The 113,697-nt window shown below is 63.2% G+C and carries 105 protein-coding genes, 2 pseudogenes and 1 riboswitch (2 of these 108 running past the window's edge); of the genes and pseudogenes, 40 read left to right on the top strand and 67 right to left on the bottom strand.

Annotation, left to right across the window (positions count from 1 at the left end):
• From mmsA to araD1, 3 genes are all read left to right on the top strand, one after another.
• Positions 1–728 carry the final stretch of a multiple monosaccharide ABC transporter ATP-binding protein gene (gene mmsA, locus NKJ78_RS08810; protein ID WP_031253332.1) on the top strand. 805 nt of this gene lie to the left of the window's left edge, so 728 of the gene's 1,533 nt are visible here — the last part of the coding sequence; its start codon lies off the left edge, out of view; the stop codon is at positions 726–728.
• Positions 725–2,011 carry a multiple monosaccharide ABC transporter permease gene (mmsB, locus tag NKJ78_RS08815; RefSeq protein ID WP_023669637.1) on the top strand — a complete coding sequence of 429 codons (1,287 nt, stop codon included), beginning with the start codon at positions 725–727 and terminating at the stop codon, positions 2,009–2,011. The genes mmsA and mmsB overlap by 4 nt, the downstream gene beginning before the upstream one ends.
• Positions 2,012–2,213: 202 nt before the next feature.
• Positions 2,214–3,209, top strand: a complete 996-nt coding sequence (gene araD1, locus NKJ78_RS08820) for an AraD1 family protein (protein WP_352459172.1) — start codon at positions 2,214–2,216, stop codon at positions 3,207–3,209.
• A gap of 174 nt (positions 3,210–3,383) precedes the next feature.
• On the opposite strand, the gene NKJ78_RS08825 is transcribed toward araD1, so the two are convergent.
• Positions 3,384–4,154, bottom strand: a complete 771-nt coding sequence (locus NKJ78_RS08825; protein ID WP_023688688.1) for an ABC transporter substrate-binding protein — start codon at positions 4,152–4,154, stop codon at positions 3,384–3,386.
• Between the two features lie 101 nt (positions 4,155–4,255).
• Positions 4,256–5,350: a 2'-deoxycytidine 5'-triphosphate deaminase gene (locus NKJ78_RS08830; RefSeq protein WP_352459173.1), complete on the bottom strand. Its 1,095-nt coding sequence runs from the start codon at positions 5,348–5,350 to the stop codon at positions 4,256–4,258.
• Between the two features lie 140 nt (positions 5,351–5,490).
• Positions 5,491–5,568, top strand: a riboswitch (SAM riboswitch).
• 57 nt (positions 5,569–5,625) lie between these two features.
• Between NKJ78_RS08830 and NKJ78_RS08835 the strand changes: the two genes are divergently transcribed.
• Positions 5,626–6,816 carry an O-succinylhomoserine sulfhydrylase gene (locus NKJ78_RS08835; protein WP_023669633.1) on the top strand — a complete coding sequence of 397 codons (1,191 nt, stop codon included), beginning with the start codon at positions 5,626–5,628 and terminating at the stop codon, positions 6,814–6,816.
• Between the two features lie 11 nt (positions 6,817–6,827).
• On the opposite strand, the gene NKJ78_RS08840 is transcribed toward NKJ78_RS08835, so the two are convergent.
• Positions 6,828–7,979: a ceramide glucosyltransferase gene (locus tag NKJ78_RS08840; RefSeq protein ID WP_352459174.1), complete on the bottom strand. Its 1,152-nt coding sequence runs from the start codon at positions 7,977–7,979 to the stop codon at positions 6,828–6,830.
• A 222-nt stretch (positions 7,980–8,201) separates the two neighbouring features.
• Between NKJ78_RS08840 and apaG the strand changes: the two genes are divergently transcribed.
• Positions 8,202–8,594 carry a Co2+/Mg2+ efflux facilitator ApaG/CorD gene (gene apaG / locus NKJ78_RS08845; RefSeq protein ID WP_023738215.1) on the top strand — a complete coding sequence of 131 codons (393 nt, stop codon included), beginning with the start codon at positions 8,202–8,204 and terminating at the stop codon, positions 8,592–8,594.
• A 185-nt stretch (positions 8,595–8,779) separates the two neighbouring features.
• Here the strand turns inward: apaG and NKJ78_RS08850 are convergent, their stop codons facing one another.
• The 3 genes from NKJ78_RS08850 to NKJ78_RS08860 form a co-directional block, all read right to left on the bottom strand.
• Positions 8,780–9,811, bottom strand: a complete 1,032-nt coding sequence (locus tag NKJ78_RS08850; protein ID WP_031202777.1) for an Hsp33 family molecular chaperone — start codon at positions 9,809–9,811, stop codon at positions 8,780–8,782.
• A 93-nt stretch (positions 9,812–9,904) separates the two neighbouring features.
• The gene (gene argF / locus NKJ78_RS08855; protein ID WP_023738214.1) at positions 9,905–10,831 is read right to left on the bottom strand and encodes an ornithine carbamoyltransferase; all 927 of its coding nucleotides are present in this window, start codon (positions 10,829–10,831) and stop codon (positions 9,905–9,907) included.
• Positions 10,832–10,849: 18 nt separating this feature from the next.
• The gene (locus NKJ78_RS08860; RefSeq protein ID WP_023738213.1) at positions 10,850–12,049 is read right to left on the bottom strand and encodes an aspartate aminotransferase family protein; all 1,200 of its coding nucleotides are present in this window, start codon (positions 12,047–12,049) and stop codon (positions 10,850–10,852) included.
• 358 nt (positions 12,050–12,407) lie between these two features.
• Here NKJ78_RS08860 and NKJ78_RS08865 point away from each other — a divergent pair, with 358 nt between their 5' ends.
• Positions 12,408–12,926, top strand: coding sequence for a GcrA family cell cycle regulator (locus tag NKJ78_RS08865; RefSeq protein ID WP_023669627.1), 519 nt, complete (start codon positions 12,408–12,410; stop codon positions 12,924–12,926).
• Between the two features lie 97 nt (positions 12,927–13,023).
• Here the strand turns inward: NKJ78_RS08865 and NKJ78_RS08870 are convergent, their stop codons facing one another.
• The 3 genes from NKJ78_RS08870 to NKJ78_RS08880 all read right to left on the bottom strand — a co-directional run bounded on the left by NKJ78_RS08870 (position 13,024) and on the right by NKJ78_RS08880 (position 16,230).
• Entirely contained in the window at positions 13,024–14,031 is a 1,008-nt protein-coding gene (locus NKJ78_RS08870; RefSeq protein ID WP_023669626.1) for a magnesium and cobalt transport protein CorA, read from the bottom strand.
• 95 nt (positions 14,032–14,126) lie between these two features.
• Complete coding sequence (gene phoU, locus NKJ78_RS08875) at positions 14,127–14,849, bottom strand: phosphate signaling complex protein PhoU (protein WP_023692535.1); 723 nt, start codon at positions 14,847–14,849, stop codon at positions 14,127–14,129.
• Between the two features lie 115 nt (positions 14,850–14,964).
• Positions 14,965–16,230 (bottom strand): ATP-binding protein, encoded by a 1,266-nt coding sequence (locus tag NKJ78_RS08880; RefSeq protein WP_352459175.1) that lies wholly within the window; start codon positions 16,228–16,230, stop codon positions 14,965–14,967.
• A 102-nt stretch (positions 16,231–16,332) separates the two neighbouring features.
• On the opposite strand from NKJ78_RS08880, the gene ppk2 reads away from it, so the two are divergent.
• A complete protein-coding gene (gene ppk2, locus NKJ78_RS08885) occupies positions 16,333–17,238 on the top strand; it encodes a polyphosphate kinase 2 (RefSeq protein WP_023738211.1) in 906 nt (301 codons plus the stop codon).
• Positions 17,239–17,437: 199 nt separating this feature from the next.
• Here ppk2 and NKJ78_RS08890 read toward each other — a convergent pair whose 3' ends face one another.
• Complete coding sequence (locus tag NKJ78_RS08890) at positions 17,438–18,076, bottom strand: acyl-homoserine-lactone synthase (protein ID WP_023692538.1); 639 nt, start codon at positions 18,074–18,076, stop codon at positions 17,438–17,440.
• A 275-nt stretch (positions 18,077–18,351) separates the two neighbouring features.
• Complete coding sequence (locus NKJ78_RS08895) at positions 18,352–19,083, bottom strand: helix-turn-helix transcriptional regulator (protein WP_023669621.1); 732 nt, start codon at positions 19,081–19,083, stop codon at positions 18,352–18,354.
• A gap of 296 nt (positions 19,084–19,379) precedes the next feature.
• Here NKJ78_RS08895 and NKJ78_RS08900 point away from each other — a divergent pair, with 296 nt between their 5' ends.
• On the top strand, positions 19,380–20,195 hold the full coding sequence (locus NKJ78_RS08900) for an ABC transporter substrate-binding protein (RefSeq protein ID WP_050586840.1): 816 nt from the start codon (positions 19,380–19,382) through the stop codon (positions 20,193–20,195).
• 59 nt (positions 20,196–20,254) lie between these two features.
• On the opposite strand, the gene NKJ78_RS08905 is transcribed toward NKJ78_RS08900, so the two are convergent.
• A complete protein-coding gene (locus NKJ78_RS08905; RefSeq protein WP_023688697.1) occupies positions 20,255–20,668 on the bottom strand; it encodes a tellurite resistance TerB family protein in 414 nt (137 codons plus the stop codon).
• A 156-nt stretch (positions 20,669–20,824) separates the two neighbouring features.
• On the opposite strand from NKJ78_RS08905, the gene NKJ78_RS08910 reads away from it, so the two are divergent.
• Entirely contained in the window at positions 20,825–22,474 is a 1,650-nt protein-coding gene (locus NKJ78_RS08910) for a lysine--tRNA ligase (protein ID WP_352459176.1), read from the top strand.
• Here the strand turns inward: NKJ78_RS08910 and NKJ78_RS08915 are convergent.
• From NKJ78_RS08915 to NKJ78_RS08950, 8 genes and pseudogenes are all read right to left on the bottom strand, one after another.
• Positions 22,437–23,309 carry a thermonuclease family protein gene (locus NKJ78_RS08915; protein ID WP_352459177.1) on the bottom strand — a complete coding sequence of 291 codons (873 nt, stop codon included), beginning with the start codon at positions 23,307–23,309 and terminating at the stop codon, positions 22,437–22,439. The two genes, NKJ78_RS08910 and NKJ78_RS08915, sit on opposite strands and share 38 nt — an antisense overlap.
• A gap of 8 nt (positions 23,310–23,317) precedes the next feature.
• Positions 23,318–23,968 (bottom strand): S24 family peptidase, encoded by a 651-nt coding sequence (locus NKJ78_RS08920; protein ID WP_352459178.1) that lies wholly within the window; start codon positions 23,966–23,968, stop codon positions 23,318–23,320.
• A gap of 305 nt (positions 23,969–24,273) precedes the next feature.
• A pseudogene (locus NKJ78_RS30800) lies at positions 24,274–24,404 on the bottom strand (thioesterase family protein); the annotation flags it as partial.
• Between the two features lie 38 nt (positions 24,405–24,442).
• A complete protein-coding gene (locus tag NKJ78_RS08930) occupies positions 24,443–26,662 on the bottom strand; it encodes a 3-hydroxyacyl-CoA dehydrogenase NAD-binding domain-containing protein (RefSeq protein WP_352459180.1) in 2,220 nt (739 codons plus the stop codon).
• 23 nt (positions 26,663–26,685) lie between these two features.
• Positions 26,686–27,894, bottom strand: a complete 1,209-nt coding sequence (locus NKJ78_RS08935; protein ID WP_352562419.1) for an acetyl-CoA C-acetyltransferase — start codon at positions 27,892–27,894, stop codon at positions 26,686–26,688.
• Between the two features lie 31 nt (positions 27,895–27,925).
• A pseudogene (locus tag NKJ78_RS08940) lies at positions 27,926–29,094 on the bottom strand (acyl-CoA dehydrogenase family protein).
• Positions 29,095–29,326: 232 nt separating this feature from the next.
• A complete protein-coding gene (locus tag NKJ78_RS08945) occupies positions 29,327–31,135 on the bottom strand; it encodes an acyl-CoA dehydrogenase (protein ID WP_023740745.1) in 1,809 nt (602 codons plus the stop codon).
• Positions 31,136–31,411: 276 nt separating this feature from the next.
• The gene (locus NKJ78_RS08950; protein ID WP_023740746.1) at positions 31,412–31,870 is read right to left on the bottom strand and encodes a MerR family transcriptional regulator; all 459 of its coding nucleotides are present in this window, start codon (positions 31,868–31,870) and stop codon (positions 31,412–31,414) included.
• Positions 31,871–32,351: 481 nt separating this feature from the next.
• Here NKJ78_RS08950 and NKJ78_RS08955 point away from each other — a divergent pair, with 481 nt between their 5' ends.
• The 4 genes from NKJ78_RS08955 to NKJ78_RS08970 all read left to right on the top strand — a co-directional run bounded on the left by NKJ78_RS08955 (position 32,352) and on the right by NKJ78_RS08970 (position 39,702).
• Positions 32,352–36,362 (top strand): peptidoglycan-binding protein, encoded by a 4,011-nt coding sequence (locus NKJ78_RS08955; RefSeq protein WP_352562420.1) that lies wholly within the window; start codon positions 32,352–32,354, stop codon positions 36,360–36,362.
• A gap of 192 nt (positions 36,363–36,554) precedes the next feature.
• Positions 36,555–37,478 (top strand): sulfite exporter TauE/SafE family protein, encoded by a 924-nt coding sequence (locus NKJ78_RS08960; protein ID WP_023669608.1) that lies wholly within the window; start codon positions 36,555–36,557, stop codon positions 37,476–37,478.
• Entirely contained in the window at positions 37,478–38,269 is a 792-nt protein-coding gene (locus NKJ78_RS08965) for a TIGR02186 family protein (protein ID WP_023740748.1), read from the top strand. Before NKJ78_RS08960 ends, NKJ78_RS08965 begins: the two co-directional genes overlap by 1 nt.
• A 176-nt stretch (positions 38,270–38,445) precedes the next feature.
• Positions 38,446–39,702: an Hsp70 family protein gene (locus tag NKJ78_RS08970; protein WP_352459183.1), complete on the top strand. Its 1,257-nt coding sequence runs from the start codon at positions 38,446–38,448 to the stop codon at positions 39,700–39,702.
• A gap of 98 nt (positions 39,703–39,800) precedes the next feature.
• On the opposite strand, the gene NKJ78_RS08975 is transcribed toward NKJ78_RS08970, so the two are convergent.
• The gene (locus NKJ78_RS08975; RefSeq protein WP_023738201.1) at positions 39,801–40,703 is read right to left on the bottom strand and encodes a LysR substrate-binding domain-containing protein; all 903 of its coding nucleotides are present in this window, start codon (positions 40,701–40,703) and stop codon (positions 39,801–39,803) included.
• Here NKJ78_RS08975 and NKJ78_RS08980 point away from each other — a divergent pair.
• From NKJ78_RS08980 to NKJ78_RS08995, 4 genes are read left to right on the top strand one after another with little or no spacing between them, the layout of a single operon-like run.
• Positions 40,653–40,985, top strand: coding sequence for a hypothetical protein (locus tag NKJ78_RS08980; RefSeq protein ID WP_198031477.1), 333 nt, complete (start codon positions 40,653–40,655; stop codon positions 40,983–40,985). The genes NKJ78_RS08975 and NKJ78_RS08980 overlap by 51 nt on opposite strands.
• A complete protein-coding gene (locus NKJ78_RS08985) occupies positions 40,982–43,912 on the top strand; it encodes a molybdopterin oxidoreductase family protein (protein ID WP_023738200.1) in 2,931 nt (976 codons plus the stop codon). Before NKJ78_RS08980 ends, NKJ78_RS08985 begins: the two co-directional genes overlap by 4 nt.
• Positions 43,909–44,637: a 4Fe-4S dicluster domain-containing protein gene (locus NKJ78_RS08990; RefSeq protein ID WP_023738199.1), complete on the top strand. Its 729-nt coding sequence runs from the start codon at positions 43,909–43,911 to the stop codon at positions 44,635–44,637. Before NKJ78_RS08985 ends, NKJ78_RS08990 begins: the two co-directional genes overlap by 4 nt.
• A 3-nt stretch (positions 44,638–44,640) precedes the next feature.
• Positions 44,641–45,576 carry a dimethyl sulfoxide reductase anchor subunit family protein gene (locus tag NKJ78_RS08995; RefSeq protein ID WP_023738198.1) on the top strand — a complete coding sequence of 312 codons (936 nt, stop codon included), beginning with the start codon at positions 44,641–44,643 and terminating at the stop codon, positions 45,574–45,576.
• A 12-nt stretch (positions 45,577–45,588) separates the two neighbouring features.
• On the opposite strand, the gene NKJ78_RS09000 is transcribed toward NKJ78_RS08995, so the two are convergent.
• Positions 45,589–46,467, bottom strand: a complete 879-nt coding sequence (locus NKJ78_RS09000; RefSeq protein ID WP_023681972.1) for a LysR substrate-binding domain-containing protein — start codon at positions 46,465–46,467, stop codon at positions 45,589–45,591.
• 94 nt (positions 46,468–46,561) lie between these two features.
• Here NKJ78_RS09000 and NKJ78_RS09005 point away from each other — a divergent pair, with 94 nt between their 5' ends.
• Entirely contained in the window at positions 46,562–47,533 is a 972-nt protein-coding gene (locus NKJ78_RS09005) for a quinone oxidoreductase family protein (protein ID WP_023738196.1), read from the top strand.
• A 4-nt stretch (positions 47,534–47,537) separates the two neighbouring features.
• On the opposite strand, the gene pdeM is transcribed toward NKJ78_RS09005, so the two are convergent.
• Together pdeM and NKJ78_RS09015 are read right to left on the bottom strand one after the other, a co-directional pair.
• The gene (pdeM, locus tag NKJ78_RS09010) at positions 47,538–48,254 is read right to left on the bottom strand and encodes a ligase-associated DNA damage response endonuclease PdeM (protein ID WP_023669598.1); all 717 of its coding nucleotides are present in this window, start codon (positions 48,252–48,254) and stop codon (positions 47,538–47,540) included.
• Positions 48,251–50,740: a ligase-associated DNA damage response DEXH box helicase gene (locus NKJ78_RS09015; protein ID WP_352459310.1), complete on the bottom strand. Its 2,490-nt coding sequence runs from the start codon at positions 50,738–50,740 to the stop codon at positions 48,251–48,253. The genes pdeM and NKJ78_RS09015 overlap by 4 nt, the downstream gene beginning before the upstream one ends.
• Here NKJ78_RS09015 and NKJ78_RS09020 point away from each other — a divergent pair.
• The gene (locus NKJ78_RS09020; protein ID WP_245260413.1) at positions 50,648–50,842 is read left to right on the top strand and encodes a hypothetical protein; all 195 of its coding nucleotides are present in this window, start codon (positions 50,648–50,650) and stop codon (positions 50,840–50,842) included. The genes NKJ78_RS09015 and NKJ78_RS09020 overlap by 93 nt on opposite strands.
• Positions 50,843–50,985: 143 nt before the next feature.
• On the opposite strand, the gene NKJ78_RS09025 is transcribed toward NKJ78_RS09020, so the two are convergent.
• From NKJ78_RS09025 to NKJ78_RS09035, 3 genes are all read right to left on the bottom strand, one after another.
• Positions 50,986–51,846: a C40 family peptidase gene (locus NKJ78_RS09025; RefSeq protein ID WP_023738194.1), complete on the bottom strand. Its 861-nt coding sequence runs from the start codon at positions 51,844–51,846 to the stop codon at positions 50,986–50,988.
• A 29-nt stretch (positions 51,847–51,875) separates the two neighbouring features.
• Positions 51,876–52,226, bottom strand: a complete 351-nt coding sequence (locus tag NKJ78_RS09030; RefSeq protein ID WP_023669596.1) for a MarR family winged helix-turn-helix transcriptional regulator — start codon at positions 52,224–52,226, stop codon at positions 51,876–51,878.
• Between the two features lie 62 nt (positions 52,227–52,288).
• Positions 52,289–53,650 carry a leucyl aminopeptidase family protein gene (locus NKJ78_RS09035; protein WP_023738193.1) on the bottom strand — a complete coding sequence of 454 codons (1,362 nt, stop codon included), beginning with the start codon at positions 53,648–53,650 and terminating at the stop codon, positions 52,289–52,291.
• Between the two features lie 239 nt (positions 53,651–53,889).
• Between NKJ78_RS09035 and NKJ78_RS09040 the strand changes: the two genes are divergently transcribed.
• Entirely contained in the window at positions 53,890–54,711 is an 822-nt protein-coding gene (locus tag NKJ78_RS09040; RefSeq protein WP_023669594.1) for a tetratricopeptide repeat protein, read from the top strand.
• Between the two features lie 113 nt (positions 54,712–54,824).
• Here NKJ78_RS09040 and NKJ78_RS09045 read toward each other — a convergent pair whose 3' ends face one another.
• The 9 genes from NKJ78_RS09045 to NKJ78_RS09085 form a co-directional block, all read right to left on the bottom strand.
• Positions 54,825–55,841, bottom strand: a complete 1,017-nt coding sequence (locus NKJ78_RS09045) for a type II secretion system F family protein (RefSeq protein ID WP_023738192.1) — start codon at positions 55,839–55,841, stop codon at positions 54,825–54,827.
• Between the two features lie 39 nt (positions 55,842–55,880).
• The gene (locus tag NKJ78_RS09050) at positions 55,881–56,894 is read right to left on the bottom strand and encodes a type II secretion system F family protein (RefSeq protein ID WP_023703461.1); all 1,014 of its coding nucleotides are present in this window, start codon (positions 56,892–56,894) and stop codon (positions 55,881–55,883) included.
• Between the two features lie 29 nt (positions 56,895–56,923).
• Positions 56,924–58,429, bottom strand: a complete 1,506-nt coding sequence (locus NKJ78_RS09055; protein ID WP_023738191.1) for a TadA family conjugal transfer-associated ATPase — start codon at positions 58,427–58,429, stop codon at positions 56,924–56,926.
• Positions 58,430–58,458: 29 nt separating this feature from the next.
• Positions 58,459–59,742 carry a CpaE/TadZ family protein gene (locus NKJ78_RS09060; protein ID WP_023681982.1) on the bottom strand — a complete coding sequence of 428 codons (1,284 nt, stop codon included), beginning with the start codon at positions 59,740–59,742 and terminating at the stop codon, positions 58,459–58,461.
• A gap of 54 nt (positions 59,743–59,796) precedes the next feature.
• Complete coding sequence (locus tag NKJ78_RS09065; RefSeq protein ID WP_023681983.1) at positions 59,797–60,534, bottom strand: CpaD family pilus assembly protein; 738 nt, start codon at positions 60,532–60,534, stop codon at positions 59,797–59,799.
• Positions 60,535–60,548: 14 nt separating this feature from the next.
• Positions 60,549–62,081, bottom strand: a complete 1,533-nt coding sequence (locus NKJ78_RS09070; RefSeq protein WP_023681984.1) for a type II and III secretion system protein family protein — start codon at positions 62,079–62,081, stop codon at positions 60,549–60,551.
• The gene (cpaB, locus tag NKJ78_RS09075) at positions 62,078–62,890 is read right to left on the bottom strand and encodes a Flp pilus assembly protein CpaB (RefSeq protein ID WP_023681985.1); all 813 of its coding nucleotides are present in this window, start codon (positions 62,888–62,890) and stop codon (positions 62,078–62,080) included. The genes NKJ78_RS09070 and cpaB overlap by 4 nt, the downstream gene beginning before the upstream one ends.
• A 205-nt stretch (positions 62,891–63,095) precedes the next feature.
• Positions 63,096–63,614 (bottom strand): A24 family peptidase, encoded by a 519-nt coding sequence (locus NKJ78_RS09080; RefSeq protein WP_023703464.1) that lies wholly within the window; start codon positions 63,612–63,614, stop codon positions 63,096–63,098.
• 149 nt (positions 63,615–63,763) lie between these two features.
• Positions 63,764–63,934 carry a Flp family type IVb pilin gene (locus tag NKJ78_RS09085; protein ID WP_023681987.1) on the bottom strand — a complete coding sequence of 57 codons (171 nt, stop codon included), beginning with the start codon at positions 63,932–63,934 and terminating at the stop codon, positions 63,764–63,766.
• 345 nt (positions 63,935–64,279) lie between these two features.
• Here NKJ78_RS09085 and NKJ78_RS09090 point away from each other — a divergent pair, with 345 nt between their 5' ends.
• The 3 genes from NKJ78_RS09090 (at position 64,280) to NKJ78_RS09100 (ending at position 66,136) form a co-directional block, all read left to right on the top strand.
• The gene (locus NKJ78_RS09090; RefSeq protein ID WP_023681988.1) at positions 64,280–64,702 is read left to right on the top strand and encodes a pilus assembly protein N-terminal domain-containing protein; all 423 of its coding nucleotides are present in this window, start codon (positions 64,280–64,282) and stop codon (positions 64,700–64,702) included.
• A gap of 155 nt (positions 64,703–64,857) precedes the next feature.
• A complete protein-coding gene (locus tag NKJ78_RS09095) occupies positions 64,858–65,475 on the top strand; it encodes a TadE/TadG family type IV pilus assembly protein (protein ID WP_031196259.1) in 618 nt (205 codons plus the stop codon).
• A 25-nt stretch (positions 65,476–65,500) separates the two neighbouring features.
• Positions 65,501–66,136 (top strand): TadE/TadG family type IV pilus assembly protein, encoded by a 636-nt coding sequence (locus NKJ78_RS09100; RefSeq protein WP_352459185.1) that lies wholly within the window; start codon positions 65,501–65,503, stop codon positions 66,134–66,136.
• A 25-nt stretch (positions 66,137–66,161) separates the two neighbouring features.
• Here NKJ78_RS09100 and NKJ78_RS09105 read toward each other — a convergent pair whose 3' ends face one another.
• Positions 66,162–67,115 carry a PhnD/SsuA/transferrin family substrate-binding protein gene (locus NKJ78_RS09105; RefSeq protein ID WP_352459186.1) on the bottom strand — a complete coding sequence of 318 codons (954 nt, stop codon included), beginning with the start codon at positions 67,113–67,115 and terminating at the stop codon, positions 66,162–66,164.
• A gap of 175 nt (positions 67,116–67,290) precedes the next feature.
• Between NKJ78_RS09105 and NKJ78_RS09110 the strand changes: the two genes are divergently transcribed.
• The 4 genes from NKJ78_RS09110 to rpsT all read left to right on the top strand — a co-directional run bounded on the left by NKJ78_RS09110 (position 67,291) and on the right by rpsT (position 70,653).
• Positions 67,291–68,529, top strand: a complete 1,239-nt coding sequence (locus NKJ78_RS09110; RefSeq protein ID WP_352459187.1) for a phosphopentomutase — start codon at positions 67,291–67,293, stop codon at positions 68,527–68,529.
• Positions 68,522–69,412: a bifunctional DNA-formamidopyrimidine glycosylase/DNA-(apurinic or apyrimidinic site) lyase gene (gene mutM, locus NKJ78_RS09115; protein ID WP_352459188.1), complete on the top strand. Its 891-nt coding sequence runs from the start codon at positions 68,522–68,524 to the stop codon at positions 69,410–69,412. The genes NKJ78_RS09110 and mutM overlap by 8 nt, the downstream gene beginning before the upstream one ends.
• 41 nt (positions 69,413–69,453) lie before the next feature.
• Positions 69,454–70,227, top strand: a complete 774-nt coding sequence (locus NKJ78_RS09120; protein WP_352459189.1) for an enoyl-CoA hydratase — start codon at positions 69,454–69,456, stop codon at positions 70,225–70,227.
• Between the two features lie 159 nt (positions 70,228–70,386).
• A complete protein-coding gene (gene rpsT, locus NKJ78_RS09125; protein ID WP_023681995.1) occupies positions 70,387–70,653 on the top strand; it encodes a 30S ribosomal protein S20 in 267 nt (88 codons plus the stop codon).
• Positions 70,654–70,679: 26 nt separating this feature from the next.
• Here rpsT and NKJ78_RS09130 read toward each other — a convergent pair whose 3' ends face one another.
• Positions 70,680–70,931, bottom strand: a complete 252-nt coding sequence (locus NKJ78_RS09130; protein WP_155921597.1) for a hypothetical protein — start codon at positions 70,929–70,931, stop codon at positions 70,680–70,682.
• Between the two features lie 569 nt (positions 70,932–71,500).
• On the opposite strand from NKJ78_RS09130, the gene dnaA reads away from it, so the two are divergent.
• Positions 71,501–73,045: a chromosomal replication initiator protein DnaA gene (gene dnaA, locus NKJ78_RS09135; protein WP_031195619.1), complete on the top strand. Its 1,545-nt coding sequence runs from the start codon at positions 71,501–71,503 to the stop codon at positions 73,043–73,045.
• Between the two features lie 27 nt (positions 73,046–73,072).
• Here the strand turns inward: dnaA and NKJ78_RS09140 are convergent, their stop codons facing one another.
• Positions 73,073–73,348 (bottom strand): hypothetical protein, encoded by a 276-nt coding sequence (locus NKJ78_RS09140; protein WP_155922476.1) that lies wholly within the window; start codon positions 73,346–73,348, stop codon positions 73,073–73,075.
• On the opposite strand from NKJ78_RS09140, the gene dnaN reads away from it, so the two are divergent.
• From dnaN to NKJ78_RS09170, 6 genes are read left to right on the top strand one after another with little or no spacing between them, the layout of a single operon-like run.
• Positions 73,347–74,465, top strand: coding sequence for a DNA polymerase III subunit beta (gene dnaN / locus NKJ78_RS09145; protein ID WP_023669575.1), 1,119 nt, complete (start codon positions 73,347–73,349; stop codon positions 74,463–74,465). The genes NKJ78_RS09140 and dnaN overlap by 2 nt on opposite strands.
• 58 nt (positions 74,466–74,523) lie before the next feature.
• Positions 74,524–75,669, top strand: a complete 1,146-nt coding sequence (gene recF, locus NKJ78_RS09150) for a DNA replication/repair protein RecF (protein ID WP_023669574.1) — start codon at positions 74,524–74,526, stop codon at positions 75,667–75,669.
• Between the two features lie 31 nt (positions 75,670–75,700).
• The gene (locus NKJ78_RS09155) at positions 75,701–76,456 is read left to right on the top strand and encodes a molybdopterin-synthase adenylyltransferase MoeB (protein WP_352459190.1); all 756 of its coding nucleotides are present in this window, start codon (positions 75,701–75,703) and stop codon (positions 76,454–76,456) included.
• A 4-nt stretch (positions 76,457–76,460) separates the two neighbouring features.
• The gene (locus NKJ78_RS09160; RefSeq protein ID WP_023826816.1) at positions 76,461–76,949 is read left to right on the top strand and encodes a GNAT family N-acetyltransferase; all 489 of its coding nucleotides are present in this window, start codon (positions 76,461–76,463) and stop codon (positions 76,947–76,949) included.
• Positions 76,946–78,211: an aconitase X gene (locus tag NKJ78_RS09165; RefSeq protein ID WP_352562421.1), complete on the top strand. Its 1,266-nt coding sequence runs from the start codon at positions 76,946–76,948 to the stop codon at positions 78,209–78,211. The genes NKJ78_RS09160 and NKJ78_RS09165 overlap by 4 nt, the downstream gene beginning before the upstream one ends.
• Positions 78,195–78,608: an aconitase X swivel domain-containing protein gene (locus NKJ78_RS09170; RefSeq protein WP_352459192.1), complete on the top strand. Its 414-nt coding sequence runs from the start codon at positions 78,195–78,197 to the stop codon at positions 78,606–78,608. Before NKJ78_RS09165 ends, NKJ78_RS09170 begins: the two co-directional genes overlap by 17 nt.
• A gap of 12 nt (positions 78,609–78,620) precedes the next feature.
• Here NKJ78_RS09170 and NKJ78_RS09175 read toward each other — a convergent pair whose 3' ends face one another.
• Entirely contained in the window at positions 78,621–79,622 is a 1,002-nt protein-coding gene (locus tag NKJ78_RS09175) for a 2-hydroxyacid dehydrogenase (RefSeq protein WP_352459193.1), read from the bottom strand.
• A gap of 157 nt (positions 79,623–79,779) precedes the next feature.
• On the opposite strand from NKJ78_RS09175, the gene NKJ78_RS09180 reads away from it, so the two are divergent.
• A complete protein-coding gene (locus NKJ78_RS09180) occupies positions 79,780–80,337 on the top strand; it encodes an SH3 domain-containing protein (protein ID WP_023669569.1) in 558 nt (185 codons plus the stop codon).
• 13 nt (positions 80,338–80,350) lie between these two features.
• Here the strand turns inward: NKJ78_RS09180 and NKJ78_RS09185 are convergent, their stop codons facing one another.
• Positions 80,351–80,710, bottom strand: a complete 360-nt coding sequence (locus NKJ78_RS09185) for a DUF4260 domain-containing protein (RefSeq protein WP_352459194.1) — start codon at positions 80,708–80,710, stop codon at positions 80,351–80,353.
• 10 nt (positions 80,711–80,720) lie between these two features.
• Positions 80,721–81,152 carry an iron response transcriptional regulator IrrA gene (irrA, locus tag NKJ78_RS09190; protein ID WP_352459195.1) on the bottom strand — a complete coding sequence of 144 codons (432 nt, stop codon included), beginning with the start codon at positions 81,150–81,152 and terminating at the stop codon, positions 80,721–80,723.
• Positions 81,153–81,497: 345 nt separating this feature from the next.
• Here irrA and fabA point away from each other — a divergent pair, with 345 nt between their 5' ends.
• From fabA to NKJ78_RS09210, 4 genes are all read left to right on the top strand, one after another.
• Positions 81,498–82,013 carry a 3-hydroxyacyl-[acyl-carrier-protein] dehydratase FabA gene (fabA, locus tag NKJ78_RS09195; RefSeq protein ID WP_023738185.1) on the top strand — a complete coding sequence of 172 codons (516 nt, stop codon included), beginning with the start codon at positions 81,498–81,500 and terminating at the stop codon, positions 82,011–82,013.
• A 123-nt stretch (positions 82,014–82,136) separates the two neighbouring features.
• Positions 82,137–83,357, top strand: coding sequence for a beta-ketoacyl-ACP synthase I (gene fabB, locus NKJ78_RS09200; protein WP_352459197.1), 1,221 nt, complete (start codon positions 82,137–82,139; stop codon positions 83,355–83,357).
• A gap of 34 nt (positions 83,358–83,391) precedes the next feature.
• Positions 83,392–84,204, top strand: a complete 813-nt coding sequence (fabI, locus tag NKJ78_RS09205; protein WP_023669564.1) for an enoyl-ACP reductase FabI — start codon at positions 83,392–83,394, stop codon at positions 84,202–84,204.
• 183 nt (positions 84,205–84,387) lie between these two features.
• Complete coding sequence (locus tag NKJ78_RS09210; RefSeq protein ID WP_023738183.1) at positions 84,388–85,941, top strand: putative bifunctional diguanylate cyclase/phosphodiesterase; 1,554 nt, start codon at positions 84,388–84,390, stop codon at positions 85,939–85,941.
• Positions 85,942–85,957: 16 nt separating this feature from the next.
• On the opposite strand, the gene NKJ78_RS09215 is transcribed toward NKJ78_RS09210, so the two are convergent.
• From NKJ78_RS09215 to rimP, 10 genes are all read right to left on the bottom strand, one after another.
• The gene (locus tag NKJ78_RS09215; RefSeq protein WP_023738182.1) at positions 85,958–86,971 is read right to left on the bottom strand and encodes a class I SAM-dependent methyltransferase; all 1,014 of its coding nucleotides are present in this window, start codon (positions 86,969–86,971) and stop codon (positions 85,958–85,960) included.
• An 84-nt stretch (positions 86,972–87,055) separates the two neighbouring features.
• Positions 87,056–89,203 (bottom strand): polyribonucleotide nucleotidyltransferase, encoded by a 2,148-nt coding sequence (pnp, locus tag NKJ78_RS09220; protein WP_023682005.1) that lies wholly within the window; start codon positions 89,201–89,203, stop codon positions 87,056–87,058.
• Between the two features lie 278 nt (positions 89,204–89,481).
• Positions 89,482–89,856, bottom strand: a complete 375-nt coding sequence (gene rpsO, locus NKJ78_RS09225) for a 30S ribosomal protein S15 (protein ID WP_280790898.1) — start codon at positions 89,854–89,856, stop codon at positions 89,482–89,484.
• Positions 89,857–89,951: 95 nt separating this feature from the next.
• Positions 89,952–91,046, bottom strand: coding sequence for a magnesium/cobalt transporter CorA (corA, locus tag NKJ78_RS09230; RefSeq protein ID WP_023738181.1), 1,095 nt, complete (start codon positions 91,044–91,046; stop codon positions 89,952–89,954).
• Between the two features lie 44 nt (positions 91,047–91,090).
• Entirely contained in the window at positions 91,091–92,062 is a 972-nt protein-coding gene (gene truB, locus NKJ78_RS09235) for a tRNA pseudouridine(55) synthase TruB (RefSeq protein WP_023738180.1), read from the bottom strand.
• Complete coding sequence (gene rbfA, locus NKJ78_RS09240) at positions 92,062–92,481, bottom strand: 30S ribosome-binding factor RbfA (protein ID WP_023692585.1); 420 nt, start codon at positions 92,479–92,481, stop codon at positions 92,062–92,064. The genes truB and rbfA overlap by 1 nt, the downstream gene beginning before the upstream one ends.
• 161 nt (positions 92,482–92,642) lie before the next feature.
• Positions 92,643–95,207, bottom strand: a complete 2,565-nt coding sequence (gene infB / locus NKJ78_RS09245) for a translation initiation factor IF-2 (RefSeq protein ID WP_023726861.1) — start codon at positions 95,205–95,207, stop codon at positions 92,643–92,645.
• Positions 95,204–95,854 (bottom strand): RNA-binding protein, encoded by a 651-nt coding sequence (locus NKJ78_RS09250; RefSeq protein ID WP_023669556.1) that lies wholly within the window; start codon positions 95,852–95,854, stop codon positions 95,204–95,206. The genes infB and NKJ78_RS09250 overlap by 4 nt, the downstream gene beginning before the upstream one ends.
• 38 nt (positions 95,855–95,892) lie before the next feature.
• Complete coding sequence (gene nusA / locus NKJ78_RS09255; protein WP_023669555.1) at positions 95,893–97,488, bottom strand: transcription termination factor NusA; 1,596 nt, start codon at positions 97,486–97,488, stop codon at positions 95,893–95,895.
• Between the two features lie 47 nt (positions 97,489–97,535).
• Positions 97,536–98,180 (bottom strand): ribosome maturation factor RimP, encoded by a 645-nt coding sequence (rimP, locus tag NKJ78_RS09260; protein ID WP_023669554.1) that lies wholly within the window; start codon positions 98,178–98,180, stop codon positions 97,536–97,538.
• A 335-nt stretch (positions 98,181–98,515) separates the two neighbouring features.
• On the opposite strand from rimP, the gene NKJ78_RS09265 reads away from it, so the two are divergent.
• On the top strand, positions 98,516–98,680 hold the full coding sequence (locus tag NKJ78_RS09265; RefSeq protein ID WP_023669553.1) for a hypothetical protein: 165 nt from the start codon (positions 98,516–98,518) through the stop codon (positions 98,678–98,680).
• A gap of 42 nt (positions 98,681–98,722) precedes the next feature.
• Here NKJ78_RS09265 and trmB read toward each other — a convergent pair whose 3' ends face one another.
• The 15 genes from trmB to NKJ78_RS09340 all read right to left on the bottom strand — a co-directional run.
• On the bottom strand, positions 98,723–99,424 hold the full coding sequence (gene trmB / locus NKJ78_RS09270; RefSeq protein ID WP_023738179.1) for a tRNA (guanine(46)-N(7))-methyltransferase TrmB: 702 nt from the start codon (positions 99,422–99,424) through the stop codon (positions 98,723–98,725).
• Positions 99,425–99,564: 140 nt separating this feature from the next.
• On the bottom strand, positions 99,565–100,830 hold the full coding sequence (gene metK / locus NKJ78_RS09275) for a methionine adenosyltransferase (protein WP_023669551.1): 1,266 nt from the start codon (positions 100,828–100,830) through the stop codon (positions 99,565–99,567).
• Between the two features lie 222 nt (positions 100,831–101,052).
• On the bottom strand, positions 101,053–101,472 hold the full coding sequence (locus tag NKJ78_RS09280) for a helix-turn-helix domain-containing protein (RefSeq protein ID WP_023669550.1): 420 nt from the start codon (positions 101,470–101,472) through the stop codon (positions 101,053–101,055).
• Positions 101,473–101,609: 137 nt separating this feature from the next.
• Positions 101,610–103,202, bottom strand: coding sequence for an apolipoprotein N-acyltransferase (lnt, locus tag NKJ78_RS09285; protein ID WP_027049343.1), 1,593 nt, complete (start codon positions 103,200–103,202; stop codon positions 101,610–101,612).
• Between the two features lie 77 nt (positions 103,203–103,279).
• Entirely contained in the window at positions 103,280–103,750 is a 471-nt protein-coding gene (locus tag NKJ78_RS09290; protein ID WP_023726865.1) for a VOC family protein, read from the bottom strand.
• Between the two features lie 20 nt (positions 103,751–103,770).
• Positions 103,771–104,865, bottom strand: a complete 1,095-nt coding sequence (locus NKJ78_RS09295; RefSeq protein WP_352562422.1) for a hemolysin family protein — start codon at positions 104,863–104,865, stop codon at positions 103,771–103,773.
• A 28-nt stretch (positions 104,866–104,893) separates the two neighbouring features.
• A complete protein-coding gene (gene ybeY / locus NKJ78_RS09300; RefSeq protein ID WP_023834327.1) occupies positions 104,894–105,400 on the bottom strand; it encodes an rRNA maturation RNase YbeY in 507 nt (168 codons plus the stop codon).
• Between the two features lie 17 nt (positions 105,401–105,417).
• Positions 105,418–106,410: a PhoH family protein gene (locus tag NKJ78_RS09305; RefSeq protein ID WP_027049340.1), complete on the bottom strand. Its 993-nt coding sequence runs from the start codon at positions 106,408–106,410 to the stop codon at positions 105,418–105,420.
• A gap of 83 nt (positions 106,411–106,493) precedes the next feature.
• Complete coding sequence (gene miaB, locus NKJ78_RS09310; protein ID WP_352459198.1) at positions 106,494–107,903, bottom strand: tRNA (N6-isopentenyl adenosine(37)-C2)-methylthiotransferase MiaB; 1,410 nt, start codon at positions 107,901–107,903, stop codon at positions 106,494–106,496.
• A gap of 76 nt (positions 107,904–107,979) precedes the next feature.
• Positions 107,980–108,780, bottom strand: a complete 801-nt coding sequence (olsA, locus tag NKJ78_RS09315; protein WP_023682014.1) for a lyso-ornithine lipid O-acyltransferase — start codon at positions 108,778–108,780, stop codon at positions 107,980–107,982.
• Positions 108,781–108,808: 28 nt separating this feature from the next.
• Positions 108,809–109,303, bottom strand: coding sequence for a ribosomal protein S18-alanine N-acetyltransferase (rimI, locus tag NKJ78_RS09320; RefSeq protein WP_352459199.1), 495 nt, complete (start codon positions 109,301–109,303; stop codon positions 108,809–108,811).
• Positions 109,303–109,980 (bottom strand): tRNA (adenosine(37)-N6)-threonylcarbamoyltransferase complex dimerization subunit type 1 TsaB, encoded by a 678-nt coding sequence (gene tsaB, locus NKJ78_RS09325; protein WP_352459200.1) that lies wholly within the window; start codon positions 109,978–109,980, stop codon positions 109,303–109,305. The genes rimI and tsaB overlap by 1 nt, the downstream gene beginning before the upstream one ends.
• Positions 109,981–110,086: 106 nt before the next feature.
• Positions 110,087–111,193, bottom strand: coding sequence for a DUF1513 domain-containing protein (locus NKJ78_RS09330; RefSeq protein ID WP_352459201.1), 1,107 nt, complete (start codon positions 111,191–111,193; stop codon positions 110,087–110,089).
• A 2-nt stretch (positions 111,194–111,195) separates the two neighbouring features.
• Positions 111,196–112,275, bottom strand: a complete 1,080-nt coding sequence (locus NKJ78_RS09335; RefSeq protein WP_023730920.1) for an imelysin family protein — start codon at positions 112,273–112,275, stop codon at positions 111,196–111,198.
• Positions 112,275–113,697, bottom strand: partial view of a di-heme oxidoreductase family protein gene (locus tag NKJ78_RS09340; RefSeq protein ID WP_352562423.1) — the 3' portion only. The gene runs 167 nt beyond the window's last position; only the last 1,423 of its 1,590 coding nucleotides appear in the window; its start codon lies beyond the right edge, outside the window; the stop codon is at positions 112,275–112,277. The genes NKJ78_RS09335 and NKJ78_RS09340 overlap by 1 nt, the downstream gene beginning before the upstream one ends.

The following is a 113,697-nucleotide window of genomic DNA, read 5'->3' on the forward strand; positions in this document are numbered from 1 at the left end:
ACCCGCTCCATGCCGAGCGGCAGGTGATCAAGGGCATCGACATCAATGTGCGCAAGGGCGAGGTGGTCGGCATCGCCGGGCTGATGGGCGCCGGCCGCACCGAATTCGCCATGAGCCTGTTCGGCCGCTCCTATGGCCGCCGCATCACCGGCGAAGTGCTGCTCAAGGGCAAGCCGGTCGATGTCTCGTCGGTAAGCAAGGCGGTCCAACACGGCATCGCCTATGTCACCGAGGACCGCAAGACCTACGGCCTCAACCTCATCGACCATATCAAGCATAACATTACGCTGGCCAATCTCGACGGCGTGTCGCGCCACAGCGTGATCGACGACATGCGCGAACTTGCGGTCGCCAACGACTATCGCAAGAAGACCAATATCCGAGCGTCCAGCGTCTATCAGATGACCGGCAATCTTTCCGGCGGCAACCAGCAGAAGGTGGTGCTGTCGAAATGGTTGTTTGCCGACCCTGACGTGCTGATCCTCGACGAGCCGACACGCGGCATCGATGTCGGCGCCAAGTATGAAATCTACACGATCATCGCGCGCCTTGCCTCGGAGGGTAAGGCGATCGTGGTTATCTCGTCGGAAATGCCGGAATTGCTAGGGATTACCGACCGCATCTACGTCATGAACGAAGGGCGCATGGTGGGCGAAATGCCGGCGGCGGAAGCAAGCCAGGAAAAGATAATGCGCGCTATCGTCCGGGGAGAAGGAAAAGCAGCATGAGCACCGAAAGCGCCCCCGCCCCGCAGGGCAACGTCGCCGACGAACAGCGCCCGCGCATCGCCGTCTCGGCGCTGGCGACGAATTTGCGCGAATACGGGCTGATCATAGCCCTGATCGTCATCATGCTGTTCTTTCAGTTCACCACGTCGGGGACGTTGTTCAAGCCGGTCAACCTCAGCAATCTGGTGCAGCAGAACTCCTTCATCATCGTGATGGCGCTGGGCATGCTGCTGGTGATCGTATCGGGCTATATCGACCTCAGCGTCGGATCGGTCGCCGGTTTCATCGGCGCGCTGGCGGCAAACATGATGGTTATCTGGCAGCTCGGACCGCTGAGCAATCCGCTGGTGGTTTCGATCGTCTGCCTGGTCGCGGGTGGCCTGATCGGCGCCGCGCAAGGGTATTGGATCGCCTATCACCGGATACCGAGCTTCATTGTCACGCTGGCCGGAATGCTGATCTTCCGCGGCATTTGCCAGGCGTTGCTTGGCGGCGGCTCGTCGGTTGGTCCGCTTCCCGACGACTTCAAGATGCTCAGCTCCGGCTTCATCCCGGATGTGATCGGCCCACTGACGCTCGTCCCGCCGGTCGTGAACGCAGCCGGCAAGACCATCATGGGCAGCGGCGTGACCCTGCACATGACGACGGTCGTGCTGGGGCTGATCGCCGTGCTCGCCTATGCCTATTTCGGGGTCCGCACCCGGCGCAAACGAGAACGCCATGGTTATGAGGCCGAGCCCTTCACCCTGTTCGTCGTCAAGACGCTGGTCGCCAGCGCGCTGGCGCTGTTCCTGGTCTATGAGTTTGCCAGCTACCGCGGCCTGCCGGTGGTGCTGCTGGTCATGGGCGTGCTGATCACGCTGTTCGTCTTCGTCACCAAGCGCATGACCATCGGGAGGCGCATCTACGCCATGGGCGGCAATCCCAAGGCGGCGCAGCTGTCGGGCATCAACACCGAGCGGCTGACGCTGATGGTGTTCATCAATATGGGCGTGCTGTCGGCGCTTGGCGGCCTGATCATCGCGGCTCGTCTGGGCCAGGCGGTCCCGGCGGCGGGTCTCGGCTCGGAGCTCGACGTCATCGCCGCCGTGTTCATCGGCGGCGCCTCGGCAATGGGCGGCGTCGGCCAGGTCATCGGGGCGGTCGTCGGCGGCTTCATCATGGGCGTGATGAACAACGGCATGTCGATCATGGGCGTCAATGTCGACTGGCAGCAGGTGGTCAAAGGCCTGGTGCTGCTCGGCGCCGTCATCTTCGACGTCTACAACAAGAACAAGGCCTGACAAGCTTCAGGCGAGGCAAGCAGGAGGCATACGATCGCGGCGCAGCCGGCAAATTGTCGGCATAAGAAGTCCCCCGAGGGATCGAGGTCGCGAGCGCAATCCGGACGAAGAGTTCAACCCGTGGCGCGGCTAGGTCCGAGCCGCGCAGGTCAAGGTTTGCCAAGAGGCATCCAAGGCCAAGCACATGAGAGAGGATTTAATCATGCTGATCTCCCAGATCCTCGACGACGCCGAGACCATCCGCGTCGTCGCCCGCAATGGCGGCGGCAAGACCAGGATCATCAACGGCGCCCGCAGCGTCTATTCGCTGGCCATGGAGGCCGCGCGAACCGGCACGGGCCTCGCCGCGCTGATCGAGCGCAAGGGGTTCGGTGAAGCGATAGACCTCGACGCCGTCTACAAGAAGGGCCGGCTGGTGTCGCCGATCAACCATCCCGATCCTGCGCATCTGCATCTGACCGGCACCGGCCTGACCCATCTCGGCTCGGCGGCGACGCGCGATTCCATGCACAAGAAGCTCAGCGATGGCGGCGAGGAGCAGCTTACCGATTCCATGAAGATGTTCCGCATGGGGCTCGAAGGCGGCAAGCCGGCCAAGGGCCAGACCGGCGTGCAGCCGGAATGGTTCTACAAGGGCAACGGCACCATGGCGGTGGCGCCGGGCGCCGCACTGATGTCGCCGGCCTTTGCGCAGGACGCCGGCGAGGAGCCGGAAATCGCCGGCATCTATGTCATCGGCGACGACGGCGCGCCGTTCCGCGTCGGCTTCACGCTGTCGAACGAGTTTTCCGATCATGTTACCGAGCGGGTGAACTATCTGTTTCTGGCACATTCCAAACTGCGCAACGCCTCGTTCGGGCCGGAAATCCTGATCGGCGACCTGCCGGCCGACGTCAGGGGCTCATCGCGAATCTATCGCGACAGCAATTTGCTGTGGGAAAAGCCGTTCCTGTCGGGCGAAGCGAACATGTCGCACACAATCGCCAATCTCGAACATCACCACTTCAAATATTCGGCCTTCCGCCAGCCGGGCGACGTGCATGTGCACATGTTCGGCACGGCGACGCTGTCCTTTGCCGACGGCATCAAGACTCAGGCTGGCGACGTGTTCGAGATCGAGGCCGGGGATTTCGGCCTGCCGCTGCGCAACCCGCTGGAGATTGAGCAGCCGGTGACGGTGGCGGTGAAGGCGCTTTGAGAGCGTAATCTCCCCCCTTGAGGGGGAGATGTCGCCGAAGGCGACAGAGGGGGTCGTTGCGCGTGGAGCGCTAAAGTCTTCCGCGGCTGAGAGGCGCTGGCATTCTATGCGCAGCGACCCCCTCTGGCCTGCCGGCCATCTCCCCCTCAAGGGGGGAGATTGGCAGTTCCAACCTCAATAAATATCGAAATCGAAATACTTGGCCTGGATCTTCTTGTAAGTGCCGTCGGCGACGATGGCGTCTATCGCCGCGTTGAGCTTGTCGCGAAGTGCCGTGTCCTCCAGGCGGACAGCGATGCCGGCTTGCGTCTCGGTGCCCTTGACGTCACCGACAAGCTTGCAGCAGCCGTCGCTCGCCTTCTTCAGCCAGTCCATCAGCACGAACTTGTCGGAGATGACGGCGTCGAGACGGCCGTTCTGCAAGTCGGTGATCGCCTCTTCCTGGGTGGGGTAGAGTTTCGCCTCGGCGCCGGCCTTGCCATAGGCGTCCTGCGCATAGTCGGCCTGGGTGGTCGAGGCCTGCGCGCCCACCGTCTTGCCGGCAAGGGCTGCCGGTTCGGTGGAAGTGAGGTCGCTGTCCTTGGGCGCCACCAGCGCCAGCGGCGTCGTGTAGTATTTGTTGGTGAAGGCGACCTGTTTCTTGCGCTCCTCGGTGATGCTCATCGAGGCGATGATGGCGTCGAACTTTTTCGCCTGCAGCGCCGGGATGATGCCGTCCCAGTCCTGGGTGACGATCTCGCACTCGACCTTCATCTGCGCACACAGCGCATTGGCAATGTCGATGTCGAAGCCCTCGATCTTGCCGTCCGCGGTGATGGTGTTGAAGGGCGGATAAGCGCCCTCGGTGCCGATCTTCAATTTCTCCTGCGCCTCAGCCAGCGAGCCGGCCGATATCACCAGCATGGCAGCGCCCGCTGCCGATATGATCCATCTTGAAATCTGCATTTTGGTTCCCCTTGCGCGCCGTTCTCTTGCCGGCCACCGAAAGGCAGCCAAGCATGGTGAGGCAGCGCAGGCAAGTATTTTGCCTGACGGTGATCGAAGGTTCAGCCGGCGGGGCGGAAATGCTTGGAGAGCTTGAGGCCTTGCGCCTGGTAGTTCGAGCCGAGATCGGTGCCGTAAAGCGCCTGCGGCCGCTGCAGCATGTGTTCGTAGACCAGCCGGCCGACGATCTGGCCGTGGTCGAGGATGAACGGCACTTCGTGGCTGCGCACTTCGAGCACCGCCCGGCTGCCGGTGCCGCCTGAGGCCGAATGGCCGAAGCCCGGATCGAAGAAGCCGGCATAGTGAACACGGAATTCGCCAACCAGCGGATCGAAGGGCGTCATCTCGGCGGCGTAGAGCGGCGGCACGTGCACGGCTTCGCGGCTGACCAGGATGTAGAACTCGTCCGGGTCGAGCACCAGTTCGCCGGCGCCGCTCTTATAGAGCGGCTCCCAGAAATCGGCGGCATCCTGGGCGGCGCGCTTGTCGACATCGATCAAGCCGGTGTGATGCTTGCCGCGATAGCCGACCAGGCCGTTCTGGTCGCCGTCAAGATCGATCGACAGCGCAATGCCGCCGCCGGAAATGTTGGGCGGCTCGGTCGCCACCAGCATCTCGGCGCGGTGCAATTCGTTCAGCTCTGCCTCCGACAACAGCGCGTTGCCGGTGCGAAAGCGGATCTGCGACAGTCTCGATCCGGCGCGTACGACGATCGGGAAGGTGCGCGGACTGACTTCAAGATAAAGCGGTCCGTGATAGCCGGCGGCGATCTTGTCGAACTCATGGCCGCGATCGGTCATCACCCGGGTGAAGATGTCGAGCCGGCCTGTCGAGCTCTTCGGGTTGGCCGAGGCCGACACGTTTGCGGGCAGCGCCAGGCTTTCGAGCAGCGGCACGATGTAGACGCAGCCGGTTTCCAGCACCGCGCCCTCGGCGAGACTGAACTCATGCAATTTCAGCCGGTGAAGCTTGTCGGCCACCAGATGATCGGGACCCGGCAGGAAGGAGGCGCGCACGCGAAAAGCCTTGTCGCCGAGCCTCAGATCGAGGCTCGCCGGCTGCACCTGGTCGACATCGAGCGCGCGCGGCGACTTCAGCGCGCCGGACTGAAACAGCGCGGAAATGTCCTGATCGGGAAGAATGCCTGTCTGCCGCAAAAGGCTGGCTCCGCTCCAAGGTCGGTCTCTTTGTGGCAGGTTCTTGCCGCAAAACCGCTGGATATTATTGCGGAACCTGTCTGGTACAAACCTCTTAATGAAGCCGGCAATTGACGCAAGCGCAGGTGAGGTCTAAAGGGTCGTTATCCCGTGGTGATTTGGCCGGTCGGCTTGCAGCCACGTTAAACAAGTCGCTAAAGGACCGTCGGGCCGCAAGGCCATATGGACCGGTTGCGACTTTCGCGGCCGGTTTTTTTGTGTCTGGAACAAAAGCGATGAGCACCAAGAAGCGTAACTGGAAGCCTCAGACCGCACTCGTGCACGGGGGAACACTGCGTTCCCAGTTCGGCGAGACGTCGGAAGCGATGTATCTCACCCAAGGCTATGTCTATGAAACGGCGCAGGCCGCGGAAGCCCGTTTCAAGGGCGAGGAGCCGGGCTTCATCTATTCGCGCTATGCCAACCCTACCGTCGACATGTTCGAAAAGCGCATGTGCGCGCTGGAGGGTGCCGAAGATGCGCGCGCAACGGCGTCCGGCATGGCGGCGGTGACGGCAGCGCTCCTGTGCAGCGCCAAGGCCGGCGACCATATCGTTGCGGCGCGCGCGCTGTTCGGCTCCTGCCGCTGGGTGGTGGAGACGCTGGCGCCGAAATACGGCATCGAGGCAACGCTGGTCGACGGCACCGACATCGCCAACTGGGAAAAGGCGGTGCGGCCGAACACGAAACTGTTCTTCCTGGAAAGCCCGACCAATCCGACGCTGGAAGTGGTCGACATCGCAGCGGTGGCGGCGCTCGCCACCTCGATCGGCGCCAGGCTGATCGTCGACAATGTCTTTGCCACGCCCTTGCAGCAGAAGCCCTTGCAGCTCGGCGCCCATATCGTCGTCTACTCCGCGACCAAGCACATTGACGGCCAGGGACGCTGTCTCGGCGGCATCATCCTGTCGGACAAGAAATGGATCGACGAGAATTTGCACGACTATTTCCGCCACACCGGCCCGAGCCTGTCGCCGTTCAACGCCTGGACGCTGCTCAAGGGCCTGGAGACGCTGCCGGTTCGGGTGCGCCAGCAGACGGAAAGCGCGGCCAAGATCGCGGATTTCCTGGCAGGACGGCCGGAAATCGCCCGCGTCATCTATCCCGGCCGCGCCGACCACCCGCAGGCCGACATCGTCAAGAAGCAGATGACAGGCGGATCGACGCTGATCTGCCTCGACGTCAAGGGCGGCAAGCAGGCGGCCTTCGCCTTGCAGAACGCGCTCGACATCGTGCTGATCTCCAACAATCTCGGCGACGCCAAGAGCCTGATCACCCATCCGGCGACCACCACGCACAAGAACCTCAGCGACGAAGCTCGCGCCGAGCTCGGCATCGGGCCGGGAACGCTCAGGCTGTCGGTCGGCCTTGAGGACACGGACGATCTGCTGGAGGACGTTGCGCAGGCGCTGAAGGCAGCCGGGTAGGCCGCGAGGCGTCACGCTCCCGACGAAGCCTCTTCCAGCTCGGCTGCCTTGGTGCCGATGATCATGGTGTTGCCGCGCCAGTCGACGGCGCCGCTCAGCCAGCCGCGCGCCCAGATGGCGGGAAGCATCATGTCGCGGACCATCATCGCCGGGACCATGCGCAGCGACAGGTGCCAGCCCTTGGCCGCGGCCAGCGCGCATTCGGGAATGTAGGCCGCCGCCAGCACGGCCAACACCGTGGCCGGCAGGCTGATGCCGGCACTTGCGGCCGCCACCAGCGCCAACGCCAACGGCACGGCGACGCCGGTCAGGATCTCGGGTGCGAAAAACAGCGGGAAGGTGACGCGGCGCAACCGCGCCCAGCGCGCCTGACGCGACCAGATGTCGGGAAGTCGGCGCTGCCCCAGTGGTTGCTCGAAAGGCGAGGCAACGAGATTGACGCGCAGGCCCAGTCCGTTGACCAGCTTGGTTGCAGCAGCATCCTCGGCGATCTCGGCGGCCAGCGCGCGGATACCGCCACTGGTATCGAGCATCGGCTTGTTCCACAGCATGCTCTTGCCTTGGGCAAAGCCGAGACCGAGCGCCTCGCCGGCATATTGCCAGCGCGCCTGCAGCGTGTTGAGGAACGCGCATTCGACCTCGGCCCAAAAGCCATCCGGCCGAGAGCCGATCGGCGTCGAGCAGATAAGCCCGGTATTGGTCCGCCAGGCCGCCATCATGTGCTGGACGTAATCCCTAGGCATCAGCACGTTGGAATCCGCGAGAATAACCCAATGGTAGTGCGCCGCTTCCCAGCCCTTGACGCAGTTGTTGAGCTTCGGGTTGCTGCTGACGCGGTCGTCGCCGATCAGCAGCCGGGCCGGCACGTTGGGAAACAGGACGATCGCCCTGTTTATCAGTTTGACGACGGGATCGTCGGCGTGAGCGACGCAGAAGATCAGTTCGTAGCGCGGCCAGTCGAGCGAGAAAGCTCGCTGCAGCGTCTCTTGTGTGAACGGCTCCACGCCGCGCGACGGCACGACGATCGAGACCGGTGGCTGCTCGTTGGACGGCGGAGGGATGAGACGGCGCGCTTTCAGCTTCGACGATGCAAGCAGGATGCTGGCGAGATTGGAAAGAAGCAAAGCGGAGGAAGCGAAGGCGGCTGTGAGAGCTGGTTCCATCGAGATCTGGTCACTCCGGAAAGGCCGCTCGCGGCTGCTTTGTCAGTCGACAGATGGGCCTTGAGTCGCCGGCAAGGTTTGCGCACACCAACATTGTCATGTGTCACTTAAATGACATTGTTTGTCGGCACCTGCGCTTTGAGGCTGGCAGGACATGCCGCTCTGCGCGTATCAAACCGCATGGCGCGACAAATGTTCCCTGCTGCGCAACCGGAGCAGCCCATGTATCGCGCCGTCACGCGCAACATCGAAGTGCAGGTCAGACCGTTCTACCTGGAGGACCGCTCGGACCCGGCGGAGAACCGTTATGTCTGGGGCTACCAGGTCACGATCGACAACCAGTCGGACGATTTCGTGCAGCTTATGTCGCGTTACTGGCACATCACCGACGGCAGCGGCCGGGTCGAGGAAGTGCGCGGCGCCGGCGTGGTCGGCGACCAGCCTGAGCTCAATCCCGGCGACAGCTATCAATACACGTCAGGCTGCCCGCTCTCGACGCCCTCCGGCTTCATGGTCGGCCACTACACCATGCGCAACAAAAAGGGCGAGACGTTCGACGTCGCTATTCCCGCGTTTTCGCTGGATCTGCCGGGGACCCGACGGACGGTGAATTAGGGGTTTTCTCCCCGTCACTATACGGGGAGAAATGCCCGGCAGGGCAATGAGGGGCAGCGCCAGACTCATGAGGTTATCTTCCACGCACATGACCTGGCTATGCGCGGCCATTCACCAAAGTTCGCGCTGCCCCTCATCCGCCCTTCGGGCACCTTCTCCCCGTGAACGGGGAGAAGGAAAAGACTTCACTGAGCTGCGAATTCCGCCGGGTCGAAGTCGTACTGCTTCGAGCAGAACTCGCAGGCGACGTGGATGCCGCCATCTTCGGTGCTGTCCTTGATCTCCTGCGCGGAAAACCCCTCGAGGATGCCGCGTATCTTGTCCCTTGAGCAGGAGCACTGGTCGGCGACCGGCACGCCGCCGAAGACGCGCACGCCATGTTCGTGGAACAGCCTGTAGAGCAGCCGCTCGGCGCCGATGGTCGGGTCGATCAGCTCGGTCGGCTCGATGGTGCCGAGCAGCGCCACCAGCTCGCGCCAAGAATTGTCGGCCGGCTCGTTCATCACGTCGCGCGGATCGCCGTCGCCTCCCGAAATGTCGGGCACGCGCATGCGCTCGGGCGACTGCGGCAGGAACTGCGCCAGGATACCGCCGGCGCGCCACTGCTCGCGCGCACCGCCGGGGCCGGGCGTCAGCAGCTTGGCCACCGACAGCCTGAGGTCGGTCGGGATCTGCTCCGACTGGCGGAAATAGGTGCGCGCGGCGTCTTCCAGCGTCTCGCCGTCGAGCTGGACGATGCCCTGATAGCGCTGCGTGTGCGCGCCCTGGTCGATGGTTAGCGCCAAAACGCCGCTGCCCAGCAGCGTCTGCTGCGAGGTCTGGCCTGCGGCCACCAGGGCCTCCAGCCGGTCGGCATCGAAGCGCGCATAGGCGCGCAATGCCGAGGGCGTGGAGAAATCCGCGACCAGCATGTCGACAGGCCCGTCGGTGCGGGTCTGCAGGATGAACTTGCCTTCAAATTTGAGCGAAGTGCCGAGCAGCACCGTCAGCACACAGGCTTCCGCCAGCAGGCGGGCGACCGGCTCGGGATAGTCATGACGGTTGAGGATGGCGTCGAGCATCGGCCCGAGCTGCACGGTGCGGCCGCGCACGTCGAGCGGGCCGACCTCGAAGGGCACGACATGATCGTCGCCGGCATAGCCGAACTCGCCGAGTTTGGGGTGATGTTCAGTCACTTGATGCGTTTCCAACATTACAAAGCTCCAGGGCGCGGCCATGCGGCCCGGAGGGGTGCATGCGTCCAAACGCGCTTGATTTGCGTGATGCGGCGCAAATAGGCATCGCGCCGCCCCGGATCAAGCGCTTGGAGATCAAGCGCCTGGAGAACAAGCGCCCAGACACCAGGCCAAAACCGCCTTCTGGGCGTGGAGCCGGTTCTCGGCTTCGTCGAAGACCACCGAATGCGGACCGTCGATGACCTCGTCGGTGACTTCCTCGCCGCGATGCGCCGGCAGGCAGTGCATGAACAGGGCGTCGGGCTTGGCCCTCGCCATCAGCGCCGCATTGACCTGATAGGGCGAGAAGACATTATGGCCGCGGGCGCGGTGTTCTTGGCCCATCGACACCCAGCAGTCGGTGACGATGCAGTCGGCTTGGTCGACGGCCTCTTCGGGCGAGCGGGTGAAGTGCAGCTTGCCGCCATTGGTCTTCGACCAGTCGATATGCTTTTGCGCCGGCTCGCTGCCTTCCGGCACTGCGACGTTCAGGTTGAAGCGGAACCGCGCCGAAGCTTCGAGCAGCGAATGCAGCACGTTGTTGCCGTCGCCGGTCCAGGCGATGGTCTTGCCGGCAACCGGACCGCGATGCTCCTCGAAGGTCATGATGTCGGCCATCAGCTGACAGGGATGGGTGTCGTCGGTCAGCCCGTTGATGACCGGAATCGTGGCATTCTCGGTCAGCTCGAGCAGCCGCTCATGCGACGTGGTGCGGATCATGATGGCGTCGACATAGCGCGACAGCACCTTGGCGGTGTCGGCGATGGTCTCGGAGCGGCCGAGCTGCATTTCGGTCCCGGTCAGCATGATGGTCTCGCCGCCGAGCTGTCGCATGCCGACGTCGAAGGACACGCGCGTGCGCGTCGACGGCTTGTCGAAGATCATGGCCAGCACCTTGCCTTCGAGCGGTTTGGTCCGTTCGCCGGCCTTGAGGCGCGCCTTGCGCACCACCGCATCGTCCAGCATCAGGCGCAGATCGCCTTCGGAAACGGCGGAAAGATCGGTGAAATGGCGAAGGCTCATCGGGAATGGTTCTCGGGATTACTTCGCGGCGGCCGCGGCGATGGCGTCGGTCAGGCCCTTGGCGCCGGCGCGGATGCGATCGAGCGCTTCGCCGATCTCGGCGTCGGTGACGGTCAGCGGCGGCAGCAGACGAATGACGTTGTCGCCTGCCGGCACCGCCAGCAGATGCTGGTCGCGCAGCGCCATGTTGACCTTGGTGTTGGGCATGGCGCATTTCAGGCCAAGCATCAGGCCGCTGCCCCTGATGCCTTCGATGACATCGGGAAATTCGTCGGCGACCGCCGCCAGGCCCTGCTTCATCAGCAATGCCTTGCGCTGGACGTCTTCGAGGAAGCCGTCTTCCAGCACGACGTCGAGCACAGCGTTGCCGACTGCCATGGCCAGCGGATTGCCGCCGAAAGTGGTGCCATGCACGCCTGCCGTCATGCCGACGGCAGCGTCGTCGGTGGCGAGGCACGCGCCCATCGGAAAGCCGCCGCCAATGCCCTTCGCAATCGCCATGATGTCGGGCGTCACGCCGGTCCATTCATGCGCGAACAGCTTGCCGGTGCGACCGATACCGCACTGGACCTCATCGAAGATCAGCAGCAGGCCATGCTGGTCGCAGAGCTGCCGCAGCCGCTTCAAGGATTGCGTCGGCACCGGGCGGATGCCGCCCTCGCCCTGTACCGGTTCGATCAGGATCGCGGCGGTCTCTGGTGTGATCGCCTTCTCGGCGGCGTCGATGTCGTCGAAGCCGACCTGGTCGAAGCCTTCGACCTTGGGGCCGAAGCCTTCTAGATATTTGTACTGGCCGCCGGCGGCGATGGTCGCCAGCGTGCGGCCGTGGAAGGCGCCTTCGAAGGTAATGACCCGGAAGCGCTCGGGATGGCCCTTGACGAACTGGTAGCGCCGCGCCGTCTTGATCGCGCATTCGAGCGCCTCGGCGCCGGAATTGGTGAAGAACACCTTATCGGCGAAGGTGGCGTCAGCCAGCCGCTCGCCGAGCCGGGCCTGCCCCGGGATCTCGTAGAGATTGGAGACGTGCCAGAGCTTGGCCGCCTGTTCGGTCAGCGCCGAGACCAGATGCGGATGGCTGTGGCCCAACGAATTGACCGCGATGCCGCCAGCGAAATCGAGATATCGCTCGCCCTTGTCGGTAACCAGCCAGGTGCCTTCGCCATGGTCGAAGGCCAAAGGGGCGCGGGCAAAGGTCTCGTAAAGCGCCGAACCGCTCATTATATGCGTCTCCGGTACCGGAAAAATCAAAAAAGCCGCCAAAGCGGCGGCCTTTGCGGCTTATCGTGTTTTTCGGCCATGAAGTCAACGAAAACGTCGCGCAGAGGCGCGCGGCAAGCTCCCGACGAGACGCCGGCTCATAAGCGACCGGGCAAGTTGGGGAAAACCTAAAAAACCGATTCGTGTTGCACCTGGGACTCTTGTCACCGAGTCAACACATGAGGTAATTGTAGTCGGGAAGTAACTAGATTTCGTGCGGCGGACCTAATCACCTAATATATGTGGTGTCTGCCCCGGCAAAGATTGCCGGGTCGGGAATGGATTCCGGCTGCCGCACACTTAGCAGGAGCGCGGTCTCATGAACTGGACTGACGAGCGGGTCGAACTTCTCAGGAAACTGTGGTCGGAGGGCTTGAGCGCAAGCCAGATCGCCGCACAACTCGGCGGGGTCAGCCGCAACGCGGTCATCGGCAAGGTGCACCGGCTGAAGCTGTCGGGCCGCGGACGCTCGACCGCGACGCCGGCGCGTCAGAAGAAGACAACGCAGGGATCTTCGATCCAGAAATCGGTGCCTCGCGCCGCAACCACGCAGCGCCATGTCACGACGTCGATCGGGGCGAACGCGCTGCAGGCGCAGTTCGACGCCGAGCCAGTGGCGCGCCACTACATCCGCCCGGTCGAAAACGTCGTCGTGCCGATCTCGCGGCATCTGCAGCTCACCGATCTCACCGAGCGCACCTGCAAATGGCCGAATGGCGACCCGCTGTCGGAAGACTTCAACTTCTGCGGCAACGAGGCGGCCGAAACCGGACCTTACTGCAAGTACCACGCAAGGGTGGCGTTCCAGCCGGCTTCAGAGCGGCGCAGAAGCCGGTAGTTAGGAATAGGGATTGGGGACTGGGCAGTAGGGAATGGGGTAGCGCTCGTGAGGCGCTACCTTATTCTGCCTACTGCCTACTGCCTACTGCCTACCATCACAGCCACCCACTCTTCCGAAATCGCCAATACAAAAACGAGCAGATCAGCGCGATCGAGACCAATACGACGGGATAGCCGTATTGCATCTTCAGCTCCGGCATGTCGTCGAAATTCATGCCGTAAATGCCGGCGAGCGCCGTCGGCACCGCCAGGATCGCGGCCCATGAGGCCAGCTTCTTGGTGTTCGCGGTTTCCTGGCTCTGGCCGACCAGCAGGCTGGCTTCGAAAGCGAAGGCCAGAACCTCGCGCAGGCTGTCGATCTTTTCCTGCACGGTGCGGATATGATCGGTGACATCGCGAAACAGCGGATGCATGGCGGTATGGATCTGCGGCAGGTCGGCGCTGGTCAGCCGGCGGCAGACCTCGACCAGCGGCAGCGCCGCATTGCGCAGGCGCAACAGATCGCGGCGCAGCATGTAGAGCCGCTCGATGTCGGGACCGGTCATCGGCTTCAGCAGCACCCTGTCCTCGATCGCCTCGACCTCGTCCTCGATCTGCTCGAGCACCGGCATGTAGTTGTCGACGATGAAGTCGAGAATGGCGTAGAGGACGAAATCCTCGCCCTTGGCCAGTGAGTGCGGACAGCTTTCCCAGTGCTGGCGCACGGCGGCGTATGAGGTCGAGGGACCATGCCTGACGCTGACGATATAGCCTGAGCCGACGAACAGATGCGTCTCGCCGAAGGTGACGCGTCCGTCGATCAGCTGTGCAGTGCGGGCAACGATGAACAGCGCATCGCCATATTGCTCGATCTTCGGCCGCTGGTGCGGATGTTCGGCGTCTTCGATCGCCAGTTCGTGCAGATGAAATTGCGCCTTGACGCGCAGCAGAAGCTCGCGGTCGGGTTCGAGCAGCCCGATCCAGACGACATGGCCCGACTTCTTGGCCCATTCGCCGGCTTCCTCGATCGGTATGTCGGCGATGCGCTTGCCGGCGGTGTAGACGCTCGACGCGATGATGCCGGACGATGCCGGCGCCGGCTTGAACTCTCGGACATATTCCATCGCAGCCTCCTGAGCGCCTGGCCTTGGCCAGGAACCGAGACGCTAACATCCGGGCAGTTTAGCGCAATATGATTAAGCGTTCGAGGGGCGCGCGATCACTTCACCGGCAGCGCCGGCAGGGCAACCTTGTCGGTCTTGTCGCCCTTGGGACGCTCGGCCGGCAACTGCTCGCCGGTGACGATGTAGTAGATCGTTTCGGCAATGTTGGTGGCGTGGTCGCCGATGCGCTCGATGTTCTTGGCGCAAAACAGCAGATGCGTGCACGGCGTGATGTTGCGCGGATCTTCCATCATGTAGGTCAGCAATTCGCGAAACAGCGAGGTGTACATGGCATCGATCTGGTCGTCGCGGTCGCGAACGAAGCCTATTTTCTCGACCGAGCGCGAGGCATAGACGTCGAGCACTTCCTTGAGCTGGGTCAAAGCGAGTTCGGCCAGCGCCTCGAGGCCGCGAAACAGGCTGGTCGGCTGGCGGCCGTCAATGACGCTGACCACACGCTTGGCGACGTTCTTGGCGAGGTCACCGACCCGTTCGAGGTCGGCCGAAATGCGGATGGCGCCGACGATCTCGCGCAGATCCGTCGCCATGGGCTGGCGCTTGGCGATGATGACGATGGCTTTGTCGTCGATTTCGCGCTGGCCATCGTCAAGCACGATGTCGTCACGAATGACCTTCTGGGCGAGGCCGGGATCGGCATTGACCAGCGCCTGGATCGCCTGCTCGACCATGCGCTCGGCATGGCCGCCCATCGCAGCGATGCGCTTCGCCAGGTATTTCAGCTCTTCGTCATAGGCGCTGACAATGTGTACGGACTGCATGGGCGAAATGCCTTCCTTAAATCTTTGGCCTTTTGAGTCGTTTTCCTCGACCCTGTGCTGATACGCTAGCCGGATGACAGAAAGAAGAAACAGGCAGTTAGCAGATAGTACCGCCTCAGCCTGCCGGCAAATGGACCGTGAACGCCGCGCCCTTGCCAACTTCCGACTTGATCAAAAGCCGGGCGTTGTGGCGCGTCAGAATATGCTTGACGATGGACAGGCCAAGACCGGTGCCTTTCTGGGTGCGGCTGCTCTCCACGTCGACGCGATAGAAGCGCTCGGTAATGCGCGGTATGTGCTCTTCCGGGATGCCCGGGCCATAGTCCCTGATGGTGACATCGATGCCCGGTTCCGGGCCGGCCTCGCCCCGCGCGATCGACACCGTGACGCGTCCGCCAGGCTGGCCGTATTTGCAGGCGTTTTCCAAGAGATTCTCGAACACCTGGAACAGTTCGTCGCGGTCTCCGGGCACGTCGAGCGGCCCCTCGGCGTAGTCGCGTTCGATGACGACGCCGTTCTCGCTGGCGAGCGGGCCTAGTGAATCGATGACGCTGTCGATGGTCTGGCGCAGATCGACCTCGGTTCCCGGCCTCAGGTAAGGCTTCATTTCAAGCCTCGACAGCGACAGGAGATCGTCGATGAGGCGCGCCATGCGGCCGGTCTGGTTCTGCATGATCTGCAGGAACTGCTCGCGCGCCGCCGGATCGTTGCGGGCCGGGCCGCGCAACGTCTCGATGAAGCCCGAGATCGAAGCAAGCGGGGTGCGCAACTCGTGGCTGGCATTGGCTATGAAGTCAGCGCGCATGCGGTCGATGCGGCGCGTCTCACTCTGGTCCTTGAATACCAGCACATAGAGATCGGTGGCGTGGCCGACCGAGGACGCGCTGACCCGGTAGGCGCGTTCCACCGGCAGCTTCTCGGTGTAGTCGACGGCATCGGAGGCGACGGCTCCCGACAGTACGCCGTCCAGCAATGCCTGCATTTCCGGGGCGCGGAATTTCAGCGACAGCGACAGGCCGGGCGCGATGCCGCCAAAGGCGGCATAGGCGGCGGCATTGGCGTGGACGATGGTGGCGGTGCGGTCGAAGATGATCAGCGGATCGGCAACGGCAGCCGCAAGATATTCGCCGGAAAGCCGCTGCAGCCCGCTCGCCTCGACCGTGGTAATGGTCTCAGCAGACCGGCTGGCGCCACCGGTTGGCAGAAGCGCGGCGGCCAGCAGCACCGTCAACGCAGCCAGGACGACATAGGCAGAGATACCGGCAAACCCATAAACGGCCATGATGGCGATCGCACCGGCGGCAAGCAGCCATCGGCTGTTCCACAGCCGGCCGGCGACGGCCTGCCCCGTGGTTGTCCGCTCTGCGCCGGTGTCAGCCATTCGTGCTTTCCGTGCTTCTGCGCCGGTCCCGCCGAAACTTCCGCTGGACCGGGTTTGAGGCCCCCCATAGCATGAGTCCGCAAGCTGGAAAGGTTCGTCTCGATGAAAAAAGCCAAGGAAAGTCCCGCCGCAGAGCCGGCAAAGGGGCCGCTGAAGATCAAGGTGGACGGCAAGGAGCGGGAGTTCGACATCGAAAACCCCGAGCTTCCCAGCTGGATCGAGGACCACAAACTGACCGCAGGCGACTACCCCTACGACAAGAAAATGAAGAGCGAGGAGTATGACGAGACGCTGGAGCGGCTGCAGATCGAACTGGTCAAGGCGCAGGCCTGGCTGCAGGCGACCGGCAGCAGAGTGATGTCGCTGTTCGAGGGGCGCGATGCCGCCGGCAAGGGCGGCACCATCTCGGTGCTGCGCCAGTATCTCAATCCTCGAACCGCGCGCAATGTGGCGCTGACCAAGCCGACCCCAACCGAAGTCGGGCAATGGTACTACCAGCGCTACGTCGCCCATTTCCCGACATCGGGCGAATTCGTCACCTTCGACCGGTCCTGGTACAACCGCGGCGGCGTCGAGCCGGTGATGGGCTTCTGCACACCGGAACAGCATGCAAAATTCCTCGACGAGACGCCGCATTTCGAGCGGATGATCTCCAACGACGGCATCTATTTCTTCAAATTCTGGCTCAACATCGGCCGCGAAACCCAGCTCGAACGGTTTCACGACCGCCGCTGGTCTCCGCTGAAGAACTGGAAGTTCTCGCCGATCGATATTGCCGGCATTACCAAATGGGACGACTACACCAAGGCGCGCGACCAGATGGTCGAGCGCACGCACAAACAGTTCGCGCCCTGGATCATCGTGCGGGCCAATGACAAGCGACGCTCGCGGCTGGCCGTCATGCGGCGCATCCTGTTGTCACTGCCCTATGATGGGCGCGATCTCGACGCCATCGGCAAGGAAGACAAAAAGATCGTCGGCGACGGGCCGTCGTTTCTCGAGAAGTAGAGACTGGCCTCGATGCAGAGGCTGAAATTACAGAGCCCACCCCCACACGGAGGTGGGCTCTGTGGCCATTGTCTAAAGCGCGTCGCATTTGAACGGATTCACGCGACGCGCTTTAGGTCTTTGTTTCATGCATGTCGTTCTCTCAAAACCGGGGCCACTTTGAGCGACATGCATTAAAGCGCGTCGGGTGAAGACAGTCTCACGACGCCTGCCGCATGCCGAGCATGTGGGGGGTGCCCCTGACCAACACCGGGGCGTGATGGTTGCGGCGCGAACGCACGACATCCAGCGTATGCTCGTTGAAGGTCAGCAGTGTGGCGACGACCTGCTGGTTGCCATAGGTGCGCTGGTAACCGAGCGGCGTCGCCAGGAAGTGCAACTGCAGCGTCCGCAGCACCCACACCGGCTCGACCTCGATAATGACCTGATCGACATTGCGAGCAAGGCCCCATTCGACGAAGCCGGCGATCAGTTCGGTGCCGACCGTAGACACGCCGCGCTTGCCATCGCGAAAGCCTGGCGCCACCGCGTAACGGGTTAGCTCCCAGACATTCGGTCCCGAAGGGCGCTTTCCCTCGCAGAGTTCCGGCATCACATCGCTAAGGAGATGCGGCCGTGTGGTCGGCAGCATCCGATGATAGCCTGCAAGCTCGCCATTGCGGATGACCAGGTGGTGTTCGGCCTCATCATGGTCGAATTGATCGATTTCGAGGCCGTCCGGGCGATCGAGATCGGTCCACCGCATCTCATCGACGAAGACCTTGTAACGCAGGCGATGGACGGCCTCCCATAGGTCGGGACGTTCCATCAGTTGTTGAGTGGTAAGGGAAAATAGCATTAGCCGTCTCCTGGGCTTAAGAGGAAGATACGGCCGGGCTTTCCCGAAAAAATTGCGCGAAGGTGTTGGCAAGGATTTCCAGGCTGCCACAGCCGACATGGCTAATATAGCTGCGTCTAAACGCCTCCGCGATGGCGTGCACCCTGTTGGCGACGCCGAGTCTGCTTTTGGCGTTAAGAAAGCATTAGCCGTCTCAAGAGGACGACAGGGGCCGGTCTTTTCTGAAGATATGACGCCAACAATGCGGCCATAAATTTCGGGCCGCCAGAACCGGCCTAGCTGATATAGCCGTGCCTGACTGCTTCGGCGACTGCCTGCACACGGTTGGCGGCGCCTAGTTTGCTCTTGGCGTTGAGAAGGTGTTTCTCAGAGGTATGCTCCGAGATGCCGAGGATCTGCGAAATCTCCCACTCGGATTTTCCGACCGCCGCCCATTGCAGGCATTCGCGCTCGCGCGGCGTCAATTCAATGTGATCGATAGATTTGCCGGCCGTCGTTTGAAGCTGCATGGCGCGGCCGATGGCATAGGTGGAGGCCAGCGAGACCATTGCGAATTCGGCTTCGGACAGTTCGACCGCCTCACCGCCCAGCGAGACCAGCGCGATCTGGCCTTCGAGCGTGATCAGCGGGAAGGCGAGGCCGTCACGCAGCTTGAACTGGCGGGCGTCGCGCATTACCTCGGCGCTGCTCTTGTCGGCGGGCATGCTTTGAACGGCATCGCGCCATTGGAATGGCGCCCGAAACTGCTTCAAATGGCTGACGACCGGATCGTGGTCGACGTAGTTGCGCGATAAGTAACGCTCCAGCCATTCGCTAGGCCAATCGCAGAGCAGCACATGGTCCTTCGTCTGGCTGCTTGGTGTACCGGGCTGCGGCACCGTTGCGGCTATCAGGGCCGTCAATCCGAAATTCGAGGTGACACTAAGTAGCTGCTCGCACACCGCAGCCGACGTGTCGGCACGCTGCACCCGGTCAATATATTCAAGTGTCCGGTCAAAATAACCCATCGCAACATCTACCCCATGTTGCCTACCGCTCTTGAGACCGATGCTACGTGCCTGCCCCGCACTTAGCCATCAACCCCGGATTGCAAAGCCACATCCTTAGCTTTTCTAACGCCAGCGACCGCCAACCCCGGGCCGACTCTGTGCGGCTATTTGCAACCTCGCCAAAGCATAACCCGAAATTTGCCCTTTGAAATCAAAAACAATTGTGCCTGCGCCGTTTTCGTATCACAAGCCAACGGCCAAGACGGGCGGAGTTTTTTGTGACATCACGCTGGATAACCATCGCCTTGCTGTCGATGCTGATCGGAGTGCAGCCGTTTGCCGGCGCTGTGCGGGCAGCGGAACCGCAGGTGCCGGTGCTTTGGGATGCCAAGGAGCGGCTGCCGAAGCCGGACCTTGCGGCGCTGCCGAGGCTCAGGTTCCTCACCACAACCGATTTCCCGCCCTTCAATTTTCTCGACGGCACGGGCCGACTGTCCGGCTTCCACATCGACCTGGCGCGGGCGATTTGCGCCGAACTCGACATCGCCGACAAATGCCAGATCCAGGCGCTGCCCTGGGCCGAACTCGACGACGCGTTGCAGAAGGGCGAAGGCGAGGCGATCATCGCCGGCATCGCCGCAACGCCGGAGACGCGGGCGAAGTACAGCTTTTCGCGCTCCTATCTACAGTTTCCGGCGCGCTTCATCATGCCGAAGACCAAGGCCTTCGCCGAGCCGATCCTCGACAAATTGCGCTCGAAGCGGGTCGGCGTGCTGGCCGGCTCGGCGCATGAAAAGATGCTGCGCGATTATTTCGGCACCGTGCAGATCATCCGCTTTCAACGGCCGGAAGACCTCTACAGCGACTTGAAGAGCGCCAAGATCGATGCCGCCTTCGGCGACGGCATGCGCTTTTCCTTCTGGCTGGGCGGCACGGACGCCGCCGGTTGCTGCCGCTTCGCCGGTGGACCCTACCTGGCGCCGGAATATCTGGGGTCCGGCATGACCATTGCCACCCGGGCCAGCGACCCAGCGCTGGCCGCAGCCATGGACTACGCGCTGCAGGAGATATCGGTGAAAGGCACCTTCGCCGAATTCTACCTGCGCTATTTCCCGGTCAGTTTCTTCTGATCCGGTTCCCGGTCAGCTTTTTCTGATCCGGTCCCGGTCAGCTTCCTCTAGGGGCTGGATCAGGTCAGCGTGCGCAGGCGGGCCTTCGCCCCGCGCGCGATGGCTGCGGCGGTCAGCGTGTCGAGATCGAGCTCACGCCGGATCAACTGCAGCACCCGCAATTCCTCCATGCGCATTTCTAGATCGACGGCGGCAACCTCGAAGGCCGCGGCATAGGCGGTGTCGTGCAGCCGTTCGGGCAAAGTCTCGGCGACACGCTCGAGCACGCCTTCCAACCCATCCTTTTCATGCAGCATCTTCTGGCAGTCCTGCGCAATGGCGATCAGCCTGTCCTGCTTGAAATCCTCGAACACCGGCCAGCTGCGGACGACGTCGCCGATGCGCGCCAGTTCGATATCGGTCATGTCGCGATCGGAAGCCGAGGTGATGACCATCAGGTAGATCAGGGCTTCATGGGTGGACGGCAACGGCATTCAAAACTCCTTGATAGTGAGGGTCGAAGGTAGGGACGCCACGGCGCCGTCGCAACGAAAACGCCTGATATCGTTGACGCTCCGCCCTGTCGCGCCTAGAGACCCGGTTGAAAAATCTTACCAGCCGCGAAAGCCGGCCATGACTGGAACTTTGACATGACGGGATCAAACATCGCCGATCTCAACCCCGAAATGCTTGCGGCAGCCGCCGAAAGCAAGGCCTGGCCGTTCGAGGAAGCCAAAAAGATCATCGAGCGCTACAAGGACGGCGACTTCCCGGAGATCGTCCTGTTCGAGACCGGCTACGGCCCGTCGGGCCTGCCGCATATCGGCACGTTCGGCGAGGTCGCGCGCACCTCGATGGTGCGCCATGCCTTTCACGTGCTGACCGGGAACAAGGTCAAGACCAAGCTGCTCTGCTTCTCCGACGACATGGACGGCATGCGCAAAATCCCCGACAATGTGCCGGATCGCGCAGCCCTCGAGCCCTATCTGCATATGCCGCTGTCGGCGGTGCCCAATCCGTTCGGCGGCGACTATCCGAGCTTTGGCGACCACAACAACGCGATGTTGTGCCGCTTCCTCGACACGTTCGGCTTCGACTACGAATTCGCCAGCGCGACGCAGTACTACAAGGCCGGCCGCTTCGATGCGATGCTTGTGCGCGCAGCCGAGCGCTACGACCAGATCATGGCGGTGATGCTGCCGACACTGGGACCCGAGCGCCAGGCGACCTACAGCCCGTTCCTGCCTATCTCGCCGAAGAGCGGGCGCGTGCTCTACGTGCCGATGAAGCATGTCGACACCAAGGCCGGCACCATCACCTTCGACGATGAAGGCACCGAGACCACGCTTTCGGTGACCGGCGGCAAGGTCAAGCTGCAGTGGAAGCCGGATTTCGGCATGCGCTGGGCAGCGCTCGGCGTCGATTTTGAAATGTTCGGCAAGGACCACCAGACCAATGCGGTGATCTACGACCGCATCTGCAACATTCTCGGCGGGCGCGCGCCCGAGCATTTCGTCTACGAACTGTTCCTGGACGAGAACGGCCAGAAGATCTCGAAGTCGAAGGGCAACGGGCTGACCATCGACGAATGGCTGCGCTACGCGCCGACCGAAAGCCTCGGCCTCTATATGTATCAGCGGCCAAGGCAGGCGAAAAAGCTCTATTTCGACGTCATCCCACGCGCCGTCGACGAGTACTACACCTTCCTCAACGCCTATCCGCGCCAGGACTGGAAGGAGCGGCTGGGCAATCCGGTCTGGCACATGCATGACGGCAAGCCGCCTTCCATCGACATGCCGGTGCCGTTCTCGCTGCTGCTCAACCTGGTCAGCGCCTCCAACGCGCAAAACAAGGATGTGCTGTGGGGCTTCATCTCGCGCCATGCATCTGGCGTGACGCCGGCGACGCATCCCGAACTCGACCAGCTGGTCGGTTTCGCCATCCGCTACTTCGACGATTTCGTGAAGCCGACGAAGACCTTCCGGCCGGCCGACGATGTGGAACGCGTGGCGCTGGAAGCGCTTGGCAACGCGCTTGCTGGCCTGCCGGCCGGCGCCGACGGCGAAGCGATCCAGAACGCTTCGCTCAACGTGGCGCGCAAGATCGAACGCTATCAGGACCATTCGAAGAAGAGCCCGGACGGCGGCCCTGGTGTCTCGGGCGCTTTCTTCCAGATGATCTACCAGGTGCTGATCGGCCAGGAACGCGGACCGCGCTTCGGTTCGTTCGCAGCCCTCTACGGCATCGCCGAAACCCGCGCGCTCATTGAGCGGGCGCTGGCTGGTCAGCTGGCGGCGTAATTTCCGTCCCGGCCGGCGGCGTGTCTATCGCCGGGGCATCGAGGATCGGTTGCGACGCCGTCGGTGCCGCAACAGGCGTTGGCGCCGGTGGCAGGCCGCCAAGATCGGGCGCGGCGCCAAAGATGCCCTTCTTGGCGGCGCGCGCCTTGTCGCCCGCTTCGACATAGGGGCCGCCTGCCGTGGCGCGTGCCCAGCCGTTTTCGACCAGCCACTGGCCGACATCCAGCTTGCCGATGCGGCATTCGGCGGCGATCAGCACACGGTCGGCCTCCGGCGGCACCTTGCAGGCAACGGCCCGGCCGCGCAGGAAAGACCGGAACGCGGTGCGCGCCCTGATACCGCAAGCCCAGGACTTGCCGCCCTCGGTGCAGGTCTCGTCTTGCCTGACGATGTCGATGCCGGAGACCGTCACGGAATAACCATTGGCTTCGATCAGGCCGGCGGCGGCCGCGACCGGCTGGAACAGTTTTGTTCCTCCCCAGTCGTCGACCGCTCTGCGCCCACGCGGCTTGGGCGGTCCGGCCAGCGCCAGGTCGCTCAGCGGCGCGCGTGGCTCAACCCGTTCAAGTTCTTCTGCCGGCAGCGGCGGCGGAGCGATGGCCTCGGGATCGATCGCCCTCGAATGCACCGGAGGCGAGTGCGCCGGAGGCTTGACGGGCTGGACCTCGGGGATCGCCGACGTCGCCGGCTCCTCGGGCACGGCCTCGGTGTCCGGGTCGATCTGGTCGACAGTAATGGCGGGGCCGTCGCGATGCAGCGCGCGACCGCCGGCGACGACAATGGCGACCATCACCGGGATCGGCAGGAGGGCTATGAGGATTTGAAGCAGACGCACCGCGAGACCTACTGGCTTGCCCAGACGATCCGCGCCACCCATTCGACATCGCGCATCGCGATGTCGCGGTCCGGGTGGTCGGGGTTGAGCGAAATCAGCACGATCGATTTCGTCGTCTGGCGGTCGAGCACCTTGGCCATGACTTCGCCGGCATTGGTCTTGACGACGACGCGGTCGCCCTTGCGGGTAGCGGCGCCCGGCTCGACGATCAGCACATCGCCATTGCGGTAGAGCGGCAGCATGGAATCGCCCTGCACCTTCAACGCATAGGAGGTTTCGGTCGCCCGTGCCGGAAGCTCGACAAGGTCCCAGCCCTGGCCTGAGGGATAGCCGGAATCGTCAAAGAAGCCGCCGGCGCCGGCCTGGGCAAAGCCGAGCAGCGGCACCGCCGAACGCTGCGAGGCTAACGGGCCCGAAGCTGTCTTGGCGCGGCCTTCGACCAGCCCGGTGAATTCGTCGAGCGAAGCGCCTGTCGCCTCGATGATCTTGGCCAGCGATTCGGTCGAGGGCCAGCGCGGCCGCCCATCCGAGGACAGCCGCTTCGACTTGTTGAAAGCGGTGGAGTCCAGACCGGCTCGCCGGGCCAGGCCGGAGGCCGACAACGAATAGCGCTCGGCGAGAGCGTCGATGGCGGCCCAAACTCGGTCATGCGAGAGCAATTCGCTCTCCTCAAAACAGGAAAAAATACCTTTCCTTCTAACGCGCGGTCATCCGATTGTCCACCGGCGCGCGGCCCGATCTCTCAAAAAGCTGCGTGCGGCGACGTCGTCATGGATGCCTCAAACTGCCTTGGGCAGGCTGCGCATCCCTGGTGGGAGGTCATGCAAACTCGCTCGGCCTCGGTCGGCGGCCGCGGTTGAACGGAGCGGGCAAGCGTCCTATCGGACGCGCCAAGGACGCAGTAGCATTTGATTTGGCGCATGATCCTTTCCGAAAATCGATTCCGATTTTCGGGGTCATGCGCGAGGTCGGCGAGCATCATGTAGCGGGCGTTGTTGAGATGGAGGTTGAAGTCGATGTCGGCAGGCAGTGAAAAGCCAGCCGACTTTCGCTGCCGACCGCGTAAGGGCCACGGCGCCTTGCCGTGGCCATCATGCACGCAAGGCGCCCTCAGACGTACATGGGGCGCTAGCTCAAGCGGCCTTCTTCACCTCGCCTTTCGCATAGGGATCGAAGCGCTCGTAGAAGGTCTCGCCCTTCTCGGCCAGGTCGAGCAGCAACTTTGGCGCCTTGAACTCGGCGCCGTATTTCTTCTGCAGGCCCTTGGCTATTCTGACGAACTCCCTGGCGCCGATGCCGTCGATATAGGACAGCGCGCCGCCGGTGAATGGCGCGAAACCAAAGGCGAGGATCGAGCCGACATCGGCCTCGCGCGGATCGGTGACGATGCCTTCCTCCATCACCCGGGCCGCTTCCAGCGCAATGGTTACCAGCAGGCGCTGCTGCAGCTCCTCATAGTCGACCTGCTCGGCCTCCAGCTGCGGATAGAGATCCTTCAGGCCCGGCCACAGCTTCTTCTTGGCAGGCTTGGCCGGATAGTCGTAAAAACCCTTCCCGTTCTTGCGGCCGAAGCGGCCATGGGTGTCGACCAGCGTGTTGATCAGCGCCATCTGCCTGGGGTCGACAGACTTGTCTCCGATATCCCTGATGGTCTGCTTCATGATCTTCTGGGCAAGGTCGATCGCCGTCTCGTCGGTCAGCGCCAGCGGGCCGACCGGCATGCCGGCGGCCTTGGCGGCGTTCTCGATCATCGGCGCCGGAACGCCTTCGATGAGCATCTTGTAGGCTTCCGACATGTAGCGCAGCACGCAGCGGTTGACGTAGAAGCCGCGCGTGTCGTTGACGACGATCGGCGTCTTCTTGATGGCGCGCACGAAATCGATCGCGGTGGCCAGCGCCTTGTCGCCGGTCTTCTTGCCCAGAATGATCTCGACCAGCATCATCTTGTCGACCGGCGAGAAGAAGTGGATGCCGACGAAATTCTTCGGCCGCGCCGAATTCTTGGCCAGTGCAGTGATCGGGATGGTCGAGGTGTTGGAGGCGAAGACCGCTGACGATTTCAGCACGGCTTCGGCCTGCTCGGTGGCAGCCTTCTTGACGGCCGAATCCTCGAACACCGCCTCGACCACCAGATCGCAGCCGGCGAGATCGGCATAGTCGGCCGTCGGCGTGATCAGCGACAGAAGTCTGTCCTTCTCCTCGGGTTTGGCGCGGCCCTTCTTGACCTGATCGGAGATCAGGCTGTCGGAATGCGCCTTGCCCTTTTCGGCCGACGCCATGTCGCGGTCGAGCAGGACGACCGGGATGCCGGCCTTGGCGGTGACAAAGGCGATGCCGGCACCCATGAAGCCGGCGCCGAGAATACCGATCTTCTTGAACTTGGTCTCCGGCACGCCGGCCGGACGGCGGGCGCCCTTGTTGAGCTCCTGCAGCGACACGAACAGCGAGCGGATCATCGCTGCTGCTTCCTTCGACTGCATGATTTCGGTGAAATAGCGCTGTTCGATCCGCAGACCGGTGTCGAACGGCACCAGCAGGCCTTCATAGACGCATTTCAGGATCGCCGCGGCGGCCGGATAATTGCCGTAGGTCTCGCGGCGCAGGATGGCGATGGCCGGCGGCCACAGATTGAAGCCGGCCGGCGTATAGATTTGGCCGCCAGGCAGCTTGAAACCCTTTTCGTCCCAGGGCTGGACGGCTTTCAGGCCGTTCCTGATCATCGCTTTGGCGGTCTCGATCAGCTTGCCGGGTTCGGCGATCTCGTGGATCAGCCCCATCGCCTTGGCTTTCTGCGGCGACAGCGTCTGGCCGGTGGTCAGCATCTGCAACGCCTGCTGCTGGTCGGTCAGGCGCGGCACGCGTTGGGTGCCACCGGCGCCGGGGAAGATGCCGACCTTGACTTCCGGCAAGGCCATCTTGACCTTTTCGGAGTCAGCGGCAACGCGGCCATGACAGGCCAGCGACAGCTCGAACGCGCCGCCCATGCAGGTACCGTTGATCGCCGAGACCCAAGGTTTGCCCGACGTTTCGAGCTTGCGCCACAAGCCACCCATGCGGCCGGCATTGTCGAACAGGAGCTGTGCCGCCTTCTCCGGGTCCTTGGTCTTCTCCTTGGCAAATACGGCCAGCATCTTCTGCAGCATGGTCAGGTCGGCGCCGCCGGAGAAGCTGTCCTTTCCCGAGGTGATCACCGCGCCCTTGATGGCGGCGTCGGCCACCACCTGGTCGATGATCTTGTCGAACTCGTTCATCACCTCTTCGGTGAAGACGTTCATCGAGCGGTCCGGCATGTTCCAGGTGACCATCGCGATGCCGTCTGCGTCCGTGTCGACCGTGAAGTTTGTATAAGTCATGTCTCTCTCCTTCCGGCCGAAAATCAGACGCGTTCGATAATCGTTGCGGTGCCCATGCCGGCGCCGATGCAGAGCGTCACCAGAGCGGTGTTCAAATCGCGGCGCTCGAGCTCGTCCAGCACCGTGCCCAGGATCATCGCGCCGGTGGCACCGAGCGGATGGCCCATGGCGATGGCGCCGCCATTGACGTTGATCTTGTCGTGCGGGATTTCGAATGCCTGCATGTAGCGCAGCACCACCGAGGCGAAGGCCTCGTTAAGCTCGAACAGGTCGATATCCGACAGCTTCATCTTGGCGCGCTTCAGAAGCTTCTCGGTGACGTCGACCGGACCGGTAAGCATCAGCACCGGCTCGGAGCCGATGTTGGCAAAGGCGCGGATGCGGGCGCGTGGCTTCAGGCCCATCGTCTTGCCGGCCTTCTTCGAGCCGAGCAGTACGGCGGCCGCGCCATCGACGATGCCGGACGAGTTGCCGGCATGGTGGACGTGGTTGAGCTCTTCCACCTCAGGGTGCTTCTGCACGGCGACCGCGTCGAAGCCGCCCATTTCACCAGGCATGACGAAGGACGGGTTGAGCGAGGCCAGCGACTGCATGTCGGTCGACGGCCGCATATGCTCGTCATGATCGAGGATGGTGAGGCCGTTCTGGTCCTTGATCGGTATGACGGAGTTCTTGAAACGGCCATCGGCCCAGGCCTTGCCCGCACGCTTCTGGCTCTCGACCGCATAGGCATCGACGTCGTCGCGCGAAAAACCGTATTTGGTGGCGATCAGGTCGGCCGAAATGCCTTGCGGCACGAACCAGCCGGGCAGGCCGACGGACGGGTCCATGAACCACGCGCCGCCCGAGGCGCCCATGCCGACGCGCGACATCGATTCCACGCCGCCTGCAATGACGATCTCGTCGGCGCCTTGAGCGATCTTGGCGGCGCCGAAATTGATGGCGTCGAGGCCTGAGGCGCAGAAGCGCGAGATCTGCATGCCCGGCGCCTTGTTATCGTAGCCGGCCTCGAAGGCGGCGGCACGCGGAATGACGGAGCCGGCTTCGCCGACCGGATCGACGCAGCCGAAGATGATGTCGTCGACGTTTGCAGTGTCGAGGCCGTTGCGGTCGCGCAACGCTTCAAGCGTCCTGGCCGCAAGCCGCACCGCCGGCACCTCGTGCAGCGAGCCATCCTTCTTGCCCTTGCCGCGCGGTGTGCGCACGGCGTCATAGACATAAGCTTCAGCCATTTGCTTGCTCCTTGCTTTGCCGACGTCGCTCTCAGAGAGAGCGGCCGATCAGCATTTCATGATCTCGTTGGTGCCGCCGTAGATGCGCTGGACGCGGGCGTCGCGGAACATGCGGGCGATCGGATATTCATTCATGTAGCCATAGCCGCCATGCAATTGAAGGCATTCGTCGACGACTTTTCCCTGCAGGTCCGAGAGCCAGTATTTCGCCATCGACGCCGTCACCGGATCCAGCCCGCCATTGATGTGGCGGGTGACGCAATCATTGTAGAAGACGCGGCCGATGGTGGCCTCGGTCTTCAGTTCGGCGAGCTTGAACTGGGTGTTCTGGAACTCGATGATCGCTTTGCCGAAGGCCTTGCGACCCTTGACGTAGTCGATGGTCAGCGCCAGGGCGCGTTCGATCATGGCGATCGCGCCGGTGCCGATCTGCAGGCGCTCCTGCGGCAATTGCTGCATCAGCTGTATGAAGCCCTGTCCCTCTTCGTGGCCAAGCAGGTTCGAGGTCGGCACGCGCAGATCATTGAAGAACAGCTCCGACGTGTCGTTGGCCTTCAGGCCGATCTTGTCGAGGTTGCGTCCGCGTTCGAAGCCTTCGGCCTCGTCGGCCTCGACGACGATCAGCGAGGTGCCCTTGGCGCCTTTGGCCGGATCGGTCTTGGTGACGACGATGATGAAATTGGCCAGTTGGCCATTGGTGATGAAGGTTTTCGAACCGTTGATCTTGTACTGGTTGCCGTCCTTCTCGGCGCGCGTCTTGACGCCTTGCAGGTCGGAGCCGGCGCCCGGCTCGGTCATGGCGATGGCGCCGATCAGTTCGCCGGTCGCCAGTTTCGGCAGCCATTTCTTCTTCTGCTCTTCCGAGCCGTAGTGAAGGATGTAAGGAGCAACGATCGCGTTGTGGAGACCGATGCCGAAACCGTCGACGCCGACATGGCCGATCGCCTCGATGATGGCGCTCTCATGCGCGAAGGTGCCGCCGGAGCCGCCATATTCCTCCGGCATAGAGGCGCAGAGCAGGCCGGCGGCACCCGCCTTGCGCCAGCTCTCGCGGTCGACCATCTCGTTCTTCTCGAACTCGTCGTAGCGCGGCGCGATCTCTTCCGACATGAAGCGGTGCGCCATGTCGTAGAGCATGCCGACCTCGTCCGCCGCCCAGGCGGGCTTCGGCAAGGAGAGCACTTCGGCTGGATTTGTCATGCCGTTTCTCCCGCGCCAACGTCCCCCTCCCCCTCGAGGGGAGGGTGGCCGCGAAGCGGTCGGGTGGGGTCGCCGATGACGTGCTCGACCTTATCTTCGGAATTGACGCGGGTTTGGGGCATTGCGATCATCTCCTACCAAAGCGCCAACCAGCCGGCGCACTGCACGCAAGGACCCCTCCCGGCCCTTCGGGCCACCCTCCCCTCAAGGGGGAGGGGGACGCCAGCCATTTCTAGAACGCTTCCGCAGGCAGCGCCATTAGCGTGTCCGCACCACTGGAAATGCGGGCGAGATGTGCCGATGTCTCGGGCATGATCCGCTCCATGAAGAAGCGCGCCGTCACCACCTTGTTATCGTAAAAAGCCCCATTTTCGTGGACAGATTGGGAGCCATTGGCGCCGGTCTTGCCGAGCGCGGCCTTGGCCATCTGCGCCCACATGTAGCCCAGCGCCACCAGGCCGAAGAGATGCATGTAATCGGTCGACGCGGCGCCGGCATTGTCGGGCTTGGCCATGCCGTTCTGCACCAGCCACATGGTCGCCGCCTGCAGATCGTTGAGGCCCTTCTTCAGCGCCTTCGTGAAAGGCGCCAGCTTCTCGTCGGCGCGGTTCTCCTCGCAGAACTCGCCGACGTCCTTGAAGAAGGCCTGCACGGCGCGGCCGCCATTCAGGCCAAGCTTGCGGCCGACGAGGTCGAGCGCCTGGATGCCGTTGGCGCCTTCATAGATCATGGCGATGCGGGCATCGCGCACGAACTGGCTCATGCCGTGCTCTTCGATGTAGCCGTGGCCGCCGAACACCTGCTGCGCCATGACGGCATGGTCAAAACCCTTGTCGGTGAGCACGCCCTTGACCACCGGCGTCAGCAGGCCGGTATAGTCGTCGGCCGCCTGGCGATCCTTGTCGTCGGCGGAGCGGTGGGCGATGTCGGACTTGATCGCCGTCCACAGCGCCAGCGCGCGGCCGGCCTCGTTGAAGGCCTTCATGGTCATCAGCGAGCGGCGGATGTCGGGATGGACGATGATCGGATCGGCTTGTCTGTCCGGCGCCTTGGCGCCAGACAGCGAGCGGCCCTGCAGCCGGTCCTTGGCGTAGGAGACCGCGTTCTGGTAGGCGATCTCGGACAGCGACAGGCCCTGCAGGCCGACGCCGAGGCGGGCTTCGTTCATCATCGTGAACATCGCCTTCAGGCCGCCATTGGCCTCGCCGAGCAGCGTGCCTTCGGCCTCGTCATAATTCATGACGCAAGTCGAATTGCCGTGTATGCCCATCTTCTCCTCGATCGACCCGCAGGAGAGCGTGTTCTTCTCGCCCGGATTGCCCGAGGCATCGAGCTTCAGCTTTGGCACGATGAACAACGAGATGCCCTTCACGCCCGCCGGCGCGCCTTCGATGCGGGCCAACACGAGATGGACGATGTTTTCCGACATGTCGTGCTCGCCGGCCGAGATGAAGATCTTCTGGCCTGAGATCTTGTAGGTGCCGTTGCCGTTCGGCACCGCCTTGGTGCGCAGCAGGCCGAGATCGGTGCCGCAATGTGGCTCGGTCAGGTTCATGGTACCGGTCCAGGACCCCTCGACCAGCTTCGGCAGCCATGTCGCCTTCTGCTCGTCGGTGCCGTGTGTGATGATCGCAGCGATAGCGCCTTGAGTCAGGCCGGGATACATCATCAGCGCCATGTTGGCCGAAACCATGTATTCGGCAACCGCGGTGTGCACGGCATAGGGCAGCCCCTGGCCGCCGAACTCGACGGGCGCCGCCAGTCCCATCCAGCCGCCTTCGCGATACTGGTCGTAGGCTTCCTTGAAGCCCTTCGGCGTCATCACCGAGCCGTCCTCATGGCGCACGCAGCCTTCCATGTCACCGACGCGGTTCAGAGGATGCATAACGTTTTCGGCAAGCTTGGCGCCTTCGGCGAGGATCGCCTCGACAACGTCGGGCGTCGCGTCGGCAAATCCGGGAAGGTTGGAGTAGCGCTGATAACCCAGCACCTCGTTGAGCACGAACAGCGTGTCCTGGACCGGCGCCCTGTAGATCGGCATGTGTTTCCTCCACCATGCGGGCCTTGGCCGCGAGATCGGGCCCCGAAACATGAGGTTGGGGGCGGCATGCGGGCCAATGTTGAAAGCGGGATAGCAAAAATTGACGTTTGCGTAAACGTCAATTTGGTCGCCGCTACAAAATTTACTTATGCCAGCCTATCGGCACGAGCGGTGCATGGCTTTGCGCAAAGCGAGGGTGGTCAAGCAAAAAGAGCCACGCAGGCGGGCCGCGCGGCTCTTACCTTCAAAGCTTTCGCCGGGAACTGCGGAGCGAAATCAGCTGGCGGCGCTGGCCGGGGCCGAACGCTCGGACAGCATCTGGCGCACGGCCGACATCGAGCCGCTCAACTCGTTGATGGCGTCGTCGATCAGCGCGCGCTGCTTCTGCAGGCGGGCAAGCTGCTTCTCCGACTTGTCGAGAGCCAGCCGCAATTGCTTGATGTTGGATCCCGTCGGATCGTAGAGATCCATCATCTGCTTGACGTCGCGTAGCGAGAACCCGACCTTGCGGCCGAGGAGGATCAGCTTCAGCCGCGCCTTGTCGCGACGCGTGTAGAGCCGCGTCGCCCCATCGCGCTTTGGATTGAGCAGGCCCTTGTCTTCATAGAACCGCAGCGTGCGCAGAGTCACGCCGTATTTCTTGGCCATCTCGCCGATGCGCACCAGCTCCTCGCCGGCTTCGGCAGACATATTGTTGGTGTTGGCCGCGGCTTCGCCGGGCGAAACAAGTTTCATAGTCACTGGCTTTCCCCTGTCGTGGCATCGCGGTCTCGGACCTTGCAACGCCTGAGTGGAAGCGGGGGCATGCTTCCAGTCGTGGTTTCAACTAATTCATCGCAAAAGGCACGAACGGCGCCCCTCTTACGTTTACGTCAATTCTATAACGATAGCCGCCGCATGACGCAAGGGCGTTCTGGGATTGCGAAACCTTATGCCGCACCCCCGGCGCCGGGTCCGAACGGGCACCGCCTGTATTTCCAGCAATGCCGTAACTTCTTAAGCTTGGTTAACGCCTTGTTTACCACGATGGGTGAAATGTGCGGATGTCGGTCACCCGTGTTTATCCTGTAGCGAATTTTTCACGGTTTTTCGGAGAGCGGGCATGGCCCGGGAAGCTCGTCTTTCGCCGCAGCAGTGCCGCGCGGCCGCCTTCGTTCCCGACAAGGACCTGGGGAAACTGGCAGCAAGCCGGCCATTCTGAAAAACGGACGCATCGATGAACAGCAAGCGGTCCTATCTCGATACACTCAACGCCGGCAGGCCGCGCAGGCCGAACACTACGCTTGATGAATTGAACCGCTCGCTGGAAACGCTGGAGCAGCGGCTGGAGCGCAAGCGCGAGGACGCCGCCGAGCGCTTCGATCCGCGCCGGCCCGCTCCGGAGCCGCGCTACGCAAGTGCCCAGCCCTACGCCCCGCCGCCGCGCTGGTACGAGGACCCGCAGCCCGCGCCGCGGCCGAAAAGCCCTGTGACGGCCGGCTTCGACCAGAACTATCAGGCGATCGCGCGCGACATCGACCGCGTGCGCGGCCAGGAAGACAGCGTCGCCGTGGTCGGCAAGATCGCCGGCGAATTGCGCGGCCTGCGCGAGGAACTTCGCCATCAGATGACCGCCGGCCTGCAGCGCGAATTCGCCGCGCTGCGCAAGGACATCGAACGGGCGTTCCAGGCGAGCAACCAATCGGGTGGTCAGGCAAGCGGCTTGCCCGGCAAGGGCAGCGCCGAACTCGGCGTCGAATTCGAGCGGCTGTCCGGCGCCATCCAGACGCTGGCCGAGAAGAGCGACGACCGAAGCGTCAACATGCTGCGGCTCGAGCTTGAGCAGGTAAAGACGGCGCTCGACACATTGGCGCGCGAGGAAAGTGTGCTGAAGGTCGACCGCCGCTGGGACGATTTCGACCGCCGCTGGAGCGCGTTCGAGGACCGTGTCGACGCCGACCAGCGCAACCGTGCCGACGGCCCCGGATTTTCGGCCCTGACCGACCGGCTCGAACAGATCAGCAATGCGGTCCACAATCTGCCGGAATCGCTGTCGCTGCGCTCGATGGAAGAAAAGGTCCGCACGCTTGCCGGCGCCGTCGATCATTTCGTCAGCCAGCAGAGCAACCGCGGCGGCGACACGCTTGGCCTGATCGACGAACGGCTCGACGAGATTTCGCGCGCCATCGTCGCCTCGACCGTCGCCGCACAGGCCAATTCCTTCGACCCCGAACCCTTTGAACGCATCGAGAAGCGGATCGCCTCGCTGGCGCAGCAGATCGAGGAAGTCGTGCAGGTTCGTCCGAGCGGCGAGGTTCTCGACCGTCTCAGCACGCTGTCGAACAGGGTCGACGAGCTTGCCGGCCGCGCCAATCTGCCGGAACAGGCGATGGAGCGCCTCGGCAAGCAGATCGCGATGATCGCCGACAAGATCGATCGCGCCCCGGCCATGCCCGACGCCGACTATATCTTCCAGGGTCTGGAACAGCGCTTCGACGTGCTGTCGGGCATGATGGAACGTCGGCAGGGCGACGCCATCGAACAGGGCAACATGCTGTTTCGCGATCTCGAGCGGCGGCTGGACGAGGTTGCCGACCGGCTGGACCAGCGCCAGCCGCAGGCTGACAGCGCCGGCATCATGGACGCCATCGACGCACGCTTCACCGCGCTCGCCCAACGCATGGAGACGCGCATTCCCGATCCTGCCAACGAGGCGGCGATCCGCGGCCTGGAAAGCCGGCTCGAAGACATTTCAAGCCGGCTGGAATCGTCGGCCGCGCAGGTCGCCGGCATCGATCCGGCACTGATCCGCAGCCTTGAGGCGCAGGTCTCCAGCCTATCGGCGCATCTGTCGAAGCCCGGCACGCCGCTGCCGGAATTCGAGGACATCAGCCCGCGCCTCAACGAAATCGAGAAGTCGCTGGCCGGAACCCGCGAATCCATCATGGGCGCGGCACGCGAAGCAGCCGAGAGCGCCGTGCGCTCGCTGGCAGATTCCAACGCCAACACCGCGGCCGTTACCGGCCTTGCTCAGGATCTGAAGACGCTGGAAGCGCTGACGCGCCGTTCGGACGAGCGCAATTCACGGACATTCGAGGCTATCCACGACACGTTGCTCAAGATCGTCGATCGTCTGGGCTCGCTGGAGACCAGCGAACCGGCGGAGGCGGTGAGCGAGCTTCTGGATGCCCAGGCCGAGCCGGCGCGGCGGGCCCGCGCTGCACGCGCCTCCAAGATTTCGGTGCAGGACGCGCCGTCGATGGATATCGACCAGCCGCTGCCGCTGACCGGAGACATGGCCGATCTCGACGGCCGCGCCGCCGCCATCATGCGCAGCGAGCCGGATATGCGCGCCGACCCGGGTACGCGTAGCGACCCGGGTACGCGTAGCGACCCGGTCATGGGCAGCGAACCCGTGCGGCGCTCGCCAGCCGAGGCTGCCGCGGCCGCTGCCCAGGCAGCGCTCGGTTCCGACAGGATTGCCGAGAAAGGCGAAGCCACGGCCAAGACGTCGCTGTTCGGTGGATTGGCGCGCGCCTTCAGGGGCAAGAAGCCGGCTGACATGCCGCCGCTTGCCGGCTCGGGGCCCAATGTCGACATGCCGAGCGTCGATCTCGACGAGCCGCTCGATCCGAAGCTCGCCAACCGGCCGTTGGAGCCGGGCTCCGGCGCGCCCGACCTCAACGCCATCATGAAGCGCGTACGCGACGAACGTGGCCCACCGGTGCGCCAAAACTCCGGCGATGCATCGAAATCCGACTTCATTGCCGCTGCTAGGCGCGCGGCGCAGGCTGCGGCCGCCGAGGCCGACGCGCTGAAACGCCAGTCCACCATGAAGGGCCCGGTCAAGGCGCTTCGTATCGGCGACCTGCTCAAGGCGCGGCGCAAGCCGATACTGATGGGAGCGGTCGCGATCATGCTGGCGCTTGCCGGCCTGCAACTCGGCAAGGCCTTCTTCGCCGACCCGGTCGAGGTCGCAAGCAACGATACAGCGCCGATCGTCGCCTCGCAGCCGGTCGAGACTGCTTCGGTCAACGCTGCCAGCCAACCCAAGGCAGACGCGCAGGTGGCCGTGCAGGACGCGCCGGCCCGGACCGTCAGGCAGGCGGAGCCCACGGAACCGGCAGTTGGCAACGATGCGCCAATGAATGCGGCCTCGATCGCCGAGCCCGAAATGCCGGCCGTGGAACCCGCGCCAGCGCCGATGGCTCTGGCCGATCCGGCCCCCGCGCCAAATGCAATGCTGCCGACGACCGCCACTGCGGAACCGGCGGCTGCTGACGCGCAGCCTGCGGCCGCCGTCATGGCGCCCTCGGCCTCGGATACGACGGCCTCGGATACTACCGGCGCCATTCCGCCGGCTGATGCCGCGGTAGCACCTGTCGTGGCCAAGATAGACGTTCCGGCCGATGCCGGCCCGCAAGCCTTGCGCGACGCGGCTGCCGGCGGCGACGCCAAGGCGCTGTTCGAGCTCGGTTCGCGCTATGCTGAATCGCGCGGCGTCAAGGAAGACATGGCGGCAGCGGCCAAATGGTACGAAAAGTCGGCCGAGCTCGGCTTCGCACCGGCGGAATACCGCATCGGCAATTTCTACGAGAAGGGCATCGGCGTCACGCGCGACGTCAAGAAGGCAAAGACCTTCTACCAGCTCGCCGCCGCGCAGGGTAATGCCAGCGCCATGCACAATCTGGCCGTTCTGTTTGCCATGGCCGCCGACGGCGTGACCGACAATGAATCGGCCGCGCACTGGTTTCAGGCGGCGGCCGATGTCGGCGTCAAGGACAGCCAGTTCAATCTCGGCATCCTGGCGGCAAAGGGCGTCGGCATGAAGCAGAGCCTGGAGGAATCCTACAAATGGTTCGCGCTCGTCGCCAAGACCGGCGACAAGGATGCGGCTGCAAAGCGCGACGAAGTCGCCACTGCGCTGCGCCCCGAACAGCTGGAGCGGGCGCGCGCCGCCACGGAACTGTGGAAGCCGAAGCCGCTCGACCCGGCGTCCAACTCGGCCGACATTCCTGAATCCTGGCAGGAAGGCACGCCGCAGACCACCGCCAGCGTCGACATGAAGAAGGCGGTCAAGAACATCCAGCTCATCCTCAACAAGAACGGCTACGATGCCGGCGGCGCCGATGGCGTGATGGGCGGCAAGACCAAGACCGCAATCATGGCTTTCCAGACCGAAAACAAGATGCAGGCGACCGGCGAAATCGACGAAAAGCTGGTGAAGGCGCTGCTGGCGCACAAATAACGGCAGATGCGTCGCTAACGCGACGCCCTGCCATACATTTGCCTGCTAACTGCTTGAGATGTTTTTTGTTTCGGTAGGGCGGCGGGGTTTGATCCCACTGCCCCGGCGGTGCAAGAAAGAATTGGCTTTTCGGTGCGACAATGCCCTGGAATGGCTGCAATCGCCGACAGGCAAACTGATCGAGACTGACGGGTGGGCATCTATCTCCCGATCGCGGAAATTTCCGTCAACGTCTTCGTGCTGCTGGCAATGGGCGCGGCGGTGGGTTTCCTGTCGGGCATGTTCGGGGTCGGTGGCGGCTTTCTGATCACGCCGCTCTTGATCTTCTACAACATCCCGCCGGCAATCGCCGTTGCTACCGGCGCCAACCAGGTTATCGCCTCCTCCTTCTCCGGCGCGCTGTCGCACATGAAGCGCGGCACGCTCGACTTCAAGCTCGGCGGGGTGCTGCTGGCCGGCGGCATTGTCGGCTCGACCGGCGGTATCTTTGTCTTTGCCTTCCTGCGTCGGCTCGGCCAGCTCGATTTGTTCATTTCGCTGCTCTACGTCGTGCTGCTTGGCACCGTCGGCGGGCTGATGCTGGTCGAGAGCGTCAATGCGCTGCGCGCGACGCGCAGCGGTGCGGCGCCGGTCTTGAAGAAATCCGGCCAGCACAACTGGATCCACCGGCTGCCGCTGAAGATGCGCTTCAGGGCCTCGAAGCTGTTCGTCAGCGTCATTCCGGTGCTGGGGCTCGGCGCCGGCATCGGCTTCCTGTCGTCGATCATGGGTGTCGGCGGCGGCTTCATCATGGTGCCGGCGCTGATCTATCTCTTGAAGGTGCCGACCAACGTCGTCATCGGCACCTCGCTGTTCCAAATCATTTTCACCTCGGCCTACACCACGCTTGTCCACGCCACCACCAACCAGACGGTCGACGTCATGCTTGCCTTCCTGCTGATGGCGGGCGGCGTTGCCGGCGCGCAATATGGCGCCAAGGCAGGACAGAAGCTGCGCGGCGAACAGCTCAGGGCACTGCTGGCGCTGCTGGTGCTGGCGGTCGCGATCCGGCTTGCCATCGATCTCTTCGTCACGCCGCCAAACCTCTATTCGCTGACCGCCGCGGGCCTGAACTGATGCTGCGGTGGGGGATTTTTTCGGCCGCCGTTTTGCTTTTCGCCCTCGCTCTGCCGGCGGCAGCGCAATCGCCGAACCCCTTGCCGGAAGGCATCCAGATCGGTCTCTCCACCGACGCGGTGTCGATCACCGCCGGGTTTTCCGGCGCCGACCTGACCATTTTCGGTTCGCTGGAAAATCCCGACCCGCTGGTCGCGCGACAGGGGCGCTACGACGTCATCGTCGTGCTCGAAGGCCCGCCGCGGCCGGTGGTGGTGCGCCGCAAGGACCGCGTGCTCGGCGTCTGGGTCAATCTGGAATCCGAGACCTTCGAGAACGTGCCGGTATCCTACTCCGTCGCCACGACGCGGCCGCTGCAGGACATCACCGAACCCAACAGCTACAAGCAGCTGTCGCTCGGCGCCTCCAACCTTTACATGCAGCCGGCCGAGGTAACCGACAGTCCGGCGACGATCGAGGAATTCACCGTGGCGCTGCGCGAGCGCAAGGCGGCGACCGGCCTCTATAGCGAGAATGTCGGCGGCGTGCAGTTCTTGTCGCAGAACCTGTTTCGCGCCACGGTGCGGCTGGCGCCCAACGTCCCGGTTGGAACCCATAAAGCCCGCGCGTTCCTGTTCAAGAGCGGTCTGTTCCTCAAGGAAAGCTCGGCCCAGCTCGAAATCCGCAAATCGGGCTTCGAACAGTCGATCTTCCGCGTCGCGCATGATTACTCGTTTCTCTACGGCGTCTTCTCCGTGTCGCTGGCCATGATCACCGGCTGGCTGGGCAGGCTGATTTTCCGCAGGGATTGACGCGCAGGACCCATTTCCGGGGAAAAGGGGTTCCCCTTTTCTCAGTCTTGCGATAGACCGCCGCCTCCCAACCCTCGGGTTACACGCACAATCATTCGGCAGAACGGTCAGGCCTCTGGACGGCGCGCGCCTTGCGGACGCCCGCCACAGCGACGACCCAATGACAGGAGGCTGCAATGCACCAGGCATTTGGCGGCATCGATTTCGGCACGTCCAATTCTACGGTGGGCGTGATCCGCAACGGCCAGGCACGGCTGGTGGCGCTGGAAGGTGAACAGCCGACATTGCCAAGCGCGGTTTTCTTCAACTTCGAGGACGGTCACACCTATTTCGGCCGCCGCGCCATTGCCGACTACACCGATGCCATCGAAGGCCGGCTGATGCGGTCGCTGAAGAGCGTGCTCGGCAGTTCGCTGGCGCATGAGAAGACGCGGATCAAGGCCCGGCAGATCGGTTTCATCGACATTGTCGGCATGTTCGTCGGCCATTTGAAGAAGCGGCTTGAGGAAGATGCCGGCGCTCCGGTGGAGAACGTTGTGCTCGGCCGGCCGGTGCAATTTGTCGACGAAGATGTGGAAGCCGATGCCAAGGCGCAAAGCGAGCTTGAAAAGGCGGCGCGCGCGCAAGGCTTCAAGCACATCGCCTTCCAGTTCGAACCGATCGCGGCAGCGCTCGACTATGAGCAGGACGTGAAGCGCGAGGAACTGGCCTTGATCGTCGACATGGGCGGCGGCACGTCCGACTTCTCGATCGTGCGGGTTTCGCCGCAACGCGCCCGCTCACGCGACCGCAAGGACGATATCCTGGCCAACCGCGGCATCCATATCGGCGGCACCGATTTCGACCGGCTGCTCAGCATTGCCCATGTCATGCCCAAGCTCGGCTACCTGACGCCCACAAAAGACGGCAAGCGCAACCTGCCGGCGAGCTATTTCATTGATCTCGCGACGTGGCAGCGCATCAACCTCGTCTATACTGCCAAGGCGATGACGCATCTGAGGCAAATCCGCTTCGAGGCCGTCCGCGCCGACCTTGTCGACCGCTTCATCCATATTGTCGAGCACCGTTACGGCCATGCGCTGGCCGGCCTCGTCGAACGAGCCAAGATCGCGCTGACAGATCAGGCTTCGGCTGATGTGACGGTGGCACTGCCCGGCGCGGGTTTTGCCGCCGAGATCACGCGGACCGGCCTGGAAGAGACCATCGCCGCCGACATCGAGCGGGTGTCCGCTACGGTGCGGCAGACGATTGCCGATGCCGGCATAACGGCGTCTGCGATCACCGCCGTATTCCTCACCGGCGGTTCGACCGCGATCCCGCTGGCACGGCGTGAAATCCTGTCGCTGGTGCCGCAAGCCGCCGTTATCGAGGGCGACATGTTCGGCTCGGTTGGCCTCGGCCTGGCGCTGGATGCGCAGCGGAAGTTCTCCTGAACACATAACTGCGGCTACCCACAATGACCATAAATACCCAAACGAGGCCGCACCATTTCACCCCGACCCTAGACCGATATCAGATGCCCTGAGGACGGCTATGCCGGGATGCCGTTCCCCGCTTCAGCGCCGAGATGCGCCTTGAGCGCCATCTGGGCCAGGCTTGCCCGGCGGTCACGATGGGTGATCATGGCGAAGTCGCGCTTCGGCAGTTCGAGCGGCACCGACCGGAGACTGCCCTCGGCGACGGCGCGTCCGACGACGAGGTCCGAGATGATGGTGGCGCCGGCGCCGGCCTCGATCGCCTGGCGAACCGCCTCGTTGCTCGGCAGCACCAGAAATATCTGCAGGTCGCCAAGCGATATCCCCTCGCGGCGGGCCAGGTCCTCCAGCACCTCGCGCGTGCCGGAACCACCCTCACGGATGATCCAGCGCAGCCCTCTGATATCCGGGCGGCCCGGCGCGATCTCGGCGATTTCGGGATGCGAGGCGGCGACGACCAGCATCAACCTGTCGACGTCGACCTTGGTGCGGCGGAGGATGTCTGACTCGGTGCGCCCCTCGACCAGACCGAGATCGGCGGTGCCGTCGAGCACATTGGCCTCGACCTGCCTGGTGTTGCCGATGCTGACGCTTAAGCGCACCGCCGGGTAGGCCTCGTGGAAAGAGGCCAGCCTGCGCGGCAGCCAGTAGCTGGCGATGGTCAGGCTGGCGGCGATGGACAGACTGCCGGCGACCGTCTGCGAGACATGCTCCAGCACATTTCGGGCGGCGGCGGCGCGTTCCAGCACCGCCTTGGCCTCGGGCAGGAAACGGTGGCCGGTCTGAGCCAGCTCGATGTTGCGGCCGACACGGTTGAACAGATGAACGCCATGCTGCTCTTCGAGCGCGCGGATGGCGGCCGACGCCGCCGACTGGGAGATGCCCAAAAGCTCCGCCGCCTTGGTCATATGGCCGCGTTCGGCAACGGCAACGAAAATGCGCAACTGGTCCAGCGTCATGTGTGCATTAAGAACCAATTCCGATCGAATTTACAAGAACAACTGATTAGACGGATCGATAGCTTTATTCTACTTTTTCTGCCGAAGTTAGAAAAAATTCGCCAACAAATCGCAGCCAACAAAATGATCGGGCGGTTCAGATCCCTGTTTGCGCATTGGACCCGTGGCCTCAGGCGGCGGCTGGCCGGCGACCGCTATCATCCTGAAGAACACTATATGCGTGGCCCCGGACCGAAGACGCGGGCCAAATTCGCAGGTAGCAAAAGCACGCCGGCATCATGAACCCAGCTGCGCCGCGCGGGGCCAATTCCGCACCGTCGCAACGGCCGCTTGCCGACACGCGCGCGCCGGATGAAGGCGACGGCGTCGACACCTCGCCCGATGTCTCCGACAGCATCGCCAAGACCACCTGCTATATGTGCGCCTGCCGCTGCGGCATCGACGTCCATATCAAGAACGGCAAGGTGCGCTACATCAACGGCAACAAGGACCATCCGGTCAACCGCGGCGTAATCTGCGGCAAGGGCAGCTCCGGCATCATGCAGCACTACAGCCCGGCGCGGCTGAAGAAGCCGCTGTTGCGCAGCGGCCTGCGCGGCTCGGGCGAATTCCGCGAGATCGAGTGGGAGGAAGCGTTTTCGATTGCGACCGGGCGGCTATCGAATATCCGCCGGGCCGATCCGAAAAAGCTCGCCTTCTTCACCGGGCGCGACCAGTCGCAGTCGCTGACCGGCTGGTGGGCGAGCCAGTTCGGCACGCCGAACTTCGCCGCCCATGGCGGCTTCTGCTCGGTCAACATGGCGGCCGGCGGGCTCTACACGATCGGCGGCTCGTTCTGGGAGTTCGGCGAGCCGGACTGGGACAATACGAAATACTTCATGCTGTTCGGCGTCGCCGAGGACCATGATTCCAACCCGATCAAGATCGGCTTGGGTAAACTCAAGGCGCGCGGCGCCAAGGTGGTGTCGATCAACCCCTGTCGCACCGGCTACAACGCCATTGCCGACGACTGGATCGGGATCCGGCCCGGCACCGACGGCCTCTTCGTCTTCGCCCTAATCCATGAACTGCTGAAGGCAGGCCGCGTCGATCTCGATTATCTGCTGCGCTACACCAACGCCCATGTGCTGGTCGTCCAGGAGCCGGGCGCGGTCGATGACGGGCTATTCCTGCGCGACAGCGACAACAATCTTCTCGCGTGGGACAGAGTGGCGAAGACAACCGTCAACGCAGCCGATGCGGATGCGAAGCCGGCGCTGACCGGCAGCTTCACGTTCGCCGGCCGCCGCTGCGTGCCGGTGTTCCGGCTTATCGCCGACCGCTACATGGACGACAGCTACGCACCCGATGCGGTCGCGGCACGATGCGGCATTCCGGCCGACACCATCCGCCGGATCGCTGCCGAACTCGCCCACGTCGCCTTCGAACAGACGGTCGAACTGCCGGTTGCGTGGACCGACTGGGCCGGACGCCGGCACGAGACGATCAAGGGACGGCCGGTGTCGATGCATGCCATGCGCGGCATCTCGGCCCACTCCAACGGCTTTCACTCCTGCCGCGCCATCCACCTGCTGCAGGTGCTGCTCGGCACGGTGGACGTGCCCGGCGGCTTCCGTTTCAAGCCCCCCTACCCGCGCTCGGCGCCCCCGGGACCGAAGCCGGCCGGCAAGGTGGTCAGGCCGATGACGCCGCTCGACGGCATGCCGCTCGGCTTCGTCTGCGGGCCGGACGATCTCCTGGTCGACGAGGCCGGCACGCCTTTGCGCATCGACAAGGCTTATTCCTGGGATGCGCCGCTCGCCGCGCATGGGCTGATGCATACGGTCATCCGAAATGCGTGGGCCGGTGACCCGTACCCGATCGACACGCTGATGATGTACATGTCGAACATGGCTTGGAATTCCTCGATGAACACCGTCGAGACCATTGCCATGCTCACCGACCATGACGAAGCGGGTAACTACAAGATCCCCTTCATCATCTATTCCGACGCCTATTATTCCGAGACGGTGCCGTTCGCCGATCTGGTGCTGCCCGACACCACCTATCTCGAACGTCACGACTGCATCAGCCTGCTCGACCGGCCGATCAGCCATGCCGACGGGCCGGGCGACGCGATCCGCCATCCGGTGGTCGAACCGGACCGAGATGTCAGGCCGTTCCAATCGGTGCTGATCGAACTTGGCGCTCGGCTTGGCCTGCCCGGCTTCGTCGAGGACGATAGCTCGGCCAGATATGCCGACTATGCCGACTACATCGTCAATCACGAACGCACGCCCGGCATTGGGCCGCTCGCCGGCTGGCGCGGCAAGGACGGCACGTCTGTCGGCGAGGGCGAAGTCAATCCCGACCAGTTGCAGCACTACATCGACAATGGCGGCTTCTGGCACCAGGATTTTGCTGAGGACCAGCGCTATTACAAGATGGCGAACCGCTCCTATCTCGACTTCGCAGAGCAGATGGGGTTCATCCCCAAGGCCGAGCCGATCGTGTTCCAGCTCTATTGCGAACCGATGCAGCGCTTTCGCCTCGCCGCGCGCGGTCATGGTCGCGTCCAACCGCCGGAGAGCGAGCGCCAGCGCATCGAGACCTATATGGACCCGCTGCCGTTCTGGTTTACGCCGTTCGAGGAGGCCGCCGTCGATCCGCAGAAATATCCGCTGCATGCGCTGACGCAGCGGCCGATGCACATGTATCATTCCTGGGGTTCGCAGAACGCGTGGCTGCGGCAAATCACCAGCCAGAACCGCCTGTTCGTGCACCACAAGACCGCGGCGGGCCTCGGCCTTTTCGACGACGACTGGGTGTGGATCGAAAGCATCAATGGCCGGGTGAAGGGGCAGATCAAGCTGGTCGACGGGGTCAATGCGGATACGGTCTGGACATGGAACGCCATCGGCAAAAGGCGCGGCAGCTGGGGGCTTAAGGACAACGCTGCCGAGAGCAATCGCGGCTTCCTGCTCAACCACATTATCGGCGACCAGACATCGGCTGACGCGAAAGGCAAACGCTATTCGAATTCCGATCCGGTGACCGGCCAGGCGGCGTGGTTCGACCTCAGGGTACGCATCCTCAAATGCTCTGATGAGGAAGCCGGCTTCACCGAACCGCAATTCGAGCGTTTCAGCCAGCCGCCAAATGTCGAGCCTTCGCCCGACATCCTTCGCTTCGGCGCCGAGTTCCGCGTCAATAGGGAAGCCGTGGAATGACCTGCCTTCCCGCCCATACAGACAAGAAGCTTGGCCTGGTCATCGACCTCGACACCTGCGTCGGCTGCCAGGCCTGCGTCACCGCCTGCAAGGAGTGGAACACCGGCGGCCACATGGCGCCGCTGACCGACATCGACCCCTATGGCGGCCATGTCGACGGCGTCTGGTTCAACCGCGTGCACAGCTACGAGCACACGACCGAGGCGGGCGGGCGCACGGTCAACTTTCCGCGCTCCTGCCTGCATTGCGAGACGCCTGCCTGCGTCACTGTCTGCCCGACCGGCGCGTCCTACAAGCGGGCGTCGGACGGCATCGTGCTGATCGACGAAAGCAAATGCATCGGCTGCAAACTGTGCAGCTGGGCGTGCCCCTATGGCGCGCGCGAATTCGACACCGATGTCGGCGTGATGAAGAAATGCACGCTTTGCGTCGATCGCATCTACAATGACAATCTGGCCGAGGAAGACCGCGTGCCGGCCTGCGTTGCCGCCTGCCCGACCAGCGCCCGGCATTTCGGCGATCTCGGCGATCCCTCGTCGGCTGTCTCGCAACTGGTGGCGGAGCGTGGCGGCGTCGACCTGATGCCGGAGATGGGCTACAAACCGACCAACAAATATCTGCCGCCGCGCGCCCAGCGCGCCGCATCGGTGCCGGCGCCAAGGCTCGAGCCAGTCACGGCCGAAGGCGGTTTTCTCGGCTGGATCGACCGCATGCTTTCGAACTGACCAATGCATCCAGCCTTTTCCGTCGTCTTCTTCACAACTGCCACAGGAGCGGGCTACGGCCTGCTGGCGCTGCTTGGCGTGCTTGGCGGACTGGGTTTTATCCCGGCCCATTTCTGGCTCGGCCTTATCGGCATGGGGCTGTCGCTCGGCCTGATCGCCGCCGGCCTATTGTCCTCGACCGGCCATCTCGGCCGCCCCGAACGTGCATGGCGCGCCTTCTCGCAATGGCGCAGTTCCTGGCTGTCGCGCGAAGGCGTGGCCTCGGTCGCGACCTTCATTCCCGCCGGGCTGTTCGGCATCGGCTGGGTGTTTTTTGGCCGCACCGGAGGCTGGATGGCCATCGCCGGGTTTCTCGCAACTATCGGCGCAATCGTCACCGTCTGCACCACCGGCATGATCTATGCCTCGCTGAAGCCGATCGCGCAGTGGCATAGCCCGTATACGCTGCCGGGCTATGTCATCTTTTCGGCGATGACCGGCAGCGTGCTGTTGAACGCGCTGCTGCAGGCTTTCGCCATCAGCCCGACCGCCGTTGCGGTAGCCGCCCTGCTGCTGACCTTGCTCGGCTGGGGCTGGAAGCTGGCGACGTGGCGATACAATGACGCGCTGGAGATTGCGAGCACCGCCAACACGGCAACGGGGCTCGCCGGGGGTACAGTGCGCTCACTGGAATGGCCGCACACCGAAGAGAACTACCTGCTCAAGGAAATGGGCTTTCGCATCGCGCGCAAGCACGGCGCCAGGCTGCGTCGTATCACGCAGGTGCTGGCTTTCGCCTTGCCTGCCCTGCTGCTTGCTGTTCTGTTCGCTTTGCCCTGGCCGTTCGCAGCGGCGCTGTCGGTGCTTGCGGCAATCGTCCAGTTTGCCGGCATGCTGGTCGAGCGCTGGCTGTTCTTCGCCGAGGCGAAGCACACCGTCACCCTCTATTACGGCCGGTAGAGCGTCCCGCCGTCAGGCGGCTCGCGCTTCTGGCGCGACGGGCAAATCCTTAAGGAGGATTTCGATCGCGGCATCGACAACAGCTGTCCTGCGGTCGTGCGCGTAAAGGCCGTATTGGACCGTGAGCGGCTCGGGCAGACCGGCTGACGTCTTCAGCACCCGCATCGAAGCGGTGCGCACCGATTCGGGCGGAAGCAGTCCAACGCCCAGTCCGTTCTCGATCGCCGCCTGAAGGCCGGTGACGCTCTGGCAGGACAAGGCGATCCTGTGCTGCCGGCCGGCGGCAACCAGCGCCTCTATCATACGCCTGCGCCAAGGGCAGGTTGCGCCAAAGGCGACGAGATCGAGCGGCCGGTCATGATCCAGCACATAGTCCTGGGCACAGACCCACTGCAGTTCGACATTCCATGTCCTCAGGGCATCGGCTGTTACGACGGATGTCGGGGCAATCATGACATCCAGCGCGTCCTCGCTCCATAGCCGTCCGAGCGAGACGCTGTGCTCGACCATCGCGCCAAGGCTGATGTCGGGATAGGTGCGATGCAGCCGCCCGAGCGCGGCCGAAAGCGCTGCCGTCGTGACCTCCTCGGCGAGACCGATTCGCACGCCGCCGCCTATGCCGGTCTGCTGCAGACGCGCCACCGCTTCATCGCCGAGAGCCAGGATGCGGGTGGCGTATCCCAGAAAGAGCTCTCCCTCCGCAGTCGGTACGACACCGCGGCCGGTGCGCTGGAACAAGTGCCGTTGGAGCAGGCCCTCCAGCCGGCGCATCTGCATGCTCAGCGCCGATTGGGTCTTACCGGTCTGCGCGGCGACCCTGCTCAGGCTACCCTGCCGGCAGACCGCGACATAGGTGCGGAGAAGGTCGAGGCCGATCTGTTCAGATATCATTTTGTTTGAACTCTGATGTCACCGGTATCAGTCTACAATGATATCCCGCCACGCGCTATCTCACACTCAAGGGAACAGCGCAGGGGAGAAAACCATGAAAGCGATCCGTGTTCACCGCCATGGCGGGCCAGATGTGCTCGCCTACGAAGATGTCGACATCGGCCAGCCCGGACCGGGCGAGGTGCGCGTGCGCAACCGGGCGGTCGGTCTCAACTTCGTCGACATCTATTTTCGCACCGGCGAATACGCGCCGCCCGCTCTGCCATTCATTCCCGGCAATGAAGGCGCCGGCGAAATCGTCGCCGTCGGTGAAGGCGTCAGCGGCTTCGCGCCTGGCGACCGAGTCGCCTATGTCGAGACCCTCGGCGCCTATGCCGAAGAACGCATCGTGCCAGCGCATTTCGTCGTGCATCTGCCCGACGCCATCGATTTCGAGACGGGCGCGGCCATGATGCTGAAGGGGCTGACGGCGCAATATCTGCTGCGTCGCACGTTTCGCGTCGAGGCGGGCCATACAATCCTGGTGCATGCCGCGGCGGGCGGCGTCGGCCTCATCCTGACGCAATGGGCAAAGCATCTCGGCGCCATCGTCATCGGCACGGTCGGTTCACCCGAAAAGGCCGAACTTGCGCGCGCCAATGGCTGCGACCATGTCATCGACTACAGCAAAGAGAATTTCGCCGCACGGGTGAAAGAGGTCACCAACGGCGAAGGCTGCCACGCCGTCTATGACGGCGTCGGCAACGCGACCTTCCCCGCCTCGCTCGACTGCCTGCAGCCGTTCGGCACCTTCGTCAGCTACGGCACAGCGTCGGGGCCGATCCCGCCCTTCGACATCATGCTTTTGATGCAAAAGGGTTCGCTGTTCGCCACCTGGCAGTTGCTGTTCCATCATCTCGCCAGGCGGGAGGACGTCGTTGCCATGAGCGAGGATCTGTTCAGCGTCGTCCTCAGCGGCGCAGTGAAAATCCCGGTGCACACAAGCATGCCGCTTGCCGAAGTGGCGGAGGCGCACCGCCGGCTCGAAGCACGGCAGACGACAGGCGCAACCGTGCTTATACCGTAGAAACTCAGCCCGGCCGCAGCATCGAACCGGAAATGGCGAAGATGCGCGCGGCGCCCATCATATAAGCTATCAACGTCTCGCGGCGGAACAGGCCGGCATAGGCGCGGTCGAGCACGTTGAGCGAGCCGGTATAAGCGCCGAAGGCCGGCATGATCATGCGGCCGCCATCGCCGGCAAAGCAGCGCCGCCGCACCGAGCGGCCCTGCTGGACGATGCGGGCGCAAGGGTGAAGATGGCCGGCAACTTCGCCCTCGGTTCTTATCTTCGACGGCTCGTGGCGGAACAGCAGCGAGCCGATGGCGAGTTCGCGCACCGTCTCGCCGGGCAAATCCGCCGGCGCTTCCGGGTCATGGTTGCCGGCGACCCAGAACCAGTCGCGGCCGGCCATCAATGCTTCCAGCCGATCTCGGAAGGTTTGATGCATGCGCTCGGCGCCGCCGCCGTCGTGGAAGGAGTCGCCCAGGCTGATGACGATGGCCGGCTGGTAGTCCGCGATTACCGCCTGCAGCCGGAGCAGAGTGGCGCCGGTATCGTAGGGCGGGATCAGTGCGCCGCGCCTGGCGAAGGACGAGCCCTTTTCCAGATGCAGGTCGGAGACCGCGAGCAGCCTCAGATCGGGGAAATAGAGCACGCCGCGCGAATCACAGACCGCGCGCTCGCCCGCGATGCCGACAAAATCGGCCTCGGCGATCAGCGATGCCCGCGCCAGCGAAAAATTCATTCCTCAACCATCCCAGGACCCATGGCTTCCTCGACCAAAGTCGCGGCATCCATCAGCAGCGTTTCGTCGGCCTCGCCATTCACCGGCATCTTGCCGATTTCGAGCATGATCGGCACGGCCAGCGGCGATATCTGTTCGAGTGCCTTATGCACGATTCGACCCTGGATACGCGAGAGCATGTCGGCAAGTCTGCTGACATCGAGCAGACCGGTCGCCGCGTCGGCGCGCGTCGCCTGCAGCAGGATGTGGTCGGGCTCATGGCTGCGCAGCACGTCATAGATCAGATCGGTCGAGACGGTGACCTGACGGCCGCTTTTCTCCTGTCCCGGGTGGCGCTTCTCGATCAGGCCTGAAATCAGCGCGCAGTTGCGGAAGGTGCGCTTGAGCAGCCAGCTGTCGGCCAGCCAAGCCTCGAGGTCGTCGCCCAGCATGTCCTGGTCGAACAGAGCGCCAAGCGAAGGTTTCCGCGATTTGAACATCGCGCCCATATCGCCCAGCGACCAGATGGCCAATGCGTAGTCGGTGGCGACGAAGCCAAGCGGCCTGGCGCCGGCCCTGTCCAGCCGGCGGGTGAGCAGCATGCCGAGCGTCTGGTGCGCCAGCCTGCCCTCGAAAGGATAAGCGACGAGATAGTGACGGTTGCCGCGCGGAAAGGTCTCGATCAAGAGGTCGTCGCGTTTGGGCAATACCGATTTGTCGGCCTGGTAACGCAGCCAATCTGACACCTGCTCGGGCAGCTTCTTCCAGCGCTGCGGGTCGTCCAGCATGGCGCGCACCTGCTCGGCGAGGTAGGTCGAGAGCGGAAATTTGCCGCCGCCATAATAAGGCACCTTGGCGTCGCTTCCCGGCGCATTCGAGACGAAGCATTCGTTCTCGCGGATGCCTTCGAAGCGCAGGACTTTGCCGGCAAACATGAAGGTGTCGCCATGCGTCAGCGTTTCGAGGAAGGCCTCCTCGATCTTGCCCAGAACCCGGCCGCCGTGCGAAGCCGAGCCTTTGCTGCCGGCCTTGACGTAACGCACATTGAGCGCCGGCACCTCGATGATCGTGCCGACATTCAGCCGGTATTGCTGGGCAACGCGCGGATTGGAGACCCGCCACATGCCGTCCTTGTTGAGGCGGATTCGGGCGTAGCGCTCGTAGTTCTTCAGTGCGTAGCCGCCGGTGGCGACGAAATCAATGACGCGGTCGAATGTCGGCCGGTCGAGGCTGGCATAGGGCGCTGCTGTCAGCACTTCCTCGTAGAGATCGTCGGCGCGAAACGGCGCCCCGCAGGCGCAGCCCAGCACATGCTGGGCCAGCACATCGAGCCCGCCATTGACCAGCGGCGGCGTATCCTGGGCGCCCAGATAGTTGGCGTCCAGCGCTGCCCGGCACTCCAGCACCTCGAAACGATTGGCCGGGATGAGGATCGCCTTCGACGGCTCGTCCATGCGGTGGTTGGCACGGCCGATGCGCTGCGCCAGCCGGCTGGCGCCCTTGGGCGCCCCGACATGCACGACCAGATCGACGTCGCCCCAATCGATGCCGAGATCGAGCGTCGAGGTGGCGACGATGGCACGTAAGGCATTGTCTCCCATCGCCTTCTCGACGCGGCGGCGCTGGGCGACATCGAGCGAGCCGTGATGCAGCGCGATCGGCAAGGTATCCTCGTTGACCCGCCATAATTCCTGAAACAGCAGCTCGGCCTGGCTTCGGGTGTTGACGAACAGCAGCGTGGTCTTGTGGCGCTTGATCTCGCGATAGATTTCCGGCGTGGCGTAGCGCGCCGAATGGCCGGCCCAAGGCACGCGCTCCTCCGAATCGAGGATGGAAATTTCGGGCTTTGCACCGCCGGTGACAACGATGAGCTCAGACATGTCCCCCGGAGGATTCTGGCTCACCAGCCAGCGCCGCAACTCGTCGGGCTCGGCCACCGTTGCCGACAGACCGATCGTCTGCAGGCCGGGCACGATGCTGCGCAGCCGCGCCAGCCCGAGCGCCAGCAGATGGCCGCGTTTCGATGTCACCAGCGAATGCAACTCGTCGAGCACGACATAGCGCAGATCCTCGAAGAAGCGCCCGGCATCGCCGGCCGCGATCAGCAGCGCCAATTGCTCGGGCGTGGTCAAAAGGATGTCGGGCGGCGCCAGTTTCTGGCGCTGCCGCTTGTGCGAAGGGGTGTCGCCGGTGCGCGTCTCGATGGTGACGGGCAGGCCGATCTGCTCCACCGGCTTGCCGAGATTGCGCTCGATGTCGACGGCCAGCGCCTTCAGCGGCGAGATGTAGAGCGTATGGATGCCGCGCCGTGCCATACCGGCTTTGCGTCTGGGGCGGTTGGCCAGTTCGGTCAACGATGGCAAGAAGCCGGCCAGTGTCTTGCCGGCGCCGGTCGGTGCGATCAAGAGCACCGATTGCCCGGCTTGAGCCTTCGCCAGAAGCTCGATCTGGTGAGCGCGCGGCGACCAGCCTTTTTCGCCAAACCATCTGATGAATGGCTCGGGCAGAAGGACGGCGGCATTCTGTTTGGCAAGGCGCGGCTGCTCGGTCACGCGAAAGAGGTAGCGCGACGGCGCGCGATCGCCAAGGAAAATCGGAACAAAAGGTGATCGGGTGAGCTATCCCTCGCCGCATTTAGGGGGAGAGGATGCCGGCAGGCAGGTGAGGCGCAGCGCGACCTTTCAGTCGCTGGCGTCGCCCCTCATCCGCCCTTCGGGCACCTTTCCCCGTGAACGGGGCGAAGGAAGAGGCGCTAGGGCCGCCGAAACCCCGTCGGCCCGCCATAGAGATACCCAATCCGGTCGATCGCCTCCTTCAGCCCTTCGCGCGAGACCAGCATGGTGTGGCCGTTGGCGTGGATCATGGTCTCGGCGTCGGTCATCACCGCGACATGCCCCTTCCAGAACACGAGGTCACCGCGTTTCAGCCCGGCATAATCGGGTCCCGGATCGAGCGGCTCGCCGAGGCCTGCCGCTTGCATGTCGGAATCACGCAGCACATTGCGGCCGGCCATACGCATGGCCAGTTGCACGAGGCCAGAACAGTCGATGCCGAAGCCGGAGGTGCCGCCCCAGAGATAGGGCGTGCCGAGAAACATCTCGGCGACCGAGACATAGTCGGCGGCGATATCACTGACCGGGCGCACATGGCCGGCAATGAGCGCCTCGCCGGAGGGCAACAGCGCATAGTCCGTGCCGCGCGTTTCGGCAGCGCCGGTCACCGTCACCGTCGAGCCCATCGACAATTGGCCGCTGATCGGGAAGCGCAGATCCGGGCCGGGATAGAGAAAAGTGCGCGGCGCCGTGACGATGTGGGTTGGCGCATGCTCGCGTGCGCCCAGCATGGTGGCGCCGACGTAGCCGACATAGCCGTCGCGTTCGGCCTGGACCCAGGCCCATCCCTCGGCTTCCTCGAAGACAAGCACATCGTCGCCGAACAGAATTTGCGTGTTGACGCCGGCATCCGGGCGCGGTGCCTTACGCAGGTCAGCCACGGAGGCTGTGATCCGGGCCGGACGGCCGGTGACGAAGCGATCGGCCGAAACCTCCCCTTTCAGCCTGGCATCGGCGAGGTCGGAACGGAAGGCGTGGAGGCGGGCATCCCTGGCAGTCAAATCGGTACTCGTTCTAATTCATGGATTGATCAGATGGGCAGTTCATGAGCCCTGGCAACGATACCATCCCCGAAGCGCTCGACAAAGAGCGCGCCTTCGACCGTGCGCCGGATCAGCACATTGCGCTTGTCGAGCTCGTCGCGATGGCGTGACACCAGTTTCAGCGCACCCATCGTGTCGAGCGCCCGGGTGATAACCGGCTTGGTGACATTGAGGCGGGCGGCTAGACCGCGCACCGTGTGCGGCGGCGGGTCGAGATAGATGGTGAACAGGATCGCCGTCTGGCGCATGGTGAGATCTGGCGCGCCGGCGCGCACCTGCGACAGCATCACCTGCTGCCACAGCCGCATCGCCTGGCTCGGACGCATCGAAATCGACATCGCCCGAGCATGACGGCAAATTGTTTCGGTTCCGTTTCAGTTTTGGTGGCCGTCTCAGGGCGTCAGGCATAGCGCCTCGAAATGACCCGCTCCAGTGCACGGATGCCTTGCGCCTCTCCGCCGGCGGGTCCGTAGGGGCGATCGGACGGGTTCCAGGCGAAGATGTCGAAGTGCGCCCAGCCCGTTGTCCGTTCGACAAAGCGCTTGAGGAAAAGCGCCGCGGTGACCGAACCGGCGAAGCCGTCGGTGGTGACGTTGTTGATGTCGGCGATCTTCGACGCCAGCCTGGCGTCATAGGGCCGCCACAACGGCATGCGCCACAACGGATCCTCGACGGCCACCGAGGCCGCAGCCAGTTCGGACGCCAGCGCTTCGTCGCCAGTGTAGAAAGGCGGCAGATCGGGCCCGAGCGCGACACGCGCTGCCCCGGTCAGCGTCGCCATGTCGATCAGCAGTTCCGGCTCCTCGTCATCGGCCAGCGCCAGCGCGTCGGCCAGCACCAACCGCCCTTCGGCGTCGGTGTTGCCGATCTCGACGGTAATGCCCTTGCGGCTGGTCAGTACATCTCCAGGCCGGAAAGCGTTGCCGGCAATCGAATTCTCGACCGCCGGGATCAGGACGCGCAGCCGCACCTTCAGCCCGGCAGCCATGATCATCGAGGCCAGGCCCAGCACATTGGCGGCGCCGCCCATATCCTTCTTCATCAAGAGCATGCCCGAGGACGGCTTGATGTCGAGGCCGCCAGTGTCGAAACAGACACCCTTGCCGACCAGCGTCACCTTCGGCGCGCCTTCCGGTCCCCAAACCATATCGATCAGGCGCGGCACTCCGACCGAGGCCCGGCCGACCGCATGGATCATCGGGAAATTCTGCTTCAGGAGATCATCCCCCTTGATCACCGATACCTCGGCCTTGTGAGTGGCCGCCAGGGTCCGTACGGCCTTCTCCAACTCGTCCGGTCCCATGTCGCTGGTCGGCGTGTTGACGAGGTCGCGCGCCAGGAAGACGCCGTCGGCGATGCGCCGGACACGACCCGCATCGGCGCCGGACGGCAGCGCAAAACGCAACGCCTTGCCTGATTTCTTGCCGTAGCGAGTGAAGACATAGCCGCCGAGCACCAAGCCTATGGCCGCGAGTTCCGGCTCGGCTGGAGCGGCGGCAAAATGCCAGTCGCCTTCCGGCAAGGCTCTCGCCAGCATGCCGACGGCCAGCGCGCCCTCGCCATCACCGACGCCGAACAAGGCGCCGGCAAGGGAACCGTTGTCGCCGGGGACGGCGAGCGTCCTGCCGGCTTCGCCGGAAAAGCCGTTGGCGGCCGCCCATGCGGTCATGGAAGGCGAAAGTCCCAAGGCCTCCAGTCCATCCCTCGCGACCAGATGGACCGGCAAGGCAGTGTTTAGTGTCTCGATGAGTTCGACGGGCATTTGATGGTCTCCGGGAGGCTTGCAGGTCGTCCTCAGTCAAGTGACAGGGACGTCGAATGATTTCAACATCTATGCACAGGGGCCGGGCATGGGACGTGCCAGGCCAAAGGCTTCCGGCGGGCCGTTCACCGATCCGACGGCTCACTTTTTAACTGTCCGTTAGGGTTAACAGAATATTTCTGCGGGGATGAAGATGGCCACGTGAATGGCCACGCGCAGGAATGGAGAGCCCCGTGCCGATGCCCACCAACCGCAGGATGAACGTCACGGGCAAACGGTTGGTCACCACGGCACTGCTGATGGCGCTGGCGGCCGGTGTTGCCGGGTGCGGAACCAGCAAGCTCACGACCGGCTCGATCGGGCGCACCAGCGGCAAACCGCTGGAAACCATGTCGGCCAGCGAGTTGCACGGGGCGACCGGGCGGCTGGGCGAATCCTACGCAAAGAACCCCAACGACAAGCGGCTGGCGACAAATTTTGCGGCGGCGCTCCAGATGGACGGCGATGCCGACCAGTCGCTTGCCGTGATGCGCAAGCTGGCGATCGCCTACCCCAAGGATCGCGACGTGCTTGCCGCCTACGGCAAGGCGCTGGCCGCCAACGGCCAGTTCGAGCCGGCGCTCGACGCCGTGCGCCGGGCGCAGACGCCGGAATATCCGGACTGGCGGCTGATGTCGGCCGAGGCCGCCATTCTCGACCAGCTTGGCCAGAAGGATGAAGCGCGCCAGAACTACCGCAAGGCGCTGGACCTAAAGCCGAACGAACCCTCGATCCTTTCCAATCTCGGTATGTCCTATGTGCTGGAAGGCGATCTGCGCACCGCCGAGACCTATATGCGCTCGGCAGCCCAGCAACCGAATGCCGACAGCCGGGTGCGCCAGAACCTTGCGCTGGTCGTGGGACTGCAGGGCCGCTTCGACGAGGCCGAGAAGATCGCGTCGCAGGAGCTTTCACCCGAACAGGCGCAAGCCAATGTAGCCTATCTTCGCCAGATGCTTGCCCAGCAGAACGCCTGGAGTCAGCTCAAGGATCAGGACAAGGCAAAGCCGGCGACCAACTGAGCGCCGCATGGGCGCCGGCTCCGCACAGCGCAAAATCCGTCCACATCTCAAAGCTGAAAACAAGAGCCGCACTGCATTGGCAGTGCGGCTCTTTTGTATGGCTGCAACGAGGCCTACTGGCTTGAGGAATTGTGCTGGTCGCCGAAGATGCCGCGCTGACTGACCTGAATGCCGGCTGGGCCCAGAATGATAGCGAACAAAACCGGCAGGAAGAACAGGATCATCGGCACGGTAAGCTTCGGCGGCAGGGCGGCGGCCTTCTTCTCGGCGGCATTCATGCGCATGTCACGGCTTTCCGAGGCCAGCACGCGCAATGCGTGCGCCACGGGTGTGCCGTAGCGTTCGGCCTGGACCAGCGCCTGGGACACTGACTTCACCGACTCCAGGCCGGTACGAGCCGAGAGGTTTTCATAAGCCTGCTTGCGCTCCTGCAGATAAGAGAGTTCGGCGTTGGTCAGCACGAATTCCTCCGCCAGCGCCACCGACTGCGAACCGATCTCCTCGGAGACCTTGCGCAAGGCGGCCTCGACCGACATGCCCGATTCGACGCAGATCAGCATCAGGTCGAGCGCATCCGGCCACGCCGCCTGGATCGACTGCTTGCGCTTGGCGGCACGATTGTTGACGTAAAGGATCGGCGCGTAGAAACCGGCGTAGGCGACAAGGATGCAGACGAACAGTTTCACGAAGGCCGGCCGGTCAGGCAGTCCGCCGAGCACGAACAGATAGATCGCTGCCAGCGCGAAACCCACAAACGGCAGGATCAGGCGGAAAAACAGGAAGCGCGTCAGCGGGTTTTGGCCACGAAAGCCCGCCACCTTGAGCTTCTGCAACGTGCCTTCATCGGCCAACGCACGCCGCAGGTCGAGCCTGTCGACGATGTTGCGCATGCCGATCGACTGCTCTTCGCGCAGCCCCTTGCGGCGGCGATCGGCTTCGTTGGCAAGCCGCGAGCGCTGCTTGGCGCGCAATTCGTCACGCTCCAGCGCCACCGATTTCATGCGCGCCTTGAGCTGATTGCCGCCAAGCGCCGGCAGCAACGTGAAGACGGTCGCGAACACCGCAACGCCGACCAGCAATGCGATCAGGAAGGCAGGATCGGTCAGCGATTTTACGACTTGGTCGGTCATCCGTTTTCAGTCTTTTCGTTCGAGCTTTCCAAGGTGGGCCTAAACTTCAAAGTTCATCATCTTGCGCATCACCAGAATGCCGATCGACATCCACACGCCGGAACAGCCAAGGATCAGATTGCCGGTGCTGGTGGTGAACAGCGGCATGATGTAGTTCGGGCTCGACAGATAGACGAGAAGGGCGACGACAATAGGCAGCGCGCCGATGATGACGGCCGACGCCTTCGCTTCCATGGACAGCGCCTGGACCTTGGCCTTCATTTTCTTGCGATCGCGAAGCACGCGCGAAAGGTTGCCTAGCGCCTCGGAGAGATTACCGCCGGCCTGTGACTGGATCTGGATAACGATTCCGAAGAAACTTGCCTCGCTGCACGGCATGGTCTCAGCCATGCGCAAGGTGGCGTCGGGGATGGACATGCCAACCTGCTGCGAATCGACGATCCGGCGGAACTCGGTCTTGACCGGCTCCGGCGATTCATTGGCGATCAGGCGAATGGCGTCGTTGAGCGGCAGGCCGGATTTGACGGCGCGCACGATGATGTCGAGGGAGTTGGGAAATTCGTTGAGGAACGCCTTGACCCGGCGCGCGCGGCGAAACGAGACGAACCAGCGTGGCAGGCCGAGCGCGCCGGCCAGAAGCGTACCCGGCAGGACAAGTAGCGGCGCGCCGGCGAGATAGGCGAGCACCGTCAGCGCGATGCCGCAAATGACGGAGTAGATATAGAAACGCTCGATCGAGACCTGCATGCCGGCCTGACGAATCTGGGCCTTCAACGGCGGCTTCTTGACGGCGAGTTCGTTGGTTTTCTGCTTTTCGTCGAGCTGTTTCAGCGTGTCCTGGACAGATTTACGCCGCTTGACCGCCTCCGCGACACGGTCGCGCGAAGCCTTGACGACCGAACGATCGGTCTCGGCGGCCTTGATCGTCTCGAGCCGCTTGCCGGCCTGCTTCTCGTTGCTCATCTTGGTGAACAGGAAGGCATAGGCGACCGCACCGGCGCTGAAGCCGGCGAGCACGATGAACGCCAGTACGGTGGTATCAATTCCGAACATCGACCTCAGTCCCCACGCCTCGATATGCGTTAGTCAGCGCGTTTCTCCATCGATTCCAGAGCGTTGGCGAGGCGCTGTTCCTCGCCATAGTAGCGGGCGCGATCCCAGAAATGCGGACGGCCGATGCCGGTCGACACATGCTCGCCAAGCAGCCTTCCGTTCGAGTCCTCGCCCTTGATGTTGTAGAGCACGATGTCCTGCGTGATGATGACGTCACCTTCCATGCCGATCACCTCGGTGATGTGGGTGATGCGGCGCGAGCCGTCGCGAAGGCGTGCTGCCTGGATGATGACATCGACGGAGCCGACGACGATTTCACGCACGGTCTTCTGCGGCAGCGAATAGCCGCCCATGGCGATCATCGATTCGATACGGTTCAGGCATTCGCGCGGGCTGTTGGAGTGGATCGTTCCCATCGACCCGTCATGGCCGGTGTTCATCGCCTGCAGCAGGTCGAAAACCTCCGGTCCGCGCACTTCGCCGACGATGATGCGTTCGGGCCGCATGCGCAAGCAGTTCTTGACCAGGTCGCGCATGGTCACCTCGCCTTCGCCCTCGAGATTGGGCGGGCGGGTTTCGAGACGTACCACGTGCGGCTGCTGCAGTTGCAGTTCGGCCGAGTCCTCGCAGGTGATGACGCGTTCCTCGCGGTCGATATAGTTGGTCAAGCAGTTGAGCAGCGTCGTCTTGCCGGAGCCGGTACCGCCGGAGATGACGATGTTGCAGCGGACGCGGCCGATAATCTTGAGTATCTCGGCGCCCTGCGGCGAGATGGCGCCGAACTTGACCAGCTGATCGAGCGTCAGCTTGTCCTTCTTGAACTTGCGGATGGTGAGCGCGGTGCCGTCGATGGAGAGCGGCGGCGCGATCACGTTGACGCGAGACCCGTCAGGAAGACGGGCGTCACAGATCGGGCTCGATTCGTCGACGCGGCGGCCAACCTGGCTGACGATGCGCTGGCAGATGTTGAGCAGCTGCTGATTGTCGCGGAAGCGGATGCCGGTCTGTTCGACCTTGCCGTTGACTTCGATGTAGACGTTCTTGGAGCCGTTGACCATGATGTCGGCGATATCGTCGCGGGCGAGCAGCGGCTCCAGCGGCCCGTAGCCTAGCACATCGTTGCAGATGTCGTCGAGCAACTCTTCCTGCTCGGCGATCGACATTGCGAAATTTTTGATGGCGATGATGTCGTTGACGATATCGCGGATTTCCTCGCGCGCGCTCTCGGGATCGAGTTTCGCAAGTTGCGACAGGTCAATGGTGTCGATGAGCGCGGAGAAGACCTGGCTCTTGGTGTCGTAGTAGGTTTCGCTTTTTTCGCGCTGGATCTTTTTTGGCGGCTCCGGCGCCATCGACGGCGCCTCAACGGCACGGCGAGTTGGCGGAGTTGCCAGCGCTCCCGGCGGCGGCGCTGCCGGGGGTCGGGCAAGTACCGCCATGTCCGCAGGCGTTGCAGCAGCCGGCGCCGCTGACGCTGGCTGACGGAACTCCGGGGTGAACCGGCCGCCGTCGTCGGAGCCTCTTTTTCCAAACATGATCGACTACCAATTTCGCTTGAGAAGCGTCATTTCTTGTTACGCGAGAGCTTGCCGAGGAGGCCGCCAAGGCCTGCCTTCTTCCTGGCCTTGATTTCGCTGCGACCGGTCAGCACGTGCGCGATTTCGTTGATCATGCCGACGACCGGGCTCTTGGGATCCATCTCGCCCAGCATGCGGCCGTTGTTCGCGGCATTTCCAAACAACAACGGGTCGAAGGCGATGACCGACATCGGCGTGAGGCTGAGCGGCTCGGCGAAGTCGGAAGCGGAAATCTCGGGCCGTTTCGGCACGCCGGCCTGATTGATGATCAGTTTCGGCGGCGGATCGTTCGGGCGAAGCCGCGTCAGCATATCGACCAGATTCTTGGTGTTGCGCAGATTGGCCAATTCCGGCGTCGCAGTGATGACGATCTCGTCGGCCTTGATCAGTGTGTTCTTGGTCCAGCCCGTCCAGATATGGGGGACGTCGAGCACCAGCAGCGGCACGCTGCGCTGGGCGGTATCGATGAGTTGCGTGAAGGCATCGGGATCGAAATCATAGACACGTTCGAGGGTGGAGGGCGCGGCGAGCAGCGACAGGTGTTCGGCGCACTGGGCAAGCAGACGGTCGAGATAAACCTCGTCGACGCGTTCGGGCGAAAACACGGCCTCGGCGATGCCTTGCGCAGGGTCCTGGTCGAAGTTTATGTTGGCCGTCCCGAAAGCCAGGTCGAGATCGGCGACGACCACTTCCGACTTGAACAGCGATGACATCGCCCACGCCACATTGTGGGCGATGGTCGAGGAGCCGACGCCACCCTTGGCGCCGACGAAGGCGATCGAGCGGCCGATCGGCTCGGCTTCCGGATCGACGAAGATCGACGAAACCACCGAGACAATATCGGCCATCGACACGGGCGCGATGACGTATTCGGAAATACCGAAGCGGATGAGTTCGCGGTAAAGACCGACATCGTTGTAGTGGCCGATCACCACGACTTTAGAGGAGGGATCGCAATATTCTGAAAGCTGGGCAAGCTGCTCCAGCAACTGCTTCGGTTCGCTGCGCGACTCCAGAAGGATGAGGTTCGGCGTAGGCGCGGATTGGTAGAATTCGATCGCCGTGGCGATGCCGCCCATATGCACTTTCAGATGCGCCTTGGCCATGCGGCGATCCTCGCCGGCCCGCTCCACCGGATGCGCGACACCTTCCGTCTCGCAAAATGCCTGGATGGAAATACGCGGAACCGGCCGCAGCGCCTGCATCGCGGCAATATCCAATTGCGAGCTGTCGCCGCCGTCTACGGGCGTATCGTAGGCAAGATTGCTCATTGTCATGCTCTTTTCCGTGACTTCTCTTTCGGTCTCTACGCGGGACCGGCGCTCCTAGTACGTCACTTCCGAATTGCCGAGGAACTCGTCCGAAATACCTCTGCCGCGGTAGACGTCGATCACCGCGCCGCGGTTCTCGGCGTCGATGTCGGACGACTTTCTTGGCCCGAGCAGATCGGTCGGATTGGCGAGTTGCGCGGCGAGGTTGTTTTGAGACGAGCAGCCGTAATCGGCGTAGTGCTTGTTTTCGGAGGTTTCGAGGATGTCTTCGGGCCAGCGCCCGCATTTGTCGGTCTGGGCTCTCACCGAAATATAGGAAACGCGGATAGGCGCCGACGCTTCCGGGGAAACCGACTGGTAGGAGGTCACCACGATCCGGTTTAGCTTGATGCCGCTGGCAACCGCCAGCCTTGCGAAATCGCGCGCCGCGGCAGTCGCCGCGACCTCATTAGCCGAGCCGATCGGGGTTGCGATCGTCAGCGCCGGGGCAGCGCTCTTGTCGTAACCGTCGAGGAAGCCCAGAAGCGTGTCGCGCTGCGAGCCGGTCATGCCGCGATCGCCGGCGCCGACCGGGAGGTCGAGCTTCTGGTTCTTCTCAGCAATTACGATCGGATGCGTGGTGCGATAATCATCGGGAATTGCCCCAACCGTGATGCTGTCGCGCTTAGCGCAACCGGCAAGCGAGGCGGCGATCGCGACCGCCAGGATCGGCATTGCCGATCGGCGGATCCGGCCACGGCCAGACCATGCCGTTGCGGCAATCGCCAGTACCTTTGATGCTGACTGAGACATGTCCGCTTCCCCGCTTACTTGTAGATGAAGCCGACAACGCCGTGGTAGCGGCCGTTGGGCTTGTCGGTCTGCATGGTGCCGTAGACGCGGTTGACGCGGCCAAGGAACATGGCCGGACCATCGCCGGCGGCATTGAAATTGTCGTCCGGCTTAGCCAGGTCGTTGCGCGCCACCGGCCGAGCCAGATAAGGCGTGATGATGATGACCAGTTCAGTTTCATTGCGGACGAAATCGCGGCTGCGGAATAGCGTGCCGAGCACCGGGATCTTGGTCAGGCCGGGCAAGCCCGATACAGCCTGGCGGACGTCGTCGCGAACGAGGCCGGCAATCATCATCGAACCGCCCGACGGCAATTCGACGGTGGTGTCGGCAAGTCTCTTGCGGATCGACAGAAGCGTCAGGCCGGGCAAGCTGCCGCCGCCTTCCAGGGTGGTAGCACCTTCCGAGGTCGGCTCCGAAACCGATGTTCTGACCTTGAGGCTGATCCGACCCGCCGACAGCACAACGGGCTGGAACTCGAGGCCTATGCCGTATTCCAGCTTTTCGTTGGTGTAGGTGACCTGGCCGGTCTGGTTGTCGGTCGAAACGTTGTTCGTACGTGCCGTGATGAGATTGAATTCGCCGCCGACCCTGAACGTTGCCTTCTCGCCCGAAACCGCGGTGAGGGTCGGTTCTGCAAGCGTCTTCATGACGCCGCTTTGCTCCATGGCATTGATGTAGGCTTTGAGGCCACTGCCGCCCAAGTTAAAGCCTGAATTCTGCGAAAGCGGCTTTCCCAAACCGTAGTTGGGCGAACTCAGCGCACCGTAGGCGATGCCGTCCATGCTGCCGCTGCCAACCATGTTGACGCCGAGCTGCTTCATCACCGAGCGGCTGACTTCGGCCACGGTCACCTTCAGCGTCACCTGGTCGTCGCCGATGATCTGTAGCAGGTTGACGATCTTCGAGACCCGGCGTTCGGCATCCGGGTTGTTGATGTCGACGCCGCCATTGGCATTGCCGCCGGCCGCGGTCTGCGAATACTGGCCCGTCGTCGCTTCACCTCCGGACACGAAGATGGTTGCCAGATCAACGGCGCGCTTGGCATCGAGCGGCGTATCCACCGTCCCGGTCAGGACGACGTTGTCGTTCAGCAATTCGACCTTGATCTCGGCATTCGGAAGGAAGCGCTTGAGGTAGTCTTCCAATCCGGCGACGTCGCGTTCGACGGCCAGATCCAGGCTGGCAATCTGCTCGCCATTGGGACCGAAGACGAAGATGTTGGTTTCGCCCACCGACTTGCCGAACAGATAGATGCGCCTTGCGGTGCGGGTCACCGCATCGGCGACCGCGGGATTGGCGACAAGGATGTCGTAGGCGTCGCTCGGCAGATCGATGACGACCGATTTGTTGAGGCCGAGCTTGACACGTTGCGTGGCGGTCGAGGCCGTGACCCCGACGCTCTTTCCGGCGGCCTTGGCGTCGCCGAGGCCACTTGCATGGGCTCCGAGGAAAAGCAGGCCGACGGCTGCAGCCATGGTGACCGGCAGTTTAGCGACTAACCTCATTTCCTTGCCCCTACTTCGGAAACTTCGCCCGATTTGATCAACCGCACCGTTCCGCGCCGCCCACTGCCGGAAACGAGGTAGTCGGCTTCATCGGTACCCTTTTCCTTGTTGTCGGTGATCGAGCGCAGCGCCAGCGTCAGGCGATCGGCCATCTGCTGGGCGACGGTTATGATCTCGGCCTGCTGCGGCGTCAGCTCCAGCGTCGCCGTCTGTCCGACCCTGGTCTTCTTGCCTTCCTCGTCCTCCTGGATGGTCTGATCGATCGCCAGGACGCGGATGTTCTTGAGGATGGTCTCGGTGGTGAATCCGCTGCCGCCGTTGCCGGTGTCGGATCTGCGGGTCATGATGACGTCGACAAAATCGTTGGGCAGGATGAACCCGCCTGCCGACGTGTCAGCCGAGATCGCGGTGGCGACGGCACGCATGCCGGTGGGCAGGATCGAAGACATGAAGCTTTGCCCCTCGCCGATCAGCTTGGAGCGCCGCAGCGGCTCACCGGTGTACATCGCCATGCGGGCGACGGAGCCCTTCAGTTTCTCCCGCGCTTCGGGTTCGGCGGCACGGGTGATGAAATTCGCATTGATGCCATCGGACGGCCAGGACTCCCAGCTGAGATTGTTCTCAAGTGGGCTGCCCATCGGCACGTCGCCGGAAAGCACGAGCACATCCTGCAAGGCAATGGCCGGCGCCTGCGGGGCATCGGCGACGACCTGCTGGGGCGGGACCGCCACCATATTCTTGGCGACATAACCTGCACCACCCGCCGCAGCCACCGCCACGCCCAGAATAATCAGTCGGGATGCTGGCATCTGTCCGAACCCTCGCCTTTAGGCAACCACCTAGCCAGGCCGGACTTTGCAGCGGCAATCGTCAAAACAAGGTTAATGCAATGCTTACGATCGTGATTAATTTAAGGTTTACATAAATTGGACGGACCCGTGCTCCGACGACAGAAAGGGCGACCAGCGGCCTCTTTTCAGACCGATGTCGGAGCGGCAAAGGTTGCTTGCTGTTTCAGTTCGCCAGCTTTGCCAGTGCCCAAACCATCAGGGGTGAATCCGGATAGGTCAGCAGCCCGCCAATGCCGAGTGCAATGCCGTAGGGAACGCCAGTCGTGTCGTCGGCGAAATGGCGCAGGAATAGATTGTGGCTGGTGTAAATCGCCAGCGGCGATTTCCGGTAGAGAAGGATGGCGAGCGTCAGCAGTCCGCCGATGAACGTCGATATCACGAGATACTCGACAAGGTGAATGTTGAACCCCATCCAGACGGCGGTGCCGGCGAGCAGCTTGGCGTCGCCGCCACCCATGCCGCCGAGTGCAAACAGACCGAACGTCACGGCCAGCACCAGGCCGCCGGCGGCGAAATGCCAGCCATAGGTTGCCCAGTCCATGGCCGTCAGCGGCGCAACCAGCGCAAACACCGCCAGCAGCAGCACCGGTACGCGGTTGGCGATCGTCATCGACAGCATGTCGGAGATCGCGGCGAAGAGCATGCAAAAAGGAAAGATGACGAAGATCAACGCTTCGAGCATGGGCGCGACACCCTGTTGCCAACTGTATCCAGCCTCAGCCTAGACATATATGATTAACGATCGATGAGACTGGGTTACTCAAAACCACCCGACGCGATGAAATAAGGGCCGCCAGTCAGGCGGCCCCTATCTCTAAGGCAACCAGGGTATTACGAACCACTCACCTTACCGGCGATGGCGATGAACTTGTTGTTCAGGGCGTTGCCGAGCTGACCAGCGCCAAAAATGATGGCAAGCGCGATGAGAGCGGCGATCAGACCGTATTCGATAGCGGTCGCGCCGGATTCGTCCTTCGCGAAACGTGCGATGAGATTAGACATTCGAGAGCTCCTACTCCACGTGTTACAGCACTTCCGTCAACTTCTGTGGTGGTTGATCGGATGCTGCTAATCTACGGAGAAGCTCTTTCAATCGGCTTAATAAACAGCCTTACCGATTCCTTTCCCGCTTCGAACAGCTTGCGTGGTTAACCGTAAACTAAACGCTGGACAGTAGCTCGCCTGCCCGTGAAAAGCTGTAATTTCACGGCTATCGGCAGGACGCATTGTTATATTAGCTGGCAGCAAGATTGGAGCGAATACCCGGCGCCGGTCAAGGGTTTAACCGTTGGTTCACCAATCTCCTTCATGTTCCGTGAACAAGTTTTGCCGCTGTGGAGCGCCTCGATGACCGCCATGAAATCGTCATTCCTGCTTGTCGCGCTTCTCGCCGTCCCGGCTTTCGTGCTGCCGGCCAAGGCCGGAGCCGGCATCGAAGTGACGATGAACCAGGCCAAGATCGTCAAACTGACACGCCCCGCCGACACCATCGTCGTCGGCAATCCGGCGATCGCCGACGCCTCCGTCCAGGATGCATCGACGATCGTGCTGACGGGCAAGGGGTTCGGCGTGACCAATCTGGTTGTCCTCGACCACGATGGCAGCCCGATCGTCGACGAGCAGGTGACCGTGGTGCGCCAGGACGCGTCGTCGGTGCGTATCTACAGGCGCGCCTCGGTCCAGACCATGTCCTGCACGCCCTATTGCGAAAGCTCGTATAAGAGCGACTCGGAAAAGTCGTCCGAGGCCGAGATGAGCGCTGGGCAGTAAGCGCCTCAGGTGACTTGATTGTCTGGGGGAGAGCCGCGTCGGTTAGCGGCCGGTTAATGTCGCCTGGTCGAATTTAACGGTCATTCAAACCGGAGCTAAATGGGTTCTTGATAGTGGTGCCGACGGTACCGCATCAGGATCGGCAGGAACGGGATATGGGCGACGTTTTGGACGAGGATTCAAGACGCAAGATCTGCAAGGCCAAGGCAGGGCGCGTGACGTTTGCCCGTCGTTTCCTTGGTGATCGGCGCGGCGGCACGGCGATAGAATTCGCCATGCTTGCGTTACCGTTTGCGGCTCTCGTCTTCGCCATCCTCGAGAGCTGCATTTCATTTGCCGGACAGGAGGTGATGGCCAACATCACCGATGATATCGCCCGTCAATTGCGTACTGGCCAGTTGAGGCAAGCCGATGTGACGGAAGAGAAGCTAAAGGGTAGGGTCTGCGCCAGACTCGAGATCATTGTCGCCAAGGGTTGCCCCGGTTTGCTGGTTGATCTGCGCCCGTTCAAGACCTTTGCCGGGGCAGCCAGTGCGGGTTTCAAGATTTCCGGCTCGACCATCACGCTGACGGGCAAGGATCCGGATACAGGCAAGGACCCGGCTTTCGGGACCCCCACAATAGGTCCGGCAGAATCAAAGAACATGCTGCGGGTTTTCTACCCTTGGCCGGTCATGACCGATTTCATGGCTCAATACATGTCGAATATGGATGGCGGCAAGACGCTGCATTACGCAACGGCAACGTGGCAAAACGAGCCATTCGACAACTGAGGCACGTGTAGCAAAGGAAAAGGGCATGTCTCGTGCGGGGGCACATCCGTGGATATCGGTTATCTGGAAGAGAGCGGCGCGGTTTTGTGCCGATCGGCGGGGCATAGCGGCGGTCGAGTTTGCCCTCATCGTGCCCGTCTTGCTGATCATGTATTTCGTTACCATGGAGGCCTCGCAAGCCATCGAGACCAGCAAGAAGGTCAGCCGCATCAGCTCCATGGTTGCCGACCTCGTCACGCAGCAAACGTCGGTGGTCAATGCAGATCTCACCGACATTATGAAAATCGGAAACTCCAGCCTTCAGCCTTATAACCGCTCAGTCGCCGATATCTTCATCACAGCAATCGACATCGAAGCCGATCCGGGCAAACCGACACCGAAGGCGAAGGTGGCGTGGTCCTGGCGCGTGCTGAATGGGGTCACGAGCCGCGACTCCAACCCGACAAGCTCCACAACTGTTCCGGCGACGCTCAACGTTGCGGGGACTTTCCTTATTCGTGTCAAAACCACTCTCAAATATGAACCGATCATCTCCTGGTCGGAAAGCGCCGAAAAGCCGCTCGGATTTATCTCGGCCTTCAACGAAGGCAAAATAACGATGAGCGAAACCTACTATCTCAGGCCGCGCCGGGCCACCTCGATCCCCTGCAGCAATTGCTGAAGCAGTTCTACCCATTCAACCCGGGTCATTGCGCGCTGCTGTCCGTGCTGCCCGACACCAGGCGCACGATGGAAGCGGCCATCGCATAGTCACTCGCAGCGGCGAGCGTGAACCCTCCCGCATGTTTCGATTCCACGAAATCGTAGATTTCCGGCGACTGCGATCTGAGATTGGTGAGGAAGACCGTCAGTCGGCGTTTGGCTTCGGGGTCAAGATCGCTGCGGACGGCGTGAGGGCCGTATCTGAGCACGCCGGAGGTCCAGATGATCTGGAGCGCGGCTTCTGGAATGCCCGCCGCCTCCAGTCGCGCCGCCGTGCCGTCCGGATCAGCCGGCTGATCGCCAGCAATCGCCGTCCAGTTTTCCGCCGTGGCCCGCTCCCAGCCGAACACGGCATCGGCCTGGCCATCGACCAGCATAGTTTCTGCGGCGGCAGCCGAGCCGGCATGAGCGAGGAATGGCGCATCCTGGCTGATCTTGATGCCGTCGGCCGCCAGCCCGGCGAGCGGTAGAAGCGAACCGCCGACATTGTCGGAAGGCGCCATGGCGATGCTGTGCGTTTCCAGGGCCGCGAGATCGGAAAGCCTGCCGTCGCGCGTCAAAAGCACGGAGCGGATGCCCGTGGCACCGTCGGCATCGACCGGCGCCACAAGAGGTTCGACGCAGCCGCAGCGCTCCGAGGCGGTGGCGTAGGCGGTCGCCGAATAGACCGCGTACTGAATCCGGCCATTGGCCTGTGCCTCTATCAGCGCCGCATAGTCATGCGCGACGACGAATTCCACCTTCATGCCGAGCGCCTTGCCGTAGGCGTCAGTCAGCAAGGCCAGACCCGGAACCGTGTTGCCAGCGCCCGGCTCGGCAACGATGCCGATCCGAAACGTGCCGATCTGGTCGCGCCAGTCGGCGTGCGCGGCGAGCTGCGAGGCCAGCAGCGCTACAGTGGTCGCCAGTGCACTCCAACCGAGGTCAGCCCGTCTCATCGATCCATGCCCCGCACGCCGTTCCTTGAAGCGCATCGCATGTCTCAAGGATGCGTACACCACGCCTGCCCGACTTCGCGACTATCGCGCCAGGCCGTTGCCGCCTGGTTTACGATTTGCCAATGCCGCGACGGGACCTTATGTCTGGTCAACCAGACTGGCAATGACGGCACCGATGGCACGCGCTTTCCTCTTCGTTCTCGATTCTTTCGGCATTGGCGGCGCCGCCGATGCCGAACGCTATGGCGACGCCGGCTCGAACACATTCGGACATATCGCGCTGGCCTGCGCGGAAGCCCGCGCCGATCGCGAGGGCCTGCGCGAGGGACCGCTGAAGGTGCCCACCATGGTTTCGCTCGGTCTCGGCCGCGCAGCAGAAACCGCAACCGGCTTCCAATTCGACAGCAAAGCCGCTGTTTCAGCCTCCGCTTTCCACGGCGCCGCGCAGGAGATTTCGAGCGGCAAGGATACGCCGTCGGGTCACTGGGAAATCGCCGGGCTGCCCGTGCGGTTCGACTGGGGCTATTTCCCCGATAAGGTGCCCGCCTTCCCTGCCGAACTGACCGAAGCGATGATCCGCGAGGGCAAGGTGCCGGGCATTCTCGGCAACTGCCATGCACCCGGCACCGAGATCATCGAGCGCTTTGGCGAGGAGCATATCCGCACCGGCCAGCCGATCTGCTACACCTCGGTCGATTCCGTCCTGCAGATAGCAGCGCACGAAGTTCATTTCGGCCTGGAGCGGCTCTACGAGTTCTGCAAGACGGTACGCCGGCTGGTCGACCCGCTGAAGATCGGACGGGTGATCGCACGGCCTTTCCTGGGCGAAACATCAGCCACGTTCGAGCGCACCTACAACCGCCATGACTACGCCGTGCCGCCGCCTGAGCCGACGCTGCTCGACCGCTTGACCGGGCGCGGCAGCCGGGTGATCGCGGTCGGCAAGATCGGCGACATCTTCGCCCACCGCGGTATCTCGGAAGTACGCAAGGCGCCCGGCAATATGGCAATGTTCGACAAGGCGCTGGGCGCGATGGACGATGCCGGCGACGGCGACCTGGTGTTCGCCAATTTCGTCGACTTCGACACCGAGTTCGGCCATCGCCGCGACGTCGCCGGCTATGCCGCGGCGCTCGAAGCCTTCGACCGCCGGCTGCCCGAGGCACTGGCAAAGCTGAAGCCGGGCGATCTGCTCATCCTCACCGCCGACCATGGCAACGATCCGACATGGCGTGGCACCGACCACACGCGCGAACGCATCCCGGTCATCGGCATCGCACCGGGTCTCACGGGCGGCGACATCGGGCTCAGGACCACCTTCGCCGATATCGGCGAGACGGTCGCCGAACACCTCAAGCTGGCGCGCGGCCGCCACGGCGCTTCCTTCCATGCGGCGATAGGCGGCCATGCCTGAACTGCCCGAGGTCGAAACCGTCCGGCGCGGCCTGCAGCCGGTTCTGGAAAGCGCGCGGATCGTGCGCGTCGAGGCGCGCCGGCCCGATCTCAGATTTCCGTTTCCGGCGAAATTTGCGCAGCGGCTGACCGGCAAGACCGTCACCGCGCTTGGCCGCCGCGCCAAATATCTCACCATACACCTGGACGGTGGCCCGGTGCTGATCTGCCATCTCGGCATGTCGGGCTCGTTCCGCATTGAGACCGCTGATGACAAAGAGACGCCCGGCACGTTCTATCAAGAGCGCTCGAAGGATGCCAAGCACGACCATGTGGTGTTCCATGTCGTGTCGCCTGTCGGCGTCCAGTCTCGCGTGGTCTTCAACGACCCGCGTCGCTTCGGCTTCATGCTGTTTGCGGAAGGCCTGGCTGACGCGCATCCGATGCTGGCGGGACTGGGCGTCGAGCCGACCGGCAATGCGCTGGAAGGCGCCCTGCTCGCCTCGCTGCTGAAGGGCCGCAGATCGCCGTTGAAGGCGGCGCTGCTCGACCAGAAGCTGATTGCCGGGCTCGGCAATATCTATGTGTCGGAAGCGCTGTGGCGCGCCGGCCTTTCGCCATTGCGCGAGGCAGGCACCATCGCCGGGACCAGCAAGAAGGCCAAGGAACAGAGCGAACGACTGGCCGAGGCAATCCGTTCGGTGATCGCCGATGCGATCGCCGCCGGCGGGTCTTCGCTGCGCGACTATGTGCGCACAGACGGGTCGCTGGGCTATTTCCAGCATTCCTTCGCGGTCTACGATCGCGAAGGCGGGCCCTGTCCGACGCCCGGCTGTCGCGGCCACATCGAGCGCATCGTGCAAAGCGGCCGCTCGACCTTTTATTGCCGGACCTGTCAGCGGTAAGCTAGACAGGTCCTTCAGTGCCGCAATCAGGAGGCCAGCCCATGAGCTATGAAACCATCATCGTCGAGACGCGCGGCAAGGTCGGCCTGATCACGCTGAACCGGCCCAAGGCGCTCAACGCGCTGAACGCGCAGGTGCTGGCGGATTTGCTGACGGCGGCAAAGGGGTTCGACGCCGATCCCGGCATCGGCGCCATGGTCATCACCGGTTCCGAGAAGGCTTTTGCGGCGGGCGCCGACATCAAGGAAATGCAGGCCGTCACCTACGCCGAAGCCTATGTGCAGGATTTTTTCGTCGGCTGGGAAGAGTTTACCCGCGCGCGCAAGCCGATGATCGCGGCGGTCGCCGGCTATGCCCTGGGCGGCGGCTGCGAACTGGCGATGATGTGCGATTTCATCATTGCCGCCGACACGGCGAAATTCGGCCAGCCCGAAATCACGCTCGGCGTCATTCCCGGCATGGGCGGGTCGCAACGGCTGACCCGCTTTGTCGGCAAATCGAAGGCCATGGACATGTGCCTGACCGGACGGATGATGGATGCCGCCGAAGCCGAGCGCAGCGGCCTGGCGTCGCGCGTCGTACCGGCCAGCGAGTTGATCGAGGAGGCGATGAAGGCCGCGGCCAGGATATCAGAGTTTTCGCTGCCATCGGTGATGATGGCCAAGGAGGCAGTCAACCGCGCCTACGAGACGACGCTGGCCGAGGGACTGCGCTTCGAACGCCGGCTGTTCCACTCGCTGTTTGCGCTCGATGACCAGAAGGAAGGGATGGCCGCCTTTGCCGAGAAGCGGAAGCCGAATTTCACCAATCGCTAGAGTGGCGGCGGCGAGGACCAAAAAGAAGCCAAAGCGGCGTTGACGCGCCGGAAAAGCTGAACTATAAGCCGCTCCAACCGAGGCGGCCGTTGGCTGCCCGTTTGTTTTTTGCGCCCTGCGGCATCCCGCATGCGCCCACCAGATCAGAAGAGAGGCATCATGGCCAATACATCCTCGGCCAAAAAGGCAACGCGCAAGATCGCCCGCCGCGCAGCGATCAACAAGAACCGCCGCTCGCGCGTGCGTACCTATGTTCGCCAGGTCGAAGAGGCACTGGCTGCCGGCGACAAGGCAGCCGCGCTGGAAGCCTTCAAGACCGCAGAGCCGGAATTGATGCGCGCCGCGACCAAGGGCGTGATCCATAAGAATACGGCATCGCGCAAGGTGTCGCGTCTGGCTCACCGCCTCAAGGTGCTGTCGGCCTGATCGACCGTTCCTGAACTGTCGTTCTTTCAAACCCGGCCAATCGCGCCGGGTTTTTTCGTTTGCCGGCAAGCACTTAAAAAGAACGGCCGCAAAGCACGCCCGAGCCGCATTCCAGAGTCTGGAATGCTTTGCCGGCACATACACTCCCACTGATATTCCAATCCGCCGAAACGGCCCACGCCAATAAATTTGGCTGTCACAAATTGCTGATATTTTTCAACGACTTGCTGGAAGTGATCCACAGCTTGTTCACATCGCCTGTGGGCGATAGGCAGCAAGTTGGTGTCAAGCGAATTATTTCAGAAAATTTCAAACCGCACAGCCATTTTCATATTCGCGGCAAAAGGGTTTGAATCCCAATGGCTTTGTCAAAATATGCGCTTCCAGCACGGAGCCCGAACCGTTGTTCACTAACCAGATTTCTTAAAAATCCGTTAGAGGTGGCCTTGCCCTATCCACAGCGATTTCGGTAATGTCGATCTATCGAAAGGGACGGGCCATTAGCCCTTAACCCAGCCTGAATCGGCCAGCTAACAGTGGCAGAATTCATGACGTGGATCAATTCCGCGAACGGGTATGGCTTGCCTTTTCGATACGATAGGGGACTGGCGTAATTGTACATGGCAGCTTGATGGCGCACCGGCGTTTTCGCCGGGTAGCACCGCTTTGCCCGAACATGTCAGACGGACTGGCCTTAAGCAGCCGGGACCGATCCCATTCTGACGAGGCAACGTCATCCGCCGGCGGCGGCGGTGGTGTTGTAGCGAAGATACGGTCGCCGGAAACATGGGTGCAGGAGGCGCACTCCCGGCGGAAAAAAGGTACAAAGGAAAAGGGACGCACAATCATGCAGAGCGGCATCGAGCGGGAGCTTACGGGCGACCTGCCATTTCCCGGAACATTGGTCGGAGCGCACGATATGGCGGCTTCCAGCGACGCGGAACAGAAGTTCGACCGGGTCAAGGCCCAGTTGAAGGCGCGCCTGGGAACCGAGGTCTATTCGAGCTGGTTCGGCCGTATGAAGGTGGCTGAGGCTTCCCGGGGCATTGTACGCATCTCGGTGCCCACGGCCTTCCTGCGCTCGTGGATCAATGGCCATTATCTCGATCTCATCGCCGATCTGTGGAAGCACGAGGATCCCGAAATCCTCAAGATCGAGATGGTCGTGCGCACCGCGACCCGTCCTGCCCGCAATGGCGTCGAACCCGAGGCCGTGCCGGCGCGCAAGATGACCAAGCATACGCAGACCGCATTGGCGGCCGGCACGGTCGGCCCCGGCAGGGTGGAGCGGGCGCCCGCCCCTCGTCCCGGCACGCCGATCGAGAGCGAATTCCGGCACAATGTGCTGGGGTCGCCGCTCGACCCGCGCTACACGTTCGGCTCCTTCATCGAAGGCCCGTCGAACCGGGTGGCTTTCGCCGCAGCCAAAGCCGTGGCGGAATCGCAGTCGAGCGCGGTGCGCTTCAACCCGCTGTTCCTTCATGCGACCGTCGGGCTCGGCAAGACGCACCTTTTGCAGGCGATTGCGGCCGAATCCCTGAAACAGAACCCGAAATCGCGCGTCGTCTATCTGACGGCCGAATATTTCATGTGGCGCTTCGCCACCGCGATCCGCGACAACAATGCGCTGACGCTGAAGGAACAGCTGCGCGACATCGACCTCTTGATCATCGACGACATGCAGTTCCTGCAGGGCAAGTCGATCCAGCACGAATTCTGCCATCTCATCAACATGCTGCTCGACAGTGCCAAGCAAGTGGTGGTTGCCGCTGACAGGCCGCCGTCGGAACTGGAATCGCTGGAACCGCGGGTGCGCTCGCGCCTCAATGGCGGTGTCGCGCTGGAAATGTCGGCGCCGGACTTCGCCATGCGCATCGGCATGCTCAAACTTCGGCTTGCCACCGCCAAGGTTGACGATGCATCGCTCAATATTTCGGAGGAGATCCTCAACCATGTCGCCCGCACGGTGACCGGCAGCGGTCGTGAGCTGGAGGGCGCGTTCAACCAACTGCTGTTTCGTCAGTCGTTCGAGCCGGCGATCACCATCGACCGCATCGACGAGATCCTGGGGCACATCTATCGCTCTGGCGAGCCGAAGCGGGTGCGCATCGAGGACATCCAGCGCATCGTGGCGCGCCACTACAATGTGTCGAAGACCGAGTTGCTGTCCAACCGGCGCACGCGCACCATCGTGAAGCCCAGGCAGGTCGCCATGTACCTGTCGAAGGTATTGACGCCGCGCTCGCTGCCGGAGATCGGCCGGCGGTTCGGCGGCCGCGACCACACCACGGTGCTGCATGCGGTGCGCAAGATCGAGGACCTTTCCGGCGTCGACAACACGCTGGCGCAGGAACTGGAACTGTTGCGCAGGCTGATCAACGACCAAGCCTGATCGGCGCGGCAAACGGAGCGCGCCGGGTTAGAGTATTCGGTCGTCGCGCTTTAAATTTTCTTGTTTTGATGCATGTCGTTGTCCCAAAACCGCTGCGCAGTTTTCGGCGACATGCATCGGTTGCCGGCCAACGTCCGCTTTATCCCCAGAAAGCCCGCTTAACCGGCGCGAACCGGTGGCCCGGACTTGCGTTTGCTGGCTTTTTCCTGTCAGTTTGCATAGATTCTGAGCCTGTTCAGACCTTTCGCGGGGCGCCGCCCACTGGTGACCCGTCCATTCATTCAAGCGAGCCTGTTTCGTCATGCGTGTTATCCTGGAACGGTCCAATCTCCTGAAGTCGCTCAACCACGTTCATCGCGTGGTCGAGCGGCGCAATACCATACCGATCCTGTCGAACGTGCTGCTCAGCGCCGAGGGCGCCAGCCTTGAAATGAAAGCCACCGACCTCGACCTCGAAGTGACCGAAGCGACGCCGGCAAAGGTCGAGCGCGGCGGGGCGACGACGGTTCCGGCGCACCTGCTCTACGACATCGTGCGCAAGCTGGCCGACGGCGCCGAAGTGATGCTGAAGACCGACGAGGACGGCAACGCCATGACGGTAACGTCGGGCCGCTCGAGCTTTCGCCTGCAGTGCCTGCCGCAGTCCGATTTCCCGGAGCTTTCGGCGGGGTCCTTCTCACACATCTTCCGGCTCGATTCCGTCGCCCTGAGAGGCCTGATCGAAAAGACCCAGTTCGCCATCTCCACCGAAGAGACGCGCTACTATCTCAACGGCATCTACCTGCACACGCATGAAACTGGCGGCAAGCTGAAGCTGCGTTCGGTGGCGACCGACGGTCACCGCCTGGCGCGCGCCGAGATCGACGCTCCGGCCGGGTCCGAAGGCATGCCGGGCATCATCATTCCGCGCAAGACGGTCAGCGAGTTGCAGAAGCTGGTCGACGATCCCGATGTCGCGGTGACCACCGAATTGTCCGACACCAAGATCCGCTTCACCATCGGCAGCGTGGTTCTGACCTCGAAGCTGATCGACGGCACTTTCCCGGACTACCAGCGCGTCATTCCGACCGGCAACGACAAGAAGCTGATCATCGACCGCCAGAGCTTCGCCGCCGCCGTCGATCGCGTCTCGACCATTTCCTCCGAGCGCGGCCGCGCGGTGAAGCTTTCGATCACCGAAGGCCAGGTGACGCTTGCCGTCAACAATCCGGATTCGGGCAGCGCCACCGAGGAGCTGGCGGCCGACTATTCGTCCGACCCGATCGAGATTGGCTTCAACGCCAAATATCTGCTCGACGTCGCTGCTCAACTCACCGGCACGGAAGCCAAGTTCATGCTGGCCGATGCCGGCTCGCCGACGCTGATCCACGACATGGCCGATGAGACCGCGCTCTATGTGCTGATGCCGATGCGGGTGTAGCCGCACTGCGGCACACTGCAGCATAGTGATTGCGGCGACTTCTACAGGCGGATAGCGGTTGCCGGAACAAAATCACATAAGTAAGCTCACACTTACGAATTTCCGCAATTATGCGGCGTTGTCGATCGGCTTTTCACCCGGCGCGGTGGTGTTTTCCGGCGACAATGGCGCCGGCAAGACCAATCTCCTGGAAGCCATCTCGCTGCTGACGCCTGGCCGCGGCCTGCGCCGGGCGCCCTATGTCGACGTGGCCCGCGAAGGCGGCGATGGCGGCTTTGCGCTCCACGCAAGGCTCGACGGGCCGGAGGGGCAGGTCGAGATCGGCACCGGCATCACCGGGGGTGAAGCGGCCGGCGAGGGCGGTCGCAAGGTGCGCATCAATGGCGCGCCGGCACGGTCGGCCGACGCCATGCTGGAATGGCTGCGCGTGGTCTGGCTGACGCCGGCCATGGACGGCCTGTTCCCGGGGCCTGCCGCGGACCGGCGGCGCTTTCTCGACAGGCTGGTGCTTGCGATCGATCCCGGCCACGGCCAGCGCGCGCTCGACTATGAGAAGGCGATGCGCGGACGTAACCGATTGCTTACGGAAGGTTCGCGAGACGGCGCATGGTTCGACGCCATCGAGATGCAGATGGTCGAAACCGGCGTGGCGATTGCCGCGGCGCGCGCCGAGCTGGTGCGCCTGCTGGCCGCCATGATCGACAGGTTGCCGTCCAGCGGGCCGTTTCCGCAGGCCGACATCAGCCTCTTCGGCGACCTTGAAAGCCATGTCGCCTCAGCACCCGCTGTGGATGTCGAGCAACGCTATCGCGACGCCCTTGCCGACGGCCGCGAGCGCGACCGCGCCGCCGGACGCACGCTCGACGGCCCGCACCGTTCGGATCTGCTGGTGCGCCACCGCCCCAAGGCGATGCCGGCCGAACTCTGCTCGACCGGAGAGCAGAAGGCGCTGCTGGTCGGCATCGTGTTGTCGCACGCAAGGCTGACCGGCGAGATGTCGGCGATGACGCCGATCCTGTTGCTCGACGAGATTGCCGCGCATCTCGATGCCGGCCGGCGCGCCGCGCTGTTCTCGATCCTGGAGGAGCTGAACTGCCAGGCCTTCATGACCGGAACCGACGCCGCGCTGTTTTCCAGCCTGAGGGGACGCGCGCAGTTCCTCACCGTCGACCACGGCACGGTTGGGCCAACCGAAGAGACCTGACAAGGTTTTTGCTCCGCTATATGGTCGGGCAATGACCCCTGCCGCCCTCACCGACGAAGAACTCGAACGCTATGCCCGCCACATCGTGCTGCCCGAGATCGGCGGCGCCGGCCAGCAGAGGCTGAAGCGGGCCCGGGTACTGGTCATCGGCGCCGGCGGGCTCGGCGCGCCGGTGCTGGAATATCTCGCTGCCGCGGGCGTCGGCACGCTTGGCATCGTTGATGACGACATTGTCTCGCTGTCCAATCTGCAGCGGCAAGTGATCCACGCCACCGATACGGTCGGCACGGCGAAGACCGAGAGCGCCAAAGCAGCGGTCGCCCGGATCAATCCCCATGTCGCGGTGGAATTGCACGGTTTCAGGCTGACGGCCGACAATGCTGCCGTCCTCGTCACGCGCTACGACGTGGTCGTCGACGGCTCCGACAATTTCGAGACGCGCTATGTGGTGGCTGATGCCTGCGCGGCGGAAAAGCGGCCGCTCGTGCATGCCGCCGTCGGCCGCTTCGACGGCTCGGTGACGGTGTTGATGCCGTTCGGCACCGGCGCCGACGGCAGACCGAACCCTGGATATCGCGACCTCTTTCCCGAAGCGCCGCCAGAGGGGCTGGTGCCGTCCTGCGCGGTGGCCGGGGTCGTCGGTGCGCTGACCGGCGTCGTCGGCACGCTGCAGGCGATGGAAGCCATCAAGCTGATCACCGGCATCGGCGAACCACTGGTCGGCCGGCTGCTGCTCTACGATGCGCTGTCGGCGCGCTTCGACACGATCCGCTACAAGAAAAACTGACCGCATGGATCAGTCCACCAGCGTCCTTGTTACGCAGCTCGCCTCCGATTTCGAGCGCTGGGATGAACTGCTCAGCCTGATCATGCATTCCTTTGCGCCGATGGACGGCGTCATCGATCCGCCCTCCTCTGCGCATCTGCTGAGCGTCGAAAGCCTGAGGGACAAGGCTGGGCGGGAAACGGTGTTCGTGGCTCTGCAGGGCGGCCAGATCGCAGGCTGCGTTTTTGCGCTGGAGAGACCCGATGATTTCTATGTCGGCAAGCTCGCCGTCGAACTCGGGCTTCAGGGCCAAGGCATCGGCAGACGATTGATGCAGGCTGTCGAGGATCTTGCCCGCAACCGCAACAAACCCGCCATCGAACTGCAGACGCGGGTCGAGCTCACGGCAAATCACGCAACCTTTGCGCGTCTCGGCTTCCGCGAAACCGCGCGCACGGCGCATGACGGTTATGACCGGCCGACCTCGATCACCATGCGCAAGGAGTTCGCGTGAGCCTCGCCCTCAGCGCACAGGAGCAGACAATCGCCTCCGGCCATGACGGGGCGGCGATGGCGATGCGCATCGTTGCCGAAAGCGCTGCGCTGCTCGGCGCGCCGCGACTGATCCCGATCGCCTCGACGCATATAGACGGCGCGCTCTATCACGGCGATTCCGGCACGCTGTTTGCCGAAAGGCTGGTCGATGGCGGCGCCAGGGTCGCGGTGCGCTCGACGCTCAATGTCGGCGCGCTCGACCTGATGGGCTGCTCGCGCGTGCGCCTCGAAGAGCCGGCGCGCGGCATGGCGCGACGAATGATGGAGGCCTACCGCAAACTTGGCTGCGAGCAGAGCTGGACCTGCGCGCCCTATCAGGCCGGCCACAGGCCGGCGCTTGGCAGCGATGTCGCCTGGGGTGAATCCAACGCGGTGGTGTTCTGCAATTCGGTGCTGGGGGCACGCACCAACCGCTATGGCGACTTCCTCGACATCGCGTGCGCCATATCGGGGCGCGCGCCGGATTACGGCCTGCATCGCCCCGAGAACCGGCAGGCACGGCTGGTGTTCGATGTGTCCGGCCTCTCCGCCTCGTTCCTTGGATCCGAGATCGCCTGGCCGGTGCTGGGCAACCTCTACGGCCGTGAGGTCGGCAATGCGGTCGGCGTCGTCACCGGCATATCCAGCCATCCCGGCGAGGATGCGCTGAAGGCCTTCGGCGCGGCGGCGGCATCGTCGGGCGCCGTCGGCCTGTTCCACATTGCCGGCGTGACGCCCGAGGCGCCCGACGCCGAGACCATCCTGGTGGGCGGCAGGCCGGAAACGATGATCCGCGTAACGCCGGAGATGGCCATGAAGGCCCGCGCAGGCCTGTCCACGGCAGCCACGCAGACCGCCATCGATGCGGTGGCGATCGGCAGTCCGCATCTGTCTTTGGCCGAATTCGATGCACTTGAGCGGCTGATTGGTGGGCGGCGGCTCAGCGTGCCGATTTACGCCTGCACCGGCCGCCACGTGCTCACCAGGCTGGAGCAGAACGGCAACCGCAAGATGCTCGAAGCCAGCGGCGTCATCATCGTCGCCGACACCTGCGTGGTGGTGACGCCGATCCTGCCGGATCTGGCCGACGGCGTGCTGATGACCAATTCGGGAAAGTTCGCGCACTACGCGCCGGGCAATACCGGCTACGCCGTGCTTTACGGCTCGCTGGCCGACTGCGTCGAAAGCGCCGTTTTGGGTAAGCCGAGGTTTACGGATTCGCCGCATGAGCGCCGTCGATGAAATCCTGGTGCCGGGCAGCGGAGGCGAAGGGCTGGCCTTGGTGCTGACCGCGCCGATCAGCTTCTGGGGCGGCGTCGACCCGAAGAGTGGCCGCATCGCCGATGTCCGTCACCCGCAGCATGGCGAGACCATTTCCGGGCGTGTGCTGTTCCTGCCCGGCACGATCGGCTCGTCCTCAGCGTCAGCCGTGCTGATGGAACTCGTCCACAATGGCCATGCGCCGACGGCACTCGTGCTGCACGAGCCGGACGCGATCCTGCTGCTTGGCTTGATTGTGGCCAGGGAAATGGGCTGGCGGACGCCGGTAGCGCTCAGGCTCAGGCGCGACGCTTTTGAGGCCTATCGCGGCAAGCGTGTGAGTGTCGCGGCGGATGGGGCCCTCACAACCGCAGCCTGAACGCGGCCCGCTTCAAGTCCGTAGCGGCAGCACGCGGTCCGGCGGCCGGTGGCCGTCGAAGAAGGCGCGGATGTTGATGATCACCTTCTCGCCCATGTCGATGCGGCCCTCGATCGTGGCCGAGCCCATATGCGGCAAAAGCACGACCTTGTTCTTGGCGGCAAGCTTCAGCAGTTTCGAGTTCAGCGCCGGTTCGTGCTCGTAGACGTCGAGGCCGGCACCGGCGATCTTGCCGTCCTGGATAAGCTTGACCAGCGCTTCCTCGTCGATGATGTCGCCGCGCGCGGTGTTGACCAAATAGGCGGTGGGCTGAAGCAGAGCCAGGCGCCGCGCCGAAAGCAGATGAAAGGTCGCCGGCGTCGACGGGCAATTGACCGAGATGATGTCCATGCGGGCAAGCATCTGGTCGAGGCTTTCCCAGTAGGTCGCCTCCAGCCCTTCCTCGACCGCCGGCAGCACGCGATGGCGGTTATGGTAGTGGATGGACAGGCCGAAAGCCTTTGCGCGCTTGGCAACAGCGGTGCCGATGCGGCCCATGCCGACAATGCCGAGGCGCTTGCCCCAGATGCGCCGGCCGAGCATCCAGGTCGGCGACCAACCGGCCCATTTCTTGTCGCTGGTGAGCACATTGGCGCCTTCGGCCAGCCGCCGCGGGCCGGCCAGCATCAGCGCCATGGTCATGTCGGCCGTATCTTCGGTCAGCACGTTCGGCGTGTTGGTGACGGTGATGCCTTTCTTGGCCGCCGCCGCCACGTCGATCTTGTCGACGCCATTGCCGAAATTGGCGATCAGCTTGAGATTGTCGCCGGCCTGGGCAATCAGCGCCGCATCGATCTGGTCGGTGATGGTCGGCACCAGCACATCGGCTTCCTTGATCGCCGCGACCAGCTCCGGCTGCGTCATCGGGCGGTCCTCGACATTCAGCCTGGCGTCGAAGAGTTCGCGCATGCGGGTCTCGACCGGATCGGGCAGCTTGCGCGTGATGACGACGAGAGGCCGTTTTTTGCCTGCCATTGTTTCCTCGAACCCGATCTCGTTGAGACCTCTTTAACCAAGACAGGCGAAACTGAATACCGGTCGCGGTGCCTGCCACTCCTGTAACAAGCGGTGCCGCCGAAGACAAAGAAAAAGGGGCGCCCGGGCCAAAGGGCACGCGCCGAAAGGAATGAAAGTGTCTGGTTTCGCGTCGCTTCGCCTGATCCTCAGCGCAGCGCTTCTCGGCGCTCTCCTGCATTCCCCGCAAGCCGCGGCGCAAGGTGCCGCCGCACCTGTGCAGACGGTCACGCTCGGGCCGAGCGGCCTGCCGCTGCCGCGTTTCGTCAGCCTGAAATCGGCTCGCGTCAACTCGCGCGTTGGCCCCGGCGCCAACTATTCCGTCGACTGGATGTACACAAAGGCCGGCCTGCCGATGGAAATCATCCAGGAATTCGATACCTGGCGGCGGGTGCGCGATGCCGATGGCTCGGAGGGTTGGATCAACCAGTCGCTGCTGTCGGGCCGACGGACCGCGATCGTCGCCCCTTGGCAACGCACCAAAGGTGGCCGAATCAATCTGCTCGACGATGCCGATAAGGACGCCAGCGTCATCGCCATCATCGAGCCGGGCGTTACGGGCACGATCAAAACCTGCGATGGCCAGTGGTGCGAAATGACCTTCGACGGCCACACCGGCTGGATCGCCCAGTCGCAGGTGTGGGGCGCCTATCCCGGCGAGCACGTCAAGAATTGAGATTGCTGGAGGCCTAACGGCCGATACGGCCGAGATGGGTGTCCTGAAAACCGGTCGACAGTTTGAGACCGTAGCCGAGCGCGCGGTCGACGGCGATGTGGATGATCCAGATCAGACCAATCGCGGTCGCCGTCGAATTGGCCAGAAAATATCCGGCGAGGGCCAGCAACAGCGGGACGATCAATATGTGCAACGCGTTGTAAGCGACAGCGCCGATCCGTGCCCCGGCGAGATAGCCCAGCATCGCCAGGTCGGGCGCCAGGATAAGCAGGGCGAACAGCCACCAGGAAACGCCTGACGCGGCATAGGCGACTATAGCCACGACCGCGACCGCAACCCATTCGAGCCGGATTGCAAAATCGACAGGTTTCACGGGTTGGGGCTTAAACGCTGCGCTTCGGGCGCAGCCTCACCACGATGTCGACATTGGCGATCTCCATGCCTGCGGGTGGCTCCGGCAGGTTGGAGACGGTCACCGGACCGCTTTCTATATCGAAGATCCTGTTTTCGCCTTCGATGTAAAAATGATGGTGATCGGAGGTGTTGGTGTCGAAATAGGTCTTGGACCCCTCGACTGCCAGGATGCGCAGCAGGCCGGCCTGGGTGAACTGGTGAAGCGCGTTGTAGACGGTGGCGAGCGAGACCGGCACGCCGGCGGCGACCGCCTCTTCATGCAGTTCCTCGGCCGAAAGGTGGCGGTCGCCCTTGGCAAACAGCAGATCGGCCAGCGCAATGCGTTGGCGTGTCGGCCTGAGGCCGGCTTCGCGAACCCGCTTGTCCACAGCGACATTTTCCTTCCGGCAGCCCCGATCCATCTATCCGTCCAAGCCCACAGTTCTGCCTCAAGACACGCCCAGAGTGGCGAAAAAACGTCATCGGCCGAAACTGGATACCTCCCGACATATATTCTGTTGGCGGAATACGATCAATAGAGCGACGTGCGGCCAGTTGGACGCACCAAATGCGCTCTATCACTTTTGGCGTAGCATCGTGCTTTCTGGAAATCGGAATCGATTTCCAGGCCGATGCGAGAGCGCGCATTGACCCGGGCAGACGGGCGGGTTAAGCGCAAACGCCGGTTTCCGGCCCGAATGGGATTGTGTTAGGAAACCAACGACAAGGGCGCCCCACCGCCCGGGACGATTATGGGGACGAGACATATGGCGGGTTCGAAATCCAGCTACGGTTATGAGGAATTGCTCGCCTGCGCCCGCGGCGAGCTGTTCGGGCCCGGCAACGCCCAGCTACCCTACCCGCCCATGCTGATGTTCGACCGCATCACCGAGATCAGCGAGACCGGCGGCGCCTACGACAAGGGCTTCATCCGTGCCGAATTCGACATCAAGCCGGACCTGTGGTTCTTCGCCTGCCATTTCATCGGCAATCCGATCATGCCGGGGTGCCTGGGCCTTGACGCCATGTGGCAATTGACGGGTTTTTACCTCGGCTGGCTCGGCGAGCCGGGCAAGGGCATGGCGCTGTCGACCGGCGAGGTCAAGTTCAAGGGCATGGTGACGCCTTCGGTCAAGAAGGTGGAATACGGCATCGATTTCAAGCGCGTCATGCGTGGACGCCTGGTGCTCGGTATCGCCGATGGCTGGCTTAAGGCCGACGGCGAACCCATATACGCTGCGACGGACCTCAAGGTGGGGCTGTCCAAGCAATCGGCCGCCTGACCGGCGCCACTGCAGCGGCGCGTTCTTCCGAGACGCAACGCCGCTGCGGCATTTTGATTTTGCGTATGATCGCCGGCGAAAACCGACTAGGGTTTCGGGATCATCCGCTGGAAGGAGTTGCGAATGAGAAGGGTCGTCGTCACAGGCCTCGGCATCGTATCGTCGATCGGCAACAACGCCAACGAGGTGCAATCCTCGCTCCATGATGCCAAATCAGGCATCAGCTTCTCAGATTCCTTCGCCGAACACGGCTTCCGCTGCCAGGTCTGGGGTGCGCCGACGCTCGACCCGACCCCTATGATCGACCGGCGCGCCATGCGCTTCCTGAGCCAGGGCGCGGCCTGGAACCATGTCGCGATGGACCAGGCGATCGCCGACGCCGGGCTTGGCGAAAGCGACATCACCAATGAGCGCACCGGCATCGTCATGGGCTCGGGTGGCCCCTCGACCCGCACCATCGTCGAGGCGGCCGAGACCACGCTCAAGAACAACAGCCCCAAGCGCATCGGTCCGTTCGCGGTGCCGAAGGCGATGTCGTCGACCGCGTCGGCGACGCTCGCCACCTGGTTCAAGATCCACGGCGTCAACTATTCGATCTCGTCGGCCTGCTCGACCTCGGCGCATTGCATCGGCAACGCCTACGAACTGATCCAGTGGGGCAAGCAGGATGTGATGTTTGCCGGCGGCCATGAGGACCTCGACTGGACGATGTCGGACCTGTTCGATGCCATGGGGGCGATGTCGTCGAAGTATAACGACAAGGCGTCAACAGCGTCACGCGCGTATGACGCCAATCGCGATGGCTTCGTCATCGCGGGTGGCGCGGGCGTCCTCATCCTGGAGGAGCTCGAACACGCCAAGGCGCGCGGGGCCAAGATCTACGCTGAGATCGTCGGCTATGGCGCGACGTCGGACGGTTACGACATGGTGGCGCCGTCGGGCGAAGGCGCGGTGCGCTGCATGCGCCAGGCTCTGGCGACGGTGTCCACGCCGGTCGACTACATCAACACCCACGGCACCTCGACGCCGGTCGGCGATTCCCGGGAAATGGGCGCCATCCGAGAGGTGTTCGGCGAGAAGATGCCGTTCATCACCTCGACCAAGTCGCTGACCGGCCATTCGCTGGGTGCCGCCGGCGTACAGGAATCGATCTACTCGATCCTGATGATGCAAGGCGGCTTCATCGGCGAGAGCGCCCATATCGAAAACCTCGATCCCGAATTCGAGGGCATGCCGATCGTGCGCAAGCGCATCGACGACGCCAGGATCGACACGGTTTTGTCCAACTCGTTCGGCTTCGGTGGCACCAACGCAACGCTGATTTTCCAGCGCTATTCCGCATAAGGCCAGCGTTTTTTTTGTAGGGGGATTGCCGGCCATGGACGGACTGATGAAGGGCAAGCGCGGGCTTGTCATGGGCGTCGCCAACGATCATTCGATCGCCTGGGGCATCGCCAGGAAATTGTCCGAACACGGAGCGGAGCTTGCCTTCACCTATCAGGGCGACGCATTCGGGCGCCGCGTCAAGCCGCTTGCCGAGAAGCTTGGCGCGTCTCTGGTGGTGCCCTGTGACGTCGAGGACAGCGCATCGGTCGCCGCCACCTTCGAGACGCTCGGCAAGGAATGGGGCGGGCTCGACTTCGTCGTCCACGCCATCGGCTTTTCCGACAAGAACGAGCTCAAAGGGCTCTACGCCGACACCAGCCGCGACAATTTCGTCCGCACCATGGTCATCTCCTGCTACTCCTTCACCGAGGTCGCCCGCCATGCCGCCCCGCTGATGAGCGAAGGCGGCGCGATGATCACGCTGACCTATGCCGGCTCTGTCCGCGTCATGCCGAACTACAACGTCATGGGCGTCGCCAAGGCCGGGCTGGAAGCCAGCGTGCGGTATCTCGCCAACGATTATGGCCCGCGCGGCATCCGGGTGAACGGCATATCGGCGGGACCGGTGCGTACTTTGGCCGGCGCCGGAATCTCGGACGCCCGCCACATGTACTCCTACCAGCAGCGCAACTCGCCGCTGCGCCGCACGGTGACCATCGACGAGGTCGGCGGCTCGGCGCTCTATCTTTTGTCCGACCTCTCGTCAGGCGTCACCGGCGAAATCCATTATGTGGATTCCGGCTATCACATCGTGTCGATGCCAACCCTGGATGAGTTGAAGCAGACCGACAGCGTACGCGATTAACTCACCAGTAAAATTAGATGCATCGGCGGAAACTCATTTTAAGGAGATATCCGCTAGAAGTCCTATAGGCTTGGGCTCTGCGCGTTCTTGCTGGGCGCAAAGGATGCTTTAGCCTTTATGAATTTGCGCTTGATATTCCCGAAAGTCGAGTTGATTTCGGGATCATGCGACAGGGACTGAGCAATGCCTGCTGTCAGCAACCCGAAGCGGACACCTGTGTTCCGGCTGCTCACCGTCGCCAGTTCGGGCCTTGGCAGTTTCATCCTTGGGCTTTGGGGCCTCCGGCATGGTTTCGGGGACGGCTTTGCCGGCATGCAGGCGGAAACCATGATCGGCATCGCGTCGGCGCTGTGCGCGCTGGCCGCCGCCGGTGCTGCCTTGTCCTTCTTCGCCGGCGTCGATGAATCGGTGGACTACGTTTTCAACGAAACCCATTTTGACAAGCTGACCGGGCTTTTTGCGCGGCCGGCGATGGTCGGCAGGATTGCCGACGCGGCGTCCGCGACGATCAGGACCGGTGAGCCGGTGTTCCTCATCGACATCGACATCGACCGCTTCAAGCAGATCAACGACGCGATCGGCTACAGCCATGGCGACGAACTGATCCGCGGCTTCACCAAGCGGTTGAAGGCCTGCATGCCCGAAGGCGCGGTGATGGGGCGCATCGGCGCCGGCGAGTTCGCTATCCTTGTCTGGGAACACCAACTCCAAAGGTCCATGGAAAGCACCGTCGAAACCATGATCGAGGAGATGCTGAAGCCGTACCAGCTCGATTCCCACCTGCAGTCGGTCGGCCTGTCGGTCGGCATCGTGGCGATGCCAAAGGATGGCGTCGATCCGGTCCTCATCCTGCGCCACTCCAACCTGGCGCTGCAGAATGCCCGCGCCGGCGGCGTGGGCAACTGGTCGGTCTTCCATTCCGACATGGGCCAGGTCGCCGACTACCGCCACTGGATCGAATCCGAACTGCACATCGCCTTCGTCCGTGGCGATTTCGACCTTCACTACCAGCCGCAGCTCGACCTGCCGACCGGCCGTATCGTCGGCTACGAGGCGCTGATCCGCTGGAAGCACCCGGAACGCGGCATGATCCCGCCGATGGAATTCATTCCGATCGCCGAAGAGACCGGCATGATCCACCCGATCGGCAATTGGGTGCTGAACAAGGCCTGCAGCGATGCCCGTCATTTCCCCGAGGACTGCTTCGTTGCCGTCAACATCTCGCCGGTCCAGTTCATGACCAAGGATTTCGTCGGCATCGTGCGCGATACGATGGCCAGCACCGGCATCAAGCCGTCGCGGCTGGAGCTCGAAGTGACCGAGACGGCGATGATGCAGGACCGCGACCGCGCCGCCACCATCCTGCAGCAGCTTGCCGACATGGGCATTTCGGTGGCCGTCGACGATTTCGGCACCGGCTATTCCAATCTCAGCTACCTGATCGACTTCGCCTTCGGCAAGCTGAAGATCGACCGCTCCTTCGTCAGCCGCATCGACACCGATTCCAATTCGGGCGCCGTCGTCTCTACCATCGTCGGCCTGTCGCGGGCGCTCGGCGTCGGCATCATCGCCGAAGGCGTCGAGACCGAGAACCAGGCGACGCTTTTGCGAGCAGCTGGTTGCGAGATGGTGCAGGGCTATCTGTTCGGCAGGCCGGCGCCGCTCAAGATCAAGCCTGGCGATATCAGACCGACCATTCCCGTCCACGAGCCGGCGCGCATCGTCAGCATGCATTGAGGCGACCGGCACCGTCCTATCGGCGCGCGGAGAAAACCTTGAACATGCCGTCGCGGGCGAGCTCGGCATGGCTGGAGAAGACGGCCTTCAGAACCGGTTCGTAAGGCAGCTGACGGTTCGCCACCATGAACAGCCGCCCCCCCGGCTTCAGCGCCTTGCCCGCCGCCTGGATCATGCCGGCGCCGATTTCCGGCTCGGCCGCCCGGCTGCGATGGAAGGGCGGGTTCATGACGATGGCATCATAGCGCCGCTCGACCGGCTCGCTCAGCAGATCGGTCCAGAAGAAGCCGGGCTCGAAGCCTGTCTGGCCGATATTGCCCTTGGCCGCCTCAAGCGCGTCGAAATCCGCTTCGTAAAGGTCGAGCCCCGTTATGCCGGATGAACGTGCCGCGACCTCGGCGGCGACATAACCCCAGCCGGCGCAGAAATCAGCAATGTTGCCGCGCAGGTCTTTGGGCAGGTTGTCGACCAGAAGTTTCGAGCCGACGTCGATCCGGTCGGAGGAGAACATGCCAGGCGCGGTACGGAAGCGGTCCTCTACGACCAAGGCGGGATTGGCGACGCGCAGTTTTTCCGCAGGCGCCAGATCGGCCGGACGGCGAAGCCAGAAGGCGATGCCGTGATATTTCGGCAGATGCCCTTCGATGGGGACAAGCTCGTCGATGCGCTTGCGCAGGCTGGCGATGCCTTCGTCCTTACCGCCGGCGACAATGATCAGACCGCCCGGCGTGACGCGTTCGATCGCCTCGGCAATACGCATCTCGTTTAGCCCACGATGGCGGCCGGCAAGCACGAGCGCTGCATCGAATGCATCGCCTTCCGCGCGCGGCGTTACCTTGTGACCGGCACGCTCCAGCGCTCGGAGATGCGGCCGGAAACCCTGTGCAAGATGGAGCTCTGCCTCGAAGCCTTCCGGCAAGCGGAAGCCGGGCTCCGCACCCAGGAACAACACACGCTCGCCCTTTTGCGCCAGAGGGAGCCCCTCGGCCTCGAAGGGATGGAACAGTGTCTTCAGCGGCTCAGCGGCCATTCTTCGATTCTCACTCGTAGACGGGTATTAAACGAAAACGGGCGCGACATAAGCCGCGCCCGTTCAACTCTATTGTCAGACCACTCAGGCGGCGTTTTCTTCGCCTTCGGCCTTCTTGTCGCGGGCGATTTCCTTGCCGGTGGCCTGGTCGACGACCTTCATCGACAGGCGGACCTTGCCGCGCTCGTCGAAGCCCATCAGCTTGACCCAGACCTTGTCGCCTTCCTTGACGACGTCCGAGGTCTTGGCGACCCGGTCGTTGGCAAGCTGCGAGATGTGGACGAGGCCGTCACGCGGACCGAAGAAGTTGACGAAAGCGCCGAAGTCGGCGGTCTTGACGACCGTGCCTTCGTAGATTTCGCCGACTTCCGGCTCGGCGACGATGGTATGGATCCACTTCTTGGCCGCCTCGATCTCCTTGGCGTTCGACGAAGCGATCTTGACCGTGCCGTCGTCCTCGATGTTGATCTTGGCGCCGGTCTTCTCGACGATCTCGCGGATAACCTTGCCGCCGGAGCCGATCACGTCGCGGATCTTGTCGGTCGGGATGTGCATGACCTCGATGCGCGGTGCGAACTCACCGAGTTCGGGGCGGGCGCCGGTCAGAGCATGCGCCATCTCGCTGAGGATATGCTGGCGGCCATCCTTGGCCTGGTCCAGCGCGATCTTCATGATCTCCTCGGTGATGCCCTCGATCTTGATGTCCATCTGCAGCGAGGTGATGCCGCCTTCGGTACCGGCAACCTTGAAGTCCATGTCGCCGAGGTGATCTTCGTCACCCAGGATGTCGGACAGAACCGCGAAGCGCTCGCCTTCCTTGATCAGCCCCATCGCGATACCAGCAACCGGCTTGGCCAGCGGAACGCCGGCATCCATCAGCGCCAGCGATGTGCCGCAGACGGTGGCCATCGACGACGAACCGTTGGACTCGGTGATCTCCGAGACGACGCGCAGCGTGTAGGGGAACTGGTCCGCGCTCGGGAGCATCGGACGGATAGCGCGCCAGGCGAGCTTGCCGTGGCCGATTTCCCGGCGGCCCGGCGAACCCATGCGGCCGGTCTCGCCGACGGAGTAGGGAGGGAAGTTGTAGTGAAGGAGGAACTTCTCCTTGTACATGCCGGTTAGCGAATCGACATACTGCTCGTCCTCTCCGGTGCCCAGCGTGGCAACGACCAGCGCCTGGGTCTCGCCGCGGGTGAACAGCGCCGAACCGTGCGTGCGCGGCAGGACCCCGACTTCCGAGACGATCTTGCGGACAGTCTTGAGGTCACGGCCATCGATGCGCGAACCGGTGTCGAGAATGTTCCAGCGCACGACCTTGGCCTGGAGTTCCTTGAACACCGAACCGATCTGCTCGGAGGTGTACTTGGCGTCTTCGCCTTCGGCCGGAGCGAACGCTGCCTTGACCTTCGCCTTGACGGCGTCGACGGCGGCGTAACGCTTCTGCTTGTCGACGTTCTTGTAGGCATTGCTGAGCTCGTCGCCGACGATCTTCAGCATTTCGGCTTCGAGCGCGGAGTAGTCCGGTGCCGTGAAATCGCGCGGCTCCTTGGCGGCAACTTCGGCCAGCTTGATGATGGCGTCAATCACCGGCTGGAAGCCCCTGTGGCCGAACATGACGGCGCCGAGCATCAGCTCTTCGCCGAGTTCCTTGGCTTCGGACTCGACCATCAGCACGGCGTCGGCGGTGCCGGCGACAATGAGGTCGAGCCTGGATTCCTGCATCTCGTCGACATGCGGGTTGAGCACGTATTCGCCGTTGATGTAGCCGACGCGAGCGCCGCCGATCGGGCCCATGAAGGGAACGCCCGACAGCGTCAAAGCGGCCGAGGTGGCGACGATCGACAGGATATCGGGATCGTTCTCGAGGTCATGCTGGACGACGGTGACGACGATCTGGGTGTCGTTCTTGTAGCCGTCGGCGAAGAGCGGGCGGATCGGGCGGTCGATCAGGCGGGAAACCAGCGTTTCCTTTTCGCTCGGACGTCCCTCGCGCTTGAAGTAGCCGCCCGGGATCTTGCCGGCGGCGTAGGTCTTTTCCTGGTAGTTGACGGTCAGCGGGAAGAAATCGAGGCCTGGCTTCGGCTCCTTCATCGAAACGACGGTGGCGAGAACCTTGGTTTCGCCATAGGTCGCAAGCACCGCGCCGTCAGCCTGACGTGCGATCTTGCCGGTTTCCAGGATGAGCGGACGGCCGCCCCATTCGATTTCCACTTTGTGGTAGTTGAACATATCTTGTCCTTAATAAGCGGAAAGGGCCGCGCCGTTTCACGGTGCGCGGATGCCCTTTCCCTGGCTTCCTTTCTCGGGCAGCCACGGGCAAGACAACGGGAAGCTCGGGTAGATTTCGGCGCTGGTTAGCGCACGAGCGTCCTGCAATCCTGCCCCATGACCGTCCATGGGCGGTTTCGAGTGGCCTCTGCGCGCTCGAAACCGGGTCTGGCCAATCGATGCGACTGGCAGAATGCGCGACCGGCGGGCTCTCCTTCGAAAGCCCGCCGGTCAATTCGTCAACGGCGCAGACCGAGCTTCTCGATTAACGTCTGATAGCGCGCGTCATCCTTGCGCTTGAGATAATCAAGCAGGCTGCGGCGCTGGGAGACGAGAGCGAGCAGACCACGGCGGGAATGGTTATCCTTCTTGTGGTCCTTGAAGTGGTCGGTCAGGTTCTTGATGCGCTCGGAAAGGATGGCCACCTGGACTTCCGGAGACCCGGTATCGCCCTTGGCGGTTGCGAATTCACCCATCAATTCCTGTTTGCGCTCGGCAGTAATCGACATCGTGTTTTTCCTTATCTGTTTGAGGAAACGGGTCGCCCTCAGCCGGGATGTCGTCCAGCAGGGGCCGGTGCAAGCAAAGCGACATGGCGCGATGCTGCGGCGCATATAGGGCAATTCCCCGGAAAACACCAGCCCATTCATAAAGCCGGCTTGTCGCAGCCCTTTGCTCGGGAATCCAGGATTCCCCTGACACCGAAACCTTACAGCCACTTCTTGCTTTTGAAGAAGACGATCAGCCCGACAGCAACGGCCAGCATGAACAGCAGCGAAGCCGGGTAGCCATAGTAGGCTTTCAGTTCCGGCATGTTCCACGGCGAGATCTCGGGATCGAAATTCATCCCCCAGATACCGACCAGGAAGGTTAGCGGCATGAAGATCACCGAGACGATGGTGAGATAAGAGATGACGTCGTTGGTGCGCGCCTGGCTCAGCGACAAATGCATTTCGATCAAGCCGGTCAGCATATCACGCTGGTTCTCGACCAGCTCGATCAGCCGCAATGCGTGGTCGAGCGTGTCGTTGAAGAAGATTTTCGTCTCCGGCTTCACATAGGGCACGTCGTTGCGGATCAGCGTCGCCAGCGCGTCGCGCATCGGCCACAGCACGCCCTTGAGCACATTGGCGTCGCGCCGCAATTCGTGCAGCTGGCGCATCTGATGCTTGTGAGGCGTGTTGAGCATCTCGTCCTCGATGCCATCGACCTCCTCGCTAGCGGCCTCAATCGGCGGAAAATAGCTGTCGACGATGGAATCGATGAGCGCATAGGCCAGATAGTCGGCGCCGCGCATCCGCAAGCGGTTGGGCAACGCTGCGGCGATGCGCTTGCGCACGGGGTCGAACGGATCGCCTTCGCGCTCCTGGAAGGTGACGACGAATTTCTTGCCGAAGAACACCGCGATCTGCTCATAGCGATGCACCTTGACGTCGTCGATCATGCGCATGACGACGAAGGCGTGGTCCTCGAAGAAGTCGACCTTCGGCCGCTGGCCGGTGTTGACGACATCTTCCAGAGCCAGTGGATGCAGGTTGAAGATCCGGCCGATCTCCTCGATCAGCTGGATGTTGGCGAGACCGGTGCAGTCCAGCCAGACGACCGGCCAGTTGTCGCAATGGGTGTTGAGATCGTCGATGCTGGCATCGTTGATGGTCTTGAATTTTTCAGGCGAAATCAGCGTCAGCCGCAGCTCGGACCGTCGCGCCGCCGGATCGGCGATCAGCGTGCCGGGCGAGGCGCCAACCGGCGGCCGGCGCGTTGTCACCGGCGCCCGCTTCTTCACCGCCTCAGCCTTTGCCATGTGCCCCTCGGATGTGACGTCGACGTAAGACTAGACGAGAGTGGTCAGCCGGCAAAGACCCGCTTCGGCTTGAACATGCCTTGCTCGATGGCGCCGATGGCGACAAGCTTGCCGCGCGCGGTGGCGCAGGCTTCCTCGGCTTCCACGGGCGCGTCGCGGCCGCGGATGATGACGGGATTGCCAAGGCGGATCTTGGTCGCCGCTTCGTCGCTGATGGCAATCTGCGGCAGGCAGTCGAGCGCGGCGGCCGTGTCGACGAGCAGCGCATCGATTGCGCCAAAGTCGATCGGCGCGTCGGCAACATCGGCGTCGCCCTCTTCGTCAGCTTCGCGCTGTTCGCCGAAACGGGCGGCTTCCAGTTCGGCGACGGTGACGAAATCCTCCTGGGTGAACGGCTCGACCTCGACCCTGCGCAATTCGGCGATGTGGCCGAAGCAGCCGAGGTCGCGGCCCATGTCGCGGGCCAGCGAGCGCACATAGGTGCCTTTGCCGCATTCGACCTCGAACAAGGTGTGGTCGGCAGCGTGCTCGACGATGTCCAGACGGCCGATCTCGATCTCGCGCGCGGGGATGTCGACTGTCTCGCCCCCACGGGCGAGATCGTAGGCGCGTTCGCCTGATATCTTGATGGCCGAGAATTGCGGCGGTGTCTGCATGATGACGCCGGTGTAGTTCGGCAGCAGCGCCCTGACATCTTCTTCCGCCGGACGGCGGTCGGAACTTTGCGTCACCGGGCCTTCGAGATCGTCGGTCGAACGCTCCTCGCCCCAAGCGACGGTGAACCGGTAGATTTTGGCGCCGTCCTGCACATAAGGCACGGTCTTGGTTGCCTCGCCCAGCGCGATCGGCAGCATGCCAGAGGCCAGCGGGTCGAGCGTGCCGGCATGGCCGGCCTTTTCGGCCTGGAAAAGCCATTTGATCTTGGAGACGGCTTCGGTCGAACCCATGCCAACCGGCTTGTCCAGCACCACCCAGCCGGAGATCGGCCGGCCCTTCTTCTTGCCGCGGCGCCCCACTATTTCTCGTCCTTGTCGTTGTCTTCGCCATCGGTACCCAAGTCTCGCGCGACTTCCGGCGATTTCAGCAAATCGTTGATCCTGGCGAAATTGTCGAAGGACGTATCGAGCTTGAAGCGGAACTCCGGCATGAACTTCATCTGGCGGAGCGCGCCGGAGACGCGGCCACGCACGAACTTCGCGTGCTTGTTGAGCGCGTCGATGACCGCACCCGTGTCCTTGGCGCCGAGCGGCGAAACGAAGGCCGTTGCGACCCTCAGATCAGTGGACATGCGCACTTCCGAGACCGAAACCACGGTGTTCTCGATCAGCGGGTCGATAATCTCGCCGCGCTGCAAGGTTTCCGACAGCGCATGGCGCACCTGTTCGGCGACGCGAAGCATGCGCTGGGATGGGCTGGAGGCGGTTGGACGGGGCATTTTTCTCAATCCGGAAAGCGTGAGGCGCGGGATGGGACCGTGCCGCCATGTCTCATATTTGTTCTATGCATGTCGTTTATCCCGCACTTTTGGGCGACAGGCATTAAAGTTAGGGCGGCGGTCTTTCGACCACCGCCCGGTCGTATCGACAGTATACGAACTCAGAGCGTCCGGGTCACCATCTCGACGCGGAAGCACTCGATGATGTCGCCGACGCGCATGTCCTCGTAGTTCTGGAAGGCCATGCCGCACTCCTGGCCGCCCGGAACTTCCGCGACTTCATCCTTGAAGCGCTTGAGGGTCTTCAGCGTACCTTCGTGGATGACGACGTTGTCGCGGATCAGGCGCACGCCCGCTCCACGCTCGACCTTGCCTTCGGTGACACGGCAGCCGGCGATCTTGCCGACCTTGGTGATGTCAAAGATCTCGAGGATCTCGGCATTGCCGATGAAGGTCTCGCGGCGTTCCGGCGACAGCAGGCCGGAAAGTGCTGCCTTCACATCGTCGACGAGGTTGTAGATGATCGAGTAGTAGCGGATTTCGATGCCCGCGGCCGCCGCGGCCGCACGTGCCTGCACGTTGGCACGGACGTTGAAGCCGATGATCGCGGCCCCCGAGGTCTCCGCCAGCGACACGTCGCTTTCGGTGATGGCGCCGGCGCCGGCATGAACGATGCGCGCACGCACCTCGTCGGTGCCAAGCTTGTCGAGAGCGGCGTTGATCGCCTCGATCGATCCCTGCACGTCGCCCTTGATGACCAGCGGGAATTCCTTCAACCCGCTCGTCTGCAGCTGCGACATCATCTGTTCGAGCGAGCCGCGCTGGCCGGCATGGCGAGCCACTGCCTTCTCGCGCGCCAGACGCTGGCGATATTCGGTGATCTCACGGGCGCGGGCCTCGTTGTTGACGACAGCGAAGCGGTCGCCGGCTTGCGGCGTGCCTTGCAGGCCGAGCACCTCGACCGGCATTGCCGGCGGCGCCTCCTTGATCTGCTCGCCATGGTCGTTGACCAGCGCGCGCACCCGGCCCCATTCGTTGCCGGCGACGAGGATGTCGCCCGGCATCAAAGTGCCGGTCTGCACCAGTACGGTGGCGACGGGGCCACGGCCCTTGTCGAGCTGGGCTTCGATGACCACGCCCTCGGCGGTACGGTCCGGATTGGCCTTGAGGTCGAGGATTTCGGCCTGCAGCAGGATCGCCTCGAGCAGCTTGTCGAGGTTGGTGCCCTTGGTCGCCGACACTTCGACGTCCAGCACTTCACCGCCCATCGATTCGACGAACACCTCATGGCGCAGCAGTTCCGACCGCACCTTCTGCGGATCGGCATCATGCTTGTCGATCTTGTTGATCGCCACGATGATCGGAACGCCGGCCGCCTTGGCATGGCTGATCGATTCGATGGTCTGCGGCATGACGCTGTCGTCGGCCGCCACCACCAGGATGGCGATGTCGGTCGCCTGAGCGCCGCGGGCGCGCATCGCCGTGAAGGCGGCGTGACCGGGCGTGTCGATGAAGGTGATCTTCTGACCGTTCTTCTCGACCTGGTAGGCGCCGATATGCTGGGTGATGCCGCCGGCTTCGCCGGAGACGACATTGGCATTGCGGATGGCGTCGAGCAGCGAGGTCTTGCCGTGGTCGACATGGCCCATGATGGTCACGACAGGCGGCCGCGATACCAGGTCCTCGGCATTGTCGGCAATGTTGAACAGGCCTTCCTCGATGTCGGACTCGGCGACGCGGCGGACCGTGTGGCCGAATTCGGTGGCGACCAGCTCGGCCGTGTCGGCGTCGATGATGTCGCCCGGCTTCAGGATCTGGCCCTGCTTCATGAAGTACTTAACCACATCGACAGCGCGCTCGGACATGCGCTGCGCCAGTTCCTGGATGGTGATCGTTTCAGGCAGGATCACTTCGCGCATAACCTTCTCGCGCGGCTCATTATGCATCGCGCGCTTGAATTTTTCCTGGCGGCGACGCATCGACGACAGCGAGCGGGCGCGCGCGTCCTCGTCGGAAAGCGCCGTGTTGAGGGTCAGCTTGCCGCGACGACGGTCTTCCTCGGCCTTGGTCGGCTTGGCCGGGCGCGCCACTTCGGGCGTAACCGGACGGCGTACCGGGGCGCCGGCGGCGGTGCGCTTCGGCTTGACCTCTTCCTCGTCGTCCGATGCCACAAGCTCGGCAGCCTGCGGCGCGCGGCGGCGCGCTTCTTCCTCGGCGCGGCGGCGGGACTCGGCCTCGGTCTGCAGGCGGGCTTCTTCCTCGGCCTGACGGCGCGCGGATTCCTCGCGCTCGCGCTTGCGGCGTTCCTCATCCTCGTTGCGGCGCTTGGCCTCTTCGATGGCGCGTTGGCGGTCCTCGACGTCGCGAACCTTGGAGCCTTCGAGCGCCCTGCGGCGCGCTTCCATTTCATTGCGCGACAGTTCGTTCAGCACCATGCCGCCGCGTTCGGCCGGCGGCGGCGGAGGCGGCGCCTTGGGCGCTTCCTGCACGACGGGGGCTGCCACTACCGCGGGCTTGGGCGTAAATACGGGTGCAGCCACCGGCTCCGGCTTGTCGCCGGGCATGGAGAATTTGCGCTTCTTGATCTCGACCTGGACCTGCTTGGTGCGGCCATGCGAGAAATTCTGTCGCACGACGCTCTGCTCGGTACCGGGGCGCTTCAGCGTCAAGGTCTTCTTCGGTGTAACACTCAACGTCTTGTCGTCGCCCGATTTCGTATCGCTCATTCCATATCCTCTGCAGCATCATCTTCGTCAGCAACGGCCGCAAGCATTGCCAGATCGTCGGGGGTTCCGCCCCGATATCGGTCGAGCGCAACCATGCGCCTCTCAACCGCCTTGCCCGCGTCTCCCGCGAGAACGGCAGCATGTATCACATTTGTACCCCCCAATGCCAAGCTCAACTCGGCCTCGGAGAAAAGTTTGTAGGCAAGGACTGCCGGCCCGCCGAGGTGGACAGTTGCCCGCCGCGCCTGACTGATCTTGCGCACGCCATCGTCGGATGCCTCGGTCGCGTGGAGCACGAAAAGCGCCAACCCCGAGCGCACCGCGCTCTCGACCTTGGTTGCGCCGAGTGCGATCGAGCCAGCCTTGCGGGCAAGGCCAAGCATACCCAAAGCGGATCGTGCAAGCAGTCCGTCGACCATGCCGCCGAGATCGGGCGGCACGACGACCTGCGCCTTGAAGGCGCGGGCAAACAGGTTCTTCGCCGCCGCCTTGTCGATATGTAGGCGGTCGGCGCTCACCCAACAACCACGGCCGGGCAGATTTCTCTTCAGGTCAGGAACGACGGCCGAATCCGGGCCGACGACGAAACGGATCAGCTCATCCGGCTCGGCTTGCTTGCGCGTGACGATGCAGGTGCGATCGTTCATCTCGTCCTGGGGCGGGTTGTGTGCGATGCGGTTTCACCTCACGCACCAACGGCTTCGTCAGCCGGGACCTGTTCGGCTGCAAGCTCGTCTTCGGTGATCCAGCCGGCCTTGAGGCGGGCTGCCAGAACCATCTGCTCGGCGTCGGCGCGCGACACGCCGTGATTGGCGAGCACACCCGGGAATACCTTGGTCTCGCCGTCCTTGCGTTCCTTCCAGCCGGTCAGGTCGTCGGCGGCATAGCCGGCGAAATCCTCGATCGTCTTCACGCCATCCTCGCCGAGCGTCACCATCATGGCGGTGGTGACGCCAGGGATCTCGCGCAGTTCGTCGGTGACGCCCAGCGCCTTGCGCTTGTCGTCATGCTCGGCTTCGATCTTCTCCAGATATTCGCGGGCGCGGGTCTGGATCTCCGAAGCGGTGTCTTCGTCGAAACCGTCGATCGAGGCGATCTCGCCCGAATCGACATAGGCAACTTCCTCGACGCTGGTGAAGCCTTCGGAGGCCAACACCTGGCCGACCATCTCGTCGACATCAAGGGCTTCCATGAACAGCGACGAGCGTTCGACGAATTCCTTCTGGCGGCGCTCGGACTCCTCGGCCTCGGTCAGGATGTCGATGTCCCAGCCGGTGAGCTGCGAGGCAAGACGCACGTTCTGGCCGCGACGGCCGATGGCCAGCGACAGCTGGTCGTCGGGAACCACCACTTCGATGCGCTCGGCATCCTCGTCGAGCACCACCTTGGCGACTTCCGCCGGCTGCAGCGCGTTGACGATGAAGGAGGCGGCCGAAGGCGACCACGGAATGATGTCGATCTTTTCGCCCTGCAATTCGCCGACCACGGCCTGGACGCGGCTGCCGCGCATACCGACGCAGGCGCCGACCGGATCGATCGACGAGTCACGCGAAATGACGGCGATCTTAGCGCGCGAGCCTGGGTCGCGGGCGACCGACTTGATCTCGATGATGCCGTCATAGATTTCCGGCACTTCCATGGTGAAGAGCTTGGCCATGAACTGCGGATGGGTGCGCGACAGGAATATCTGCGGGCCGCGCTGTTCGCGGCGCACGTCGTAGACATAGGCGCGGACGCGGTCGCCGTACTTGTAGTTTTCACGCGGGATCAGCTCGTCGCGGCGGATAATCGCCTCGCCACGGCCGAGATCGACGATGACGTTGCCATATTCGACGCGCTTGACGGTGCCGTTGACGATCTCGCCGATGCGGTCCTTGTATTCGTCATACTGGCGGTCGCGCTCGGCCTCGCGCACTTTCTGCACGATGACCTGCTTGGCTGACTGGGCGGCGATGCGGCCGAAATCCATTGGCGGCAGCTGTTCGGCGATGAAGTCGCCAAGCTGGGCGTCCGGATTGCGCTCGCGGGCCGAGGAAATGGCGATCTGGGTGGCGTAGTCGTCGACCTTCTCGACCACTTCCATCAGCCGCTGCAGCTTCATCTCGCCGGTGTTGGCGTTGATGTCGGCGCGGATGTTGGTTTCCTGGCCGTAGCGCGAGCGCGCGGCCTTCTGGATCGCATCAGCCATGGCGGCAATGACGATCGACTTGTCGATCGACTTTTCACGCGCCACCGCGTCGGCGATCTGCAGCAGTTCAAGTCTGTTGGCGCTTACAACCATCTTATTTCTCCCGAGCTTGTTGCCGAGCTTTTAGGCCCGGCCGCTCATCATAGTTCCTGTTCGATTTCGTCTTCCGCGCCGCCTTCAGCACCTTCGGGTGCATCATCAGCTTCGCCGCGGCGTTTCTTGGCTTCCTTGCGTTCCCGGTTGTCCTTCGAAAGGGCATCGCGAATAAGGTCGTCGGTGAGGATCAGCCGCACATCGGCGATCGCGTCATAAGGAATGCGAACCGTCGGCTCTTCGCCGTAGGCGGCCTTGTCGCGCTCGAGCAGCATGTCGTCTTCGCCGGCTTCGGCGATCTTGCCCTTGAAGCGCTTGCGGTCGGCGACCGGCACCGAGGTTTCCATCTTCACAAGATGGCCGGTCCAGGTGACGAAATCCGACTTGCGTACCAGCGGCCGGTCGATGCCCGGCGACGACACTTCGAGATGATAGGCCTTCTCGATCGGGTCATCGACGTCGAGCGCCGGCGACACAGCGCGGCTGACCTCTTCGCAATCCTCGACGGTCATGGTGCCGTCCTCGCGTTCGGCCATGATCTGCAGCGTCAGGCCGTTCTGGCCCGACAGATGCACCCGCACGAGGCGGAAGCCAATGCCTCGCAACACCGGCTGAACGATCAGCGCGATGCGCGCATCGATACCGCTTTCGCGGATGATGCGGTCGTCGGCTTCGCTTGCCGTTGCAGTCATGCGGTTCCTGTCGTTCTCTGGATCAGGATGATCGTCGTCCCGAACCATCTCTTTGCTGATGGCTGACCGGCAGGTAATAAAAAAGAGCGGGACCGGGTGGACCCACTCTTCGTCATACCGACCAAGAATTTGAGGCTGATATAGACGATCCCGGCCGGTGTTTCAAGTCTGTTGACGGGCCGGGCAGAGTGCAGCCGGGGACGGCTGGCAGGATTGCGCGCGGCGCATGCCGGCTATGCGGTAACGGCCCTGTGATCCCGGATTTCACATCCCTATCTATGTTGCACTGCACAAATCAAAGATGAGCGCGCGGTGGCGCGCGAAAGGTCAAGACAATGAGCAACCGTACCGTGTTTTCCGCCATAGGCGACGCCTTTGCCCTGTTCGGCAGCGCCGTTGCCGCCTCGCGGGCCGTCGAAGCCGGCCGCAAGCCGCGCGCCAACGATCTGCGCCGGCTCGGCATGGACCCGACCGCTTTCGGCAAGATCGGCCGTTTCTGAAGCCAGACCGGCTGTCGATGCGGGACACTTTCCCGCATCGAACTATTTTCTGATGAAGGTGAGATAGGCCGGCCGTCGGCCCTCGCGAATGGCTTTTGCCTCGTAGCGTGTGCCCGGCCAGCCTTCATAGGGCCGATGCCAGTCGGCCCCATCTTGCACCTGCCAGAGGAGCCCGCCATGCGCCCGACAGTGCAACAAGGTCCAGTTCACATAGGTGTCGATGTCGGATGCGAAGCGGAATTTTCCGCCCGGCTTCAGCACGCGCGCGAACCGATCGAGGTTGAGCGGGCTGACAAAACGCCGCTTCCAGTGCTTTTTCTTCGGCCAGGGATCGGGGTAGAGCAGATCGATGCCGTCGAGCGACGTCTGCGGCAACCAATCGAGCAGGCGCGTGGCGTCGTCGTCATAAACGCGAAGATTGGCAAGCGGCTTTTCCCGCACCGCCATCATCAGCTTGGCCATGCCGTTGACGAACGGCTCGACACCGATGAAGCCGGTCGCCGGTGCCTCCGTGGCACGGTGCAGCAGATGCTCACCGCCGCCGAAGCCGATTTCCAGCCGAACCGTTGAAACATCCGCTGAGAATAGCGCGCGCAATTCTGCCGGTGCCTGGACGGAGAGGTCGAGGCCATAGGCCCCAAGACCGCTTTCCAGCGCCGCCGCCTGCTGCGGGCGAATGGTCTTGCCGTGCCGGCGGCCGAAGAACCCTTCGGTCGCCCGGCTCCGCCTGTCCTGTGGATCCATGGCTTGGTTCGCGCGCCGCGCTTAGATTGAGATGAGATTTGGGATTGAGATGAGATTTGGCTGAAATCTCATCTCAATCTAATCCTTTGTTGGAGCATGATCTTTTCCAAAAAACCGGTACCCACTTTTTGGAATCATGCCTAAGCAGCGATCGCGTCCTTGAGCGCCTTGGCCAGATCGGTCTTTTCCCAGGAGAAGGACCCGTCTCGGCCGGCCTTGCGGCCGAAATGGCCGTAGGACGAGGTCTTTGCGTAGATCGGCTTGTTGAGGTCGAGATGCCTGCGGATGCCGGATGGCGACAAATCCATCACCGTGCGCAGCGCTTCCTCGAGCTTGGCCTCGTCGACCTTGCCGGTGCCGTGCAGGTCGACATAGACCGACAGCGGCTGGGCAACGCCGATGGCGTAGGACAGCTGGATGGTGCAGCGGTCGGCGAGCTTGGCCGCCACTACATTTTTGGCGAGATAGCGCGCCGCATAGGCGGCAGAGCGGTCGACCTTGGTGGTGTCCTTGCCGGAGAAGGCGCCGCCGCCGTGCGGGGCAGCACCACCGTAGGTGTCGACGATGATCTTGCGGCCGGTCAGGCCGGCGTCGCCGTCCGGCCCACCGATGACGAACTTGCCGGTCGGGTTGATGTACCACATGCAATCGTCGGCGATCTTGAGGTCGCCGAGCGCCTCACGGATGTAAGGCTCAACGACCTTGCGGACCTTCTTGGAATCCCAGGTCGCGTCGAGATGCTGCGTCGACAGCACGATCTGAGTCGCTTCGGCGGCCTTGCCATCGACATAGCGAACGGTGACCTGGCTCTTGGCGTCAGGCCCGAGCTTGCCGGCTTCGCCGTTGTTTTCGTGACGGGCAGCGGCGAGCAGTTCGAGAATCTTGTGGCTGTAATAGATCGGCGCCGGCATCAGGTCCGGGGTCTCGCGGCAGGCATAGCCGAACATGATGCCCTGGTCGCCGGCACCCTCTTCGCCCTGGCGGTCGGCGGCGTTGTCGACGCCCTGGCCGATGTCGGGCGACTGGCCGTGCAGCAGAACCTCGATCTTTGCCGTCTTCCAGTGGAAGCCGGCCTGCTCGTAGCCGATTTCGCGGATCGCCTTGCGGGCGACCGACTTGAACTTGGCCGGGTTGACGACCGAATGCCCGGCGGCGTCCTTGAGGATGTTGCCGGCTTTGTCCCGCTTCAGCAGAGTATCGGGAACCCTTACTTCGCCGGCGATGACGACGCGGTTGGTGGTGGCGAGCGTCTCGCAGGCGACGCGGACTTTCCACGGGTCCATGCCGGTCTTCTTGGCCTCGCGATAGACCAGATCGACGATCTCGTCCGAGATGCGGTCACAGACTTTGTCGGGATGACCCTCGGCCACGGATTCCGAGGTGAAGAAGTAGTTCTGCCGCGTCACGGGTGTCCCCTCTTGAAAAAACGATCGGCAGGGCTGCCGATTTTGGCGCGCCACGTGTTAACGGTGCCGGACGCCGCTCGTCAAGCGGTGCCGCGGTTCTGGCATGAGTGTCGCAGCAATATATCTTGTACCACCGGCGGCTTGGCGCCGCCGGCAGTCGAGCCTCTGGGCTACTCGGGCCCAGGGGATTACTGGGGCCAATGGGTCAATCGACCCACCGAATCACTCGGCATCTTCGGCAGAAAGGGACTTCACAAGGTCGATAATCCGGCGGCGCACCTTCACATCCGCGATCTTGACGAACGCGCGGTTGAGCTGAAGCCCTTCCGGACTGCCGCAGAATTCGACGGCGAAAGCCATCGAAGTGTCCTCGGCAAATCCTCTATTACCCACCGGCTCCTGCCCTGGCGCATCCTCGAAAAAGAAGGCGACAGGCACGCTGAGTATCGAGGCTATTGCCTGCAGACGGCTGGCGCCGACGCGGTTCGTTCCTTTTTCATATTTTTGGATCTGCTGAAACGTAATACCGAGATTTTCACCAAGCTTTTCCTGGCTCATTCCAAGCATATTGCGCCGAAGGCGGACGCGACTTCCGACATGGATGTCGATCGGATTCGGTTTCTTCTTGTTTTCTTCTGTCATTTTTTCCTCGCCGAATTTTTCCGGCCTTTTCTATTTTTCTCGCCCAAACGAAGCCGGAGCCAACTGCCCCAACAGAAACACCAACCGACTTCGAGAAAATTAGGCGGTAACAGTATGAGTTTCTAATGTGTCGACTGTCAATTCACCCGTAGCCGTTGCCTTACGTTCAAGCTGAGGGCGATTGCGGCAAACACCAACATGATCAGCATTCCGTTAATGCGCCGCCCCGCGGCGGAGATGAAGGCTTGGCCGGAGATCGGCACCCGCACGTCGATGGCGCCACGTGCATCGACCGCCAATGCGTCGACGATGCGTCCGCGCGTATCGACAACGGCGGAAATGCCGTTGTTGGCGGCGCGCAACAGTGGCAATCCGTTTTCCACCGCGCGAATCTGAGCCTGCCTGAAATGCTGGTACGGCCCGGGCGTGTCGCCGAACCATGCGTCGTTGGTGACGTTCACAATAAGCTGGGATGACGTTGCGTCAACAGCCACCAGATCAGGAAAGATCACCTCGTAGCAAATAAACGGCAAGGCGCTGATGCCGCCGGGCAGAGCGATCGGATGGCGCTCGTTGCCGGCGGCGAAGTTCATCGGCCCGGCGACGAGCTGTCCGATGCCGAAGCGGCTGAGCAGACCGGAAAACGGCAGATACTCGCCGAACGGCACCAGATGGACCTTGTCGACGGCATCAGCGATTTCGCCCTTGTCATCGATCGCCACCACCGAATTGTAGTAGCGGCTGTCGGCATCCGCCCCGGATCCGCGCTCCTCGCGCACGACGCCGGCAATCAGCATCTGACCAGGCTGCAGCATGTCGCCGAGCGCGGTCAGCGCGTCCGGACGCTCAGTGAACAGGAAGGGTACCGAGGTCTCCGGCCACAGGATCAACTGCGGTTTGCTATTGCCGGGATCGGGCGCTGCGGCCGACAGGCCCATCATCGTGGCGAAGATGCGGTCGCGCACCGAGGCGTCCCATTTTTCGCTGAGGTCGACATCCGGTTGCACGATACGGACATCGAGAGTGCGGGTTGTCGGCTTGTCGGGGGTCGCGAGCCTGACATAGCCGAAGCCAGCATGGGCGGCGACGAGAATGGCAAGCAGGACCACACCGAGACGGACATGCCGGCGTGCTGCAAGCAAGGCCGGCATGGCGAAGACAAATACCGCCAGCGCGTTCATGCCGACCATGCCGGTCACCGACACGCTTTGCATCAACAGCGGCACGGGCATCGCCGCATAACCGACGGCATTCCAGGGAAAGCCGGTGAACAGGAAGCCGCGCAGCCATTCCGTCAGGCCAAAAGCAAAGGCAAGGGCGGCAATGCGGCCAATGTCGTTGGTCCATAACAGCCGCGCGACGACGGTGGCGAAGCCGTAGAAAAATGCCAGCGCCAAAGGAATGCCGACGACCGCGAAGGGTAAGGCCCAGGCGAAACTGTCGGCCTCGACCAGAAGCGCCTCACCGATCCACCACAGGCCGGCGAGGAAATAGCCGAAGCCGAACCACCAGCCGATGGCAAAAGCCGGCCGCAGGCGCCTGAGCCAGCCGTCGGAAGCCTCGCCGGTGGCGCCGTCGAGCAGCCAGACCAGCAGTGGAAACGAGACGAAACAGACGGCGAAGAAATCGTAAGGCGCCTGGGCGAGCACCGCCAGCGCCCCGGCAAGAAACGCAACCAGCGCGCGCCGCCAGCCCCAAAGCAGAATTATCCGGCCGGCAAGGCGCTCCATACAGACTTCCCAGGTCGCGCGAATCAGGAGCCAAGATTTATCAGATTTATTGAAACGCGAACCGGCCGATCGCTGCGCTATCGGTGCCATCCCTCGATGGTGAGCCCGCTCAGGTGCTCGGCCTCCTCGCGCGGCACCGTGCGCAAGGTCTGGGTGAAGGTCCAGACATGCCCTTCGGGGTCGCGCGCCCGATACTGCCGTTCGCCGTAGAAATGGTCGGCAGGCTCCTCGACGATTTGGGCTCCAGCCGCCATTGCCCGCCCACAATGCACGTCCAGGCCGTCTTTCAGACGCACACAGACCGACTGAGTGTTCTTGCCGGCGACGCTTACCGGACTGGCAATATGATCGGCCCATTCGGAATCGACGATGATGTAGCCGTCGCCAAAGCGCATTTCGGCATGGACCAGCCGTCCGTCGGCGTCGCTGACCACCATGCTCGGCTCGAAGCCGAAGGCCGTTTCGAGCCATTTCAATGCGGCTCGCGGGTCCTTGTAGAAGACACCCGAGCCAAAGGTTGAGTGCTTGAAGGGATCGTCGATCGTCATCGGCCGGGCAACGTTCTGTCCTAGGCCTGCTCGGTGCGGGGGGCGGTCACGCGGCGGCGACGCTCGCCCTTCTGGTTCTGGACGATGCGCACCCGCTTGACGCGGCGCGGATCGGCGTCGAGCACGTGGAATTCGAAGCCGGGGATGGCTTGCACAACCTCACCACGCGCGGGCACGCGACCGAGCGTGTTGAAAATCATGCCGCCGATCGTGTCGACATATTCACCATGCTCACCAGCGGCAAAGTCCTCGCCGATCATCTTGGCGACCTCGTCGATCTCGGCCTTGCCGTCGACGACGAACACGCCCTCGCCGGTCTGGGTGATCAGCGGCTCGTCCTCGTCATGCTCGTCCTCGATATCGCCGACGACCATCTCGACGATGTCTTCCAGCGAGGCGAGACCATCGGTGCCGCCATATTCGTCGATGACCAGCGCCATCTGGGTTCGCGTCGTCTGCATATGGCCCATCAGGTCGGAGGCAAGCATTGAGGGCGGCACGAACAGCACCGGGCGGATCAGATTGAGGTCGCCGATGGTGCGGCCGAGATCGACCTGGGCGAGGTCGAGAAGCGTCGTTGCCGGCGTCTTCCTGGATGTTCTGCCCTTCTTGACCCGGGCGACCTTGGTGATGTGGGCCAGCACGTCGCGGATGTGAACCATGCCGCGCGGATCGTCGAGCGTCTCGGAATAGACCGGCATGCGGGAATGGCCGGACTGCTCGAACAGACCGAGCAGATCGCCCAACGTCGTGGTGATCTCGACGGCCTCAATATCGGCGCGCGGCACCATGACGTCCTCGACGCGTACCTCGCGCAGGCGCAATATGTTGTTGAGCATGGCGCGTTCGCCAGGCGAGAAAGACCCGGCATCGCTGGTCGTTTCGGCAAGCGCGCCGGCGATTTCCTCGCGCAGACTGGTGCCGTTCCGCTGCCTGAAAAGGCCCAAGACGCGGTCGAACAGGGACGGACCGGCAGGCGATGGCTCGCTGGCAATGCTACCAGAAGCGGGGCTGCCGGAACTGGGACTCGGACTCGATCCCTCTTCCGTCGTATCGGAAGGCTTTGTCGCACTGCCAGCCTCGGGGCGGGCGGCAGTTTCTGGTTTGTCGTTCATCGTCGTCCGGTCAATTGGTCTTTTGTCATTACGTGTAGGGATCGGGAATGGCAAGCCTTGCGAGCGCTGAGCGCTCGATGGCTTCCATCTCCTCGGCCTCTGCATCGGTCTCGTGATCGTAGCCCAGCAAATGCAGCAGGCCGTGGATGACGAGATGGGTGATATGGTTCTCGAAGGGCTTGTCTTCCAGGGCTGCTTCGCGCGCCACCGTCTCGGCGGCCAGCACGATGTCACCCAGCATGGGCGGCAGCTTGCCACCCCTGGGGAACGGAAAAGCCGGGAAAGACAAGACGTTGGTCGCCTTGTCCTTGCCGCGCCAGCCGGCATTGAGGGTACGGATATGGGCATCGTTGGAAAAGACGATGCTGAGTTCGGAAGGACCGGCAGCAGCGGTTTCGGCAAAGGCAGCCGACACGGCGCGATCGACCAGACGCGTCAGCGCCGCCTCATCGGGCCAGTCGCCGGCCTCGACCGACATATCGATCTCGACGGGAACCGAACTGTCCCCGCCGCCAGGTCTTATGTCTTCAGGCATGAGCCCGCATCGTCACATCAGCTCTCGGCGCCTAGGCCGCGCGCCAGCTTGGCGTCGCGGTCATAGGCCCTGACGATTTCGGCCACCAGCGGGTGGCGCACAACGTCGACATCGTTGAAGCGCACGGTTACCGCGCCGGCCACGCCGTCAAGGACACGCAAGGCTTCGACGAGGCCCGACTTGGTGCTTGGAGGCAGATCGATCTGCGTCGGATCGCCGGTGACGATCATGCGCGAATTCTCGCCGAGGCGGGTCAAAAACATCTTCATCTGCATCGGCGTGGTGTTCTGCGCCTCGTCGAGGATGACGGCGGCATGCGCCAGCGTGCGGCCGCGCATGAAGGCCAGCGGCGCGATCTCGATGACCTCGGCGGCAATGGCGCGCTCGACCTTGTCGGCCGGCATCATGTCGTAAAGCGCGTCATAGAGCGGCCGCAGGTACGGATCGACCTTTTCCTTCATATCGCCGGGCAGAAAACCCAGCCGCTCGCCGGCCTCGACCGCCGGCCGTGACAGGATGATGCGCTCGACCATGCCGCGCTCGAGCAGCATCGCCGCATGCGCCACCGCCAGATAGGTCTTGCCGGTGCCGGCGGGGCCAATGCCGAAGACAAGTTCCGAACGCTCCAGCGCCCGCATATAGGCGTCCTGGTTGAGCGAACGGGCATAGATCGTCTTCTTGCGGGTGGAGATCTGGGCGGCCGAAACCTTGCCCTTGCGTTCCAGCGTCGGCAGCGTCAGCTGGTCGTCGGCGGCAATCGCCATGCGCACGGCGCCATCGACGTCGGACTGGCCGATATCGGTGCCCTTCTGGAGAATGCCGTAGAGATTGTCGAGTGCGCGGCGCGCCTGTTCGGCCGCCGAGGCCGAGCCCTTGATGGTCAACTGGTTGCCGCGCGAGCGGATGTCGACGCCGAGCTTCTGCTCGAGCCGGGCCAGGTTCTCGTCGAACTGGCCGTACAGGGCGCTGGCAAGCTTGTTGTTGTCGAAAGTCAGAACGATGTGCGCCATGTCAGAGGCCCCGGATGTCTGGTTCTGGGGCAGAGTCTTCACTTCAGCAGCGCTCAACCGTCTCTCCTCATCTGCCGAGGCCATCAAGCCAACTCGGCGAACAGGCTATTGTAGCCCGTCTTCGTGATTCGCACCCGGATAATGTCACCGATTTCGCCGGCCTTTTCATCAACAATAACCGGCTGCAGCCAGGGCGAGCGGCCGACCTTCTGGCCGGCCTGACGGCCGGGCTTCTCGATCAGCGTGTCGATGGTGCTGCCGACCAGGCCCAGGCCGAAATCCTGCTGCTGCTTGAGCAACAATGCCTGCAGCTGTTGCAAACGTTCATCCTTGACCGCTTCCGGCACGTGATCGGGCATATCGGCGCCCGGCGTGCCGGGACGCGGCGAATATTTGAACGAGAAGGCCGAGGCGTAGTTCACCTGGCGCACCAGACCCATCGTCGCCTCGAAATCCGCCTCGGTTTCGCCGGGGAAGCCGACGATGAAGTCACCGGACAGCGCGATGTCGCCGCGCGCAGCGCGGATGCGCTCGAGCAGCGCCAGATAGTCCTTGGCCGTGTGCCTGCGGTTCATCGCCTTGAGGATGCGGTCTGACCCGGATTGCACCGGCAGGTGCAGATAAGGCATCAAAGCCGGGAGATCGCGATGGGCAGCGATCAATTCGTCGTCCATGTCGCGCGGATGGCTGGTGGTGTAGCGCAGCCGCGCCAGGCCAGGAATTTCGGCCAGCCGGAACAGCAGGCGACCAAGCCCCCATTCCATGCCATCCTCACCCTTGCCGTGCCATGCATTGACGTTCTGCCCCAGCAGCGTCACCTCGCGCACACCGGCATCGGCCAGCCGCTCGGCTTCGGCGACGATCTGCGCCACCGGCCGCGACACTTCCGAGCCCCTGGTATAGGGCACGACGCAGAAGGTGCAGAATTTGTCGCAGCCTTCCTGCACCGTGAGGAAGGCGGTGACGCCGCGCTTGATCATTTCGGCACGCTTCGGCTGCGGCAGATGCTCGAACTTGTCCTCGATGGCGTATTCGGTCTCGACGATCTTCTCGCCGCCGCGCACCCGGGCCAGCACATCGGGCAGCCGGTGATAGGTCTGCGGGCCGATGACCAGATCGACAGCAGGCGAACGGCGTATGATTTCCGCGCCTTCGGCCTGCGCAACGCAACCGGCGACGCCGATCAGCATTTCGCGCCCAACTGCTGCGCGTTCAGCCTTCATGTCGCGGATGCGGCCGAGCTCGGAATAGACCTTTTCCGCCGCCTTCTCCCTGATATGGCAGGTGTTGAGCAGCACCAGATCGGCGTCGGCGATGACATCGGTCGCGGTGTAGCCGTCGGCGGCCAGCGCATCGGTCATGCGCTGTGAGTCATAGACATTCATCTGGCAGCCATAGGTCTTGACGAAGACCTTTTTGGCCGGGGCGGATGCCGCAGCCGCGTTTTGCGCGACGCTGTCGGGGTCGTTCCGCTCTATCGTGTTCAAATCCATCCGGCGGCTTCTAACGCCTTTCCGTGACAAAAAACAGACGATTCTCGGGCATCGTCTCGTAGGCGCTCGGCCTGCGCTAGCGGCTCGGTCGGGGATCGGCGAGCGCGGCCTGCATCATGGCGCGCACCTGGCTTTCCATCATCCTCGACGTCTCCTTGCGGTTCGAGCCCTTGGAAAAGGCGATGGGCTCGCCGAAATGCACCTCGACGTCAATGGCGCCTTCGGCCATCAGCACCTTGAGATGCGGCATCAGGTCCTGATCGCCGATCCAGGCAGCGAGCGGCCGGTGCCGGCGGCCGAGAGGCACGCCGTGCACCCGCGTGTAGGCAATCGCCAGCGGCTGGATGAAGACCTGCTCGGCCGCGCCTTCCGAAATCGCCATCGAGGCGGCGCCGAACAAGGTGCTCTTGAACGGCAGGATGGTGTTGCCGTCGCCGGTAGAGCCCTCGGCAAACAGCACCATGGCGTCGCCCTTGGCCATGCGGCTGGCGATCTCGCTGGCCTGGTCGCCAGCTGTCCGCTTGCGCTCGCGTTCGATGAAGACCGTACGCTGCAGTTTCGACAGCCAGCCGATCAGCGGCCATCCCTCCATGTCCGCCCGGGCGATGAAGGTGACATCGGCAAAAGAGCCGAGCACCATGATGTCGGTCCAGGAGATATGGTTCGAGGCGACCAGCAGCGGGCGCTGACTGGACAGTGCGCCTTTGACATGGATGCGCAGGCCGAGCGTCCGGACGATGAGGCTGTGCCAGACCTTCAGAATGACCGTCTCGCGCCAGATTCCGGTCTTCATCGACAGCAGCTGCAAAGGCACAAGGACCAGCGAACCGACGACAACGAGGCTCAGCGCCAGGAAAATCCTGATTTTTCCGATCATGCAGCTTGGCCCTGCCCCAAAACTTTGGCTAGCGAAGATCGCGGCGCATGACAAGCGCGCCGGTAGGACCATGTTCGGTCGAGCGGTAATAATTGGCGCGGTGGCCGACCTGGCGGAAGCCGAGCCGCCGGTAAAGGGCGATGGCAGCGACATTGGTCTCGTCGACCTCAAGGAACAGCGCCTCGGCGCGCTGCGCATGCAATTCGCGCAGTACCGCGTCCATCAACTGCCAGCCGAGCCCCTGGCGGCGATGCGAGCGCGCCACCGCCACGGTCAGAATTTCGCCCTCGCCGGCTGCAAGCCTGGCCAGCACGAAGCCGACCGGCGGCTTGGCGCCCTGGCCGATTTCGCGCGCGGCATAGCCGAACACGGTTTCCTGTTGGAGCAACGCGGCGAATTCGCCATCGGTCCAGGGCCGGACGAAATCCTCGCGATGCAGCACCGACGCTGCCGGGCTGTCGGCGATGGTCAGCGGCTCGAGCGCATAGTCCCTGCGGCGCGGCTGGAGGAAAGGGATGCGCATCACTTTTCCTGCCTCGACAGGATGAACCCGGCCTGCGGCTTGGCATCGGCGCCGCGCAGATAGAGTGGCTTCGGCTTGTCGCCCTCACCTTTTGCAGCGGCGAGCCGGGCGTAGACGGCAATGTCGGCGGTGGCAGCCGTCGGGCCGATATCGAAATCGCGACCGGCCGCGGCTGCGATCTGCACGGCGGCCGTGCCGGCAAGCACCGGACGATTGTCCGCCGCCATTCCCGCGGCTTGGGCAAGTGTGGTCACAGCCGGACCATAGCGCAAAATCGCTTCCGCATCGTAAAACGCGGCATGGATCTCCTCGCGGCCTGCATCGAGAGCGGCCAGGATCGGGCGGCCCGGAAATGCCGCCCTCGCCTCGGCCGCCAGCGCCTCCAGTGTCGTTACCCCGATCGCCGGGATCTTCAGCGCCAGCGCCAGGCCGCGCGCCGCCGAGACGCCCACCCGCAGGCCGGTGAAGGAACCCGGACCGATGGAGACCGCAACGGCGCCAAGGCCGGCATAATCGGTGCCGTCCGCTTTCAACGCTTCGTCAATGACGGCCATCAGGTGTTCGGCGTGGCCTTTGCCGAGATCGAGTACCGAGCGGCCGAGCTCTCTGCCGCCCGATGCGTCATAGACGCAAGCGGCGCAGAGATTGGCGGCACAGTCGATGGCGAGCAGTTTCATGGGCGACCGGTTCGAAAAACAGTCTCCCTCTGCCCGCCACGGCGCGCCGCCGCAAGAGCCAGCGCGTAAATTGTTAAGCGGCTTCGCTCGGTGCAGGCCGGACGACTTACGCCGCCGGCGCGATGCGCAGCATGTGGTTGTCCCAGACATAGTCGGGCTCGGAGCGCGTCGCGCCGCTGCCTTCGATGATTTCGCCGGCACCCGTGGTTGCCATGAAGCCCGGGCCGTCGGGCGCCAGGCCGCAGACCTCGACCAGCGCCTTGGTGGCGACGATCTTGCCGCTGGCGGCGTCGATCACGGCCAGCGAATTGCCTTCCGGCGAAGACACCGCGACCGTGCCGGCAATCGGGTTGGTGGCGACCGAGCCGATGTAGTTCCGGAAGCCGGATAGCACGTCCTGCGGCATGTCGAGCAGCTGCAGCCCCTTGCCGCGCGTGGCGCGGCCGATTAGCAGCGGGCGATCGGTGCCTGGCCCGCGATACTGGCAGCCGAACCAGACGGTGCCTGTGGGGTCGGCATCCATGTGGCGAATCGACAGCTGGTGCAGAGCCGGCGGCAGTTCGTGCTTTTCGTTGAGATCGCCGGTTGTGCGATCGACCAGTACATAGGACGGCTTCATCGTCGCGATGTTGAGTTCGGCGCGGCCATAGTCGGGATGGGTCTCGATGCCGCCATTGGCGATGGCGATCGTCCGGCCGTCTCCGAGCAGCAAGAGCTCGTGCGGCCCCATGCCATAGGTCGGAAACTCGCCGATGCGGCTGAACTTGGCCCGTGCGTCGTAGATCCCGACGACGCCGGCGGCATTGTCGAAGTCATTCTCGGTGGCGTAGAGCAGCGCGCCGTCTGCGGAAAACACGCCATGGCCGAAGAAATGCCGGCCGGTGATGCTGGCGATGGTCTGCGGCGCCTCGCGGCCGGTGTGGTCGAAGACCACGGCGAAGGTGCCGGGCTGCCTGGCGAAGACCACGGAGCGCTTCGATACCGGATCGAAGGTGACATCGTGGCCACGGTCGGGCAGATCGATCGCATGCAGTACTTTGCCGTCGTCCGACAACACAGCGGCGCCAAAGCTGCCGTCACGCTTGACGAAGGCGGTGGCAAAGACGGCATCGGCGGCGAGCGTGTCCGCCCAGGCCCGCGGCGCCATTGCCGCGACGAAGCCGGCGCCGGCAGCCCTGAGAAAATCGCGGCGGTCGATCAGCGGCGTCCTCATGATCAGTCTCCGTCGAGCGAGGAGAAGCCGGCGGTCAGGCCGAACTCGGCGGTCAGCCTGGTGCCGATCAGGCCCGACAGGCTGGAGGTGATCAGCGCGAAATGCTCGAGTTTTCCGCGCTCCGCGGGATCGGCCAGCGTCTTGTCGATCGGACCCTGGATGGATTTGGCAGTGGCAACGCCATTGATGAGCTGGATATGGATGGATTCCGCCATCCATCTGCTATCCTCGGGCAGCGCGTCGCCGAGCTTCGAGGCCTGGAACAGCGCATCAATGCCGGAGAGGTTGCCGGCTAATGACAGGCCGGTGTTTTGCGACCGCCAGTAGATCGCCTGCCTTGGCTTGTCAGCCTCCGGCTTGGCGCCGAAAAAACCTTTGAGGCGCACGTCGCGGACCATTTCCAGCTCGTTGATGAAGACGCCGACCAGTTCGGTCACCGCTTCGGTGCCGTCGCGGTAAAGCGCATTGTCGGGTCCAGGATTAGCCCACAAGGCTGCAAAACCGTCCGGTTTTTTCCAGGCCGCGTCGACATCGGCCGCCATGGTCTCGATGTTCTTGGCGACTGCCGCGCCATAGGCGCAGCGATAGGGCTCGTCCTTGCCGACGAGCGTCTCGGCGCCATCGCCGTAAAGCACGAACTCAAGCGCCCCTAATCCCTGCATCGCGACACTCTTGCCCGCCAGCTGCGCCGGATCGGTGGCGGTCGGATCCTTGCCGGCCAGCGCCGCCTGCACCTGCTTCAGGCCGATGCTCTTTCGGTCCGGCCAGTAGAGCATGCGCTCCAGCCGGTTGTTCTCCTTGATTGGCCCGAAGCCGATGATTTCAGCCGACGACCAGGCCGCGACCGTGGCCGAGAATCCGGCATGCGCGGCATCGAGGTTGCCCTGCGACGGCGCCTGGCAGAGCGCGTCCATGGCCTTCGCCAAGGTGCCGGCATGGCCATGCAGGCTGGCATAGGCGGGGCGGACAAATCCGTCGATCGCTCTTTGAATGACATCGGAGGCTTTCACCGAGGCCGATGCCGGGGACGCACCGAACAGAGCCAATGGGAGGAGTAGAACAGGCAAAACCCGCTTGAGCATCAGAATGACTCCAGGAATTTGATGAGAGCATCGCGGTCGGCCGTATTGGCGGCGGCAAAGCGATCGCGCGCCTTCTGCCCCTCGCCGCCATGCCACAGGATCGCTTCGGCAAGCGTGCGCGCACGCCCGTCATGCAGGAAGAAAGCGTTGCCGTTGACGGTCTTTGTCAGGCCGATGCCCCATAGCGGCGGGGTGCGCCATTCACTGCCCGTGGCATCGCCCACCGCCTGGCCGTCGGCAAGGCCAGGCCCCATGTCGTGCAGCAGAAAGTCGGAATAGGGCCAGATCAGTTGGAACGCCTGCGCCTTGTTCCCGCGCATGGTGACGAATTTCGGCGTATGGCAGGCAATGCAGCCCATCTCGTAGAACAGCTTCTTGCCGGCGAGCACGGCGGGTGCGCCGACATCGCGCCGCGCCGGCACCGCAAGGTTCTGTGAATAGAAGGTGACGAGGTCCATCACCGGTGGTGGCGCCTCGACCGGGCCGAGCCGCTTCTGCACGCCATTGGGCATGGCTAAGCAGGCCTCTTCGGCTGCGGTGCAATCGCCCCAGTGGCTGGGCTCTTCCGGCGTCGAAATGCCGATATCGCCGGCAAAGGCGTCCGCCGCCTGCTGGCGGATCGATGCGGTCTGCGCCTTCCAACCGAAGCGGCCAAGCGTCAGTTGCCCGCTGCTGAGGTCACGCACCATGTTGGGCTTGCCGGAAATGCCGTCGCGGTCGTCGGGATCGGCATGGGCAAGGATGTCGGCCGGCGCGATCTGTTCGATCAGGCCAAGGCCGATCATGGGCGGGGTCAGACGTGGCGACAGCGTGGTGCGCGGGTCAAGCGGGCCGTAGCCAAGCCCGTCGAGCGAATAGCTCGGCTTGCGCAGCGAAACGATGCTACCGTCGCCGAGCGTGACCTTTTCCTCGCGATAATCGACATACATGCGGCCTTCGCCCTTGAGGCCGGGCACCGCCAGTTCCTGCAACTGCGCGCCGTAGACCGGATCGGGGAAGTTCAGCACCTTGTGCACGGCAATCTCGGCTTTTTCCTCGGCCGTGCTCGCATCGCGCGCCAGCCGCAGGAACATCGACGTGGTGCGGCGGTCGGCGGCCGGCGGTCGGCCGCGGCCATCCTTCAAATGGCAATTCTGGCAGGCGCGCTCGTTGAACAGCGGTCCGAGACCATCCGAGGCCTGGGTCGACGATGGCGACGACACCCAGTTCTTGCGGAAAAGCGCATTGCCGAGCTTGAAATTGCCCTGTTCCTCGAAGGTGATGTTTTCAGAGGGTTGCGAGAAGGCGTCGCGGTTGACCTGCTTGCGCGACGTGCCGGCGCCGCCTTGCATCATTTCGAAGGATTCGGGCTTGGAGAAATCCTGGGTTGGCCTGGTAACGGCAAGGACGCGGGACCGGTCCTTCGGCGTCAGGTCGGTGCGG

It is taken from the genome of Mesorhizobium sp. M0037 (assembly GCF_040323635.1).
GTDB lineage: Bacteria > Pseudomonadota > Alphaproteobacteria > Rhizobiales > Rhizobiaceae > Mesorhizobium.

Bases quoted from the DNA above. Each gene is read 5' to 3' on its own strand.
- NKJ78_RS08860 (WP_023738213.1), bottom strand. From the start codon at position 12,049: ATGAGCGGTTCGGCGCTTTACGAGACCTTTGCCCGCGCCCCTTTGGCC.
- NKJ78_RS08955 (WP_352562420.1), top strand. From the start codon at position 32,352: ATGAACAGCAAGCGGTCCTATCTCGATACACTCAACGCCGGCAGGCCG.
- rimI (WP_352459199.1), bottom strand. From the start codon at position 109,303: ATGCGCATCCCTTTCCTCCAGCCGCGCCGCAGGGACTATGCGCTCGAG.
- NKJ78_RS08870 (WP_023669626.1), bottom strand. From the start codon at position 14,031: ATGGAATATGTCCGAGAGTTCAAGCCGGCGCCGGCATCGTCCGGCATC.
- NKJ78_RS09280 (WP_023669550.1), bottom strand. From the start codon at position 101,472: ATGACAGAAGAAAACAAGAAGAAACCGAATCCGATCGACATCCATGTC.
- olsA (WP_023682014.1), bottom strand. From the start codon at position 108,780: ATGATCGGAAAAATCAGGATTTTCCTGGCGCTGAGCCTCGTTGTCGTC.
- dnaN (WP_023669575.1), top strand. From the start codon at position 73,347: ATGCGTGTTATCCTGGAACGGTCCAATCTCCTGAAGTCGCTCAACCAC.
- NKJ78_RS08945 (WP_023740745.1), bottom strand. From the start codon at position 31,135: ATGCCGATCTACAGGGCGCCGGTCCAGGACACGCTGTTCGTGCTCAAC.
- rpsO (WP_280790898.1), bottom strand. From the start codon at position 89,856: ATGCGCCGCAGCATCGCGCCATGTCGCTTTGCTTGCACCGGCCCCTGC.
- NKJ78_RS09160 (WP_023826816.1), top strand. From the start codon at position 76,461: ATGGATCAGTCCACCAGCGTCCTTGTTACGCAGCTCGCCTCCGATTTC.
- NKJ78_RS09120 (WP_352459189.1), top strand. From the start codon at position 69,454: ATGAGCTATGAAACCATCATCGTCGAGACGCGCGGCAAGGTCGGCCTG.
- NKJ78_RS09265 (WP_023669553.1), top strand. From the start codon at position 98,516: ATGAGCAACCGTACCGTGTTTTCCGCCATAGGCGACGCCTTTGCCCTG.
- fabI (WP_023669564.1), top strand. From the start codon at position 83,392: ATGGACGGACTGATGAAGGGCAAGCGCGGGCTTGTCATGGGCGTCGCC.
- NKJ78_RS09295 (WP_352562422.1), bottom strand. From the start codon at position 104,865: ATGAACGACAAACCAGAAACTGCCGCCCGCCCCGAGGCTGGCAGTGCG.
- cpaB (WP_023681985.1), bottom strand. From the start codon at position 62,890: ATGCCAGCATCCCGACTGATTATTCTGGGCGTGGCGGTGGCTGCGGCG.
- apaG (WP_023738215.1), top strand. From the start codon at position 8,202: ATGTATCGCGCCGTCACGCGCAACATCGAAGTGCAGGTCAGACCGTTC.
- fabB (WP_352459197.1), top strand. From the start codon at position 82,137: ATGAGAAGGGTCGTCGTCACAGGCCTCGGCATCGTATCGTCGATCGGC.
- NKJ78_RS08970 (WP_352459183.1), top strand. From the start codon at position 38,446: ATGCACCAGGCATTTGGCGGCATCGATTTCGGCACGTCCAATTCTACG.
- NKJ78_RS09070 (WP_023681984.1), bottom strand. From the start codon at position 62,081: ATGAGGTTAGTCGCTAAACTGCCGGTCACCATGGCTGCAGCCGTCGGC.
- NKJ78_RS08935 (WP_352562419.1), bottom strand. From the start codon at position 27,894: ATGGCTGAAGCTTATGTCTATGACGCCGTGCGCACACCGCGCGGCAAG.
- NKJ78_RS09000 (WP_023681972.1), bottom strand. From the start codon at position 46,467: ATGATATCTGAACAGATCGGCCTCGACCTTCTCCGCACCTATGTCGCG.
- NKJ78_RS09305 (WP_027049340.1), bottom strand. From the start codon at position 106,410: ATGGCGCACATCGTTCTGACTTTCGACAACAACAAGCTTGCCAGCGCC.
- argF (WP_023738214.1), bottom strand. From the start codon at position 10,831: ATGAGCCTTCGCCATTTCACCGATCTTTCCGCCGTTTCCGAAGGCGAT.
- NKJ78_RS09065 (WP_023681983.1), bottom strand. From the start codon at position 60,534: ATGTCTCAGTCAGCATCAAAGGTACTGGCGATTGCCGCAACGGCATGG.
- NKJ78_RS08890 (WP_023692538.1), bottom strand. From the start codon at position 18,076: ATGCTATTTTCCCTTACCACTCAACAACTGATGGAACGTCCCGACCTA.
- NKJ78_RS09045 (WP_023738192.1), bottom strand. From the start codon at position 55,841: ATGACCGACCAAGTCGTAAAATCGCTGACCGATCCTGCCTTCCTGATC.
- NKJ78_RS09055 (WP_023738191.1), bottom strand. From the start codon at position 58,429: ATGTTTGGAAAAAGAGGCTCCGACGACGGCGGCCGGTTCACCCCGGAG.
- pdeM (WP_023669598.1), bottom strand. From the start codon at position 48,254: ATGAATTTTTCGCTGGCGCGGGCATCGCTGATCGCCGAGGCCGATTTT.
- NKJ78_RS09100 (WP_352459185.1), top strand. From the start codon at position 65,501: ATGTCTCGTGCGGGGGCACATCCGTGGATATCGGTTATCTGGAAGAGA.
- NKJ78_RS08965 (WP_023740748.1), top strand. From the start codon at position 37,478: ATGCTGCGGTGGGGGATTTTTTCGGCCGCCGTTTTGCTTTTCGCCCTC.
- irrA (WP_352459195.1), bottom strand. From the start codon at position 81,152: ATGGATCGGGGCTGCCGGAAGGAAAATGTCGCTGTGGACAAGCGGGTT.
- tsaB (WP_352459200.1), bottom strand. From the start codon at position 109,980: ATGAAACTGCTCGCCATCGACTGTGCCGCCAATCTCTGCGCCGCTTGC.
- NKJ78_RS08910 (WP_352459176.1), top strand. From the start codon at position 20,825: ATGACGGGATCAAACATCGCCGATCTCAACCCCGAAATGCTTGCGGCA.
- NKJ78_RS09085 (WP_023681987.1), bottom strand. From the start codon at position 63,934: ATGTCTAATCTCATCGCACGTTTCGCGAAGGACGAATCCGGCGCGACC.
- corA (WP_023738181.1), bottom strand. From the start codon at position 91,046: ATGGCAAAGGCTGAGGCGGTGAAGAAGCGGGCGCCGGTGACAACGCGC.
- NKJ78_RS09105 (WP_352459186.1), bottom strand. From the start codon at position 67,115: ATGAGACGGGCTGACCTCGGTTGGAGTGCACTGGCGACCACTGTAGCG.
- NKJ78_RS09210 (WP_023738183.1), top strand. From the start codon at position 84,388: ATGCCTGCTGTCAGCAACCCGAAGCGGACACCTGTGTTCCGGCTGCTC.
- rpsT (WP_023681995.1), top strand. From the start codon at position 70,387: ATGGCCAATACATCCTCGGCCAAAAAGGCAACGCGCAAGATCGCCCGC.
- fabA (WP_023738185.1), top strand. From the start codon at position 81,498: ATGGCGGGTTCGAAATCCAGCTACGGTTATGAGGAATTGCTCGCCTGC.
- trmB (WP_023738179.1), bottom strand. From the start codon at position 99,424: ATGGATCCACAGGACAGGCGGAGCCGGGCGACCGAAGGGTTCTTCGGC.
- NKJ78_RS09155 (WP_352459190.1), top strand. From the start codon at position 75,701: ATGACCCCTGCCGCCCTCACCGACGAAGAACTCGAACGCTATGCCCGC.
- NKJ78_RS09175 (WP_352459193.1), bottom strand. From the start codon at position 79,622: ATGGCAGGCAAAAAACGGCCTCTCGTCGTCATCACGCGCAAGCTGCCC.
- nusA (WP_023669555.1), bottom strand. From the start codon at position 97,488: ATGGTTGTAAGCGCCAACAGACTTGAACTGCTGCAGATCGCCGACGCG.
- NKJ78_RS08975 (WP_023738201.1), bottom strand. From the start codon at position 40,703: ATGACGCTGGACCAGTTGCGCATTTTCGTTGCCGTTGCCGAACGCGGC.
- NKJ78_RS09080 (WP_023703464.1), bottom strand. From the start codon at position 63,614: ATGCTCGAAGCGTTGATCTTCGTCATCTTTCCTTTTTGCATGCTCTTC.
- NKJ78_RS08930 (WP_352459180.1), bottom strand. From the start codon at position 26,662: ATGACTTATACAAACTTCACGGTCGACACGGACGCAGACGGCATCGCG.
- NKJ78_RS09060 (WP_023681982.1), bottom strand. From the start codon at position 59,742: ATGAGCAATCTTGCCTACGATACGCCCGTAGACGGCGGCGACAGCTCG.
- NKJ78_RS09090 (WP_023681988.1), top strand. From the start codon at position 64,280: ATGACCGCCATGAAATCGTCATTCCTGCTTGTCGCGCTTCTCGCCGTC.
- NKJ78_RS09140 (WP_155922476.1), bottom strand. From the start codon at position 73,348: ATGACGAAACAGGCTCGCTTGAATGAATGGACGGGTCACCAGTGGGCG.
- ppk2 (WP_023738211.1), top strand. From the start codon at position 16,333: ATGAAAAAAGCCAAGGAAAGTCCCGCCGCAGAGCCGGCAAAGGGGCCG.
- rimP (WP_023669554.1), bottom strand. From the start codon at position 98,180: ATGACTGCAACGGCAAGCGAAGCCGACGACCGCATCATCCGCGAAAGC.
- araD1 (WP_352459172.1), top strand. From the start codon at position 2,214: ATGCTGATCTCCCAGATCCTCGACGACGCCGAGACCATCCGCGTCGTC.
- NKJ78_RS08865 (WP_023669627.1), top strand. From the start codon at position 12,408: ATGAACTGGACTGACGAGCGGGTCGAACTTCTCAGGAAACTGTGGTCG.
- NKJ78_RS08905 (WP_023688697.1), bottom strand. From the start codon at position 20,668: ATGCCGTTGCCGTCCACCCATGAAGCCCTGATCTACCTGATGGTCATC.
- NKJ78_RS08895 (WP_023669621.1), bottom strand. From the start codon at position 19,083: ATGGGTTATTTTGACCGGACACTTGAATATATTGACCGGGTGCAGCGT.
- NKJ78_RS08840 (WP_352459174.1), bottom strand. From the start codon at position 7,979: ATGGAACCAGCTCTCACAGCCGCCTTCGCTTCCTCCGCTTTGCTTCTT.
- NKJ78_RS09030 (WP_023669596.1), bottom strand. From the start codon at position 52,226: ATGTCGATTTCGATGCGTCCGAGCCAGGCGATGCGGCTGTGGCAGCAG.
- NKJ78_RS08950 (WP_023740746.1), bottom strand. From the start codon at position 31,870: ATGAAACTTGTTTCGCCCGGCGAAGCCGCGGCCAACACCAACAATATG.
- NKJ78_RS09040 (WP_023669594.1), top strand. From the start codon at position 53,890: ATGCCCACCAACCGCAGGATGAACGTCACGGGCAAACGGTTGGTCACC.
- ybeY (WP_023834327.1), bottom strand. From the start codon at position 105,400: ATGCCTGAAGACATAAGACCTGGCGGCGGGGACAGTTCGGTTCCCGTC.
- NKJ78_RS08985 (WP_023738200.1), top strand. From the start codon at position 40,982: ATGAACCCAGCTGCGCCGCGCGGGGCCAATTCCGCACCGTCGCAACGG.
- NKJ78_RS09250 (WP_023669556.1), bottom strand. From the start codon at position 95,854: ATGAACGATCGCACCTGCATCGTCACGCGCAAGCAAGCCGAGCCGGAT.
- NKJ78_RS09035 (WP_023738193.1), bottom strand. From the start codon at position 53,650: ATGCCCGTCGAACTCATCGAGACACTAAACACTGCCTTGCCGGTCCAT.
- miaB (WP_352459198.1), bottom strand. From the start codon at position 107,903: ATGGATTTGAACACGATAGAGCGGAACGACCCCGACAGCGTCGCGCAA.
- infB (WP_023726861.1), bottom strand. From the start codon at position 95,207: ATGAGCGATACGAAATCGGGCGACGACAAGACGTTGAGTGTTACACCG.
- NKJ78_RS09170 (WP_352459192.1), top strand. From the start codon at position 78,195: ATGAGCGCCGTCGATGAAATCCTGGTGCCGGGCAGCGGAGGCGAAGGG.
- NKJ78_RS09290 (WP_023726865.1), bottom strand. From the start codon at position 103,750: ATGACGATCGACGATCCCTTCAAGCACTCAACCTTTGGCTCGGGTGTC.
- dnaA (WP_031195619.1), top strand. From the start codon at position 71,501: ATGCAGAGCGGCATCGAGCGGGAGCTTACGGGCGACCTGCCATTTCCC.
- mutM (WP_352459188.1), top strand. From the start codon at position 68,522: ATGCCTGAACTGCCCGAGGTCGAAACCGTCCGGCGCGGCCTGCAGCCG.
- NKJ78_RS09215 (WP_023738182.1), bottom strand. From the start codon at position 86,971: ATGGCCGCTGAGCCGCTGAAGACACTGTTCCATCCCTTCGAGGCCGAG.
- NKJ78_RS08835 (WP_023669633.1), top strand. From the start codon at position 5,626: ATGAGCACCAAGAAGCGTAACTGGAAGCCTCAGACCGCACTCGTGCAC.
- rbfA (WP_023692585.1), bottom strand. From the start codon at position 92,481: ATGCCCCGTCCAACCGCCTCCAGCCCATCCCAGCGCATGCTTCGCGTC.
- mmsB (WP_023669637.1), top strand. From the start codon at position 725: ATGAGCACCGAAAGCGCCCCCGCCCCGCAGGGCAACGTCGCCGACGAA.
- NKJ78_RS09330 (WP_352459201.1), bottom strand. From the start codon at position 111,193: ATGAGGACGCCGCTGATCGACCGCCGCGATTTTCTCAGGGCTGCCGGC.
- NKJ78_RS08825 (WP_023688688.1), bottom strand. From the start codon at position 4,154: ATGCAGATTTCAAGATGGATCATATCGGCAGCGGGCGCTGCCATGCTG.
- NKJ78_RS09110 (WP_352459187.1), top strand. From the start codon at position 67,291: ATGGCACGCGCTTTCCTCTTCGTTCTCGATTCTTTCGGCATTGGCGGC.
- NKJ78_RS08980 (WP_198031477.1), top strand. From the start codon at position 40,653: ATGGCCGCGTTCGGCAACGGCAACGAAAATGCGCAACTGGTCCAGCGT.
- NKJ78_RS08850 (WP_031202777.1), bottom strand. From the start codon at position 9,811: ATGGCCGCGCCCTGGAGCTTTGTAATGTTGGAAACGCATCAAGTGACT.
- NKJ78_RS08880 (WP_352459175.1), bottom strand. From the start codon at position 16,230: ATGGCTGACACCGGCGCAGAGCGGACAACCACGGGGCAGGCCGTCGCC.
- NKJ78_RS09005 (WP_023738196.1), top strand. From the start codon at position 46,562: ATGAAAGCGATCCGTGTTCACCGCCATGGCGGGCCAGATGTGCTCGCC.
- NKJ78_RS09335 (WP_023730920.1), bottom strand. From the start codon at position 112,275: ATGCTCAAGCGGGTTTTGCCTGTTCTACTCCTCCCATTGGCTCTGTTC.
- NKJ78_RS09095 (WP_031196259.1), top strand. From the start codon at position 64,858: ATGGGCGACGTTTTGGACGAGGATTCAAGACGCAAGATCTGCAAGGCC.
- pnp (WP_023682005.1), bottom strand. From the start codon at position 89,203: ATGTTCAACTACCACAAAGTGGAAATCGAATGGGGCGGCCGTCCGCTC.
- NKJ78_RS09050 (WP_023703461.1), bottom strand. From the start codon at position 56,894: ATGTTCGGAATTGATACCACCGTACTGGCGTTCATCGTGCTCGCCGGC.
- NKJ78_RS08995 (WP_023738198.1), top strand. From the start codon at position 44,641: ATGCATCCAGCCTTTTCCGTCGTCTTCTTCACAACTGCCACAGGAGCG.
- phoU (WP_023692535.1), bottom strand. From the start codon at position 14,849: ATGCAGTCCGTACACATTGTCAGCGCCTATGACGAAGAGCTGAAATAC.
- lnt (WP_027049343.1), bottom strand. From the start codon at position 103,202: ATGGAGCGCCTTGCCGGCCGGATAATTCTGCTTTGGGGCTGGCGGCGC.
- NKJ78_RS08990 (WP_023738199.1), top strand. From the start codon at position 43,909: ATGACCTGCCTTCCCGCCCATACAGACAAGAAGCTTGGCCTGGTCATC.
- NKJ78_RS08900 (WP_050586840.1), top strand. From the start codon at position 19,380: ATGCTGATCGGAGTGCAGCCGTTTGCCGGCGCTGTGCGGGCAGCGGAA.